The following is a 113,368-nucleotide window of genomic DNA, read 5'->3' as shown; positions in this document are numbered from 1 at the left end:
GCGCGGCCTGGGCCACCGTGGCGCTGCAGGACGCCGCGTCCGTGGCGGTGCGGGACGACAGACCCGACGACGCCGTGTCGTATCTGCGTCGTGCGCTGGACGAACCGCTGACGCCCGCCCGCCGGACCATGGTCCTCACCGAGCTGGGCTCCCTGGAGTTCGCCGCCGCCCGCTCCTCGGCCGGGATACCCCGGCTGACCGAGGCGACCCGGCTGCCGGGCATGCCGCACGACCGGGTACGGGCGGCCGTGGCCCTGGGCACCGTACTGGCCCGGCGCGGCAAGGCGCGCGCCGCGATGGACATCCTGCGCGACCTGGACGAGCAACTGACCGGCCATCCGGACCTGACACGGCTGCTGCAGACCGCCTCGGCGCTGCTGTCGGACCATGACCAGGGCATCCGTCAGGAGGCGTACCGCTGGCTGCACGGTGCCGCCGAGCGGTCCCCGGACCTGGTCGGAACGGCAGGTCAGGCCCTTCTGGTCCGCTACGACGCGACGGCCGGACTGATCTCCGCCGCCACGGCCATGAAACGGATGCACGCCCTGCTGGACGAACCGGTCGACGCGCTCGCCGAACCCTTCCTGCTGGGTACGGCCGCCGCCGTCGCGCAATGGGCCGACGAACTGGCGGAGGCCGAGGGGCTGGTACGCCGGGGACTGGACCGGCAGAGCCCGTCCCTGTTGCACCCCATGCACCTGGCGCTGCTCAACGTACGGGCGGACATCGCCGCGACGCGTGGACAGTACGCCGATCTGCTCGCCGAACGGGCGGCCTGGCAGGTCACCGAAGCCACCCGCCGCCGGCCCTACCCGGCCAACGCGCACGGACACGCCGTGATCGCCCTGGTCGAGACGGGCCGCACCGAAGAGGCGGCCCGTCTCGCGGACAGCTTCGCCCTGGGCGACGCGCACGACTCCTGGGAACTCAACCGATTCCTCTACGCGCGGGGCGTGTTGCGGTCCGCGCAGGGGGATCACGCCGGCGCGCTGGACGACTTCCTGGAATGCGGCCGCCGGCAGACGGCACGGGACGTGGTGAGCCCCGTGGTCACCCCCTGGCGGACCGCGGCGGCCGAGTGCCGCAGCGCGCTGGGCCGCCCGCAGGAGGCCCTCACGCTGGCCCGTGAAGAACTGCGGCTCGCCCAGGTGTGGGACACCCCCCGGCTGGTGGGCCGGGCGCTGCGCGGGCTCGCCACCGCGACCGGAGGCCGTCGCGGTCTGGAACTCGCCGAACGTGCCGTGCGCATCCTGCGGGACGCCTCCGCGCAGACCGAGCTGATCCCCGCCCTGATCGGACAGGGGCGTCAGCTCGTCGCGGCGGGGGACCGGAGCCGGGCCCGCGACGCGCTGCGCGAGGCGGCCGAGCACGCCGAACGGCTGGGCGCGGTACGGATGCGGGCGCTGGCCGAGGAGGTTCTCCCCGAAGGCCGCTCCCGCGGCTCGGCGACCGCGCTCACCGGATGGGAGGCGCTGACCGGCAGTGAACGCCGGATCGCCGCCCTCGCGGCCGACGGGCGGACGAACGCCGAGATAGCCGAACTCCTGCACCTGGCCCGACGCACCGTCGAGACCCATCTGACCAGTGCCTACCGCAAGCTGGGCATCCGCCGCAGGACGGAGCTCACCGCGGTGATCGGCGAGCGGCCGGCGGAGCCGCTGGAGGAGCCGGGCGGCTGACACGCCCCCGCATCAGGACGTGAGGCGGCCGTCCGGGTCGTGGAGCTTGGTGTGGTTGGACGGGTCCTGGAGCATACGGCGGGCCACGGGCGCCGGGATCCGCACGACCACCGGAGTGGGGACGGTGAAGTCCCGTACGGCGACGGAGGGGGCGCCGGAGCGGCCCCGGTTGCTCACCCGGGCCACCACCCGCACGTCCAGGGTGAACTGCACCAGCGTCGCCTCGGACTTGGGCTTGTGCAGAGGCATCGAGCCGGACCCGTGGGCCGAGGCGTCGGTGGCGCCGCCGACCTGGTCGACGTTGCCGAGGAGCTGGTTCATCCGGAACTCGTCCGCGTTGAGCACACCGGCGCCGCCCAGGCCCCGTACCGACTTGTTGTGCTCCACCGCCTGCTGGTGGTCCGTACCCGTGGGCCGGGGCGCGTCCAGGGCGCTCTGCGCCACCGTCTCGAAGGTCATCTTGTCGCCGACGCCCAGCACGCGGCCGGAGCGCAGCCGGGCGTGCAGTGAGGTCCGCAGATCCTGCCCCTGCGCCCCGGAGGCGTGCACGACGGGCAGGTCGACCCCCGCCGCGGTGAGCAGTGGCAGGGCGGAGATCAGCCACTCGGTGGACACCGCCTCGCGCTGCGCGTACGCCGCCGCGTCGCCCGTCCTGCGGTAGCGCTCCCCGCCGTGCGCGGCCCGTACCGCGTCGTCGATCACCCGGCGGATCTCGGGAGCGCCGCGGAACCCGTTGACCTGCGCCTCCATCGGCAGGCTCACCCCGCGGCCGTGCCAGGGCCCCAGCCGGCTCGCTTCGGCGTCGTCCTGCCGCAGGAACGCCTGTCCCGCCTCCGCGCGCGGCACCGGCCGCAGCCGGGACAGTGCCTCGAGGTCCTTGACCAGAATGCGGTGGACCAGGGACTGGCCGCCGAGGGTGGCGAGGCCCACCCGCCCACGGGACGAGTGCAGTTCGAGGGTCGCCTCGATCGGCACCCGCATTCTGACGGAACGGGCGGAGGCCTCGGCGACGGTCTTCATGCCGAGCTGACCCCGCCCCACGGTGGCCGACTTCGTGACATCGCTGATGCCGACGCCGAGCCCGCCGGAGCCGCCGACGCTCTTGAGCGGACCACCGCCGCCCTCCGGCTTGCCCGCACCGGCCACGACCCCCTCGACGGTCCGCGTGTCGCTCTTCTCGCGGGTGTCCGCCCGCTGCGTGGCGGCCGAGGTGATGTACTCCATGTCGCGGCCGTCCTTCGCCTCGCCCTCGGACGTGCCCTGCCGGGTGCGGCGTACGCGGAACACGGCCCAGTACGGTGTGTTGCGGCCGCGGAAGAGTTCGACGGGCACCCCGCCGTCCATGGCCCCCGAGAGCAGTCCGGCCGAGCCGTCCCGGTCCAGGACGCGCAGCAGTCGCTGCATGTTGTCGTGCGGATCGGCCAGTTGCTGCTTCGGCAGCAGTTCGTCGGCGAGAGACCGGTCACGCCGCCCGACGTCGGCGCGCAGCCGCTCGAGCAGGGGAACGAAGTCGGGCAGTTCCTCGATCATGCCGAAGCCGAGCGGCAGCTCCTGGGCGAGGGTGGGCGCCGCCGGGGCGGTCGTGCTCGACGACTCCCCGCTCGGGGACGTCTCGGTCTGCTCCTGGGTGGCCTTCCCCTTGCCCTTGGACTCCTTGCGCTTGGACTCCGGGCCCTTGGGCTCCGCGCCCAGGCGTGCGGACTCCTCCTGCGAGGACGTCTGCCCGGCGGCCCCGGGAACGCGCAGGCCCGCCGCCGCCAACTGTTCCTGGGTGAGCCAGACGGCGGCCGCGGCGGGCAGCGTCCGCTCGCCCTTCGCGACGTACGGGCCGCCTCCCGTGACCTTGACCTCGCTGACCATCCGGACCACCAGATCGCAGTGGACCAGGTAGAGGGGCCGGGTGCGCGGAGTGTGGGCGTTGCGTTCGACGGTGCCGCCCAGCGTCGTCGCCGTCGCCGCGCTCCGGCCCAGGCTCCGCCCGGCCGACACGCCCTCGCCCAGCCGCCAGCCGGCGCCGTTCTCCGATCCGAGGGCGCCGCCCTGCACGGTCGTGGAGGTACCGCTGCCCTCCTGCCCGGTCATCTGGTGGCCGCCGAGCAGGAACGTCTCGGTACCCGCCCCGGTGCCCTCGGCCACCACCTCCGGGTTGGTGAGGGCGAACCGGGTACCGATCGCGCCGTTGAGCGCGTGGAGCCTACGGGGGTACTGCAGGTTCTTCACCACCCACCCGGAGGACACCGCCTGGCGCAGCGCCGAGGTGATGGCCTGCGGGCTGAAGCGTTCCTCGATCGCCAGCCGCGGCGCGAGGCCCTCTGTCTGCAGCGCGAGGTCCTCCCGCAGTTCCCGGTTGCGGCTCGCGGCCCGCGACAGGAGCTCGAAGGCCAGGTCCCGGACCGGTCCGCCGCCTCCGACGGTCTCCACCAGCGTCCAGTCCCGGACCGCCCGGCCCGCGATCGAGCGCGGCGCCATGGTCGACAGATCGCCGATGCCCGACGCGTTGAACTGCCGCTGCGGCGGCGCCAGTCCGGCGGTGCGCCTGCGGGTCCTGGCCGTCAGGCGGTCCTTCCCGGCGGTGTCCAGGGTGAACGCGGTCGGGGTGAGCAGCCGTACGTCCTGCTCGGCCAGGTCGAGCGCCTCGGTGTCCGCGGTCGAGGCGATGTGCACGGCGTCGGGTGCGTCCCGCCCCGGCATGCCCGGGGTGAGGGCACGTCTGGCGGTCCGCTCCCGTGTCGTCATGGTGACGTCCACGTCCAGGCGCAGGGCGCCGCCGAACGCACTGGTGTTCTCACCGCCGTTGGTGAGCACGTCGGAGCGTGTCCCCGGACCCGCCTGGTTGCGCCGGGTGCTCTGCCGGGTCCGCTCGCCGCGCACCGTGGCGGACAGCGCACCGGGGATCAGCCGGAACTGGCCGAGCGCCAGTCCGCCGATCGACCGTGAACTGGACCGCCCGCTCTGCGAGTTGCTGGTGACGCCGCTGTGGCTGCGCACCAGCCAGTCCTTCGTCTCCCCCTGGTAGCCCGTCTCGCGCAGGGCGCCGACGACCTTGATCTGCACGTCGTGCGCGTGCCACCGGCTCTTGCGCCGCATCCGGACCCGGATCCCGGAGGAGAGCAGCTGGTCCTTGTTGACCCGCAGGTTGGTCTCCGAGAGTACGGTGATCAGCTCGCGGTAGTTGCGCCGCTGCACCTCGCCCTCCTCGCGGCTCATCTCGGTCCCCGCCGCCGCGCCGAACGCGGGAAGATAGCCCGCGAGTCGCTGATCGGTGGCGAAGAGCCGCTCGATGCCGGAGAGCAGGGGAGCGATGTCCAGCTGGCTGATCGCCACACTCGACCCCATGGCCCCGAACGGCAGATGGCGCTCGTTGGCCGGACCGGCCGACGACCCGGCGCCGTCCCGTGAGTCGTCCCCCGGCCGCCGGTCGAGCTTCTTCCCGTCCGCGTCCGTTCCCGGCTCCCTGATCATGGGGCCCGCCGTGACGCCTTCGGGCAGTTCGAGGCCCAGCGAACGGGCCTCGTCGGCGCGCAGACTGACCCACACATCCATCGAGTGCCGGGCCGTGCGGGTCCCGGAGCGCACCTTCACGGCGGGGGAGAGCGGTCCGGTGCCCTCGACGCTGAACCGCACCTTGCCGAGGTAGAGCACCTTGTCGCCTCTGACCTCGGCGCCCTGACGGCTCGACACCGTCTGTTCGGCCACCGTGAACCGCGCTTTGCGCGCGCCGGCCGTGGGCATGACCGTCGCGCGCACCGCGGCGGCGTTGCCCAGCACGCCGAACCCCGCCGCCGGGCCCGCGCCGAAGGTCCCCCCTCGGCCCTTGGCCGCCGTGTGGGACACCGAGTGCTGTGCCTGCTGGTGCGTGCGCAGTTGGGTCTTGCCGGTCGTCCAGGCGGGCGACAGGGCGGTGAGGTCGGCGCGCATCCGGTAGGTACCCGTGGCACTGCCGTCCTTGGAGACGAGATCCTCCCCGATCACCCAGCCGCCCAGCAGCCGGGGCAGGTCCTCCAGGACGGTCGTGGCGGAGGTGGCGTCGTGGAGCCGGGCCCGCCCGGGCGCACCGCGGGAGGTCAGGGAGGGGTGCAGCACGGAGCGGACCGTGTCGAACAGGCCGCCGCCGCCCGGATGGGGGGCCGCGGCGTCGTCCAGGGCGACCGGGGCCAGCGAGTCCGCGAGCCGTACGCTGCGGGCGGTCCCTGCGCTGAGGGGGCGCGGCCGTGCGGGTGCCTCGGCGGTGACCGGCACCAGGTGTTCGGTGGGCACCCGCATCATGAGGGACCCGGCGCCGCTGAACGTCTGCGCCCGGCCGCCGCGCCCCTCGTCCTGGGCCTTGACCCGTACGCCGTAGCGCACCTGGCGCCGCATCTCGACGGACCCCTTGTCGCTGCGCAGCACCCGCGGTTCGGACATGGTCTTCTGCACACGGGAGTCGGTGGAGGACTGGAACGGCTGCGCGTTGGCCATGACCGCCCCGCCGAGCCAGACGCCCGGGACGACCGGCGCCAGCCCGAACGCCATGAAGTTGACACCCTTGCTGGACGAACCGCCCGAGGAGTGGCTCACCACGCCCGAGGTGTTGTGCTGGGTGTCCACCTTGGTGTTGGCGCCCTCGGCCATCCGCGCGTCCTGGGCGGCCTGCCGGGGGGCGACCTCGGTGCCGGTGCCGCCGTCGTGATCGTCGGCTCGCGCCTTTCCCTTCCCCTTGCCCATGGCGGCCTCCGACTCGGCCAGCAACGCGGCCATGACCTTGGCCTGTTGCGCGGCCGCGGCCTGAGCCTTCACGGCCTCGGGGGAGACGAAGGTCTCGGGCAGGTCGGTGCCGTCCCGGGAGATGGTGACGGTGACGTCGTACCAGCCCTTGCCCTCCGGGCCCTCGACGGCGAAGGAGCGGCCCTGGCCGTAGAACGTCTCCGGCCGACCGGCCAGTTCCTCGCCTATCTCGGCCACCGTCCCGTCGGACCGTCCGACGACCGTCCCGAGGGCGGTGGACACGAACTCGTGCCCGGTGAGCCCGTACGCCGTGGAGAGCCCCGCCGCCCGTAACTCCCGCAGGTACGGCGGCAGTCCGAGCGGCGGATGGGAGGAGCCGGCCCCGCTGCCGGTCGGCCGGGGGACCGGCCGACGCGTGCCCGCCCGACGGGGGCGCGTCGTGGTGGCGGCGCGCGGCCGGGCGTTCTCCGAGCCTTCCTCGGACTCCTCCACCGCCTCATCGACCGCGGGAAGCACCGTGGGCAGCCGGGTGGCGGCACTGCTCTCGGGCAGTTCCTCAAGGGTGGGCAGTACGGCAGGGGCGGTCCTCGGCGCACGTGTGGCGCCCGCCGCGCCCTCGGCGGCCGGGAGCCGTCCACGCAGTGCGCGCGCGGTCGCCGCGTTGCCCGCGTCCCGCTGCAGGGCCAGCAGCGCCTGCGGAGTCATCCCCGGGCCGGTCGTCGGCAACGCCGGGTGCGGCGCTGTGACCTCCGCGCCGTTCCTGGCGGCCGGGGCCGTGTCCCGGCCGACGGCTCCCCGGCCGTGGTCCCCGGCCCTGCCGTTCCCGCCCGATGCCTGCCGCTGCCTACGCACAGTGAGCCATTCCCGTCATGAGGACCGCCGTCCCGCCCCCATCGGATCCGTCCGCTGGGGAGCGTAACCACTGCGCCGGCCCCACAGGGAGCAAGATCATGGACTCGGGCATATGGACGCCCGCCGACCACCGAAGGGACCACGGCAGTACACCAGCGCTCCATCTTCCGCGGCCGTGCGCTCACTTCGAACACCGTTGAAGGGCATTGCCGCCGTGCTCACTCGGCGCCCACTGTGGCGGTGGTCGAAAGCGAAACACCACACACAGGGGGAATTCCTCATGCGCCGTATTCCGGCCGTCATCACCACGTGCGCCGCGACGCTCGCCTTCCTCGTCCCGGCGGGCCTTGCCGCCGCCGCACCTGCCGCGCCCGCGACACCCGCCGAGCAGGCGTACACCGTCGTGCCCTACGAGAACGTCAAGGTCCGCCAGCTGCCGAAGAAGGACAGCGCCGCCCTGGCCACCCTGACCGCCGGTCAGTCCTACACCGCGTACTGCTGGACCCACGGGCAGACCATCACGGACCACGGCTACACGAACGACATCTGGATCGGATTCGCCGACGGATTCAGCAGCGCCGTCTATTTCAAGGGCGACCAGTACGCGAATCTGCCGGCCTCCGCCCAGTGCTGAAGGCAGCGGAACTCACCGGAATTCACCGCGATCGTCCCTCCGTGCCAGGGAGTTCATCCATGAGCATCCGACGCAAGTCCGTCGCCGTCCTCGCCGGAGCCGTGCTCGGGTGCGGCCTGCTGAGCGCGGGAACCGCCTCGGCCTCGGCGCCGGCCGGCCTCACGCGGCAGGCCGCCTTCGAGACGTACACCGTCGTGCCCGGCGTCGACGCGCCGATCCGTTCCGGCCCGGGCAACGGCAACCCCGTGATCGGCAGGCTGCGGGCCGGGTACAGCTACTCCGCCTTCTGCTGGCTGTCCGGCGAGACGGTCGTCGACCACGGTTCCACCAGCCACATCTGGATCTATCTCTCCGACGGCCCCGGCATCGGCAACGGCTGGGTCAGCGCCCTGTACCTCCGCGGTGACGAGCGGGCCGATCTTCCGGCCTCGGCGCAGTGCTGACCCGCGGCTGAGGCGGGCGGACCAGTCAGCTGACTGAAGCCTCCTCGGGCCACCGCTTCGCACAATGGACGAGGCCCCGCCCGACCGCCTCGCCGAGCGAAGGATCAGCATGCACGTGGACGCCCATGACGACGAGATCTGGGCCGTACTCGAAGGTGAGATCACCTTCTTCGTCGGAGAGCAGCGCTACGACCTGGGCCCGGGCGACATCGCTTTCGGCCCGCGCGGCGTCCCGCGCCGCCATGTCGTGCGCAGCCCGGAATCCCGTCTGCTCGTGACCTCGGTGCCCACCGGGGTCGCGGAGTGGTTCACCCGCAACGGCACGCCGGTGGCCTTTGCCGGTGAACTGCCCGCGTCCCTCGGCCTGGACGCCGCTGTCGGCCTGGTGGGCGCCTACGACCTTCATGTCGTCGGCCCGCCGGCCACGGGCGAGTGACGCGGGCGCGCCGGGTCGAGGCAGGACGATCCGGCCGCCGCTGGGAGTCGAAGGTCAGCCCTGATGGGCCCGCAGCGCGGCGAGGGCCCGGTCCGCGTGGGCGCTCATCCGTAGTTCGCTGCGCACCACCTCCAGGACGGTGCGGTCCTGCGCGATGACGAAGGTGACCCGCTTCGTGGGTGCCAGGGAGAAGCCGCGCTTCACTCCGAACCGCTCGCGAACCGTGCCGTCGACATCGGACAGCAGCGGGTATCCGAGCGTGTGACGCCCGGCGAACTCCTGCTGCTTGTCGACCGCGTCGCCACTGATACCGACCGGCCGCCCGCCGGCGGCGGTGAACTCGGCGGCCAGATCGCGGAAGTGGCACGCCTCGGTGGTGCAGCCGGGGGAGAGGGCCGCGGGGTAGAAGAACAGCACGACCGGTCCCTCGCCGAGCAGCTCGGTCAGCTTGCGCTCCGTGCCGGTCTCGTCGGGCAGGGCGAATTCCTCGACCTTGTCGCCCACATCCACACCACGCGTCATGACTGACCCTTCCCACCATTGGCAACGCTGCGTGCCCACAGTACAAGGGGCACCTGCAAGGGGAGTCGCGCGATCGCCGCGGCCTTCTGCGGGGCGGGACGACGGCGCCAGTCCACGGCCATCTGGACGTTGGCGGGGAACACCCCGACGAAGAAGGCCGCGGCGGCCAGCGCGGCCACCCGGCGGGTACGGGGCACCGCCACCCCGGCGGCCAGCGCCAGTTCGGCGACACCGCTCGCGTACGTCCAGGTCCGGGGTGTCCCCGGCAGCGCCCGCGGAATGGTCGCGTCGAACTGCCGTGGCGACGCGAAGTGACCGACACCCGCGGTGGCCAGCAGGCCGGCGAGCAACAGGGCTGAGCGTTCCGACCGGGGCACGGTTCCTCCTCCAGGGGACTGCCGCAAGATATTACTGGAGGGTAAGTGTGGTGTGGGCGACGGGGTTCAGGAAGGGGGAGGGGTCCCTCCTGCCTGCCCCGGGCTGATGTCAGCGCGCGGCGCGCACGCCGTCAAGGGCCACCGTGAGGACCCGGTCGCGCTGGGTGTCGTCGAGGAAGTTCGTCGAGGTGATCCCGGCGACCATGCGCAGCAGGTCGTCAAAGCCCATGTCCGCGCGCGCCTCGCCGGCCTTCTGCGCCCGCTCGAACAGCGGGCCGCCCGCCTGGTACATCGAGTCCCGGCAGGTCAGGAAGATCTCCGACTCGTTGTCGAGCGCCTCACGGATGGCCCGTTTGGTCACGGTGTAGTCCACGAACCGCCGCAGCCACGAGGTCAGCGCCTCCCAGGGCTCCCGCTCGGCGAGTCCCAGGGCCGCCTGGCACAGGGTGTTCACCTCGTCCGCGTACACGCTCTCGAAGAGGTGGCGGCGGGTGGGGAAGTTCCGGTAGAGGGTGCCGATGCCCACGCCCGCGCGCCGGGCGATGTCCTCCAGGGACGCCTCCGCGCCGTGTTCCGCGAAGGCCTCGCGTGCGGCGGCCAGCAGAGCGTCGTAGTTGCGTGCGGCGTCTTTGCGGTGCGGGCGCCGGGACGCCACGATCCCGCCGATGGGGAACGGCTGAGCCGTCACTTGGTGCCTCCCGGCCGAGAAGAAGTTGAAGCGGAGGGTCACCTCCGTTATGGTGGAGGCATACCTCCACTTTAGCAGTCGGGGGTGCGTTCCCCGTGGTGTCGTGCGTCCGCACGCACCGTCGACGCGCTCGTACCCCCTGTGACCTCGAACGGGCCGTACGCAGCCCGCCTCCGCTCCTTGAGCGGCCGTTGCGCCTGCTCTGTTCCGTGTTCCGTTCTCTGATCCGTTCCGTTCCGTTCCGCTCCGTTCGGAGAGGCATTTCATGCCCACGAAGTCCACCCGCCTCACCTTCGCGGTCCTCGCGACCGGTGCGGGCGTGTTCTCCATGCTCCAGTCGCTGATCGCACCGGCCCTGCCGACCGTCCAGCACGCCCTGAACACCTCGCAGTCCACCGTGACCTGGGTGATGACGGCCTACCTGCTGTCCGCCTCGGTCTTCACCCCGATCCTCGGCCGGGTCGGCGACCTGATCGGCAAGAAGCGCACCCTCGTCGCCGTCCTCGTGACCGTGACGCTCGGCTGTCTGCTCGCCGCGCTCGCGCCGAACATCGGCGTCCTGATCGTCGCCCGGGTCGTCCAGGGCATAGGCGGTGCGCTGTTCCCGCTCTCCTTCGGCATCATCCGGGACGAGTTCACGGCGGCCGAGGTCGGCCCCAGCATCAGCAACCTGTCCGCCGTGATCGCCGCGGGCGGCGGCGTCGGACTGGTGGCGGCCGGTCCCATCGTGTCCGCGCTCGACTACCGCTGGCTGTTCTGGCTGCCCGTCGGCGTCGTCGCGGTCACCACACTGATCGCCCTGCGCTACGTCCCCGAATCCCCGAGCCGGGCCGAGGGACGCGTCAGTTGGCTCGGTGCCGTCCTGCTGTCGGGCTGGCTGGTCGCGCTGCTGCTTCCGCTCAGCCAGGCGGGCCAGTGGGGCTGGGGATCGGCCCGCGTGATCGGGCTGTTCGTCGCCGCCGTCCTGCTCTTCGCGCTGTGGCTGCTGGCCGAGGCGCGCTCCCGCACCCCGCTGATCGACCTGCGCGTCATGCGGCTGCCCGCGGTGTGGACCACCAACACCGCCGCGCTCCTGTTCGGCGCGGGCATGTACGCGATCTGGTCCTTCCTCCCCGGCTTCGTGCAGACCCCGAGCTCCGCCGGATACGGCTTCGGCGCCAGTGTCACCGCGGCCGGACTGCTCATGCTGCCGATGCTGCTCGCCATGTTCTGTTCGGGCGTGCTCAGTGGTCGGCTGGAGCCCGTCCTCGGAGCCAAGAAGCTGCTCACGACCGGTGCCGCGCTCGGTGCGGTCGCCTGCGGCTTCCTCGCCCTGTGGCACGACCAGCAGTGGCAAGTGGCCTTCGCCGCGGGCATCTTCGGCCTCGGCATCGGACTCGCCTTCGCCTCGATGGCCAACCTGATCGTCGGCAGCGTGCCGCCCGAGCAGACCGGCGCCGCGACCGGGATGAACGCCAACATCCGCACCATCGGCGGGTCCATCGGCGCGGCCGTGACCAGCGTTCTGGTGACCGGCCGGCTCCAGTCCTCGGGCCTTCCCTACGGCTCGGGATACACCCACGGCTTCACCCTGCTCGCCCTGCTCTGCCTGGCCGCGGCGCTGGCCGCCCTCCTCGTGCCGGTCCAGCGTGCCGGCCGGCTCTCCGCCTCGGCCCGCGCGGACGCCGACTCCGCGCGTACGGAACCGGAGGCGGCTGTCGCTCCCGGCGCGCGGAGCTGACCCGCTCCACGCTCGGCGTGACCATGCTCGGTGCGACCGCGTTGATGCGTGAAGGCGATGCGTGAAGTTTACGGATGAAGTTGATGGGTGAAGATGCTTGTCGGACAGGGTCATGGCTCCGAACGGGCGGCGCGTTCACCCGACTCGGTGAGCGGTACCACGGGTGCGTACCACCGGCGCACGCACCGCCGTTGCTCCGACATGGACAGCACTCACACGGCCCAGCGGCGCCGTCCGAAGCAGGGCCTCGCGGGCCGGCCCTACGCCGAGCTGACGGACGGGCGTCTGGGCCACCCGCCGATCTACGCCCAACTGGTCGCGGAGTGGCGGGCCAAGGGCCGGGTGGTTCCGGAGCACCGCGAGGTGGTCGCGGTGCTGTGGGCCTCCTTCGCCGCCTCCAGCCCCTTCGAGGGCGTGGCGTGGCCGGTCGACTCCAGGGCGGAGAGGCGGGAGGAGAAGACCGCTGGACCGGTACCCGCCGAATCCGGGACCGTGTCCGCCGTCCCCGTACCCGCCGTCCCCGTACCCCGTGGCCTGCTGGGCTGGTGAACTCCTGCGCGCGCTGCCGCGGAGTGCCGGTCACCCTCCGGGCGGGGGAGCCAGGACGGCGAGCGTCCCGTTGGCCCGCTGCAACGCCAGTTCCAGGGGGACCGCGGCATGCAGGGCTCCGGTCCCGTCGGGCGGAATGAGCCATTCCAGGAATCGCGCGGCGCGGTACGGAGGTGGTACGGCGACCCACGAGCCCTTGCCCGCGTGGCGGAGTCCGGAGCCGACCCAGCGGCTGGCCGGGTCCGGCGGCAGGAAGAAGCCCACTCTCCGGGACGCGGTGTCCACCAGGGTGGGGCCGGGGGCGCGCAGTGGGTCGTTCCACAGGATGTCCAGGGCGAGCAGCCCGAGTTGCTCGGGAACGCTGAGCACGTCCCAGAACCGCCCGGCCTCCATGAGCACGGTCCCCGACCCCTGATCCCACTCGCGCTTGCAGGCCCGGGGGTCCGAGGCGGCTGCCGCGAGCCACTCGACACCTTGCATCCACATCACATCCGGCATGACCAACTCCAGGACATTCGCAGACCGTCTGACCAGGCGTGGAGTGGCGCACTCAGATGCGGAAACCCGCACCTGGGCGCCGACCCGGCGTGTTCATGCTGGTAGATATTTCTATGTGGCGGAAGGGGTGGCGCGGTCTGGCGTTTTCGCCGAAACGTTCTTCTGGGGACGTCCGTTGCTCGGATTTCCGTCAGGTCCGTGAAGTGTCCGTCAACTTCGTGCCGCCAGAATGCCGAGCACGTTGGCCGCGACGACGGCACCGATGCCCGTCCACTCCGTCCAGTCCAGGCTCTGACCGAGGACGATCCACCCGACCAGACCGGCCAGGACGGGATTGACGCTCATGAAGAGGCCGAAGGCCGGGGCCGGGACGCGGCGCAGGGTGAACAGGTCCGCGAGGCACGGCACCGCGGAGGACAGCACACCGGCGGCCACGGCGCAGCCGACCGCCGCCGGCGTCGGAGGATGCCGGACCGCGACGGCGACGCCGACCGGCAGGAACAGTACGGCGGAGAGCCCGGCGGCGGCAGCGGACCCCGCCGCCCCGGGGACGCGGCGGCCGACGGTGCGGTTGAGCAGGATGTACGACGCCCAGCAGCCGGCGGCCAGCAGCGCGAGGCCCATTCCGAGGAAGTCGGCGGAGGGGCGCGGACGCATCAGCGTGACGACACCCGCGGCGGCGATCACCGCACAGCACGCGTCCAGGCGGCGGCGGGAGGCGGCCAGCGCGATGCTGAGCGGGCCCAGGAATTCGAGCGTCACCGCCAGCCCCAGGCCGATGCGGTCGATCGCCGTGTAGAGGGACAGGTTCATGGTCCCGAACACCAGCGCCAGCAGCACGACCGGCCACCACTGCCCCCAGGTGAACGTCCGCAGCCGGGGGCGGCCCACTGCCAGCAGGACGACCGCGGCGACGTACTGACGCACCGCGACCACACCGACGGGGCCGAGGACGGGGAAGGCCAGGGAGCCGATCGCGGCACCGGTCTGGTTGGACAGGCCACTGCCGACCATCGTGACCACGCCGGCCAGTCGCGTGCCGTCCGGCTTCGGGGCCGTGGGCGCCGGGGGAGTGCGACGCGCGGGTGCTGCCGGGCGTGCGGAGGGTGCGTGCATGTCTCGATGCTGGGAGGCCTGGACTCTTGCGCAAAATGCATCAGCCGATCCATCTATACGCTTGAGTCATGGATCCTTCAGCCGAGGACGCTTCCGGCAAGGGCGGCTCCGTCGAGGACGCTTTGGGCAAGGACGTATCCGTCTCGGACGCATCCGTCACGGATGCCGTCGTCAAGCACGCCTCCGTCGTGAATGTGGAGCTGCGGCAGTTGCGCTGTCTCGTCGCGATCGTCGACGAGGGCACCTTCACCGACGCCGCCATCGCGCTCGGGATCTCCCAGGCCGCCGTGTCGCGCACACTGGCCTCGCTCGAGCGCGTCCTCGGGGTGCGGCTGCTGCGGCGCACCTCCCGCGAGGTCACCCCGACGGCGACGGGACTGCGGGTGCTGGCGCATGCCCGGCGGGTACTCGGCGAGGTGGCCGACCTCGTCCAGGAGGCCACGTCGGGTCGCGCCTCGCTGCGGATCGGGTACGCCTGGTCCGCGCTCGGCCGTCACACCCTGGCCTTTCAGCGCGACTGGGCGCGGGTGCACCCCGAGACGGAACTGCGGCTCGTGCGTGTCAACTCCGCCACCGCCGGCCTCGCCGAGGGAGCCTGCGACGCGGCCGTGGTGCGCAGCCCCCTGGACGACCGGCGGTTCGACTCCGCGATCGTGGGGCTGGAACGGCGGCTGTGCGCCCTGGCCGCCGACGATCCGCTGGCCGGACGCCGCTCGGTGCGACTCGCCGACCTCGGCGGGCGCGTCCTGCTGATCGACCGCAGGACCGGCACCACCACCACGGAGCTGTTCCCGACCGACTCCCGCCCGGTGACCAGGGACACCCACGATGTCGACGAGTGGCTCACCGCGATCTCCACGGGGCGCTGTGTGGGCATGACGCCCGAGTCCACCGCGCACCAGTACCCGCGCCCCGGTGTCGTCTACCGGGCGGTGCGTGACGCCGAGCCCATCGCGGTGCGGCTCGCCTGGTGGCGGGACGACCCGCACCCCGCCGCCCCCGCCGCCATCGAACTCCTGACGGAGCTCTATCGCCGAGCCGTGTAGTCGACGTCGGGGCGCAACGGGTGCGCCGTGCTGCCCGCCGGTGTCACGCCGAGCCGCGCGCGATGATCCGCCCGCGCTCGGGGCTGAGCCCGGCGAGATCGAGGCCGAGCGCGGCGCGGGCGGCGAGGCGGCCGTGCACTTCGGCATCGATACGGACGGTGGTCAGCGGGGGTGTGACGAGGGCGCCGTATTCCGTGTCGTCGAAGCCGATCACGGCCAGGTCGTCGGGTGCGGCAAGTCCCAGGTCGTGCAGGGTGGTCAGGGTGCGCAGGGCGATGTCGTCGTCGAAGGCCGCGACCGCCGTCACGGTCCCGTGCGCGGCGAGGAAGGTCCTGACGGCGCTGGTGCCTGCCGTCCTCGGACGGGGCACGACGAAGGAGGTCAGCGGGGCGAGCCCCAGCGTGCTCACGGTCTCCCGGGCGAGGCGCAGCCGCACTTCCAGCAGCGGGGAGTCGTGGTCGGGCAACGCCATCGCGTGGTGCGCATGGCCGCGGTCGGCGAGATGTCGGATCTGCAGGGCGGCGTTCGAGATGCCGGATCTGCAGGGCGGCGTTCGTGGCGAACCCCGCACGCCAGTCGCCCGCCGCCCCGGGCTCGTGGCCGGTGAGATGCGAGGCGAACCGGAGCACGGCCCGGGGTGCGATCATGTCGAGGACCTGCTGCGTCGCGTGCGGCGCGCCATGGCCGTGCCGGACGAGCAGCACATGGTCGTGCGCGGCGAGTTCGTCGTCGAGGCCCCGGATGTAACTGCGCGAGTAGTTGCCCTCAAGGCCCCAGTCGACGTTGAGGACGACGATGCGGGAGGAGCCCTCGCGCAGCGCTCGCGCGATGCCGTGCGGTACGTACCCGAGGACGCGTGCGGCCTGGCGTACGCGTTCGCTCGTGGTCGGCGAGATGGTCTGGTGCGGATCGTTGTTGCGTACGAAGCTCACGGTCGCCCGCGAGACGCCGCTCGCCGCGGCGACGTCGCTCAGCGTCATGTGCCGCGCACCAGCCGTCATCACGCCCCCGATCGGTTCTGTCGCGGCGGTACCGGGGACCGGGGACGACCGCCAGCGCAGGTCGTACGGCCGCACGCCGAACGGTCCCGTGTCGCTGGCGCGACGCGGGACCGTTCGGAGAAGACCAGTCGTCTTTGGCGAGATGACGGGCCGTCAATCTTCAGATGTCAGTTGCGACCACTGAGGTCAGTGGCCGCCGCCGCCACCGCCGCCGCCGTGGCCGCCGCCACCGCCGCCGCCGTGGCCGCCGCCACCGCCGCCGCCGTGGCCGCCGCCACCGCCGCCGTGGCCGCCGCCACCGCCGCCGTGTCCGCCACCGCCGCCGCCGTGTCCGCCGCCACCGCCGCCGTGGTCTCCGCCGCCGCCGCCGTGGTCTCCGCCGCCGCCGTGGTCTCCGCCACCACCGTGGTCACCACCGCCGCCGTAGCCGCCGCCTCCGTGGCCTCCGCCGTCGTTCGAGCTGTAGGAGTAGCCGGAGGAGTGATCCGAGTGGGAACTGGCCGCGCTGGCGATGCCGGCTGTGCCGAACGCCAGGGCCAGAGCGGCGAACAGGCTGGCGACCAGCCGGAACGTCCTTGAAGTGATGATCCGCATGGTGCTTTCCCTTCCCGGGAGCGTAGACAGGTCCTTGCCCTGCACGGCCGCGGTGACGTCGGCACCAGTGAGGCACTGAGACGTTCGCGATGAGGGTCCGGTACATCGGCGTTGAATGTGACGGGAGTTGCCGTCCGCCGACTCACGCGCTGATCGCGCGGTATCGGGCCCACCTGGGCTGCTGAGCAGCGAACCCCGCGGCGGGGCGCCCGTCCGTCAGTTAACCGACGACCGGGTTGTCGTCGGTCGGGATGTAGTCGGTCGGGATGCTGAGATTGTTTGTCTTCTCGCCAGGCAAAACGTCTGTTTTCTGTTCAACCCGTACCCAACCTACGCATATCTGGACAATGAAGTCAAGCGCAGCGGGTGGGCCCCGGGAGTGCGGGATGTGGGTCATGGCGTCGCAGGCAACTCCCTTTACTTCTTTTTGGCGTTGGGCGACTGACGCCCGCCCAGATCGGGGCTGGTCGGGGCGGTCCCGGCCGCCGCCTTCGGCCTGCGCGGCGCGCGGCGTGCGCTCGGCCCGATCCGCTGAAGGAAGCGGAGGCGACGTCGAGTTGGCATTCGCCGCGGCGGATCCTCGACGGTTCTGTCCTCGGGCCGCCGACGTGCTCGGCGTCCGTTGAGTGGGCGTCGCGCCCTTGCCCGGCCCGGGAGATGGGGCAGTGGCGTCGCCCTGTGCGGAGATCGACACCTGCCTGGCCGGGCGACTGTCACCGCCGACTGGCCGTGGGACGCTCGGGGCTGGTCGGAGCCCTGTGGCGGCGGATGGTCAGACCGTCGACAGGACGTGTCGGCAACATAGAGAACAAAATTGTTGACAATCTTGTTGGACTGGATTTAGGTTCGACAGGCACTCACTCAGGGAGGGCGCGATGCCGAAGGAAGCCCGTCCAGGCACCGGCGAGCAGGCCAAGCAGCACGCACTGGTGCATCTGCGGCAGGCGATTCTGCACGGCGACATGGCACCGGCTCAGCGGCTGGTGGAGAACGAACTCGCCGAGCAGTTCGGTGTCACGCGGGCCAGCGTCCGGGCGGCGCTGATCGAGCTGGAGTCGGAGGGACTGGTCGAGCGGATCCGCAACCGCGGCTCGCGGGTGCGGGTGGTGACGGTCGAGGAAGCGGTGGCCATCACCGAGTGCCGGATGGTCCTGGAGGGCCTCTGCGCGGCCAAGGCGGCCGTCGAGGCGAGCGAGGACCAGCTGGACCAGCTGACCGACCTGGGCACGGCGATGTCCAAGGCGGTCGCGGGCGGCGAGCCGCTGGTCTACTCCCGGCTCAACCACGAACTGCACGACCGGATCAGGGAGTTCTCCGGCCAGCAGGTCGCCGTGGGGCTGCTGGAGCGGCTCAACGGGCAGCTGGTGCGCCACCGTTTCCAGCTCGCGCTGAGACCGGGGCGCCCCCAACAGTCACTGAGTGAGCACCTGGCCATGATCGAGTCGATCAGGGCCCGGGACCCGCGGGCGGCCGAAGCGGCCGTCCGTACCCACCTCGCGGGAGTCATCGACGCGCTGCGCCAATGACGTCGCGGAGGTGGGGCATCCGGCCTGTCCACCAAGGAGATGTGAGCAATGACGCACGGCAAGGCGCCCACCACCCCACGATCGACACTTGTCATCACCGCGCATGCCGGGGACTTCGTCTGGCGGGCCGGGGGAGCCATCGCCCTGGCCGCCTCCCGTGGAGAGAAGGTGACCATCGCGTGCCTCACCTACGGGGAGCGCGGTGAGTCCGCCAAAGCCTGGCGCGAGGGCAAGTCGCTGGAGGAGATCAAGGAGATCCGCCGTGCCGAGGCCGAGGCGGCGGCCTCGACCCTGGGCGCCAGGGTGCGCTTCCTCGACGCCGGCGACTACCCCCTGCTCGTCACTCAGGAGCTGACCGACCAGCTCGTACGCATCTACCGCGACACCCAGCCCGACGTGGTCCTGACCCACCCCCTGGACGATCCCTACAACGGTGACCACCCGGCGGCCGCCCGCATGGCCCTGGACGCCCGCGTCCTCGCCCAGGCCATCGGCTATCCCTCCGAGGGCGAGATCATCGGAGCCCCGCCGGTGTTCTTCTTCGAGCCGCACCAACCGGAGATGTGCGGCTTCCGGCCCGAGGTCCTCCTCGACATCACCCCGGTCTGGGAGACCAAGCGCAAGGCCATGGAGTGCCTCGCCGCCCAGCAGCACCTGTGGGACTACTACACCGACCTGGGCAAGCGGCGCGGCGTACAGCTCAAGCGCAACGCGGGCCCCAACCTCGGCCTGCCCCACGCCACCTACGGCGAGGCCTACATGCGTCCCTACCCGCAGGTCACGGAGGAACTGGCATGAGCGGCCTGATCGTCACCAACCCGCCGCGCGCCCATGCCGAGGACGTCGAGGCACTCGGCGGCTACGGGGTGGCCACCGTCCACGAGGGCATGGGCCGAACCGGCAGTCTCGGTCCCGGGTTCCGGCCCGTCCAGCAGGACGTGCGCATCGCGGGCACCGCGGTCACCGCGCTGTGCTGGCCCGGCGACAACCTCATGATCCACGCGGCGGTCGAGCAGTGCCGCGAGGGCGACATCCTCGTCGTGACCACCACCTCGCCCTCCACCGACGGCATGTTCGGCGACCTCTTCGCCACCGCCCTCCAGTACCGCGGGGTGCGCGGTCTGATCATCGACGCCGGGGTGCGCGACACCGCCGACCTGCGTGCCATGGGCTTCCCTGTCTGGTCGAGGGCCGTCTGCGCCCAGGGCACGGTCAAGGCCACGGCCGGCTCGGTGAACGTACCCGTCGTGCTCGGCGGCCAGGTCGTCCGCCCCGGTGACGTCATCGTCGCCGACGACGACGGCGTGGTCTGCGTACCCCGTGAGCGGGCCGGTACGGCCGTCAAGGCGGCCGAGGCGCGCACCGCCAAGGAGGATGCCTCCCGGGCCGCCTTCGCGCAGGGCCAGTTGGGCCTGGACCGCTACGGCCTGCGCGAGACCCTCGTACGGCTCGGGGTGCGGTACCAGGCCTACGACGAGTACGAACACAACGGTTCCCCGTCATGAGCACCGGCGAGGAGCTGCGCTGCATGCTCATGCGCGGCGGGACCTCGAAGGGCGCCTACTTCCTGGCCGAGGACCTGCCGGCCGACGCCGGGGCGCGCGACGACCTGCTGCTGCGGGTCATGGGCAGCCCCGACCCCCGGCAGATCGACGGACTCGGCGGAGCGCACCCGCTCACCAGCAAGGTCGCGGTGGTCTCCCGCTCCCAGAGCCCTGACGCGGAGGTCGACTACCTCTTCCTCCAGGTGGGAGTGGACCGGGCCGAGGTCTCCGACCGGCAGAACTGCGGCAACCTCCTTGCGGGGGTCGGCCCGTTCGCCGTCGAACGCGGTCTGGTCGCCGCCCGGGACGGGCACACCTCGGTACGGATCCGGATGGTCAACAGCGGTGACCACGCCACCGCCACCTTCCCCACGCCGGACCGGCGTGTCTCCTACGCGGGGCCGGCCGAGATCTCGGGCGTGCCGGGCACCGCCGCACCCGTGGTGATCGAGTTCGAGCGGGGCAGCAACCCCCTGCTGCCCACCGGGCACGCCCGGGACATCGTCGCGGACACGCCGGTGACCTGTGTGGACAACGGCATGCCGACCGTGCTGATCGCCGCCGCCTCCCTGCAGGTCACCGGCTACGAAAGGCCGCGGGACCTGGAGGAGGACCTGACCCTGCACGACCGGCTCCAGCGGATCCGCCTGGAGGCGGGCCTGCTGATGGGCCTGGGTGACGTCAGCGAGACGACCGTGCCCAAGCTCAGCCTGCTGGCACCGCCCACGAACGGCGGCGCGGTCATGACCCGCACGTTCATCCCGGTCCGCTGCCACACCGCCATCGGCGTCCTGGGTGCCGCCAGTGTCGCCGCCGGGCTGCGCCTCCACGGCGGCGTCGGCCAGGACGTCGCCCGTCTGCCGGAGAACGGCGGACGGCTGCGCATCGAGCATCCCACCGGATTCCTCGACATCGAGAGCGAGATCGACGACGGCATGTCGGGGGTCGCCCCCGTGGCCCGCCGTACCGCCGTCGTCCGCACCGCACGCAAGATCTTCGACGGTACGGTCTTCCCCCGGCCGGCCGGAGCCGCACTTCACCCTTAAGGAGGCCCGCATGGCCCCGCCCCTCGGCGACATCGCCCACCTCGGGCACGTCGAACTGCTCACCCCGGACCTGGACGGAAGTCTGCGGTTCTTCACCGACTACCTCGGTCTGACGGTCAACGGCCGCAGCGGTGACTCGGTCTATCTGCGGACCTGGGACGACTACGAGCACCACAGCCTCGTCCTCACCGCGCACCAGACCTCAGGTCTGCGCCGCACGGCCCTGCGCGCCTCCAGCGAGGAGGCCCTGCAGCGGAGGGTCAAGGAACTGGAGGCCGCCGGTCACCGGGGCCGGTGGACCGAGGACGAGCCGGGCCTCGGCCCGCTGTACGTCACCGCCGACCCCGACGGCCACGAACTGGCCCTGTACTGGGAGTCCGAGTGGTACCAGGCCCCGGACGAGCTGAAGCCGGGGCTGAAGAACCAGCCCCAGGCCAAGCCCGGTCACGGGGTGGGCGTACGCCGCCTGGACCATGTGAACTACCTGGCCGCCGATGTCGCCGCCAACGCCGACTTCCACCAGCACCTCCTGGGCGCCCGGCCGACCGAGCAGATCCAGCTCGACGGCGGCCGGATCGCCGCGAAGTGGCTGACGTTCACGAACAAGTCCTACGACGTCGTCTACACCGAGGACTGGACGGGCTCGTGCGGGCGGCTGCACCACATCGCGTTCGCCACCGACACCCGCGAGGACATTCTGCGCGCCGCCGACCTCGCCCTCGACACCGGTGTGTTCATCGAGACGGGCCCGCACAAGCACGCCATCCAGCAGACGTTCTTCCTCTACGTCTACGAGCCGGGCGGCAACCGCATCGAGTTGTGCAACCCGCTCACCCGTCTCGTACTGGCCCCCGACTGGCCCCTGATCACGTGGACCCAGGCCGAGCGTGCCAAGGGGCAGGCGTGGGGTCTGAAGACCATCGAGTCCTTCCACACCCATGGCACACCGCCGCTGGACCCGGCCGCGGACCACTGAGAAGCCGCGGACCACTGAGAACAAGTCAGCGAAACAGGCAGGGCGGCACACGGCTGTGTGCCGCCCATGGCCGTTTCACCTGCTGTTTCTCTCCTGATGTAGCCTCTCGGAACCGCCGGCTGGATTGTTCCTGAGATTGTTGACAAAAGCGTTGACACTTCGGGAACGGGAACCCTAGCGTCGTGCGCACCATCGGGTCAGGCCGCTCGAGCCGCACCGACCCGCCTCACTCATCCCCTCCAGGGACACTGCTCCCGGACGAGAGGAAACAATGATGTCTCCCTCCCCAGACCTGCGCGCCCGCGGGACCGGACTGGCCACGCTGGTCGTCGGCCTGTGCTGGCTGGTCGTGCTCTTCGACGGCCTCGACATGTTCGTCTACGGCTCCGTGCTGCCCAACATGCTCGCCGAGCACGCCCTGGGGCTCCAGCCGTCCCAGGCCGGCGACCTGGGCAGTTACGCCACCTTCGGCATGCTGATCGGCGCGCTGTCCGCGGGTACGGTCACCGACTGGATCGGCCGCAAGAAGGTGATCATCACCTGCACGGCGGTCTTCTCGCTCGCGTCCGCCCTCTGCGCCGTCGCCCCCAGCCTCGGTGTCTTCGGACTCGGCCGGTTCATCGCGGGTCTCGGACTCGGCGGTCTGCTCCCCACCACGATCACGATGGTCGCCGAGTACGCCCCGCGAGGCCGCCGTGCGCTGATAGTCGGCACGCTGATGACCGCCCACCAGGCCGGCGGCATCCTGGCGGGCTTCGTCGGACTGTGGACCACCGGCACCGGCCAGTGGCGCGTCGCCTACGGGATCTGCGTGGTCCCGCTGCTCATCGGCGTCCCGCTGATCGCCAGGTACCTCCCCGAGTCCCTGAACTTCCTGATCGCCAAGGGACGCACAGGGGAAGCCCGCGAGCTCGCCGAGCGCTACGACGTCGAACTCCCCGGCGTCGCAGCGGAGCGCCCCGCGGCCGGGGACCGCTGGAGCGCCGTGGGCGCCCTGTTCCGCGGCGGCCTGTGGCGCACCACGCTGCTGTTCTGGCTGGCCTCGTTCTGCGGCCTGCTGCTCGTCTACGGCGTCAGCAACTGGCTGCCCACCATGATGCGTGGCGCGGGCTACGAGCTCGGCTCCTCGCTGTCCTTCGTCATCGTCATCAACCTCGGCGGCATCGCGGGCATGCTGATCGCCGGCCGGTTCTCCGACCACTTCGGCGGCGCGCGCGTCGCCACCGTCTGGTTCGCGGCCACCGCCCTCGGCGTCTATCTGCTCGGCATCCACATGGCGCTGCCGCTCACCTACGTCGTGGTCTTCCTGACCGGCCTGTTCCTCTTCAGTGCCCAGGCCATGATCTACGCGACGGTCGCCGGCCGCTCCAGCGACGACAACCGCGCCACCGCCGTGGGCTGGGTCTCCGGCATCGGCCGCTTCGGCGCCGTGTTCGGACCGTGGCTCGGCGGGCAACTCGTCGCGGCCAAGTCCGAGAGCTGGGGCTTCACGGCGTTCGCCATCGCCGCCGTGCTCGCCACGGTCTTCGTCGCCCTCACCGGCCTGCGCGGCCCCCGGCGGACCCCGCAGCCCGACGCCGCCCAGCAGCTGACCACCACCGGCTGACCGCGACGACATGCCTGAGGCCGGGACCTGGCGGGCCCGGCCTCAGGCATGTCCGGATCAGATACGACCAGTGACACCCATGGCCCTCTTCAGCCCATCTGGTCCTGTGCCGAGAGGTGTTCGACCGTCAATCGCACGGCTTCCCCGTACGTGCCGGAGACACGCCGGAAAGAGAAGGCAGGTATCGGCCCCATGAGGCTCCCCGTTCTCATCGATGAGGAAATGAATCCCCGCCAGCAGGAACTGGCCGCCCGCATCGCCGGCAGTGCCGCCCTGAGTGTGCGGCGCGCCGAGAAGGGGGTACCCGTGACGGCGAAGGTGTGGCGTGAACTGACGCAGAATGCTGACAAGTTGGGCATCACGCCACCCGAGGCCCGCTCGCAGGGCTGACAGTCACCTCCATGGAGAGGGGGATGGAGGAGCGGGTGGTCGGGGCGTCCGACGTGCGGCGGGCGCCTCGTCCGTCCCGGGCCCGCCCGCTCGACCGCCTCCGGCCCGCCTGGCCCATCCCGGCGTGCGGCGCCGCTCAACCAGCCTCGCGGGCCTCGGGGTTGACGGCCCGCCGTACATGACGGGCGATCACGGTGTAGGTCTCCAGGGCCTTCTTGTCGTCCTTGCCGTCGTACCCGTGATCGACCCCGAGCACGTCGTGATGCTCGACGAGGGCGTCCGCCCGCTGAAGACGTTCGGCGTAGCGCACGGCTTCCGCCCTGAGAAGGTCGTACTCCGCCGTGACGACCAGAGCCGGGGCGATGCCCTTGAGGTCGGCGGTGTCGGCCGCGCCCGCGGGGGACACCAGCCGGTCGGCGCGCACGCGCGGGTCGGGGACGTACGAGCTGTCGAAGATCTCTCCCATCCAGGGGCGCAGCACCGGCTTGGCGATGGCGGCGCGCTTGTCCCGGGCGCTCGTCGCGAGGTCCAGCGGCGGGTAGTGCAGGACCTGCAGGGCGATACCTGGCCCGCCCTCCTCGAGTGCCTGGCGGGCGACGGCCGCGGCGAGACCGCCTCCGGCGCTCTGTCCGCCCACGGACAGGCGGCTGCCGTCCCAGCCGTGCTCGACGCCGTGCTCGGCGATCCACCGGACGACCTCGAAGGCCTGCCGGGGCGGGGCGGGGAACGGGTGCTGCGGGGCCACGACGTAGTCGACGTTGACCACGGCCACCCCCGCCTCGGCGGCGAGGAAGCGGCAGAGCGGATCGTCGATCTCCGTCAGCGGCAACACGTACCCGCCACCGTGGAAGTTGACGTGAACCGGCGGCGGCGGACTTTCGGACGTCGGCAGGTACACCACGACCCGGGCCGGAGCGACCGAGGTCGGGACCGTCAACTCGCTTACGGAGCGCGAGAACTCGGGGAAGCGGCCGTGCGAGGCCGCCGCCGAACCACGGCCGCTCGGGCGCCGGTCGGCCGCCACGGCGAGGCGCTGTATCGACTGGGCGGCGAAGGAGGCCACTGCGGGCCGGGCAAGGAGAGACATACGGTTCCGATCGTCGAGCCGTGTCTGCCAATCGACAGTATTCCTGGTAATCGATGGGGTGACGCCAGCACGGGCACCCGAGCCTTCCTGGGTCTCTCGGGCGCTTGCCGCGGCGGCGTGCACGCTGCTTGCGGATGTACGTGACATGGTCGGCGTGGCCGACCGCCACCGCGCCATGGGAGGCCGTGACGTACGGGGTCCGGCTGTCACCGGCGGCGCCGAAGCCCGCCGTGTGCAGCAGTCTTCCGACGCACGCGCCGCGGCTACGGCGCCGTGGACGTGAGGAGCCGGGGCGGTCAGTTCTGGACCGGCCCCGGCTTCGGAGGGTCCACGCGCACACCTCCGTTGACCACACCGGCGACAACCGATCCGTTGGTGGCCTTCATGGTGACGCCGCCGGTGACCGCGAACCCACCGGTGCCGGCCGAGGCGCCGGAGCCGGAGGTGTGCTGCCGGACATGCTCGACCAGGGAACGCAGCGCCCTGACGGCCTCGTCCCTTCACCTCTTCCCGCTGTCCAGTTGGGTGACGGACCTTCAGCACGCCGCTCTCCGCCGGCGGCCGTTGACAAAGCGGAGCGTCGCTCCGTATCTTAAGCGGAACGACGCTCCGTTTGATGCGGAGCCGATGCCGGATGCCCCTGACGGGGCCTGACCGCCTCACCCGCCGTCAGCCGAATGAGACCGGCAGCAGAGGTCATGGAAGGGAAATACGCATCATGAGTGAATCGACGTACCCGGCCCACACGTTCGTTCCGCCCACACCAGTGCTCTCGGTCAGTCCCGTAGTGCTGCCGGCCCCCGGCCGGGCCGTGGATCTGGAGGTGCGCGTCTCCGCGCCCGTGACCGGGAGCGACCTGCCGGTCATCCTCCTCTCGCACGGCCAGGGGTACTCCAACCACCTCTCCTCGCTGAACGGCTACGCCCCCCTCGCCAACTTCTGGGCGGCGCACGGCTTCGTCGTGATCCAGCCCACCCACCTGAGCTCGAGGACGCTGAGCCTGGATCCCGCTGTCCTCGGAGGGCCGATGCACTGGCGCTCACGGGCCGAGGACATGACGCGCATCCTCGACCAGTTCGACGTGATCGAGGCCGCCGTGCCGCAGCTCCTCGGGCGCCTGGACCACGACAAGGTCGCCGTGGCCGGGCACTCGATGGGCGGGCACACCGCAAGCCTGCTGCTCGGCGCCCGGCTCACCGATCCGGACGACGGAACGGAAGTGAACCTGGCCGAGCCCCGGATCAAGGCGGGTGTACTGCTTGCCGCGCCCGGCAGGGGCGGCGATGCCCTCACCGAGTTCGTGACCGAGAACTATTCGTTCTTCTCGACCATGGACTTCTCCGAGATGACGACACCCACGCTCGTGGTCGCCGGCGACAAGGACGCCTCCACCCACCTGACGGTTCGGGGCCCGGACTGGCACGCCGATCCGTACTTCCTCTCCCCGGGCCCCAAGTCCCTGCTCACCCTGTTCGACGCGGAGCACGGGCTCGGCGGGGTTTCCGGATACGACGTCGCCGAGACCACGGACGAGAACCCCGGCCGAGTGTCCGCGGTCCAGCGGCTCACCTGGGCCTACCTCCGCACAGCGCTCCACCCCGGGGATTCCGCTTGGCAGGCGGCGCGTGACGCGCTGACGGCCGACGCCGACCCGCTCGGACGAGTCGAATCCAAGTAAGCCGAATACAAGCAATCCGAGTCATCCGAGTCATCCGAGTAAAGGGTGCGAGGCGGTCCCGGGCGGCCACCAAGGGTCAGCAGTACGGGGGCTGGTTGGTGAGGGAAGCCGCTACTCGCATCCACACTCCGAAGAGCCGGTAGAGGCTGGGCAGAGTGCCCTGCGCCTGGACGGTCCGCGTGTCCGGCGAGGTGACCCCTGGAATTCCCAGGAGGGTGGAGGCCACTGAAGCCGACTGCCAGCGGACGGTGAGCGTGGACGGGCCCAACGGGACCACTGCGGCCGGTCGTTGCGCCGACAGACTGGAGGCGACCGCCTCCTCGATCGCGGCACGTGCTTCCTCGGCAGGTCGCAGATCCGCCGCGAATCTGTCCCGCGCATTCTTCACGGCCACGGTGGTGACGGAGGCGTCCCATTCGGCCATCTCCGCGCAGGCGCAGTCGTCACCGGTGAGGACCGCCACCGGAACGCCGATGGCCTCCGCGGTGGCGTGGGCCAGGCCGATCTCGCCCACCGGCCGGCCGTCCAGCCAGATGTCTTCGATCTCGTGGCCCATGAAGCTGTGGCTCAGCACCCCGAGCGCGCCGGCCCGCGAGTGATAGCCGACGCAGACCATGGCATCGTGCTCGGGCGCGAGACCTTCGAGCATGAGCATGTGCTTGGGCTTGCCGCGGATGAGGCGGGCCGCCGGGTGCAGGGCTTCCGGAAGGATGTTGCGCATCGGTCCGTGAGCATCGTTGACGGTGATGTCGGTGGCGCCGGCTGCGAGGGCACCCCGGATCGCGGCGTTGACGTCCTCCGCCATCATCAACCGTCCACGCTCGTAGTCCCGGCCGCCGGGCTGCACGTCGTCGGCGTCGACGAGCCCCGTGACGCCCTCCATGTCCGCGCTGATGTAGATCCGCACTGCGCACACTCCTCAAGTTTGACCGCTGAGGAGACGACTGCCCCTCCTCCTCCGGTTCCGCTGGGCGCGGTTCGAGCGGGGTCTGTGGAGTGACCTGCCTCACATGCTGTCACGGCGATCGATTCCGCGGTGTCTTGAGGCCGAACCCCCGGAAACGAAGGAGACACCATGACGGAGAACACCGAAGTGGTCGTGATCGGCGGCGGATACGCCGGCGTCATGGCGGCCAATCGCCTGACACAGCGCGACGACGTGACAGTGACTCTGATCAACCCGCGCCCGACCTTCGTCGAGCGGATCCGCCTGCACCAACTGGTGGGCGGGTCCCACGACGCGGTCGTCGACTACCGAAAGGTCCTGAGCGAGTGCGTCCGGCTGGTGGTCGACACCGTGACCCGGATCGACGCGGCCGAGCGCAGCGTGACACTGGCGACCGGCGGCACGGTCGGCTACGACTATCTGGTCTACGCGGTGGGCAGTGGCAGTTCCGACCCGCAGGTGCCCGGGGCGGCCGAGTTCGCCTACCCGATCGCCGGCCTGGAGGAGGCCCGGCGGCTGCGGCCGGTCGTCGACGCCGCGCCCACAACGGCCACGGTGACCGTCGTCGGAGCCGGTGCGACCGGCATCGAGACCGCCGCCGAACTGGCGGAGGAGGGCCGCACCGTGACCCTGGTCTGCGGCGGGGTGCTCGGCCCTGCCCTGCACCCTCGGGGACGGCGCTCGGTCGCCAGGCGGCTGGCCGCACTCGGTGTGACCGTGCTCGAAGGCCCCGACGCGAAGGTGACGGCGGTGACTCGTCATGCCGTACGGCTCAGTGGCGGCCGCGAGCTGCCGAGCGAGGTGACGATCTGGACCACCGGATTCGGTGTGCCGGACCTGGCCGCGCGCAGCGGACTGAGCACCGACGCCTTGGGCCGCCTGCTCACGGACGAGACCTTGACGAGCGTGGACGACGTGCGCATCGTCGCGGCCGGGGACTCGGCGGCACCGTCGGACCTGCCGTTCCGGATGAGCTGCCAGGCCGCGGTTCAGCTGGGCCCGCAGGCCGCCGAGACAGTGCTCAGCCGGCTCGCGGGAGAGCAGCCCGCGGCCATCGAGGTCGGGTTCGTCAGTCAGTGCATCAGTCTGGGCCGTCGCGCCGGCGTCTTTCAGCTCACGGGCAGGGATGACACCGCGAAAGGGTTCTCCCTCGGAGGCCGCCCAGGCGCGAAGATCAAGGAGCTCATCTGCAAGGGCATCCCCTGGCAACTGGCATACGAGGCACGCAAGCCCGGTGCGCGCACCTGGTGGGCCAAGGACGCCAAGCGCCGGCAACTGCTGCAGACCAAGCGCGGCGCGGCGCCGGCCACCGCCGAACGGGCGGCGTAGCCAGGCACTCGTAGGGCGTCGCCTCGAGCCCGGGACGCCTGATCACCACTCAACAAATCCACGGGTATGGACGATCACACATGAGAAGGATCTTGCTGTGGATGCACGCTTGAAGGACTTCGGCGACCGGCGCCGGCCGCGAAGGGGAGGGGGCGAGATATGAGTGACCACGTCACCGACACGGCGACCGAGACGTTCGTCGCCCACCGCAACCTGCTCTTCACCGTGGCATACGAGATGCTCGGATCGGCCGTCGACGCCGAAGACGTCCTCCAGGAGACCTGGTTGCGGTGGGTCAAGGTCGACTTGGGGCAGGTACGCGATCCGCGCGCCTACCTGGTCCGGATCACAACCCGGCAGTCGCTCAACCGGCTGCGCACGATGAGTCGCCGCAAGGAGGTGTACGTCGGCCCCTGGCTGCCCGAGCCGCTGCTCACCACGCCGGACGTGGCCGAGGACGTCGAACTCGCCGAGAGTGTGTCGATGGCGATGATGCTCGTCCTGGAGACGCTGTCGCCGACCGAGCGCGCGGTCTTCGTACTGCGCGAGGTCTTCGACGTCAGCTACGACGAGATCGCGGCCGCCGTCGGCAAGACCCCCGCGGCCGTCCGCCAGATCGCACATCGCGCACGCCGGCACGTCGATGCCCGCCGCCCCCGCGAGGTGGTCCCCTCGGGCAGGATCCGGGCGGCTCTGGAGTCGTTCCAGCGTGCGTTCGAATCCAGGGACTTGCAGGGCCTCATGGACGTGCTCGCCCCCGAGGTCGTCCTCGTGAGCGACGGCGGCGGCGTCAAGCGGGCCGCGCCGCGGCCGATCAGCGGTGCCGAGAAGGTGGTCCGCTTCATTGTCGGCGGGACCGGCAAGGCCGAAGGCAGGCTCACCAGTGACCCCACCGTGGTCAATGGCAACCCGGCACTCGTCCTACGCCTGGACGGCGAGGTCGACGGCATCATGGCGATCCGTGTCGAGAACGCCCGCATCACCGGCCTCTACTACGTCCGCAACCCGGAGAAGCTGACCCGCGTCGCATCCGAGACCCCGCTCACCCTGCGATGAAGACCGGTGGTGGAACGGCCCCTCCCGGGTATCAAGTGCCGTGTCCGGCGCGGGGTGTGCCGCGGGCAGTTCCAGGCTCGCCGGGGACCCGCCGAGCAGGGCGGCCGCCTGGTCGAAGGGGGAGACCCTGAGAGAGAGGGGGGCCGGCCTTCGGCGTGGTCGGTGCGTGCCGGGTCAGCCGTTGACCCAGCCCGGGATCGTCGGCAGCACGCTCTCGGCGACGCTGAGCAGTGCCGCATCGTCGGGCACGACGGAGTCCTGGCGCCAGATGGCGATCTCGTAGGAGCCGCCGCCGTCCTTCGAGTCCTGGGCGACCAGCAGGCTGCGGGCGATGCCGCCAGGGCCGGTGTCGGTCTTGCCGTCGCCGCTGAAGGTGATGGCGATGGTCCGGTCCGAGTAGAGGACTGCCGGGTGTCCCAGGACCGTTCTCTTCTGCGCGGTGTTGAGGAGATCGGCCATCTGGGCGACCGGGAGATGGTCGTAGGACGCCGAGATCTTCACCGAGTAGGTCTTCAGCGTGACAGTGGCCTCGGGGGTGGCGATCGCGGTGCCGCCGGCGAGCTTGACCGAGCTCTCGTTGCCTCCGGCCGTCTCCGCCTGCTCTGCCGGGGTTCCGAGGAGCGCCGGCAGGTCAGAGCGGTTCAGCGCCGTGCACAGCTGGGCTCCGGAGACGTGCCTCGACGACCCGGTGTCCTTCGTGGCCTTCGAGGAGGAGCAGGTGGCCGGGCCCCTGTCACCGGAGTTCTGCTCGGAGACCCCCTGCAGTACCAACAGTCCGGCCCCCAGTCCGCCGACCACCACCACCGCCGCGATGGCCTGGGCCCATGCGTTCGGGCCCTGCTTGGCTTCGGCGAAATCCTCGGTCATGTCCCCCCTTGTTGGTCCGCGCCCGACGCGCGCTGGGGGAGCTTAACCGGTGATCGCGATGCTGGTCCCGAACATTTGTCCGCCGCGCATGCCGGGCCCGACCGGGGCCTGGTCGTGCCCGACAAAGCGCCCGTGCGACTCCGGCCACGGACATCAAGCCGGTCCGTGAAGGCCCTTGCCGTGGAGCGACGGGAAACGCGTGCGGTGACTCACGCGGCGATGACGGCGGCACCCACGCGGCCCCCGTCGACGTCCACCACCGATCCGTGCACGAAGGAGGCCTCGTCACCGGCCAGCCAGACGGCGGCGCGCGCGATGGCGTCCGGGCTGCCGACTTCGCCGGCCGGTGTCCCCTTCATCATGATCTCGCCGGGGTGCGCTTCGCTCCCTTCCGCGGTGCGGGGGAGGATCACGCCCGGCGAGATGGCGTTCACCCGTACTCCCTGCGGTCCGAACTCCGCGGCCCATGCCCGGGTGAGGGTCTCCATGGCCCCCTTGGTGGAGCTGTAGAGCGCGCCGACCGGAATACCCAGGCGCGCGACCCATGACCCGAGGTTGATGATGCTGCCCCCTCCGGCCTCCGCCATGGCCGGTGCGACGGCGGCGGTCAGGAAGAACGGTGCCTTGACGTTCACCGCGTAGACCCGGTCGAACGTCTCCTCGTCCGTGGCGGTGGTCACGCCACCCGGGTAGATACCGGCGTTGTTGACCAGGATGTCGATGCGCCCGCCGAGGGACCTGCGCGCCCGCTCGGCCAGGTCCCGGGAGGCCCCGGCACTGCCGTCCAGATCCGCCACGAGGAAATCGGCCCGTCCGTCGGCGGCGCGGATACCTTCGACGACCCGGGCCGCCCGCTCCCGATCGCGCCCCGACACGATGACATGGGCCCCCTCCGCGGCGAACGCCTCGGCGATCGCCTGCCCGATGTTGCTCGTCGACCCCGTGACGAGCGCGGTCTTGTTGTGCAGTCGTTCACCCATGATGTGGTCCCTCGTCCCGCTCTCCGCGGCCGGGCAGCCCGACCGGCTCCGTACGGCGGTCCACCAGGGGGCTGAACCGCGCGACCCACTGTGCATCGGCAAAAATGGACCAGCAAGTCCAGTCCGGGCTGCCCGCGAGGACGCAAAATGGACTCATCGGTCCAGTCAGTCAGCAGTGAGTCAGCAGTGACCAAGTCCAGTGAGCCAGTCCAATGAGTCGGTTCAGTACGCCGGTCCAGGGATGGAGGGAGCGCACCATGTCGCACGCGCCGACCACGAAAGGCCGGGCCATGCAGGCCCGCATCATCGAGGGCGCCGCCGAGGTGCTCCGCGAAAGGGGCGTCGCCTTCACCACCCTCGACGACATCCGCGCCCGGACCGGCACGAGCAAGAGCCAGCTCTTTCACTACTTCCCCGAAGGCAAGGACGAACTACTGCTGGCGGTGGCGCAGTTCGAGGCGGACCGGGTCCTGGAGGACCAGCAGCCGCATCTGGGGAGCCTGGACTCCTGGGAGTCCTGGTACCAGTGGCGGGACGCGGTCGTGGAGCGCTATGAACGCCAGGGTGATCAATGCCCGTTGGGGTCCCTGTTTCTCCAGGTCGGGCGATCCCGGCCGGGCGCACGGGCCATCGTGGCCGAGCTGATGCGTCAGTGGCAGGAGCAACTCGCCCAGGGCATGCGCGCGCTCCGGGCGCGTGGCCTGGTGTCGCCCACCCTCGACGTCGACACGACGGCCGCCGCACTGCTGGCCGGAGTCCAGGGAGGTGTGTCGGTGATGATGTCCACGGGTGACTCGACCCACCTGAAGGCCGCGCTCGACACCGGTATCGAGTACCTGCGCGTGACGGCGGACCGGACCGGGCCACGCTGACCGCGGCGCTCCCCAAGCCCGCGATCGGTGATCACGCGGGCGTGCCACTCGATGGCCGGGCGCCCGCTCCCCGTGCCCCCGTCAGGACGTTCCACGCGGGACGACCAGGCCGCAGTCGTACGCCAGGATCACGGCCTGGACGCGGTCGCGCAGCTGGTACTTCTCCAGGATGTGGGCGACGTGCGTCTTGACCGTGGTCTCGCCCACGCCGAGTTCGAGCGCGATCTCCGCGTTGGACAGACCACGGGTGAGGGCGCGCAGCACGTCGAGTTCGCGCCCGGTCAGGGCGTCGAGCTTCGTCGGCACGGTCGGCGTCGCGGGCGCGGCGAGGTGGGCGAAGCGGTCCAGCAGCCGGTGGGTGACGCGCGGAGAGAGCACCGCCTCACCGTCGGCCACCGTACGGATGGCGCTCACCAGGGAGTCGGCGGGACCGTCCTTGACCAGGAAACCGCTGGCCCCGGCGCGCAGGGCGTCCACGACGTGCGCGTCCAGGTCGAAGGTGGTGAGGATGACGATCCGGCTGGGCGAACCCGCCCCCACGATCCGGCGGGTGGCCTCTACACCGTCCATGTGCGGCATCCGGATGTCCATCAGGACGATGTCCGGGGTGAGGGACTCGGCGCTCTCGACGGCGGCGACGCCGTCCGAGGCCTCGCCGACGACGACGATGTCCGGTTCGGCCTCGAGGATGAGCCGGAATCCCGTCCGGATCATGGGCTGGTCATCGACCAGCAGGACGCGGATGGTTTGCATGCGGGGAGTGCCCTTCGTGCTGGGGGTCGGGTTCGGGGGAGGGGAGCGGGACGACCGCGTGGACGCAGTATCCGCCGCCCGGACGGTTGCCGGTGTGCAGGGAGCCGCCCACGGCGCCGATCCGTTCCCGCATACCGACCAGACCGTGACCGGAACCCCTCGCCGGCATGGGCGGCCGCGCTGTCTCGCCGCCCTGCCGCGGCCCGTCGTCGCAGAGCCGCAGGGTGAGTCGGTGCCGCTCCGGCTCCCAGGAGACGGTCAGCGCGGTGTGCGTGTGACCGGCGTGCTTCAGGGTGTTGGTGAGGGCTTCCTGTACGACGCGGTAGACGGCGAGTTGTGAACCCGCCGGGAGCTCGGCGGGGGTTCCCCTGGTGTCGAACTCGACCTGGAGACCGGCGGCGCGCACCGACTCCACGAGCGCCGGCAGGGCGTCGATGGTGGGCTGGGGCGGTTCCTTGTTCGGGTCGCTCTCCGCCTCTTCGTCGGTCCGCAGCACGTCAAGGAGCCTGCGCAGCTCGGTGACAGTGGCCCGTCCCGTCTCCTCGATGGTGCCGTGCAGTTCGTGGGCCTTGGCGCTGTCGCGGTCCTGGACCCGGTCGGCGGCGATGGTCTGCACCACCATGAGACTGACGTTGTGGGCGACGATGTCGTGCAACTCGCGGGCGATCCGGGCCCGTTCCTCCATCACGGCGGCGCGCGCGTTGGCGACCTGTTCGCGTTCGATCGCCGCGGCCCGTTCCAGCGCCTGGTTCCGGATGGCGGCGCGAGCCCTGGAGAGCCGGCCCAGCGCCCACGCGGCGACCAGCAGCACCGTCTCGATCAGCAGGGTGGTGACACGGTACCCGGCCGGCGCGAGCAGCGCCTCGGTGACGGCCGCGGCCGGGATGAGCACCGCCACGACCAGGGTCGCCGCACGGGGAGTCGACCGTACGGCGGTGAGGAACACGCCCGTGGCCACGCCCATGTAGGGCGGTCCGATGGAGGTGCCCTCGGGTCCGGAGAGCTGCGGGATGTAATGGAGGCCCTGGAGCGTGGCGGCCGCCGCCGACATCACCAGCAGCGCGGGCAGCGGAGACCGGCGGTGGACGGCGAGCGGCAGCGCGGACACCAGCACGAGCACCAGGAACCAGGCGTCGGGCGAACGCAGTTCGGGCCCGCCGGGCGGGATCGCCAGCGGCGTGGCCGCGCATCCGGCGATGAGCAGCAGGGCCAGACCCGCGTCGGTGACGGCCGGGGGCACACGGCGCCCGGCGAACGAGTCCATCAGGTCCATGCGCCCCACGGTAGACGGCTCACCCGGCGCCCTGATCTGCCCTGAGGGTGAGAGCGCGCGGCCGGTCTCCTCCGCGGCGGCATCCTCCGCAAGGAGGAGGCGCCCGCGCGACCGGCGGCGCGAGGAGACCCTGCCGTCCTCCGTACGGCGGAGGGTATCGGGGATCTCGTCCGACCGGCGGAGACCACGGTTCGACGGTGTGGCCGAGGCCGAGGCCCGTTGCCGCCGCTGGACTGGGAGCACCACTCAGGGAACGCCGTGCGAGAAGCCGGGACTTGAGTAGCCGGAACGTGAGAAGTCGAGGAGTCGCAGTGCGGTCTTGGGGCCAACAACCCGACGGGCCGGCCGACGGCCGGTACGCGGTGCAGCTGACGGACGTGACCAAGCGGTACGGCGACGGCCCCTCGGCCGTCCTGGCGCTCGACAAGGTCGGCGCGGGCATCGCACCCGGCACGTTCACGGCCGTGATGGGCCCTTCGGGATCCGGCAAGAGCACCTTCCTGCACTGCGCGGCAGGCCTCGACCGGCCCACCTCGGGCATGGTCCGGCTGGGCGCACAGGACCTGTCGACGCTGAAGGAGCGACGGCTCACGGAGCTGCGGCGCACCCGCATCGGCTTCGTGTTCCAGGCGTTCAACCTGCTGCCCTCGCTGACCGTCGAGCAGAACATCACGCTGCCCCTGCGGCTGGCCGGACGGCAGGTCGACGAGGGCTGGTTCGACCACATCGTGAAGGCCGTCGACCTCGGCGACCGGCTCGCGCGCTTCCCCGCCCAGCTGTCCGGCGGCCAGCAGCAGCGGGTGGCGATCGCGCGTGCCCTGGTCACCCGGCCCGAGGTGATCTTCGCCGACGAGCCGACCGGGGCGCTCGACCCGGAGACCGCACGGGACATCCTGGGGCTGCTGCGGCAGGCGGTCACCGATCTGCATCAGACGGTGGTCATGGTCACCCACGATCCGGTGGCCGCCGCACACACCGACCACGCGCTCTTCCTGAGCGCGGGGCACCTCGTCGACGCGTTGGCCGAGCCGAGCGCCGACCGCGTCGCGGACGTCATGGCCGGCCTGCGGAGGGCCGCCTGATGCTGAGTCTCGCCCTGCTGACGCTCAAGGCCCGCAAGGGCGGTTTCGTCGGCACCTTCGTCGCCCTGCTGCTGGGCGCCGCGGTCCTGAGCGCGTGCGGGATCCTGCTGGAGTCGGGCATACGGGCCGGATCCTCCGCCGAGCGGTACGCGGCTGCCGATGTCCTCGTCGCGGGCCGCCAGGAGGTCGAACTGAGCTTCAAGGACCTCGACGGATCGACCGTGAAGGAGTCCCAGCCGCTGCCCGAACGCGTACCGCTGCAGGCCTCGTTGGCCGACCGGATCTCCGGCGTGCACGGAGTGAAGGCGGTGATCGCGGACGTGGGCGCCCCGGTGCGGCTGGTGACCGATGCCGGGCAGCCGGTGCCGGGACACCATGGCGCGGGGGCGGAGGCACACAACTGGTCGAGCCTGGGCCTCGGCGACTTCCGGCTGACCACCGGTCACGCGCCCCGCGCCGCCGGAGAGATCGTCCTGGACACCGAACTCGCCGCGCAGGCGGACGTCCGCCCAGGCGACGACATCCGCCTGATGACCACCTCGGTGCCCCGTACCTTCCGGGTCGCCGGACTGATCGCCCTGAAGGGCGGCGGCGCCCCCCGCCGGTCCGTGGCGTTCCTGGCCGACGCGACCCTGCGCCGGTCGGTTCCCGAAGCCTCCGTCCAGGCCTTCGGCGTCCTCGCCGCGCCCGGTGCATCACCGCACCGACTCGCCGACGCCATCCAGTCCACGCTCCACGACGACACCCTCGCCGTGCACACCGGGGACGGGCGCGGACGGGCCGAGTTCCTCGACGTCACCGTCAGCGGCTCCAACCTCGTCGTCCTGGCGGCCGCGATCGGCGGCAACGTCCTGCTCGTCGCCGTGTTCGTCCTGTACGCCACCACGTCCCTGTCGATCCGGCACCGCCGCCGGGAGATCGCCCTGCTGCGCGCGATCGGCACCACCCCCGGCCAGATCCGGCGCATGGTCGCCGCCGAGGCCGCCGCCACCGGCCTGCTCGCCGGAGTGGTCGGCTGCCCCGCGGGTCTGCTCCTCGTGTACTGGCTGCGCGACCGGTTCGCCGGACACGGCATCGTGCCCTCGGACTTCGGGCTCGCCCTCAGCCCCCTGCCCTTTCTCGCGGCGGTGCTCGTCACCGTCCTGACTGCGCTGGTCGCGGTGTTGTCCGCCGCGCATCGCGCGACCCGGATCCGGCCCACCGAGGCGCTCGGCGAGGCCGCCGTGGAGACCCCGGGGCTCGGCCGCGGACGCCGGATCACCGGCGGTGTGCTGCTCGTGCTGTCGGCCGGGATCTTCGTCACCGGGCTGGCACAGGACGCCGACTTCTTCACCCTCGTCGGGCTCGCCAACTCCCTCGTCCTCGTTCTCGTCGTCGCGGTCGCCGTCCTCGGCCCGCTGGTCTCCCGTACCGCCGTAAGCCTGCTCGCCCCGCTGCTGAACCGGACCGGTGTCACCGGCTACCTCGCGGCGGCCAACACCCGGGCCAACGTGGCCCGGCTGGCCGGCGCGATCACCCCGCTCGTGCTCGCCGTCTCCTTCTCGTCGACCGTCGTCTTCGCGCAGACCACCGGGCTCAGGGAGTCGGCCGACCAGTTGCGGGCCGGGCTGGTCGCCGACCACGTCCTCACCGCGCCGTCCGGAGTGTCACCCGAACTCGCCCAGAAGGTGAGGGACATGAAGCAGGTGGCGTCGGCCACCGGACTGGTCAGGTCCAAGGTCGTCGCCCTCGGCAGGATGCTGGGCGCCCAGGAGTCCGTCTCGCTCAGCGCGCAGGGCGTGGATCCCCGGGCGCTCGGCAGCGCCCTCGATCTGCGGCCGCGGGAAGGGAACATGAAGGCGCTGTCGCGGGACACCGTGGCGATCAGCACCACCACGGCCTCCTGGCTCGGGCTCGGCGTCGGGGACACCGCCCGGCTCCACCTCGGCGACGGCACCCCGTTGCGGGCCAAGGTGGTCGCCGTGTACGAACGCGGCTTCGGATTCACCGACGTGACCATGGACCACGACCTGCTGCTCGCCCACACCACCGGCAAGGTCGACGAGTCCGTCCTCGTACGCTCCGCCCCCTCGGCACCCGACCTGACCCCGGCCCTGTCGCACCTGGCCGCGGCCTACCCCGGCACGGTGCTCCGGGACGGCCTCGCCGTCGACGACCAGCTCGCGGAACAACACGCGAACGCGTGGGTCAACTACCTCGTCGTCGGCGTGATCGTCGCCTACACGGCGATCACCGTCGTCAACACGCTGGCGATGAGTACGGCCGCGCGCCGCCGCGAGTTCGCTCTGCTGCGGCTGTCCGGCACGGCCCACGGGCAGGTCGTGGGCATGATGCGGCGGGAGAGCGTCATCGTCATCGCGGCCGGGGTGGGCATCGGGACGCTGCTCTCCGCGTTCCCGCTCGTCCTCGTGTCGATGGCGGTGAGCGGCACCCCGGTCCCGGCCGTACCCGGCCTCGGCTACCTGGCGATCGCCGGCGCGACGGCGGCCCTCGCGGCGGCGGGCACGATGCTGCCGACGCGCATGCTGCTGAGGATCCGGCCGGTCGAGGCGATCGGTGCGAAGGAATGACCTCGGCGTGAGCGGGCCCGGGATGCCTCACAAGGCATCCCGGGCCTCCCGTGCCGGACCTCGATACGGGCCTCGCGGGGCCCTGGCGGCGGTCAGTCCCGCAGGCGGTCTATCTGGCGGATCTTGTTGGTGGCGTCCAGGGCGGCGACCTTGTAGGACTCGGCCAGCGTGGGGTAGTTGAACACCGCGTCGACGAGGTAGTCGACCGTGCCGCCGCACCCCATCACGGACTGCCCGATGTGGATCAGCTCGGTGGCCCCCGTACCGAAGCAGTGCACGCCGAGCAGCTTGCGGTCGTCCGGGGACACCAGGAGCTTGAGCATGCCGTGCGAGTCACCGATGATCTGGCCTCGGGCCAGTTCCCGGTAACGGGAGATGCCGACCTCGAAGGGCACGCACTCCTCGGTGAGCTGGTCCTCGGTGCGCCCGATGAAGCTGATCTCCGGGATGGTGTAGATGCCGATGGGCTGGAGGTCGTGCATCGGGTGCACCGGCTCGCCGAAGGCGTGGTACGCGGCCGTACGGCCCTGCTCCATCGAGGTCGCCGCCAGCGCCGGGAAGCCGATGACGTCGCCCACCGCGTAGATGTGCGGCACCTCGGTGCGGTAGTTCTCGTCGACCTTGATGCGGCCGCGCGGGTCGGCGGACAACCCGGCCTTGTCCAGGTCGAGTTCGTCGGTGAGGCCCTGCCGGCCCGCGGAGTACATCACGGTGTCCGCGGGGATCTTCTTGCCGCTCTCCAGGACGGTGAGAGTGCCCCGGGGATGATGCTCGACCGCGGCGACCGTCTCCCCGAAGCGGAAGGTGACGGCGAGGTCCCGCAGGTGGTACTTGAGCGACTCGATCACCTCGACATCGCAGAAGTCGAGCATCGAGGCCCGCTTCTCGACCACCGTGATCTTGCTGCCGAGGGCCGCGAACATGGACGCGTACTCCATGCCGATCACCCCGGCCCCGACGATGACCATGGAGCGCGGCACCCGCTCCAGGTTGAGAACGTTGTCCGAGTCCATGATCGTGCGTCCGTCGAACGCGACGCTCGCGGGACGTGCCGGCCGGGTGCCGGTGGCGATCACGATGTGCTCGGCGGTCAGCAGCTTTTCGTTGCCGTTCGCCTCGACCAGGGCGACCGTGTGGTCGTCCACGAAGCGGCCGGTGCCGGCGAACAGGGAGACGTGGTTGCGGGACAGCTGGCTGCGGATGACGTCGACCTCGCGGCTGACCACGTGCTGGGTGCGCGCGGTCAGGTCGGCGACGGTGATGTCCTCCTTGAGGCGGTAACTCTGGCCGTACATATCGCGTTGGGTGAGGCCGGTGAGATAGAGGACCGCCTCGCGCAAGGTCTTGGAGGGGATGGTCCCGGTGTGGATGGAGACCCCGCCGACCATGTCGGGGCGGTCGAGGACGGCGACCCGGCGGCCGAGCTTGGCCGCGGCGATGGCGGCCTTCTGACCACCCGGGCCGGATCCGATGACAAGCATGTCGAAGTCGCGCACCCTCCGGAGTCTGTCAGGCCGAAGTCCTCACCCGGAAGGGTGAAGGGACAACAGTCGGTCCCACGACGGAAATGGGCGTGGCTCAACGCACCAGACAGGGACGCTTGCTGTCGAACTCCCAGCCCGGGACGAGGGAGCGCATCCCGACGGCGTCGTCACGCGCCCCCAACGCCTTCTCCTGGTAGAGCTCGTGGGCCGCGAGCAGCCGCCCCCTGTCGAGCCGGACACCGAGACCGGGCGCGTCCGGCACGGCGATCTCCCCGTCGACGATGCGCGGCGGTTCGACGGTCAGGCGCTCCAGACCCTCCTGCCAGATCCAGTGCGTGTCCAGGGCGTTGTACGCGCCAGGAGCCGCGGCCCCGCAGTGCGTCACCATCGCCAGTGAGATGTCGAAGTGGTTGTTCGAGTGGCAACCCCAGGTCAGCCCCATCGCGTTGCACAACTGCGCCACCCGCACCGAGCCCTGCATGGTCCAGAAGTGCGGGTCGGCCAGCGGGATGGACACCGACTGCAGGGCCAGGGCATGGGTCAGCTGCCGCCAGTCGGTGGCGATCATGTTGGTCGCGGTCGGCAGACCCGTCGCGCGGCGGAACTCGGCCAGGATCTCCCGGCCGGAGTAGCCGCCCTCGGCTCCGCAGGGGTCCTCTGCGTAGGCGAGCGTGCCCACCAGGGGCGTACACAGCTCGATCGCCTCGCGCAGCGACCACGCGCCGTTCGGGTCCAGGGTGATCCGCGCCTCGGGGAAGCGGTCCTTGAGCGCCCGTACGGCCTTGACCTCTTCTGCGCCCGCGAGGACACCGCCCTTCAGCTTGAAGTCCCGGAAGCCGTACAGGTCGTGGGTCGCCTCGGCCTGCCGGACGATCGCCTCCGGCGACAGGGCCTCCTCGTGCCGGATCCGGTACCAGTCCTCGGCCGCGTCCGGCTCGCGGACGTACTCCAGTTCCGTGCGGCCGGGGTCACCGACGTAGAACAGATAGCCGAGGACCCGTACGGAGTCGCGCTGCTGTCCGTCGCCCAGGAGCGCCGCGACAGGTACGTCGAGATGCTGCCCCAGCAGGTCGAGCAGCGCCGACTCGACCGCGGTGACGGCGTGGACGGTGGTCCGCAGGTCGAAGGTCTGGGCGCCGCGCCCACCGGCGTCGCGGTCGGCGAAACGGTCACCGATCTCGCGCAGCACGCGCTTGTAGTCACCGACCTGCGCTCCGACGACCAGGGACTCGGCATCCCGCAGGGTTCGCGTGATCTTCTCCCCGCCGGGGACCTCACCGAGACCCGTACGCCCCTCGGAGTCCGTCAGGACGACGACATTGCGGGTGAAGTAGGGGCCGTGCGCGCCGGAGAGGTTCAGCTCCATGGAGTCCCGGCCGGCGACCGGATAGACGGAGAAGGCGGTGACGGTCGGCTGGCTCTTGCTCATACGTCTCAAAGTCCTTGGGTACGGGGGTGACAGGGGCTGTGGTCAGAGGCTGAGAACGTCGAGGGCCCACTCGACCGCCAGGACACCGCCCAGACCGAGGACGGCCAGCACGGTGGTGTACGTGGTGCGGACCTTGATCGCCTCGACGACCGAGAGGTCGAAGTACTCCTTGAACAGCCAGAATCCGGGGTCGTTGACGTGGGAGAAGGCGATCGAACCGCAGCAGACGGCGAGCACCATCATCTCGGGGTGTACCCCGCCGCCCGCCAGGAGCGGCAGCACCACGCCGGAGGCCGTGACGACGGCGACCGTCGCCGAGCCCAGTGCCACCCGGAGGATGACCGCGATGAGCCACGCGAGGACGATCGGCGAGAGAGACCAGCCGTGTGTCTGGTCCTTGATGTAGTCGGATATCCCGCCCTCGACGAGGACGTTCTTGAAGGCGCCGCCGGCACCGATCACCAGAAGGATCATGGCCATCGCCTGGGCGGCGGAATTGCAGGAGGCGCTGACCTCCGCGAGGCTCCGGCCGATGCGCGGGCCGAACGCCCAGACCGCCAGCAGCAGCGTCAGCAGCAGCGCGATCGGCGCGGATCCGATGAAGGCGACGAAGTGCAGGAACGGGCTCGAACCGGACGTGGCCATGTCGGTCACGGCGGCGCCGGCGATCAGCACCACGGGGAACAGGGCCACGCCCAGGGACCAGCCGAGCCCGGGCATCTCCTCGTCCTCGAAGACCCGCTCGCCGGCCAGGCCCGGGGGGATCGAGGGATTCATCGCCCTGATGAACGGCAGCCGTGGCCACACCAGGGCGATGAGCGCGCCGACCGGGACGGCGATGAACAGGCCGTAGAACAGCGTCAGACCGACGGACGCGTGGAAGGTCGCGGCCACCGCGGTGGGACCGGGGTGGGGCGGCAGGAAGCTGTGCATGGTCGACAAAGCGATCGACATCGGCAGCCCGACCCACAGCAGCTTCGCGCCGGTCACGCGTACCAGCGTGAACGCGATGGGCACGATGATGATGAACGCGACCTCGTAGAACATCGTCACGCCGATGAGCATCGACGTCACCACCATGGCGACCTGGACGCCGCGCGGGCCGAAGGCGTCGAGGAGCTTGCCGGCGATGCGCTGGGCGGCGCCGGAATCCCCCATGACACGGCCGACCATCGCGCCCAGCCCGATGGTGAGCATCGTGTCGCCGATCTGGCCGCCGATGCCTTCGGAGAGGACGTCCGGGATCTTCTCCAGCGGAATCCCACGGACCAGACCGACGCCGACCGCCACCAGCAGCAGGGCGGCGAAGCCGTTCAGTTTGAGCTTGGTCATGAGCAGCAGCAGGACCAGCACGCTGATCCCGACTACGAGGAGCGGCACGTCTCAGTTCCCCTTTGAACTGGTTGGACCGGGTGACGGGCGATGGGTGACGGGAGACAGAGGGCAGATGACGGATTGCGGATGACAGGTGACAGGTGACGGATGACAGACGACGTCATCTGTCACTCGGATCGCCGTACGGCACCGACCACCTTCAGACCGTCGTCGAGCACCTTCGACAGCGTGCCGAGGTCGTCCGGACCCGGGTCCGTGAGCGGCGCGCGAACCGGCCCGACCGGCAGACCGCGCAGCCGGGCGGCGGCCTTGACCAGCGACACCGCGTAGCCGGGGACCCGGTCGCGCAGTTCGACGAGCGGGACGTAGAAGTCGCGCAGGAGCCTGGTCACTCCCGCGTGGTCGCCGTCCCGCAGGGCGGCGAAGAAGGCGTTCGCGATCTCGGGTGCGAAGGCGTGGACCGCGGAGGAGTAGGCGGGGACGCCCACGGTGGCGTAGGCGCGGGCCTGGATCTCGGCGGTGGAGGCGCCGTTGAAGAAGAGGAAGCCGTCGGGCGCCGCGAGCGTGAGGCGCTGGAGGCGGTCGAGGTCGCTGTGTCCGTCCTTGAGGCCGATGACCGTGGGGATCTCCGCGATCCGGCGCAGGCTGTCGGCGGTGAAGGCGACCTGACCGCGCTGGTAGGCGATCAGCGGCAGGGAGGTGCCGGAGGCGATCCGGCGCAGTTGTTCCACCAGCCCGTTCTGCGGGGCGGCGACCAGGTAGTGGGGGAGTACCAGCGCGGCGTCCGCGCCCGCCTCCTCCGCGATCCGGGCGAAACGCAGGGCCTGCGCCCAGCCGTAGCCGATGCCCGCGACGACCGGCAGCCGTCCGTCGGCGATCTCGACCGTGGCTCCGACGACCGCGCGGTACTCGTCCTCGTCCAGCGAGAAGAACTCTCCGGTACCGCAGGCGGGGAACACCGCGCCCGGCGCGCTGTCGAGCTGGGCGGACAGGTAGGCCCGGTATGCCGCCAGATCCAGCCCGCCGTCCTCCCGGAAGCTCGTGAGCGGGAAGGACAGCACCCCGCCCGCCATGCCGTCCCGCAGTCGCTTGGCCACGTCCTCGGCCGCCGCACTGAACCGTGTCATGAACTCTGTCCTCATATGCAGATGACGTCTATGTATGAAGATGGAGGCTAGGTTCGTGAACGCGCGGGGTCAATGGGTGCGGCAGGGCGGATTTACGATGGGCTCCATGCCCGAGAGCAGTGGTGTCCGAGAAGTGAAGTCGGCGGCCCGCACGGTCGCGCTGCTGGAACTGCTCGCCGGGCGGGGCGACCGGCCGGCCCGGCTGGACGAACTCGCCGCGCAACTGGGGGTGCCGCGCAGCAGCATGTACCAGTTGCTGCAGACCCTCGTCGACCGTGGCTGGGTGCGCGCCGACACCACCGGTTCGCTGTACGGCATAGGGATCCGTGCCCTGCTCACGGGCACCAGCTATCTCGACAGCGACCGGCACGTACGGGTGGTCCGCCCCTATCTCGACGAAGCCTCGGACGCGCTCGGGGAGACCATTCACCTGGCCCGCCTCGACGGCGCCGACGTCGTCTATCTCGCGACCCGCGAGTCCCACGAGTACGCGCGTACCCTCAGCCGGGTCGGCCGCCGGGTCCCGGCCCACGCCGGTGCCCTCGGCAAGGCCCTGCTCGCCGAGCGTCCGGACGGCGAACTGTCACTTCCGGCGCAGCCGTTGACCGCTCTCACGGAGAACACGCACACCGAGCCGGCCAGCCTGCTCGCGGACCTCGCGGAGGTACGGAAGCGCGGCTACTCCATCGACCGCGAGGAGACGGTGCCCGGCATCGCGGGCTTCGGCTTCGCCCTGCGGTACGACACGCCGGCCGTCGACGCGATCAGCTGCTCGGTTCCGGTGGCCCGGCTCACCGGCGAGCACGAGGACCGTATCGTCGCCGTCATGCGGGAGATGCGGATGAAGATCGAGTCCCTGCTGTCGCCCGCCTCGGGTGCTCCCGACTGGCGTTGACGGGTCGCGCGTCGACGGCCGGGTTCAACGACGGGCGGCCAGGGTCTCCTCCACCCACTGCCTCAGCGCCGGCGCGGGCGCCGCTCCCGTCCTGCGTGCGATCACCTCTCCCTTGTCGAGCAGCAGGAGCGTCGGTACGGCCTGTACCTGGAACCGCTGGGCGAGCCGCGGGTTCTGGTCGATGTCGACCTTGACCAGCTTGACCCGGCCGGCGAGTTCGTGGGCGACCTGCTCCAGCGCGGGGCTGACCATCCGGCAGGGCCCGCACCAGGTGGCCCACAGGTCGACGACGACGTACGGCTTCGCCTGTTCGGCGACCTCCGCGAAGTCGGCGTCGCCGGCGTCGGCGATCCACGCGAGCGGGGACGCGCAGTTCCCGCAGCGCGGCGTGCCCCCGGCCGCCGCCGGCACCCGGTTCTTGCGACCGCAGTGGTCGCAGACGACCGTCTTGCTCGTGCCCGTACTCGTCGTCACCGCACTCACGCGGCTTTCCGCACGTCCGGTGCGGCCTGTCCGCCGTAGGTGACGACGAGTTCGCCGTTCTGGGCGTCGACGCGGATCGTCGCGCCGTCCTGCACGTCACCGCGGATCAGCGCCCGGCCGACCATCGTCTCGACCTCGTGCGAGATGTACCGGCGCAGCGGCCGGGCTCCGTACACGGGGTCGAAGCCCTGCTCGGCGATGAGTTCGCGGGCGGTGTCGGTGAGCTCGACGGCGATCTGCCGTTCGGCCAGCCGCCGGCGCAGGTCGTTGAACTGCAGCTCCACGATCCGCTCGATCTGGGTCAGGCCCAGCGGCTTGAACAGCACGAGGTCGTCGACGCGGTTGAGGAACTCGGGCCGGAAGTGGCTCTGCAGATCGCTCATCACCAGCGCCCGTGCGTCGGGCTTGATGTCGCCGTCGGCGGACACCCCGTCCAGCAGGTGGGTCGAGCCGATGTTGGAGGTCATGATGATCACGGTGTTGCGGAAGTCGACGGTGCGGCCCTGGGAGTCGGTGACGCGGCCGTCGTCGAGCACCTGCAGCAGGATGTTGAAGACGTCGGGGTGGGCCTTCTCGATCTCGTCGAACAGGACCACGGAGTACGGCTTGCGGCGCACCGCCTCGGTGAGTTGGCCGCCCTCCTCGTAGCCGACGTATCCGGGCGGCGCTCCCACCAGCCTGCTGACGGTGTGCCGTTCCTGGTACTCGCTCATGTCCAGGCGGATGATGCTCTCCTCCGAGTCGAAGAGCGCCGCGGCGAGCGCCTTGGCCAGCTCGGTCTTCCCGACGCCGGTGGGGCCGAGGAAGATGAACGAGCCGATCGGCCGGCGCGGGTCCCGGATCCCGGAGCGGGCCCTGATGATCGCGTCGGTGACCAGCTTGACCGCCTCGTTCTGGCCGATCACCCGCTCGGTGAGGATCTCGTCGAGGCGCAGCAGCTTCTCGCGCTCGCCCTCCTGGAGGCGGGTGACGGGGATGCCGGTCCAGGCGGCGACGATCTCCGCGATCTCGTCCTCGGTGACGACCTCCCGCAGCAGCCGGTTCTCGCCCTGCTTGTCGGCCAGCGCGTCCTCCTCCGCCGTGAGGCGGCGTTCGAGTTCGGTGAGCTTGCCGTAGCGCAGTTCGGCGGCCCGGTTGAGGTCGTAGCTGCGTTCGGCCTCCTCGGCCTCCTGCCGGACGTGCTCCAGTTCCTGGCGCAGCTCCTGCACCCGGCGGATGGCCTGGCGTTCGGCCTCCCACTGGGCGTGCATGGCGTCGGCCTCGGCGCGCAGGTCGGCCAGTTCGCGGCGCAGCTCGTCGAGTCGCTTCTGGCTGGCGGCGTCGGTCTCCTTGGCGAGTGCCGCGTCCTCGATCTCCAGACGGGTCACCCGGCGGGTGATCTCGTCCAGTTCGGCGGGCATGGAGTCGATCTCGGTACGCAGCCGCGCGCACGCCTCGTCGACCAGGTCGATGGCCTTGTCCGGCAGGAATCGGTCGGAGATGTAGCGGTGGCTGAGGGTCGCCGCCGCGACCAGCGCGGTGTCCTGGATCTTCACTCCGTGGAAGACCTCCAGGCGCTCGCGCAGTCCGCGCAGGATGGAGATGGTGTCCTCGACGCTCGGCTCGTCCACCTGCACCTGCTGGAAGCGGCGTTCGAGGGCCGCGTCGGACTCGACGTACTTGCGGTACTCGTCGAGGGTGGTGGCGCCGATCATGTGCAGCTCGCCGCGCGCCAGCATGGGCTTGAGCATGTTCCCGGCATCCATCGCGCCCTCGGCGCCGCCGCCCGCGCCGACGACCGTGTGCAGTTCGTCGACGAAGAGCAGGATGCGCCCCTCGCCCGCCTTGACCTCGCTCAGTACGGCCTGCAGTCGTTCCTCGAACTCGCCGCGGTACTTGGCGCCCGCCACCAGCGAACTGATGTCGAGGGAGAAGATCGTCCGGTCGCGCAGCCCGTCGGGCACGTCGCCCCGTACGATGCGCTGGGCGAGCCCCTCCACGATGGCGGTCTTGCCGACACCCGGGTCACCGATGAGCACGGGGTTGTTCTTCGTCTTGCGGCTCAGGATCTGGATGACCCGGCGGATCTCCGCGTCCCGGCCGATCACCGGGTCCATCCTGCCGCTGCGTGCCTCGGCGACCAGATCACGGCCGTACTTCTCCAGTGCCTCGTACGCCGCTTCGGGCGTCGCCGAGGTGACACGCTGGTTGCCGCGGATCCGGGTGAGCGCGGACAGGAACCCGTCCTTGCTGACGCCGTATTCCTTGAGCAGCCGTCCGGAGGCCGTGCGAGACCCCTCGTCGATGAGTGCCAGCACCAGGTGCTCGACGGACACGTACTCGTCCTTGAGCCGCTTGGCCTCCTGCTCGGCCAAGTCCAGTACCTTCGCCAGCCGTTGGGTGACGTACACCTGCCCGGGGGTGGCACCGGGGCCCGTCACCTTCGGCCTGCGGGCCAACTCCTCGTTCAGCGCGGTGCGCAGGGCCCGGGTGTCGGCGCCCGACTGGTCGATCAGCCGCGGTATCAGACCGTCGGGCTGGTCGAGCAGGGCGAGGAGCAGATGCTCGCCGTCGACCTCGGTCTGGTTCAGCCGGCCGGCGATGGTCTGCGCTTCCTGGAGCGCCTCCTGGGACTTCTGGGTGAGCCGGTTCATATCCACGATTCATCACTCCTGGAGCCGGCGTTGCTGCGCCTCAGAGCGTCCTCCAACTCACTGATCCGGTCGAGCAGATCGAGCACCAGACCCAGGGAGGCGTAGTTGAGGGGGAGCGCGGCCCGTAGTCGTTGGATGCGGGCGAGGGTGGCGGGAGCGGACGGCTCGAACCACAGTCGCCCGGTGGCGTCCCGGGTGGCGTCGACGAGGCCGAGGGTGACGAACCGGCGTACGAGGTCCGGATGGAGACCGGAACGGGTGGCGACGGCGTCGAGACCGAGCCGATGGGCCGGTCCGAGCGGGGCGGCGCGGACCACGATGTTCAGGGCCGGCCGGGGTACTGGGGTGGCAGTACGGCGGTGCGCACCGCCGGGACGGGGGGCTGTGGTCATCGGGGCCTCCTCGGGTCGAAGGCGGACGCGGCGGCCAGTTCCTCGAAGAGCTCACGCTCACGGGCGGTCGGCTCGGGCGGCACCATGATGCGGACCTCCGCGTACAGGTTGCCGTCCTCGCCGCGCGGGTTGGGCATGGCCTCGCCGCGCAGCCGCAGCCGGCGGCCGCTGGAGGAGCCCGCGGGGACGGTGACCTTGGCCGTGCCGCCGGGGGTGGACACCGGCACGGTCGCGCCGAGTGCCGCCTCCCACGGTGTCACCGGGAGGATCACGTGGATGTCGCGGCCCTCCAGCCGGAACCGCCCGTCGGGCTTGATCCGCACGCGCAGATACAGGTCGCCCGGCGGGGCGTCGGGGCTGCCCCTGCCGCCTTCTCCGGCCAGCCGGATGCGCTGCCCGTCCACCACCCCGCGCGGGATGCTGACGTCGTAGGTGCGCTGCCCGGTGGGGCCGCCCAGGGTGATGCCGCGCTTGCCGCCCCGGTAGGCCTCCTCGACGCCGAGCTGGATCTCGGCCTCCTGGTCGGCGCCCGGCACGGGACCCCAGCCGCCCCCCGCCCCCGCGCCCCCGCCTCGTCCGAAGATCCCGCCGAACAGGTCCTCGAAGTCGACGCCGGAGCCGTCGAAGTCGACACCGTCCGCTGTCCGGAAGCGCACCCCACGTCCGCGGCCTCCTCCGGCCCCTCCGACGCCCGCGCTCCAGCCGCCCCGGGCCCCCGCTCCCGCGGCCACCCGCTCGTCGTAGTCCTCCGGGATCTGCCGGTAGTTCTCACCGAAGCGGTCGTAGCGCTGCCTGGTCCTGGGGTCGGACAGCACGCTGTACGCGTCGTTGATCTCCTTGAAGCGCTCCTCGGCTCCCGGGTCCTTGTTGACGTCGGGATGGTGTTGGCGCGCCAGCTTGCGGAAGGCCTGCTGGATCTCCTCCGCGCTCGCGGTGCGCGGCACCCCGAGCGCGTCGTAGTAGTCCTGTGCCATGGGGCGTCACTCCTGCCGCTTGCTGACCACGACGAAGGCGGGGCGCAGCTGCTTCCCGTCCGCCCCGTAGCCCGGGCTCACCACCTGGGCCACGGTGTTCGGCTCGGCGTCGGGGGTGTCGACGACTCCGACGACCTCGTGCCGGGTCGGGTCGAAGGGCACTCCGGTCTCCTCGTAGCGGGGATACCCGAGGCCGCGCAGCACCTCGACCGCCTGGTCGCGTACGGCTTCGACGCCCTTCAGCACGGCGGAGGGGTCGGAGTCGGAGTGGGCCAGCGCCCGTTCCAGGTTGTCGAGGACGGGCAGCCAGGCCCCGGCGGTGCGGGCGCGCTCCTCGGCCCGCACGCGTTCGAGTTCCCTGGCGTGACGCTTGCGGAGGTTGTCCAGGTCGGCGAGCGCGCGGCGCCAGCGGTCGCGCATCTCGTCGAGGGCGGCGGTCTGTTCGTCCGCCTCCGGCATCCGCGAGGACGAGGGGGGCTCGTCCGGCTGTTCCGGGGGCGTCATCGGCTCCTGCTCGGTGGCCATGACCGCTCCTCAGCTCTTGTCGAATTCCGCGTCGATCACGTCGTCGCCGGCTGCTGCCGAGGCGCTCGCGGTGTCCTCCGTCCCGGTTCCGGCGCCGGCCTGGGCCTGTGCGGCCGCGCCCGCCTGGTACTGGGCGAGCGACGCCAGCACCTGCTGGAGCTCGGAGGTCAGCGGCCTGGCCTTGTCCGGGGACGCCTCCTGCTGGACCGCCTCACGGGCATCGGCGACGAGCATGTCCGCCCGGGCCCGCTCGTGCGAGGGCACCGCCTCGTCCAGCTCGTTCAGCCGGCGCTCCACCTGGTAGGCCACGGCGTCCAGTTCGTTGCGGGCGTCCACGGCGTCGCGCAGCGCCTGGTCCTCGCCGCGGTGCTGCTCGGCCTCCTGGACCATCCGCTCGACCTCGCCCTGGTCGAGGTTGGAGCCCTCGCTGATCGTGATGGTCTGTTCCTTGCTGGTGTCCTTGTCCCGTGCGGTGACGTTCAGGATGCCGTTGGCGTCGATGTCGAAGATGACCTCGACCTGCGGCTCGCCGCGCGGGGCGGGGCGGATGTCCTTCAGCTGGAAGCGGCCGAGGATCCGGTTGTCGGCGGCCAGCTCGCGCTCGCCCTGCAGGACGACGACGTCCACGGCCTCCTGGTTGTCCTCCGCGGTGGAGAAGGTCTCCGAGCGGCGGACCGGGATCGTGGTGTTCCGGTCGATGATCTTCGTCATCACACCGCCACGGGTCTCCACGCCCAGCGACAGCGGGGTCACGTCGAGCAGCAGGACGTCCTTGACCTCGCCCTTGAGCACGCCCGCCTGGATCGCGGCGCCCAGCGCCACGACCTCGTCGGGGTTGACGCTCATGTTCGGGTCCTTGCCGCCGGTCAGCCGGCGGACCAGGTTCTGCACGGCCGGGATGCGCGTCGAACCGCCGACGAGGATGACCTCGTCGATGTCGTTCGCGCTGGCTTTGGCGTCGGTCATCGCCTGCTTGACCGGTTCCATGGTCCGCTCGACCAGGTCGGCGGTGATCTTCTCGAACGTGGACCTCATGATCGTCTCGGTCAGGTGCTTGGGGCCGGAGGCGTCCGCGGTGATGAACGGAAGGCTGACCTGCGTCTGTGTGACCGAGCTCAGCTCCGTCTTGGCCTTCTCCGCGGCTTCGAACAGCCGCTGCAGCGCCTGCGGGTCCTTGCGCAGGTCGATCCCGTTCTCCTTCTGGAAGCCGTCCGCGAGCAGGTCGACGAGGCGACGGTCGAAGTCGTCGCCGCCGAGGTGGCTGTCGCCCGCCGTCGAGCGCACTTCCACGACCCCGTCACCGACGTCCAGGATGCTCACGTCGAAGGTGCCGCCACCGAGGTCGAAGACGAGCACCGTCTCGTGCTGCTTCTTCTCCATGCCGTACGCCAGTGCCGCCGCCGTCGGCTCGTTGATGATCCGCAGTACTTCGAGCCCCGCGATGCGCCCCGCGTCCTTGGTCGCCTGGCGCTGGGCGTCGTTGAAGTACGCGGGCACGGTGATGACGGCCTCGGTGACCTTCTCGCCCAGCTGCTTGCCGGCGTCGTCGGCGAGCTTGCGCAGCACCAGCGCGCTGATCTCCTCCGGCGCGTACAGCTTGTCGCGCACCTTGAAGCGCGCGACTCCGCCCTCGCCCTCGACGACGTCGTACGCCACCGCCTTGGCCTCGTCGGATATCTCGTCGAAGTGCCGGCCGATGAACCGCTTGGCCGAGTAGATGGTGCCCTTGGGATTGAGGATCGCCTGGCGCCTGGCGAGCTGACCCACCAGCCGTTCGCCGCTGTCGGTGAAGGCGACGATGGAGGGCGTGGTGCGCGAGCCCTCGGCATTGGGTATGACGGTCGCTTCACCGCCCTCCCATGCGGCGATCACCGAGTTGGTGGTGCCCAGGTCGATTCCGACTGCCTTGGCCATGAGGAACTCCTTCGCCTGCCACCCCCGGCGTCCGCCCGTCTCCGGTGGCGGCGGTTGTCTTCAGGTGAGGTCGCGTGTCCGCGGGCGTCCGCGGGCGGACACGGGTCGTGGGTTCCGTCCTTGCCAGGGTGTTACGGGACGAAGGGCGACGCCTGCTCCCGACGGGGCGAAGTTCGGCCCTTCGTCTCCCCCTGGGAGTGCAGGAGGCCACGCGGTACGCGCCGCCCCCCAGGGGTGTCCGGTGCAAGAAGCGGTGAAAAGGGGTGAAAGATAGTATTGCGGCATGTCTGGCACGGCCGACGACGCGACCGGTGCGGCGCACCGGAGCATCGCACCACGCGGCCTCGGCAGCCGGGCGCCGACCACCGCCCTGACCGGCTGGGGACGCAAGCAGTCGGCGAGCCTGTACGACGTGTTCGTACTGGCCGTGACCATGCTCGACGGCCGCCCGGTGGACGAGATCCTCCAGTTGGCCATGGACGAGGTGCCACGCCTTCTCGACTGCCGGCCCGAGGGCTGCTACATGCTCAGGGACGGCCGCTTCGAGCTCGAGGCCACGCCGAGCACGCGGGCCCTTGACGGCCGGGCACCGCGCGATCTGACCGACCCGGTCGAACAGCTGACCGCGCTGGAGGGGGAGGACGGCGCCGTCCAGTTCCGGGAGGGCGGCTGGGGCTGGGCAGTGGGCCTGCGCAGCTCCGGCGGGCTGCTCGGCTACCTGCTGGTCAGCGCCGGGAAACCGCCTCCCGACGAGGACCGCTTCCTCGTCTACGCCCTTGCTCAGCCGACCGGCGCCGCGCTCTACAACGCCGAGGCCCGCCGCCGCGACCGCGAGTACGCCCGACAGCTGTTCCGGGCGATCGAGGAGCGTGACGCGGTCAACGAAAGACTCACCGCGCTGGTGGCGGAGCTGGAGGAGCAGCGCACCGTGCACGACGTCCTCGCCCGGACCTCCCTCACCGACGAGGGGGAGCACGGCATCGCCGCCGCCGTGTACGAGTTGACCGGCCTCGCCACCCGGGTCGAGGACCGCTTCGGAAACCTCCTCGCCCGCGCCGGGCCGGTCCCGCCCGAGGTCCACGCCAAGCCCGATCCGCTCCACCGCGAGCAACTCATGCACGACGCGATGCGCGAGCTCGGCCCGATCCGCCACGAGGGACGCCTCGTCGGACTGGCCCGCCACCACGGGGAGCCCCTCGGCAGCATCGAGCTGATCGACCCCGACGGCACGGCGGGCGAGGCTGACATGTTCGCCCTCGAACACGCGTGCACGGCGCTGTCCCTGGAACTGGCCCACCGCCGCAGTCTGGCGGAGGCCGAACTGCGCCTGCGCCGGGAACTTGTGGACGACCTGCTCACCGGCGCCGACGCCGGCGGCGCGTACGCCAGAGCCGAGGCCGTCGGCCACGACCTGCACGGACCGCACCACGTCACGGTCGCACAATGGCGGGGGACGGCCGCCGACGACCGATTCCTGGGAGCGGTGGGACGTGCCGCGCAGGGAAGGGGCCTGCGGTCGCTGCTGGCCCGACGAGGCGACATGGCGGTGCTCGTGGTCCGGGGTGAACCGCGCGACTCGGGCCTGTACACGGCCCTCGCCGACGAAGTGGGCTCCCCGCACGGCGCGGTGGGCATCGGCAGCCTGTGCGAGGCGGTGGCGGACATCCCGCGCTCCTTCGACCAGGCCGTCCGCGCGCTTGCCGTACGCCGCCAGTCCCACCCCGCGGACGGCACCACGACCTGCGAGGAGCTCGGCCTCTACCGCATCCTGGCCCGGGACAAGGACGCGGGGGACGTCACCGACTTCGTCCGCGAATGGCTCGGCGCGCTCCTCGACTACGACGACGCCCACGGCACGGACCTGGTGCACACCCTCACCCGGTACTTCGACCATGGCGGCAACTACGACGAGACGGCGCAGTCCCTCGCCGTGCACCGCAGCACGCTCCGCTACCGTTTGCAGCGCATCAGGGAGGTCAGCGGCCGTCGGCTCGACGAGGTGGACAGCCGCTTCAACCTCCAGGTCGCCACCCGGATCTGGAAGGTCAGCGGCCCCGCCTTCTGACCGCCCGGCCCGCCCCGCTCGCGCGAATCACTCGAACCGGGGGGATCGCCTCACTCGAACCGTGAGGGATCGCCCGCTCCTCGTCGTACGATCTCGGGCTCGCCCTGAGAGAAGTCGATGACGGTCGTCGGCTCGACGCCGCAGTCGCCGGAGTCGAGGACCGCGTCCACCACGTGGTCGAGTTCCTCCTTGATCTCCCAGCCCTGGGTCAGCGGCTTCTCCTCATCGGGGAGGAGCAGGGTGCTCGACAGCAGGGGCTCGCCGAGCTCGGCGAGGAGCGCCCGGGCGACGACATGGTCGGGAATCCGGACACCGACCGTCTTCTTCTTCGGGTGCAGCAGCCTGCGCGGTGCCTCCTTCGTCGCCGGGAGGATGAAGGTGTAACTGCCCGGAGTCGAGGCCTTGATCGCACGGAACACCGCGTTGTCCAGGCGTACGAAGTGGGCCAGCTGCGCGAAGTCCTGGCACATCAGGGTGAAGTGGTGCCGGTCGTCCAGCCGGCGGATCGAACGGATCCGGTCGAGTCCGTCCCGGTTGCCCAGCTGAGCCCCGAGGGCGAAGCAGGAGTCGGTCGGATAGGCGACGAGCCCTCCGCCGCGGATGATGTCCGCCACCTGGCTGAGAGTGCGCTGCTGGGGGTTCTCGGGGTGCACGTCGAAGTACTTGGCCATGCGCCGAGCTTAGATCGGCGACGTCCGCGACCTGACGCCCCTGGCCGCTCGTTCATCCAGTAGGACACCGGCACCGCTCCCGGCTCGGCGCCGGCGACCGGTCCTGAGATCTCGCGCCCCAGGTACCAACCAGGTACCATCCTTGTATGCCATCACTGAACGTGACCTTCACGGAAGAGGAGCTCGAGGGAGTGCGCGCCGCCGCCTCGGCCGACGGCAAGAGCCTCAAGCAGTATCTGCACGACCTCGGTGTCCGGGAGATGCAGCGCAGGCAGTTCGTCGCAGGCGCCACCGCCTGGGCCGACCGGCTGCGCGGCGAGTTCGACGACGCGTTCCCCGACGAGGTGCCGCCCGCCGAGCGCCGGGACGGATCCGCGGCCGCCTGATGCACCTGACCATCGATGTCGCCTGGCTGCTCGACGTCCAGGAGGCCGCCCTCGCCCGCGAGGACATGTCCGTGTCGGACTACTCCGCGCTCGTCGCGGCCGTCGCCCGGCACAAGACCAAGCTGCCCACGCTCGCCGCGGCCGACCCGGACGCGGCCTGGCGCGCCGCCGCGCTGATGCACACCATCGTGCGCCTGGAGCCCCTGCCGCACCGCAACAGCCTGTTCGCCGCGTTCGTCGCCGCCCAGTACATGGATCAGTCGGGCGAGGGCATCGACCCGCCCTACGGAGCCCTGTCCGACCTCGTCCGCAAGATCCACGACACCCGTGTCGGCGTCCCCGCCGTCGCCGACCAGCTGCGCTCCTGGAAGGTCTGAAAGGGCGCCCTCGAGTCGTCATCGCAGACAGGCGTGAGAGTGCGGGCCCCGATATCGGGACCCATACTTTTTGAACGGCCGGAATGTCCCCTTTGGGTGAAGGGGGCAGTCGCCTGAATTCCCGGTCGTTCCGAGTCGGACGCGGCGCCGCCGCCGCTCTCGACGCTCTGCGAGCAAGTACAGGACGACTCGATCGGAAAGACTCATGCGAGCAACTCTGATTTACGGTGCAGGTGACGTGCGGGTGGAGGAGGTTCCCGACCCGAAGCTCCAGCGGCCCACGGACGCAGTCGTACGCGTGCTGCGGTCGTGCATCTGCGGCAGCGACCTGTGGCCGTACGGGTCGCGTCCGCCCACCGAGCACGGTGACCGCATCGGCCACGAGTTCCTGGGTGTGGTCGAGGACACCGGCGCGGAGGTGTCCGGACTGAAGACCGGAGACCTGGTGGTGGCCCCCTTCGTCTATTCGGACAACACCTGCGACTTCTGTCGCGAGGGCCTGCACACCTCGTGCCGGCACGGAGGTTTCTGGGCCACGGACGGGGTGGACGGCGGCCAGGGAGAGGCGGTGCGGGTACCGCAGGCCCAGGGCACGCTGGTGAAGCTGCCCGTCGGCGAGGACTCCGCCCTGCTGCCGTCGCTGCTGACCCTGTCGGACGTGTTCTGCACCGGCTATCACTGCGCGGTCACGGCGGGAGTCACCCCGCGGACGACCGTGACCGTGGTCGGTGACGGAGCGGTCGGGCTGTCGGCGGTGCTGTCCGCCAAGCGGCTCGGCGCCGAGCGGATCATCCTGATGGGGCGGCACGAGGACCGCACCGATCTCGGCCGTGACTTCGGTGCCACCGACATCGTCGCCGAACGCGGTGAGGAAGGCGTCGCGCGCGTGCGCGAGCTGACCGGCGGCGACGGTACGCACACGGTGCTGGAGTGCGTCGGTACGCTGCCCGCCCTTGAGACGGCGCTGGGCGTGGTGCGCGCGGGCGGCACGATCAGCCGGGTGGGCGCGCCGCAGTACGACCAGGCGCCACTGGGCTTCGAGGTGTTCATGAACAACATCACCCTCACCGGCGGTGTGGCTCCGGCCCGCGCCTATATCGAGGAACTCCTCCCCGACGTCCTCGAGGGGAAGATCGAACCCGGGCGCGTCTTCGACCGCACGGTGAGCGTCGACGAGGTACCCGACGGCTATCGTGCGATGGCCGCCCGGGAGGCACTGAAGGTGCTCGTCCAGCCCTGACCACGGCGCCGACCGCTGGTGGGTGCGCCCCACTCCGGCGCCGCCTGACCTGCGCGACAGCCCCCTGGGGGCCCTGCCACACCCCTGAACACCGTTCCCCTGACCATCACGGTCAGGTCGGCGACGAGATCTACGTCCGCTCCGTGAACGGTTCGGGCTCCGACTGGTTCCGCGGCACCCGGGCCCGCCGCGAGGGCCGCATCGAGGCCGACGCCGTCGAGAAGGACGTCACCCGGACGGACGCCGACCGCGAGATCAACAGCGAGTTCCGACGCCGGACTTCGGCAACCGTCCGGATGCCGACGACCCCATCACCTTCACCCCCACTGGAGAACCGGTGCTCACCGTCCCCGCATACGCCGCCACTTCGGCGACCGAACCGCTCGCGCCGACCACCGTCGAGCGCCGTGACGTCGGCCCGCACGACGTCCTCATCGAGATCAAGTACTGCGGCATCTGCCACTCCGACATCCACAACGTCCGCAGCGAGTGGGGCCCGGCGACCTACCCCCTGGTCCCCGGCCACGAGATCGCCGGCATCGTCACCCAGGTCGGTTCCGAGGTCACCCGGCACGCCGTGGGCGACCGGGTCGGCGTCGGCTGCATGGTCAACTCCTGCCGTGAGTGCGTGCCCTGCCTGCGGGGCGAGGAGCAGTACTGCCTCAAGGGCAACACCCTCACCTACGGCTCGATCGACGCCGACGGCACCCTGACCCAGGGCGGCTACTCCACCCACGTCGTGGTCGACGACGACTTCGTCGTCACCGTCCCCGAGGGCCTCGGCCTCGACGAGGCCGCCCCGCTGCTGTGCGCGGGCATCACCACGTACTCCCCGCTGCGCCGCTGGGGCGCGGGCCCCGGCAAGAAGGTCGCCGTCATCGGCCTCGGCGGACTCGGCCACATGGCCGTCAAGATCGCACACGAGATGGGCGCCGAGGTCACCGTCCTGTCGCAGTCTCTGAAGAAGATGGACGACGGCCTGCGGCTGGGCGCCGACCACTACTACGCCACCGGCGACGCGGCCACCTTCGAGCAGCTCGCCGGCACCTTCGACGTCATCCTCAACACGGTCAGCGCCAAGCTCGATCTCGACACTTTCCTCGGCCTGCTCGCCGTGGGCGGCACGATGGTCAACGTCGGCGCTCCCGCGGAGCCGCTGTCGCTGAACGTGTTCTCGCTGATCATGCAGGGCCGCGTGTACGCGGGATCGCTGATCGGCGGCATCCGCGAGACGCAGGAGATGCTCGACTTCTGCGCCGAGCACGGCATCGGCGCCGAGGTCGAGATCATCCCCGCCGAGAAGATCAACGAGGCGTACGAGCGTGTCCTGGCCTCGGACGTGCGCTACCGCTTCGTGATCGACACCGCGACCCTGGCCTGACCCGCCGCGGCACCGTCCCCCCGAGACCACCCCGTACGAGGCGCGCCCCCGAGCCCTCGTACGGGGTGCCGCCGTCCATGCCGAGGTCACCCCGGGGCACGTGAAGACGATCTGGTTCTCCCAGTCGTCGAACAGTGTGGAAGTCCCTGCGCGTCAGCCCTTTGTCCGCTTGTCCGCCGCGGCCCCGCTGCTGACCACGACCCTGGTGGGCGTGCTGCTGAGCCCCCCCACGGAAGTGAGCCGCGCGCCGTGTCCCGCGCGGCCCGAGTCCCTGTCAGGCGGTGGTTTCGGGGCGGTCGGGGTGCGACCAGTGGGTGTGGAAGGAGCCCTCACGGTCGGTGCGCCGGTAGGTGTGGGCGCCGAAGTAGTCGCGCTGCCCCTGGAGGAGAGCGGCGGGCAGGCGGTCGGCGCGCAGGGTGTCGTAGTGCGCGAGCGCGGCGGAGAACGCGGGGACGGGGATGCCACGCCGGGCGGCGGAGGCGACGATCTCCCGCCAGGGCACCTGGGCGTCGCTGATCTCCTGGGCGAAACCGGCCTCGGCGAGCAGGCTGACGAGGTCGGGGTCGGTGGCGTAGGCGGCGCGGATACGGTCGAGGAAGGAGGCGCGGATGATGCAGCCTCCGCGCCAGATGCGCGCGACCGAACCGAGGTCGATCTTCCAGCCGTACTCGGCGGCGGCGTCCAGGATCATCTTCCAGCCCTGGTCGTAGGCGATGACCTTCGAGGCGTACAGGGCGTGTTCGACCTGGGCGGTGAAGCGTGCGGCCTCGGTGCGGCTGAGCGGGGGAGTCGTGCCGCCGGGCAGCCCTCGGTAGGCGGCGCGCAGGTCGCTCTGGCCGGAGGCGGCGCGGGCGAAGGTGGCCTGGGCGATGGCGGTGACCGGGGAGGCCAGGTCGAGGGCGGTCTGCACGGTCCAGCGGCCGGTGCCCTTCTGCCCGGCGGCGTCGTCGACGACGTCGACGAACGCGCCACCGGTGTGCGGGTCGGTGTGGGCGAGGACCTCGGCGGTGATCTCGACCAGATAGGAGCCGAGGCGGCCCTCGTTCCAGGTGCGGAAGACGTCGGCGATCTCGGCGGGGCTGTACCCCGCGACCTGGCGCAGCAGGTCGTAGGCCTCGGCGATGAGCTGCATGTCGGCGTATTCGATGCCGTTGTGGACCATCTTGACGAAGTGTCCGGCGCCATCGGTGCCGATGTGGGTGGCGCAGGGCTCGCCGTCGACCTTGGCGCTGATGCTTTCGAACATCGGGCCGAGGACGGCGTACGACTCCGCCGAGCCGCCGGGCATGATGCTCGGCCCGTTGAGGGCGCCCTCCTCACCGCCGGAGATGCCCGCGCCGACGAAGTGCAGGCCGCGTTCGCGCAGCGCGGCCTCGCGGCGGCGGGTGTCGGCGAAGTGGGCGTTGCCGCCGTCGATGATCATGTCGCCGTTCTCGAGGAGCGGGGCGAACTCGTCGATGACGGCGTCGGTGGCGGCGCCCGCCTGCACCATGATCATGAGGCGGCGGGGGCGGGCGAGCGCGGCCACGAACTCCTCGGCCGTCTCGGCCGGGACGAAGGTGCCCTCGTGGCCGAACTCGTCCACCAGCGCGCGGGTGCGGCCGGAAGAGCGGTTGTGGACGGCGACGGTGTAACCGTTCCGGGCGAAGTTACGGGCCAGGTTGCGGCCCATCACTCCGAGGCCGGTGACGCCGATGGAAGCGGATGCGTTCATGAGGCTGCCTGTTCTTCGAATGTCGGCCATGTCAGGGGCGGGGCGACCCCATGACCATGGGTACGGGCCGACGGCTCGGTCTTCTCGATATCGCGGCGGCCAATCTTGATCAGGTTCCCGGAGGACGTCGTCGGGGCGCGGTCCACGATGCCGAAGCCGATGCCGGTATCCAGGCCGGGGTCGAGGACGATCCGCCCCTCGTCGACTCTGCGGGCGGTCAACTCCTCGACGCGTGGGCACAGTCCGGCATCGACGTCGCGCGAGGGCCGCACCGCTCATGCGGAGTGCTTCGCCCAGGCGGCGGCTTGCAGCGTGTTCACCATCAGCAGGGCGATCGTCATCGGTCCTCAGACGAAGACGATCGTGTGGTTGCCGTCGCGGATCACGCGGTCGTGGCTGTGCCGCTCCACCGCCGCCTGGCGTCGGCAAGGCGGTGCCCCCTCCGGTCGGCGCCGACTCGCCACCTGGGACAGCGGTCGGATGTTTCGCATCATGGCTACGGGTAATGCGGATGATATGGCGCAAATCGGCTACACGATGATGACCGAGCAGGCCGGCCACCGCGACCTCGTAGAACATGTGGTCGAGGCGGAGCGGGCTGGCTCCGACTTCTGCGTCATGTCCGATCACTGCTTTCCCTGGCTGGAGTCGCAGGGGCACGCCCCCTACGCGTGGAGCGTGCGCGGCGCCGCCGCCCAGGCGACGGCGCGGATACCGCTCATGACGTACGTGACCTGCCCGACGACCCGCTGTCACCCCGCCGTCGTCGCGCCGAGGGCGGCGACCCCGCAACTGCTCTCGGAGGGCCGGTTTCCGGCTCGGGCCCGGCTCGGGCGAGAACCTCAACGAGCATGTGGTGGGCAGTGGTTGGCCCTCTCCGCAGATCCGTCCGGCGAGGCTCGAAGAAGCCGTGGAGATCATCCGCGAGCTCTTCGGGGGCGGCGACGTGCATCACCGGGGCACGCACTTCGAGGTGGCGAACGCCCGGCTGTGGGACCTGCCGGACGAACCGCCCCTGATCGGGGTGGCCGTATCCGGCAAGTGGTCCTGCTTCCCTGGCTGGCCGGCTCGCGGACCTCGTCGTCGCCACCGAGCCCGAGCCGGAACTCATCGAGGCCTTCGACCGAAGTGGCGGCCGGGGCACACCGCGCGTCGGGCGACGGCCCGTCCGCTACGACCCGGACCGGGAGGCCGCGATGGCCCGCGCGCACGAACAACTCCGCTGGGCCCTCGGCGGCTGGCCCGTCAACGCCGAACTGCCGGGCCCCTCGGGCTTCGAGGGCGCCACCCGGTACGTCACGCCGGAGGGCACCACGGGAGCCGTCCCGTGCGGCGACGACGTCGACACCTTCATGGAGGCGGTCCGACCCTGCGTGGAGGCGGGCTTCACCGGGATCGCCCTGGTGCAGGTGGGCGGCGACCAGCAACTCCCGTTCATCGCCTGGGCCGAGAAGGCACTGCTGCCCGCCCTGCGCGAACTCTGACGACAACGCGACCCGCACGCGGTTCGGCTCCGCTCCGCCGGTGCCGGGCCCGACCAGGAGACGTGAGAGGACACCATGAACAGCACGGCGCACCACACCGACACCGCGCACAACACCTCGTCATCCCCCGGCCCGGCCGATCGGTCGGCCTCTTCCCCGGAGCGGGTGCAGGTCGTCCTGGACGCCTGCTCCCTCTCGGACGCGGACACCGTGTTGCGCGTTCTGGGCACACGCTTCGCCGAGGAAAGCGGTGACGACATGCCACGGCACGACAGCGCCGCGCGGTCCGACACCTGGACCGGAGCCTTCCTCGTCGGGCGGGACGCGCGCGACGCCGCGCTTCCGTCCGACCTCTCCCTGAACGGTTCCGTCACCGTGGAGCTCCAAGGCGGTCCCGTGGCGGTCGACCGGCTGCGGCAGACCCTCACGTCCGCCTTCGGCGTCCAGGTGTCCGGGTCCGCCTCCGGCGACCAGGAGATCGATCTACGGCTCCGGCTGACACACGCGTAGGCGCGCCCGGGGAACGAGTCGCCCCTCGGCCCCTCAGATCTCCTCCTCCATCCGGATCACGTCCCTGAGGTTCTCGTGCGCCTCTCCGGGTTCACCTTCCTGCGCTTCGAGCAGAGCGGCGGCGATGGCGTCCAACTTGCGCTGAATGGCTCGCTCGGCCCGGAGTTCCGAATTCTTGAGCAGCGCGAGGAGCAGCAACGTCACCGCTGTCATGGAGTCGCCGGCGAGAAGGAGCCACTCCGTCCCGATTCCGGCGATGTGCACGGCGACGGTGAAGGAAACCAGCGCGAGACAGAAGACGAAGAAGGCCGGTGAACTGGTCACCGTGGACACCGACTCCGCGAATCGTTCGAACCTGCCGCGTCCGGGGCCGCCGCGGTCGGCGGGATGCTGAAGAGTCATGGTCCTGCGCGCCCTCCGTTGCGGGGTTCCGGCCCGACCCGGCGGAGCCTCCGGCGCGTCGCGCACCCTCCTCGGTGGCGTGGTCGCGCACGCCGGCGAGAGGAAGGGGCCCTCGCCGGTATCGATCCCGGGCCACTGACCTCGCAGGGCGCCGACCACCGCGATGGAGTCGGCAGGCCGGAACACGGTTCGTCACCGTCGGCGGACCGAGCGGCACCGTCGCATGCGCCGGAGGGACGACGCCGACGACCGCGCCCCGGGGCGCTGAACACCCTGCCCGGGGCGCCGACGACCGTATCCGGGACGCCCGGGCCGTCGTCCTCAGTGCTTGGTCCGGTGCCGGATCTGGCCCGCGGCCCTTTCGGTCATCTCCTGGGCCTTTCCGCGCAGCTGTTCGCCGCGGCCCGCCCTCTGCATGGACTTGTCGCCCAGGGCTTTGCCGAGGGTCTCCCTCATCTTGCCCCTGAGCTGCTTCGTTCTGGCATTGCCCTTCATCATCACAGTCGCTTTCCTCGAGGCCGCCGACGAGTGGGGTACGGCGACATGTCTTTCTTCACCGTGTGGCCAGGAGGTGGACACCGCAAACCGGCACACGCGATCTAACCGTTCGGGTCCGGGCGTCCCCCTCTTGACGCCCCGGCTCCCACAGCCCGACGCGTCCGCTCCGCGCACCGCCCCGTGCGACGGTCCGGCGGGATCCGGCGCACCTCTTGCACGGCCCGGCTGTTGCTGATGTCATATTCAGCCGCAGGTCGGTGACTTTGGCTGATTACGCTTTCGGGTGATCCGAAAGTTTCGGCTACCTTGTGGCTGCACAGATGTTGATGCCTAAACAAGGCCTGCGTCGATGCCCTCCCCCGGTCTCGGTCGTGTCGATTCATCCCGCATGCCCGTTTCCCGACTCGCCCTCGTTCCGAGCGGAGTTCGTGTGACCCGACATCGCGCCATGGCATGGACGAGCAGTCCTCTCTCCGCCGGTCCTGGTGGAGCGGTCTCCGCCGGTCCCGGTGCCGAGGCGGCCCGCACCACCCCGTAGGTGCCGCCGGTGTCGAACGGACCGCTGCCGGGGCGTCACGCCGTGGACGGCGGGTGGCTCTCCGGCTCGATGAATGTCGTGCACCTGCCCGCCTGAGGGTCCTTCGAGCCCGCCGGGCGTTCCCCATCACAGCTGAGTGAAAGCCCCCCATACTCTGTGACCATTCAACTGTACGAGGGCCGACCGGCCGGTCGGCATGCCGCCGTACCTCCCGGCAGCCTGCTCCGCCGGGTCTACGCACCGCGGGCCTTCGACGCACTCGCCTTCTCCATGTCGACGTACGCCATGCCGCTCCTGGTGCTGGCCACGACCGAATCCGCCTCGCTGACCGGGCTGGCCTTCGCGCTGGAATGGATACCGCGGGTGGCGGCCTTCGGCCTCGCCGGTGACCTGGTCGACCGGTGCGGAGCCGCCATCGTGTTCTTCCTCGCCTCCTTGGCGCGCGGGGTCCTCGTGGCCGGCGGGAGCGTCGCGCTGACGATGCTGGAACGGGGCACGGCGCAGACACTCGTCGTGATGGCGCTGGCCGCGGCGACGGGCACCCTGACGCAGTTCAGCTTCATCGCCAACGAAGCCGTGGGCGCGATCGTGAGCCGCCGTGCGGACACCCAGGCACACAAGGTTCAGGCCGTCCTGATCGGCATCGACCAGACGGCGACGCTCACCGGACCCGCGCTCGGCGGCGTCCTGCTGCTGGCGGGGCCGACCCACATGCTCGCCGTGCTGAGCGTGCTGTCGTGCCTGGCGGCGGCCCTCGCCCTGCAGACCCCGCCGACCCCCCTTCGCGGCTCCCAGCCCGGCGCCACCCAGCGGGGAGCGGGCCTCAAGACGGGCTGGCGGACGCTGCGTTCGCTGCCCGCGCTCGGCTGGCTGGTGGGCGGTCTGACCGTCTCCAACCTCGCGCTCGGGCTGCTCCAGTCCGCCAGCCCGATCATCGTCGTCGAGCGTTTCGGACTGTCCCCCGCGGCCGTCGGCACCCTCTGGTCGGCAGCCGCGGCCTCCACGCTCCTGACGGTCACCGTCTGCCGCTTCGCGCTCAACCGGCTGGGCCTGTGGGGAGTCGGCGTGGTGTGCTCCACCGTCGCGTCCACGGCCTGTCTCGCCCTGGCCCACGCGCCGACGTACACCGCGTACGTCGTCCTCATGGCGCTGTTCATGGCGGGCGACGGCGGCCTGACCGTCGTCCTGCGCACGCTGCGCTCCCTGCTCATCCCGGCCGCGGTCTTCGGCAGCACCCTCTCCCTGACCATCCTGCTCCTGCTGCTGCCCTTCCCGCTCGCGGGCATCGTGGTCGCCCTCACCTCGACGTGGGCCCTCGACTACGTCATCGCGGTGTGCGCCGCGCTGCAGGCCGTCGCCCTCGGTCTCGCCTTCCTGCGCCTGCGCACCGACCCGGTCCTGCGCACTCCGGGCAAACCAGCGCAGGTCACAGCCTGAACCAACGGGCGCCCCGCGGCGGCCTGTTCATGCGGCCTGGGGTAGGGTCTGGCACCGGTTCGTAGCCGCTGAAGGGCTACGAACCGGTGGCGGGGAGCGTCGAAGGGCTGCGAACGGTGGAATCCCACATGGGGGACGGCGGATCCATGGACGTGGACGACACGCGGTTGGAGGCGATGACCGCGCAGCCGTTGCTGACCCGGGACTACGAGACGCGCCCCGCGCTCGTCTACGAGCGGCTCAGACAGCGGCACGGACCGGTCGCGCCGGTCGATCTACTGGGCGTACCGGCGTGGTTGGTGCTGGGGTACCGCGAGTCGCTTCAAGTCCTCCAGGACGACGACGCGTGGCCCAAGGGGCTGGAGAACTGGCGGGCCCGGTCGGAGGGCAGGGTTCCCGCCGACTGGCCGCTGGCACCCTCCCTGGAGGTGAACCACGTGCTGATCCAGGGCGGTCCCGGCTACCAGCCGCTGCGGACGGCGTGGGACGCGGCGCTCAAGCCCTTCCAGGATCCGCGCCATCCGCAGACCAAGCGTCTGAAAGCGGCCGTCACCGCCCATGCCGACGAGCTGATCACCCTGTTGGGACAGGGCGGCGGCACCGGTGTGGCCGACCTGTCGGCGCAGTTCGCGCGTCCGCTGCCGCTGATGGTGGCAAGCCATCTGCTCGGCTTCCCCGGCTCACAGGGCGACGACGCGCTGATGGACATGTGGCGGGTGCTCGACGCGGGGCCGGACGCGGAACCCGCCCTGGAACGCCTGCTGGAGACCCTGGTGGAGCTGGCGGCGGCCAAGCGGTCGCGGCCGGGCGACGACTTCCCCTCCTACCTACTGGCAGCCCACCCCGACCTCTCCCTCGACGCGCTCGCCCGCGAGCTGTTCATGCTGCTCGGCATGACGTCCGACCACGTCGGCATCCTGATCTCGAACACCGTGGTCGAGGTCATCGCGGGGGAGGGCAGCGCACGGGCGAGTCTGTCCGCAGGGATGGTCAGGGAGACCATGAACCGGGTCGTCATGCGCAAACCGCCCCTGGTGAACTTCGTACCGAGGTTCGCGGCCAAGGACACTCCGCTCGGCAACTACACGATCCGCGAAGGCGATCCGGTCTGGGTGTCCTCCGCCGCCGCGCACGCCGATCCCGTCTTCGCCGAGCACGCGGTCGCCAACACGACGATCAGCAGCCGGGCGCACCTCGCGTGGGGCGCGGGCCGACGCCAGTGCCCGGCACGCGAGCTGGCGTCGACGGTCGCGGCGGCAGGGGTGAGCCGCTTGTTCGAGCGCTTCTCCCACCTGGAACTCGCGCTCCCGGTGGACCAACTGCCCTGGCGCTCCTCCCCGTTCATGCGCGGCCTGCGATCGCTGCCCGTGCGCTACGAACTCGCCTCGCCGGTCGCCCCGTTGGCGCCGGAAGGACAGGAGCGCGCGACAGGCGCGGAGTCCGACACCCCCGACGTGTCCGGGACAGCGGCGACGGACCAGGCCGTCCAGCGCCGCTCGTCGCTCTGGCGCTACCTGACGGGCCTGATCCGGACGGGCCGTTGAGCCGCCGCCCTCCCGCACCGCAATCGACGCACCAGGCGCTCACCGTGCCATGGGGGACGCGAGCGTGGCACGACTGGTCGGCGGGACCGCGCGGCCGGCTCGTCTCGACGCTGTGATCAGCGGCCTGAGGCAGGCCGGGTTCACCGTGCTGCGCGGCAGAGCCACGGCGTACGAGCAGCACATCCCGTTCCAGGCGTTCACCGACGCCTTCGCCGGCGCCGCCCAGGGACGCAGGGACTGAGCAACCAGGCCATCGCGGCGCGGCTGCACCTCAGCCGCCGTACGGTCGCGACGCGTCCGTCTGCGTCCGCCGTCTGCCGCAAGAGCGGGACAAACCGTCCCGCTCGGCCCTGGCCGGCCTCATGACACGCGCCGCCCTCGGCACGGCGGGCTGAACGGGCGGGGTCACAGGGACAGTTCCAGCACGAGCGGGCGATGGTCCGAGATCCCCGTCGCGGGCGTGCGCACTCCGCGCGCCGCTGTCACGCCGACGCCGTTCGCGAGCACATGGTCGAACTGCACGACCGGGCGGTGCGCGGGATAGGTCGGGGTGCGGGCCAGGTCGAACCAGCCGCGGGGAGACGATGGGGTGCGGGTCTTCCCGGGAGCGTTCAGTACGACCCTGGGCAGGGCGCCGATCAGGTTGAAATCGCCCAGCAGCACATGAGGTGGGGGCAGGTCGGCGATCCAGTCGCGGACGGCGAGCAGCTGTGCGACGTTCCAGCCCGGTACGAACGACAGGTGCACCGCCACCGCCGTGAACGGACCGCCCGGTCCCTCCAGTACGGCGGCCAGCGCGGCGCGCGGCTGGTCCCTGACCACCGTGAGCCCGGGCCGCCCGGGCATCTTCAAGGGCATACCGAGGGGCGCCGGGGCCAACCGCCGGGCCCGCCAGTCCCGTACCGGAAACCGGGACAGCAACGCGATCCCGTGCGACGGGACGTCCGTGGCCGAGCCGGCGTCCTCGGGACCGTACACCCGCAGCCCGGGCTCGGCCGGGTCGCGGATCCACCCCCGGTCCGCCGTGGAACGGGCGTGGAACGCGCTCGCGTAGCGCCAGTGCATCAGTCCCGCCGCCTCGGCGGCGACCGGCGCCTGGTCGACCCCGCCCGATCGCTCCTGGAGGCGGTCCAGTTCCTGCAAGGCCAGGACATCGGCCTCCAGGGACGGGACGGCTCGGGCGAGTGGTCCTTCTGCCGGGTTCGCGGCGGGGGAGAGGGGCCCTGCGTCCGGCAGCGGTCGGCCGTGCAGCACATTGAACGTCGCGAGCCGCACCGGTCGACGGCGCGAGCCCTGGTCCCGCTGATTCCACTGATTCATCGTCAGACCAGTGTCCCCGCATCGGTCCGGTCCGCGGAAACCGGCGTGAGCAGCTTTTCGTACCCGGGAACCCATGTCACCCTCGCCACCCACGTCACCTGGACCGTCCGGCACCGGCCGAAAAGCGCCCTGGGCCGGGGCGAACATCCAGCAATCCATAGCCAATTTCAGCCGTTGCTTTGTCATCTCCATGACAAAGCTGTGTGAGCGATGCCAGTCTGCTCTTGAACGTTCACCGTTCCTTCACACCCCCCACCTGTCGCGCGCCGCCGAGTTCCGACACACCCCCTCGTGGGTCACCTCGTGCAGCGCCCTTCCCTGCTCAGCGCGTTGCCAGCCGGCCACACCCTGCCGGCCCGCTCTCTCGGCCTCGACCACGGGCCGATCGTCGCCAGAAGGAGAAGCCCTTGCTCCCGCCCCACCGCACCTCGCACCGACGCAGATACACCGCGGCGTTGGCGCTCACCGCCGCCGGCACCCTGCTCGCCGCCGGTTTCCACACCGGCGTCGCGTCCGCGGCCCCCCGTGACCGCGGCCACGCGAAGATCGTCGCCACCCCCCGGGCCGCCGCGGCCCCGGCGAAGCTGTCTCCCGCCGCGCACGCCGCGCTGCTCAAGAGCGCCACCGCCGCGGTCGGCGACACCGCGAAGATCCTCGACCTCGGCTCCAAGGAGAAGCTGATCGTCAAGGACGTCTCGAAGGACGCCGACGGCACCACGCACACCCGCTACGAGCGCACCTACGCCGGACTGCCGGTCCTCGGCGGCGACCTCGTCGTACACGTCAGGAACGGTCTGTCCACCGTGTCCGAGGCGAGCAAGGCCGACCTCAAGGTGGCGACCACCACCGCCCGCGTCACGTCCGCCACCGCCGCCCACAAGGCGCTTGCGGTCGCGAAGAAGGCCGACGCCACGCGTCCCGCGGTCGACGGCGCTCCCCGGCTCGTCGTCTGGGCCGCCGGAGCGGAGCCGGTGCTTGCCTGGGAGTCGGTGGTCGGCGGCACCCAGGACGACGGCACGCCGAGCGAGCTCCATGTCATCACCGACGCCACCTCGGGCAAGGCCCTGTTCGACTTCCAGGCGGTGCGTACGGGCACGGGCACGGGCCAGTACAGCGGATCGGTTCCGCTCAGCACCACGCCGTCCGGCTCCACCTACCAGCTGGTGGACGGCGACCGCGCGGGTCACCGCACCTACGACCTGAACCAGGGCACCTCGGGCACCGGCACCCTCTTCACGGATGACAACGATGTCTGGGGGGATGGCACCCAGAGCGACCGGCAGACGGCCGGCGTGGACGTCGCCTTCGGCGCCGCGGCCACCTGGGACTACTACAAGGACGTCTTCGGCCGCAACGGCATCCGCAACGACGGCGTGGCCGCCTACAGCCGGGCGCACTACGGCAACGGCTACGTCAACGCCTTCTGGTCCGACACCTGCTTCTGCATGACGTACGGGGACGGCGCGAGCAACGCGCACCCGCTGACCGCCCTGGACGTCGCCGCGCACGAGATGAGCCACGGCGTGACCGCCGCCACCGCGGGCCTCACCTACTCGGGTGAGTCCGGTGGCCTCAACGAGGCGACCTCGGACATCTTCGCCGCCGCGGTGGAGTTCCACGCCAACCTGGCCGCCGACGTCCCCGACTACCTGGTCGGCGAGAAGATCGACATCAACGGCAACGGCACCCCGCTGCGCTACATGGACAAGCCCTCCAAGGACGGGACGTCCCGCGACAACTGGGACTCCTCACTGGGCGGCCTCGACGTCCACTACTCCTCCGGACCGGCCAACCACTTCTTCTACCTGCTCTCCGAGGGCAGCGGCGCCAAGACCGTCAACGGGGTCTCCTACGACAGCCCGACCTACGACGGTGTACCCGTGACCGGCATCGGCATCGAGAACGCCCAGCGGATCTGGTACCGGGCCCTGACCACCTACATGACCTCCAGCACCAACTACGCCGGAGCCCGCACCGCGACCCTCCAGGCCGCCGCCGACCTGTTCGGCGCGTACAGCGACACCTACCTCGCCGTCGCCGCCGCCTGGGCCGGGATCCATGTCGGCGACCGGATCGCGTTGGGTGTCAACGTGGCGCCGATCGACGACCAGACCAGTGGCGTCGGCCAGCAGGTCTCCCTCCAGACCAGCGCCTACACCACCAATTCCGGCGCGGGCCTGACGTATGCGGCCACCGGCCTGCCGGACGGCCTGACGATCAGCGACACCGGCCTGATCTCGGGAGTTCCCACCACCACCGGGACCAGCCCCGTGACCGTCACGGTCACCGACAGCACGGGAGCGTCCGTCTCGGTGAGCTTCACCTGGCGGGTGGCGAACATCTACGCCAACAGCACGCGGGTGGACATCCCCGACGCCGGAGCCGCGGTCGAGTCACCCATCACCGTCACCGGCCGGACCGGCAACGCCTCGGCCACCACCCAGGTCTACGTCAAGATCATCCACACCTACCGCGGTGACCTGACGGTCTCCCTGGTGGGCCCCGACGGCACCGTCTACTCGCTCCTGAACCACAGCGGCGGCAGCGCCGACAACGTCGACCAGACCTTCACGGTCGACGCCTCCGCGCAACCCGTCAACGGCACCTGGAAGCTGAGGGTCCAGGACACCGCCTCGATCGACGTCGGCTACATCCAGCAGTGGCAGCTCACCCCCTGACCTGTCCGCCCGCCGACCTCGCCCGTCCGGCCCGCCCCGCGCGGTCCGGGCGGGCGAACCGTCCTCACCCGCGCTCGCCCTGGGCGTCGGGTGTGAGGACCAGCATCGTGACGTCGTCACGCACGGCGATACAGAACCGTAGGAGGTCCTCCCAGAGGCGGTCGGTGAGGTCGGCCGGCCTCTCCCGGGCCAACGGGGTCAGGCGCTCGGCCAGGGGATAGAAGGCGCCCGTCGCGTCCCGGCTCTCGGACACTCCGTCGGAGCCGAGGAACAGCCGGTCGCCGCGCTCCAGCCGGACGGTGCAGATCTGCGGCGGAGAGACGTCGAAGAACCCGAGACCGAGGGGGGCTCCTGGTTCGAGAACGAGCTCGACGGCCTTGCCGTCGCGCAGCAGAAACGGATGCGGGTGTCCGCAGGACGTCAGACGCACCGCGTCCGCGTCGGCCGAGAACTCCAGCAACACGGCGGTCGCGAACAGTTCGGCGTGCGCGGTCTGGGCCGAGTCCACGACGAGCCGTCGATCGAGGCGGGCCGCGGCCGACTTCAGGTCGCCCTCGTCGAGCACGGTCTCCCGGAACGCCCCGAGGAGGGAGGCGACGGTCGAGACGGCCGACAGCCCGTGCCCCTGTACATCGCCCATCACCGCCCGCACACCGTACGGGCCGGCGCGCACGTCGAAGAAGTCGCCGCCCACCAAGGTCTCGCGCTGGGCCGCCCGGTAGAACGCCGAGCACTGCACCGGGCCCACGCGTTCGGGAAGCGGCGGCAGTACGGCGAGCTGGGCGGCCTCGGCGACGGTGCGCACCGTGACCAGGTGGGCGTCGCGCCGACTGCGCACCAGGGAGATGACGACGCTCAGGATCGCGACGAACGTGATGGTCAGCAGGTCGGTGTTGCCCGGATGGTTGAGCTGGAGCGGCGGTACGAACAGGAACACGATGATGACGGCGCCGAAGAAGGCCGTCGCCACCGGTCCGTAGGAGAGCACGGCCAGCGACGGGATGGCGCCCAGCAGGAAGCCGATGTCCAAGGGGTACCGACTCAGCAGCTCGGCGGCGCAGACCGTCACCAGCAGGGCCGGCGGCAGCACCCGCACCCAACGCGGTGGTGGTGCTCCGCGCAGCCAGCCTTGGTACTCCCGGCCCCGACGCCGGTGGTCGGCCGTGCCCATAGCACTCCTCCCTACCCCACCACGCTCCTCCATCCGGCGGTCGTGCGCATCACGGTGGGCCGGGCGCGCCGCCGGACGCCGAGGATTTCCGTGTTCCGCGCGGGGAATTCCCGCTGGTGGGTTCCGCGCGGGGAATTCCCGCTGGTGGTTGAAAATCGCCATTCTCTGAGAATTCCCTTCGGAAGGAAGTGTGTCGGCGTCTTCGCACCACCCGTGGGCGGCCAGGTGTGTGAGGGGTCGGTCGGGGAGGCGGGGCGCTCGGAGGACCAGGAGCCGATCAGGGTGGGCAGCGAGGGGCCGCGGGGCGGGTCCTCTCGGCGTCCGCCGTGACCAACGGTTTCCTGGTGCATGAAGGACCCGGGGACGCGCCGGGGAAGGGCGCTGTCGCCGGCGGTGGGCGGATCCGGGGCAATCCCGCGCGGCGGGATCGATCGTGGGTGCGGTGCTGAGCCTCTCGACGGCCGGGCCGCGGGGTATCTCCCTCGGTGTGCTCGGCGGTGGCTCCGGTCTCCATCTGGAACCCGCCGCGGCCGGCATCACCGAAGCCGTCCGGGCCAAGCAGCGCACTCTCGCCGATGGCGCCCGCCCGCGCGGAGCCCGGCGACGGACGACCCGTGGGCGATGGGACACTTCTCCCACAGGCGGAGTCGGAACACGGGAAGAGCTGTGATGCGCGGCCGAACGCGGACAAGGACCTCTGGGGCACCGGCGCGTGGACCGGGCGGGGCCGACACCGCCCTGGTGCCGGTCCGTCACTCGGACGCGGCGCGTGCGGCCGTGCTCGTCCTGCACGGGGGCCGGGCCGACAGCCTGGCCCCCTCACGATCCTGGAACGTGGCGGCGCTGCGGATGAGGCCCGTGGTCCGAGCCGTCGCCGCGGCCGTGCCGGACGACGAGGTCTTCCTCGGGCAGGTGCGCTACCGCCTCCAGGGCTGGAACGGTTCGCGGGCCGACCCCGTCGGTGACGTCCAGCGGGCACTCGCGGAGCTCGCCCGCCTCGTCGGTGAGGTGCCGGTGATTCTCGTGGGTCATTCGATGGGCGGCCGGGCGGCTCTGCGCGTCGCTGCGGCGACACAGGTAGGGGGAGTGGTGGCGCTGGCGCCCTGGTGTCCGGAGGGCGAACCGGTGGCCCACCTCCAGGACAAGAAGGTGATCGCGCTCCACGGTGACCGCGACCGCGTCACCGATCCGTCGGAGTCGATCGCGCTCGTCCGCCGGGCCAGGGCCGCCGGCTCCCGCGCGGGTGTGCTGCTGGTCAAGGGCGGTGACCACGCCATGCTCCGACGGTACGGAACCTGGCACGGTGCCACGGGGGCGGCCGTCGCCGAACTGCTGCAGCCCGCGGAGCCGCCGGGTGGACTGCTCGCCCGGGCGCTTTCGGAGTCCGACTCCGGCCTCCTCTGACCGGACCTGCCCAAAATGCGGTGCGCCGACCGCTGCGCGCTCCCTACACTCACCCCACAACGCGCGCTCACCGCTCCTGCGGAACATCACGGCGCGCGTCCTGACGAGTGAGGGGAGCCGGGCCGTGCGTCACCGCACCGCTGTCGTCGTTCCCCCTTCGCGCTACGAGGTGATCCTCGTGTCTCCGGGTCCCCGGTGCCGGCTGCGCGGCCGACACCGGTGGTCCGTGACGAACATCTGACCTCTCTCCGCCCGTCACCGGGCAGATCGGCTGCGTACGTCCCGAGGGGGATGTGCCGTGGCCGGAGGTCCCCGCACGGCCCGTGGCACGACCGCGGGCCGCTTCGTCCGGGACATCGCGCCGCCCCATCCGGATCATTCCGAAAGGCCATGGGCCGTGCGTACCGACCTGCACCGTCACCTCGACACCCCGCTCGCCGCCGTCCGCAACCTGGGCATCCTTGCCCACGTCGACGCCGGGAAGACCACCCTCACCGAGCGGATCCTGTACCTCACCGGGACCACCCACAAGCGGGGTGAGGTCCATGACGGCACCACCGTCACCGACTTCGACCCCCAGGAACGCGATCGTGGCATCACCATCTTCGCCGCGGCCGTGAGCTGTGCCTGGGACGCGCACCGGATCAACCTGATCGACACCCCGGGCCACGTCGACTTCTCCGACGAGGTGGCGCGCTCCCTGCGCGTGCTCGACGGCGCCGTGGCGGTCTTCGACGCCGTCGCGGGAGTCGAGCCGCAGAGCGAGGCGGTGTGGCGTCAGGCGGACCGGTACGGCGTGCCGAGGATCGCCTTCGTCAACAAGCTCGACCGCGCCGGTGCCGACCTCGACACCGCGGTCGAGTCGATCAGGGAGCGGCTGCATCCGTCCCCACTGGTCGTCCAGTTGCCGATCGGATCGGAGGCCGGGTTCACCGGTGTGGTGGATCTGCCGCGCATGCGGTCCCTGGTCTGGCCCGAAGGCCGCGACACGGTCGAGGAAGGCCCGGTGCCCGAGGCACTGAGGGACGCCGCACAAGGCCGCCGCCGACAGCTGGAGGAAGCGGTGGCGCAACTCCATCCGGGCGCGCTCGAGGAGTTCTGCGCGGAAGGGACGCTCTCGGCGCGGACCCTGACCGCCGCGCTGCGCGACCTGACCCGTTCCGGCGACGGCGTGGTGGTGCTGTGCGGCTCGGCCTACCGCAATCGCGGGATCGAGCCACTGCTCGATGCCGTGGTGGCCTACCTGCCGTCGCCGCGCGACGTGCCCGCGGTACGCGGCACCCGGGACGGTGGGGAACAGGAGCGGTTCGCCGACCCGGCGGCACCGTTCGCGGCACTGGTGTTCAAGGTGAACGGGACCGCCACGGGGCGGCTGACGTATCTGCGTGTCTATTCGGGCACGATCGGGAAGGGAGAGGCGGTGTGGGACTCGGGCACCGAGCGCACCGAGCGCATCGGCCGGATCCTGCGGGTCCAGGCCGACCGTCACGCCCCACTGGAGCGGGCCGTGGCGGGCGACATCGTCGCGGTGGTCGGGCTGAAGTCGGCCCGCGCCGGGTCGACCCTGTGCGCTCCCGGGGCTCCGTTGGTTCTCGAACCGCCGACCGTCGCCGATCCGGTCGTCTCGGTGGCCGTCGAGGCCGTCGGCAGCGCTGAAGCGGAGCAGCTGGTGTCCGCGTTGACGCGGCTGGTCGAGGAGGATCCCTCGCTGGTCGTGCGCACCGACCCCGAGACCGGCCAGCTGGTCCTGTCGGGCATGGGCGAACTGCATCTGGAGGTGGCGGTGGAGAAGATCCGGCTCGCCCACGGTCTGGACGTCCGGGTCGGCCGGCCGAGGGTGGCCTACCGGGAGACGGTCGTCCGGGGAGTGTCGGGGCTGGTCCACCGGCACGTCAAACAGGACGGCGGCGCCGGTGAGTTCGCCCATGTCGTGCTCGACGTGGAGCCGATGGAGGACGTCACAGGCGACGGCGACGACGGCGGCGACGGCGGTGGGGGCGCGACGCGCTTCGAGTTCCGCTCGACCGTCGTAGGCGGACGGGTGCCGCAGGAGTACGTCCGGGCGCTGGAGGCCGGGTGCCGTGACGCGCTGGCCGACGGGCCGCTCGGCGGGCACCCGGTCACCGGGGTGCGTGTCGTCCTCACCGATGGAGCGACCCATCCGAAGGACTCTTCGGAGCGGGCGTTCCGGACGGCCGGCCGGTTCGCGCTGCGGGAGGCACTGCGCGCCTGCGCGATGGTTCTCCTGGAACCGGTGGCGGACGTCACGGTCACCGTGCCGGACGAGGCAGTGGGCGGGGTCCTCGGTGACCTGGCGGCGCGACGTGGGCAGGTCTCGGGCTCCGTCGCGCGGGCGGGCGTCGTGGTGATCACCGCGACCGTGCCGCTGGTCGAGCTGTTCGGCTATGCGACCCGGCTGCGCAGCCGGACCCGGGGCCGGGGAGTCTTCACCGCCCGGCCCGCCGGGTACGCCCCGGCACCGAGCACGGCGTCGACCGGTACTCCGGCCCGGTGACGCACAGGACGGTCCCGCCCGAAGCCGGGCGGGACCGTCCCGCGGCGCCCCGGTCGCACGCTGTCCCGGTCGCACGCTGTCCCGGTCGCACGCTGCCCGGGGCGGGCGCGTGGGACGACCGCGGCGCGTCAGGCGACGGCGGGATCGAGCAGCCCGGTGCGAAGACGCTTGATGATGCGGGTGATCAGACGCGAGACGTGCATCTGCGAGATGCCGAGTTCCTCGCCGATCTCGGCCTGGGTGCGCTCCTCGACGAAACGCATGTGGATGATCCGGCGCTGACGTTCGTCCAGTTCGGCGATCAGCGGGGCCAGGGACTGGAAGTCGTCGACGAGTTCGAGCGAGGGATCGTCCTCGCCGATGAAGTCCGCGAGAACGGTGTCCCCGTCCGCGCCGTCGTCGGCCGTGAGCGCGGCGTCGAGGGACGAGGAGTTGTAGCCGTTGGAGGCCTTGCGCGCCTCGATGACCTCCTCCTCGGAGAGGGACATCAGCGCGGCCAGCTCACGCGTGGTCGGGGTGCGGCCGAGGCGGGTGCGCAGTTCTTCCGTCGCCTTGGCGAGTTCGATCCGCGCCTCCTGAAGACGGCGGGGAACGTGGACGGCCCAGCTGGTGTCGCGGAAGAAACGCTTGATCTCGCCGACGATGTACGGAACGGCGAAGGAGGTGAACTCGACCTCGCGGGTCAGCTCGAAACGGTCGATCGCCTTGATGAGCCCGATCGTGCCGACCTGGACGATGTCCTCCATCTCGTCCTGGTTGCGGCTGCGGAAGCGGGCCGCCGCGTACCGCACGAGGGAGAGGTTCATCTCTATGAGCGTGTTGCGCGCGTACTGGTGGTCGTGCGTGCCTTCCTCCAGCACGGCCAGCCGGTCGAAGAACTGACGCGACAACGCGCGCGCGTCCTTCGGGCTGATCTTCAGCGGCTCGTCGATCAGGGGGAGTACCTCCTCCTGTGCCGTCCCTGCCTGCTGTGCCGTGTTGGTTGCCTTCGCTGCCGTCACGGCTGCCATGCGGTCCACCCCTGTTCGTTCGAAGGAATTGAAGACAGAGCCCGTCTGCCCCGTCTCAAGCCAGTCATGCCACCCAGGCTTCGAAACCCGCGGAACGCCTCGTTTCCGCGGCCCGCCGGACGTGGCGTCAGTACTCCTCCTCGACGAAGCCCTCTGCCGGATGCACGCCGACGGCAACCGCCGCCGCCTACAGTGGGATCCGAGGTGAGCCAGTGGGCATGGAGCAGGGAGAAGACGGAGCGCGGTCGCCCCTCGTCCGAGACCGGGCGGAGCCGTTCGCGCACCCCGCGCTCCTGTACTGCTCCGAGCAGGAGTACGCGGAAGGCACGCTGCCTTTCGTGTCCGAGGGCCTCGCCATCGGCCTGCCCGTGGCGGTGGCGGCACCTCCGTCCCGATTGTCGCTGCTCAAGGCGGAACTCGGACCGGTCGCCCACGAGGTCCGCTGGATCGACATGACACAGGCCGGCCGGAACCCCGGCCGGATCATCCCCGCCGTCCTGCGATCCTTCGTCGACGCCCACCCCGGACGCCCTGTGCGCATCATCGGGGAGCCGGTCTGGTACGGCCGTACGCCGCTCGAGTACCCGGCCTGTGTCCAGCACGAAGCCCTCATCAACACGGCGTTCCACGGGCGCGACGCGACCATCCTCTGCCCGTACGACGCCCGAACCCTCTCCGACGACGTGATCGCCGACGCACACGCCACGCACCCCGTGGTGATCAGCGACGGGCGGCCGGGCGTCAGTCACGCCTACGATCCCGAACACGTCCTCGCGCGCTACAACGAGACCCTGCCGTATCCGCCGGGAGCGGCCACGGTCCGCTTCGCCGCCGGACTGCTGCCCGCCGCACGCGACTTCGCGCTGCGCGAGGCACGGGAGCGGGGGATGGCTCCGCCCCGGCTGCAGGATCTGAACCTCGTCGTCGCGGAGTTGACGACCAACAGCGTGGTGCACGGAGGCGGTTCGGGGACGCTGCGGATCTGGGCCGAGAGCGAGCAGATCGTCTGCGAGGTGCGTGACGAGGGACACCTGACCGACCCCCTGGCCGGCCGCCGCCCGGTGCGCCCGGACCAACTCGGCGGACGGGGCCTGCTCCTCGTTCACTTCCTGTCCGACCTGGTACGCGTCCACACGGCCGCGTCGGGAACGACAGTACGTAGCTACCTCGCCCGGAGATGACCGCGATCGCTGCGCACGGTGGCCGGCCGTGCCCCTTGCTGCTCGCCGTACTCGCTCTACTCGCCGCGGTGCCGCCAGTACCAGGCCAGGACCGCGACGAGCCCGCAGAGATAGACCAGGGGCAGGACCAGACCCGGGACACGGGCCGCGTTCACGAACCGGCTCCGACGGGGGAACAGGCCGATACGGCCGGGGTGTGTGCCATTGCTGTCCGCTTTCGATGAGCTGAGGGCCGGTGGGGGCGTGTGCGGTGACAGCGGGAGACTGATCAGCACGCGCGGCCCGGGTGGTGGGCTCCATGATGACGGCAGGACCCGCGGTTCGGCCCCGCGCAGTCGTGTCGACAGGATTCCTGGGGGCACTCGGACTCCACCATCACTTCGGAAGAGGAGAGTTCATGCTCGGAATCGTTGCGGCGATCGTGCTGTTCATCGCGTTCTTGATCAATGCCGCGGACCTCTCGACGAACGACGTCTTCACGTCGACCAACGTCATGCTCATAGGGCTGGCCCTGCTCGCCCTGCATGTCTCCGGCGTCGGCGGCGGCTGGGCGACCCGCGGGCGTAGGCGCTGACACCTGGGGTGGACGATTCAGGATGGGGCGTGTGGGTCTTTCGAAAGTCCGGATCGACCGGGAGACCCTGGACCCCGTATACCCGGCCCGGGTCGGCAGCTACCACCGAAGCCTGCCGCCCCGACGACTCGCCTGATGTCATGGTCCCCGAGCGGACGACATCGCAGCCCAAGGAGCCCGAGTGACCTACGACGTCGGCGCGTTGCGCGCCCAGATCCCCGCCCTGCGGACCGGCATCGCGTATTTCGACGGTCCGGGCGGCACCCAGACGCCGGCGCCGGTCGGCGCGGCGATCGCCGAGGCGCTCACCCGCCCGCTGTCGAACCGGGGGAGTGTCACGGCGGGAGAGGCGAACGCGGAGGCTCTCGTCGGGGAGTTCCGGCAGACCATGGCCGACCTGTTGGGCGGGGAACCCTCGGGAGTCGTCTTCGGCCGCAGCGCCACCCAACTCACGTACGACTTCTCCCGGGCGCTGGCCAAGGACTGGGCCCCCGGCGACGAGATCGTGGTGAGCCGTCTCGACCACGACGCCAACATCCGCCCCTGGATCCAGGCCGCGGAGCGGACCGGCGCCCGGGTGCGATGGGCCGACTTCGATCCGGTCACCGGTGAACTCCCGCCCGCGGCCGTGGGTGAACTGCTCACCGAACGCACCCGGCTGGTCGCCGTCACCGCCGCCTCCAATCTGATCGGCACGCTCCCCGACGTCGCGGAGATCGCCCGTCTGGTCCACCGCACGGACGCACTGCTCTATGTCGACGGCGTGCACTACACGGCGCACACGTTCGTGGACCTCGCGCGGCTCGGCGCCGACTTCTTCGTCTGCTCGCCGTACAAGTTCCTCGGCCCGCACCACGGCGTGCTCGCCGCCGCTCCGGCCCTGCTGGAGACGCTGCGTCCCGACAAGCTGCTGCCCTCCTCCGACGCGGTCCCGGAGCGTTTCGAGCTCGGGACGCTGCCCTATGAGCTCCTCGTCGGCACCCGCGCCGCCGTCGACCTGCTCGCCGGTCTCGGGACCGGTCCGGCGGACGACCGGCGCACCCGGCTGCGGTCCGCGTTCGCGTCGGTCGAGCGGCACGAGCGAGCGCTGCGGGACCGGATGGAGAACGGCCTGGCCGCACTCGCGGGCGTCACGGTCCGCTCCCGGGCGGCCGACCGCACGCCCACCCTGCTCCTGACCTTCGACGACCGCGACACGGACGACGCCTACCGCTTCCTGGCGGCGCGGAGCGTGCACGCGCCCGCGGGAACCTTCTACGCGCTGGAGGCATCGCGCCACCTCGGCCTGGGCGACACCGGAGGTCTGCGCCTCGGACTGTCGCCGTACAACGACGAGGACGACGTGGAACGGCTGCTGGAGGGCCTGGCGGCATTCCTGAAGGCGTGACCACCGGCACTTCCTAGGCGGCGGGCCCCCGGGACGCCATGTTCGCGGGGGTCGACACCGGAACTTTGAGAGGGCGGGCGAGGCCGATCACGCCTTCGTCCAGGCGCTGCAGATGACGCAGGACCCGGTCGGTCACGCGGTCGTGCCGGGGAAGGCCCGGCCGGTCCGTCTCCAGCATGGACGCGAGGCTGGGGCCGGTCTCGGCCACGCCTTCGGTGTCGTCGTCCTCGACGCGTGCGACCAGGACGTCGATGTTGTGCGCGATGCGCCGGCCCGCCCCCTTGAGCCGGGGATCGGCCGCGACGGTCTTGCTGTAGGGCAACAGCTCGGCCGTCGCCGCCAGGGAACGCGCGTGGTACGCGCACGTCTCCAGGAGCGCCACGAGATAGCGCGCGGTCTGCCGGCGGGCCCGCAGCGGGGTGATCGGATGGGTCAACGGCTGCGTGGAGGACCGTAGATCGTCCAGAGCCGTGTCGAGATCCCGCGCCTTGTCCAGCAGCTCGATCGCCGGGCCGCCGCTCAGCTGGTCGACCGCCGCACCGGTGACCTCCCCGAGCCGCTTCAGAACCGTGGCGAGCAGCTCGTCGGTGCGGCGGTCCGTGTTCACCGGCAGCACCAGGGCGGCCGCGATGACACCGCAGGTGGCGCCGAGCGCCGTTTCCTCGATACGAAGGACGAGCACCCCGGTGCTGTAGGTGTTGAGCAGTGTGTACAGCAGGCCCAGCATCGCCGTGACGAAGAAGGACATCAGGGCGTACGACAGCGGCGCGGTGAAGAACATCGCGAAGATGAACAGCAGCACCAGGGCGAACGCGGTCCAGGTGTGGGAGCCGACCAGACTCGCCAGCAGGGCACCGGCGATGACGCCGAGGACGGTGCCGAGCAGCCGCCGGTACCCCTTGACCAGGATCTCTCCGGTGGACGCCGTGTTCAGGAAGACCACCCAGCAGGTCAGCACGGCCCAGTACCAGCGCTGACTGGAGAGGAACTCCCCACCGACGATGGCCAGGGCCGAACCCACCGACACCTGGACCGCGGTACGGGTCGTAGGACGCTTCCATCCTGTGGGGTCGTGAGCGTCCTCCTCGTCCTCCTCTTCCTTGGCGATGGCGATGTCCTCGGCGTCCAGCTCCTCACGGGAACGGGTCGTCGACGGTGTGTCGTCGGACTCGTCCTGGGGTCCGTCGAGGGCGAGTCGCAGTCCCAGGACGGAACGCCCCGTCTCCCCGATCCCGCGGAAGACGTCCTGGACGGCCGCCGAGGCGCGCGGCAGGTTCTCCTCGTCGCGGTAACCGAGCAGCCGGTTGCGCACATGGGCCACCCCGGTGCCGCGGTCCTCGGCGACCGGGCGCAGGACGAGCAGGCGCAGCGCTTCGAGATCACGGCGCAGGATGGCGGTGGTGCCGTCCTGCGCCCGGAGCCGGTCGCTCGCCGCGGGCACGGGCGCGTCCGGCAGATGCAGGGTGAGGGTGTCGGCGCGTTCCGCGCTGCGGGCGGTCAGGATGAGCACCCCGAGCCGCTCGGCGGCGATCTCGGCGTCGGCGATCCGCCGCTGCACGAGCGCGGCGGTGGCGCTGTCGCTGGTCCCCTCCGCCAGCCGTCCCTGGATCATCATCGCGCTCTCGTGGAGCCGGGCGGTGTGCCGCCTGACCTCCTCGAGAGCCTTCTCCGCCCGGTCAGGGCCGGCATCCAGCAACTCGATCTGGGCGGCAACCAGTTGCGCCAGACGGGCCCGGAAGGCCGCGCGCAACCGACGCAGCACACGCTCGGGCGTCTCCGGTACGACGACGAAACGCACCAGAGCGCTGCACACGAACGCGACGATCAGGGTCCCGCACAGTCCCGGCAGACCGGGGACGCCGGCCCTGACGAACAGCGACACGAAGTAGACCTGGAACCCGATGAGGCCCAGCGCCGTTCCGCGGTCACCGAAGCGGCGGCTGTACACGGCGGCGAAGATCAGCGCCAGGAAGAAGAGGTCACCCATGACCACGTGGGTGCTGAGCAGTGCCCCCAGCGACATCGCGGCGAGTGCCACGACCAGCCCGAGCGCGAGCGTGACCGCCTGTTGGCGCTGCTGCTTCTCCTTGATGGCGAAGGTCGCGGCCATGGCCGAGATGGAACCGGCAACCAGGTGAGTCTTACCGGCCCCGAGCAGCGCCAGTACGGCGAGCGTGAGCGCGATGGCCCCCACCGTCCGCAGCCCGGCCATGAGCCGCAGCAGCCCGGGGTCCGATGCCGCGAATCGGTCCCAGATCCTCGTCCGGCCCGGCCGTGTCGCTGTCCTCACGCTGGTGTTCTGCCTCGCTCTCCGCCATGATCAGCGGTTCCAGCATGGCACGTGTCGATGCCCGCGCGTCCTTCCCGGCGTCCGCGGCGCCCCCAGGCTCAGTCGGCCTCGCTCAGCGCGGGCGTCAACTGCGCCCAGGGACGGGGAGGTTCTCCCGTCACGGGACCGTAGACCGCCGCGCCGCGTTCGCGCGCGGTGCGCACGGCGAGCGGTACGAGCGCCTCGGGCACACCGCAGACGAGATGGCAGAACCGGTCGGGCGGGTGCCGGGCGGTCCACGCCGGTCTGCTGAACGCTGACACCTAGGTCGTCCAGTGCCCCTCGACGGTCACCGTCAGGTCGGCGACGCGCGCGTACCCCGGCGCCGGGTGCACACCGGGACGGAGCACGACGGTCGTGGCGCCCAGCCGGCGTACCGCCCGCACCAGCCTTCGGCAGGCGGGCAGTTCGGCCGGGTCCGACGTCACCCGGTCCAGGCGGCGACCGTCGACAGACAGGCGCAACTCTCGCCCACCGTAGGGGAGTTGTCCTCGAACGGCACGGTGCCGTCCAGATATCCGAAGGGCCCCGCCGGCGCCGCTCTCTCGGCGGAGCCCGCCGGGAACGGGTTGTCGTTGGGCAGGGCGACGGCCTGGAACTCGGCGCGCGGACGGCCGTCCACCGTGTCCGCCAGGAAGTCGGCGTCGACCACGGACCTCCCGGACTGCTGGAGGTCGACTCGGTGTACGGCGTGCCCGCGGCGTCCAGTTCGGCGGCGACGGCATCGGTCGACGGGCCGCCGTCGCTCACGACCAGTACCCGCAGATCGATCCGGGGCGCGGTGTCATCGGCGTGGGCCGTGCCGGCCGGCAGTCCGAGAGAGGCCGGAAGTGCATGTCTCGTGAAGGCGATGTAACCGGACCATCACGCTGCGCGATCGCCCGCATCCGCCCATGACGCCGAAGGTGCGGGGCGGGCGGTCCGGGCGGCCTTTCGCCACCGTACGGTTCCACCGGGTGACGGAGGGCTATTGGCCAGTACCGTCCGGGCCGGGACCGGCGGAACGTTCCTGCCGCTCGTGAGGCGGAGACGTTCTCGGCCAACCCGTGATTTCCGGCCGCGGGGCCGACCGCGTCGAGCGTAGGGCGGCCGGGGCCTTGTCCGTGGTCCGGGCACCGGCACCTGGGTGTGCCAAGGGGCGGACTCCGTGGTGCCGCGGGAGCATGGGGGTGACGCGTGCTCCTCGGCCGGTGCCCGTGGGAGAGGAGCGGGAGAGGAGCGGGAGAGGGAGAGGAGGAGGGGCAAGCCGGTGGCGTTGGTGTTCTCGGTCGTCTTCGCGGTGCTGGCCGCGGTCAGCAACGCGACCGCCACTGTCCTCCAGCGCCGCGCGGCACAGGACGTGCCGTTGTCCGAGGGCTTCCACGCCAGGCTGTTCGTCGAGCTGCTGCACCGGCCGGTGTGGCTGGGCGGGATGGCCGCGGTCATGGCGGCGGCATGCTTCCAGGCGCTGGCGCTGGTCAACGGAGCGCTGTCCGTCGTACAGCCGATCTTCGTCCTGGAACTGCCGTTCGCGCTGCTCATCGGCGGTCTGGTGCTGAGACGTCGGGTGACCCGGCGCGGGTGGATCGCCGTGGCGTGCATCGCCGTCGGGCTGGGTACCGTGCTGGCCGCGGCCGCTCCCTCGGTCGGGACCGACCGGCCCAGCACCGGCGGGTGGATCCTGGCGATCGTGTGCTGCGTCGGCGTCATCGTGGCTGCCGTCGGTGTCGCGCTGAGGTGCCCGGCCGGACGCGCACGCGCGGCCTGTTTCGGCGCCGCGGCGGCCATCGGCTACGCACTCACCGCGGCCCTGATCAAGGACGCGACGCACGCCTGGGAGACGGGCGGCGTCACCGGGTTCTTCCTCGCCTGGCAGACCTACGCCTTCGCCGCCACCGGAGTCTGCGCGCTGTTCCTCCTGCAGAACGCCGTCCAGTCCGGCCCCCTCGTCGCGTCCCAGCCCGCCCTCACCCTCGGTGACGCCCTGGTCAGCCTCGTCCTGGGCGTCACCCTGTACGCGGAGCGGGTGCGCACCGGTTGGTGGCTGATCCCCGAGACCGTCGGGGCCGCCCTGATCCTGTACGGAGCGATCCTGCTGGCGCGGATCCCGCTCACCCAGGTGCTCGTCGCGCCACCGGCCGCGCCGGACCGTACCAGGGCGTGAACCGCGGGAATCGACGGCTCGGCGGGGTTCAGGCCTGGAACTCGGTGAGATCGATGGCGTGAACGCGCAGCGGATAGCCGTACACCGGGTGTGTCGTCACACGCTCCGGCGTCATGCCGAGCTTGCGGATGACGTTCTCGGAGGCGTCGTCTCCCGCTCGGGTGATGCTGATGACGCGGTCGAGGCCACGGTCCTGGAGTGCGAACTCCAACGTGGCCTGGGCGGCCTCGGAGGCGTATCCCTGACCCCAGAACGGTGAGCCGAGCCGCCAGCTGATGGCGACGGCGGGCAGTACCTCCGGCAGGAACTCGGGCACGGACAGGCCCACGAAGCCGGCCAGTTCGCCGGAGGCCAGCAGTTCGACGGCGAAGAGGCCGAATCCCTCCTCGTCCCATTCCTCTTCCCACTGTTCGATGGCCTCCGCCGTGTGCTCCAGGTCGCGAACGGAGCCGTCGTCGATCCAGTGCATGACGCGGGGGTCGGCATTGATGTCCGCCATCGGCACGAGGTCGTCGTCGGACCAGCGGCGGAGGAGGAGGCGGGGCGTGTGGATCTCGGTCATGGCGCCCATCCTGCCCGACGGGCGACCTCGGGCCGACGGCGGCAGCGCCAAGACCGTGCCGGCGGTGTCCGGGAGGGCCCTCAACGACCGGTGGGACGGGACAAGAGGCCGGTGACCAGCTCGTGGACCGCTGCCCAGGCTGTGGCGTGCAGTGCGCCGACGCCCGTGCGACGCAGGTCGTCGAGGACCTGTGCGTAGTCGGAGCCGGCGTCGTACTCGGTGCTCTCGGTGAGTACGTCGTACCCGTCGCGGACGGCGACGCGCAGGCGCGTGCCTCCGGTGTCGGCCGTGTGCAGAGCGGCGGCGACGACGAGCGGCGGCGGACCGCCCGCTTCGCCGGGCAGCTTGCGGTACGCGCTGGTGATCGGATCGCGCCAGCGGAGGCCGAGCAGCAGGTGGCCCTTGGCCAGGACTTCGGTCAGGTCGGTCTCGTAGACGCTGTCCGGATCCAGGACCACCGCGCGCGCTTCCAGCACGAGAGCGGCGGGCAGCAGACAGCGCAGGGTGCTCCCGACGATGTTGCCGCCGACGGTGGCCGTGCGGCGCACGGCTCCGGTCCCCACGGTGGCGGCCGCCCGGTGCAGTGCTTCGGGCACGCGGTCGTCGATCCGGTTCAGAATCACGGCGCCGCCCAGGGTCTCGCGGCCGATCGTGTTGGCTTCCGGCAGATCGCGCAGCGACATGGCCTGCTCGGGGAAGCCGTCCCGCTGCCAGGTGGCCCATATCAGGGTCGCCCCGCCTATGGGCACCGCCCCCTCGGCCATGCACTCCTGTGCTTCGGAAACGGACGTGGGCAGACGCAAGAGCACGGCAGCCGACCTGCTTTCTGGAAAATGAGCGGCTGAGTACGCACCACCTCAGCCATATGACCGTCGACACGGCGCATTTTCCCCCGGCACACAGGGGCGCGTACAGGGCTCACTGCATCACCCGGTGCGCCGTCGCCCACGGTTCAGCCGCGCTCGCCGCCGAACACCCCCAGGATGCGCTCGGCGGCCAGCGTGGCCGTCAACTCCCCGTCCCGCACTTGCTGTTCGAGGCCGGGGGCGAGGGCGCGTACGGCCGCGTCGGCGTGCAGGCGGCCGAGGAGTTCGTCGCGGACCATCGTCCACGTCCAGTCCACCTGCTGGTCGCGGCGCTTGGCGGCGAGGCGGCCGGTGGATTCGAGGAGCGTGCGGTGCTGTTCGAGGCGCTCCCAGACCGTGTCCAGACCGGTCGACTCACGGGCACTGCAACTCAGGACCGGCGGGGTCCAGGCGGCGTCGGCGGGATGCATCAGCCGCAGCGCGCCGGCCAGCTCCCGTGCCGCCGCGCGGGCGTCCCGCTCGTGCGGTCCGTCCGCCTTGTTGACCGCGATGACGTCCGCCAGTTCCAGGACGCCCTTCTTGATGCCCTGCAACTGGTCCCCGGTGCGGGCCAGGGTCAGGAGCAGGAAGGAGTCGACCATGTTCGCGACGGCGGTCTCGGACTGGCCGACGCCGACCGTCTCCACCAGGACCACGTCGTAGCCCGCCGCCTCCATCACCACGATCGACTCACGGGTCGCCTTCGCCACCCCGCCGAGCGTGCCGGCGGTGGGGGAGGGGCGCACGAACGCCGCCGGGTCGACGGCCAGACGCTCCATCCGCGTCTTGTCGCCCAGGATCGAACCGCCGGTCCGGCTGGAGGACGGGTCGACGGCGAGCACCGCGACCCGGTACCCGAGCGAGGTGAGCAGCGTGCCGAACGCGTCGATGAACGTCGACTTGCCCACACCGGGTACGCCGCTGATGCCGATCCTCCGCGCCTTCCCGCTGTGCGGCAGCAGCTCGGTCAGCAACTCCTGTGCCAGGACGCGGTGTTGGGGCCTCGTCGACTCCACGAGCGTGATGGCGCGTGCCACCAGCGCCCGCTTTCCGTCGAGTACGCCCTTCACATAGGTGCCGAGGTCGATCGCCATGGGGGTCAGAGGTCGTGGCCGAGGTCGGCGGACAGCCGCTGCACCAGGTCGTACGCCGCGTCCGGGATCACCGTCCCGGGCGGGAAGACGGCTGCCGCGCCCATCTCGAGGAGCGTGGGCACGTCCTGCGGCGGGATCACCCCGCCGACCACGACCATGATGTCCTCCCGACCCTCCTCGGCGAGCGATTCCCTGAGCGCCGGCACGAGCGTGAGGTGCCCGGCGGCCAGCGAGGACACCCCGACGATGTGCACGTCCGCCTCGACGGCCTGGCGCGCCACCTCGCCCGGGGTCTGGAACAGCGGGCCGACGTCCACGTCGAAGCCGAGGTCGGCGAAGGCGGTGGCGATCACCTTCTGGCCGCGGTCGTGCCCGTCCTGGCCCATCTTGGCGACCAGGATGCGGGGCCGGCGGCCCTCGGCCTCCTCGAAGGAGGACACCAGGGTGCGGGTGCGTTCGACGGACGGCGACTCGCCGGCTTCGGTGCGGTACACACCCGAGATCGTACGGATCTGGCTCGCGTGCCGCCCGTACACCTTCTCCAGGGCGTCGGAGATCTCGCCGACCGTGGCCTTCGCGCGGGCCGCGTTCACCGCCAGCTCCAGGAGGTTGCCGGTGCCTTCGGCGGCCCGGGTCAGGGCGTGCAGGGCGTCCTGGCACGCCTGTTCGTCGCGCTCCGCGCGCAGCCGCCGCAGCTTCTCGATCTGCTGGGTACGTACGGAGGAGTTGTCGACCTTGAGGACGTCGATCTTCTCGTCGGTCTCCACCCGGTACTTGTTCACGCCGATGACCGGCTGGCGTCCGGAGTCGATCCGGGCCTGGGTGCGGGCCGCGGCCTCCTCGATGCGCAGCTTGGGGATGCCCGCGTCGATGGCCTTGGCCATGCCGCCCGCCGCCTCGACCTCCTCGATGTGCTGCCAGGCCCGGCGCGCGAGGTCGTAGGTGAGCTTCTCGACGTACGCGCTGCCGCCCCACGGGTCGATCGCCCGCGTCGTGCCCGACTCCTGCTGGATCAGCAACTGGGTGTTGCGGGCGATGCGCGCCGAGAAGTCGGTGGGCAGGGCGAGCGCCTCGTCGAGGGCGTTGGTGTGCAGCGACTGGGTGTGCCCCTGCGTCGCCGCCATCGCCTCCACACACGTACGCGTGACGTTGTTGAACACGTCCTGCGCGGTCAGCGACCAGCCGGAGGTCTGCGAATGGGTGCGCAGGGAAAGGGACTTGACGTTCTGCGGATCGAACTGCCTGACCAGCTTGGCCCACAGCAGCCGCGCCGCCCGCATCTTGGCGATCTCCATGAAGAAGTTCATGCCGATCGCCCAGAAGAAGGAGAGCCGGGGCGCGAACGCGTCCACGTCCATCCCCGCCTCCCGCCCCGCCCGGATGTACTCCACTCCGTCGGCCAGCGTGTACGCCAGCTCCAGGTCGGCCGTCGCGCCTGCCTCCTGGATGTGGTAGCCGGAGATGGAGATGGAGTTGTAGCGCGGCATCCGCTGCGAGGTGAAGGCGAAGATGTCGGAGATGATCCGCATCGACGGCTTCGGCGGATAGATGTAGGTGTTGCGGACCATGAACTCCTTGAGGATGTCGTTCTGGATGGTCCCGGCCAGCTTCTCGGGCGGTACGCCCTGTTCCTCGGCGGCCACGATGTAGAGCGCGAGGACGGGCAGTACCGCACCGTTCATGGTCATCGACACGGTCATCCTGTCCAGCGGGATGCCGTCGAAGAGCTGGCGCATGTCGTAGATCGAGTCGATCGCCACGCCCGCCATGCCGACGTCACCGGTCACGCGCGGGTGGTCACTGTCGTAGCCGCGGTGGGTGGGCAGGTCGAAGGCGACGGACAGGCCCTTCTGGCCGGCCGCGAGATTACGCCGGTAGAAGGCGTTGGACTCCTCGGCCGTGGAGAAGCCCGCGTACTGACGGATCGTCCAGGGCTGGTTGACGTACATCGTCGGGTACGGGCCGCGCAGATAGGGGGCGATGCCCGGGTAGGTGCCGAGGAAGTCCAGGCCCTCCAGGTCCTGCCCGGTGTACAGCGGCTCGACCGCGATGCCCTCCGGGGTCTCCCACAGGAGACCGGCCCCGCCCGTGGCCTTCTTGACGGCGCTGCGCCACTCGTCGCTCCCGCCGTCGGCCTTCGGGACCCCCAGCTCGATCCCGGAGAAGTCGGGGATTCCCCTCGCTGCCATCAGGACACTCCCATACGGTCGAGGGTGGCGGAGAGCACGGCGACGGCGTCGCACCCCGCGAAGACATAGGCATCGACATCCGGGTACTGCCCGGGACGGCCCGCGAGGAACACGTGCCCGGCGCCCGTCGCCTTCAGCTCCCCGGCGACCTCCGCGGCCCGCTCCTCGTACAGCGTGTCGCTGGAGCACAGACAGACCTCGGTGGCACCGCTGTCCTCGAAGGCGCCCTCGGTGACGGGCTCGATGCCACCCGCCTGGAACAGGTTCGAGGCGAAGGTGAGGCGGGCGGTGTGCGCGGCGGCCGGGCCGAGGGCGGCCAGGAAGATCCGCGGCCGGGAACCGGTCGCCGCCAGGTGGGCGTCGGAGCGGGCCCGCAGCGCCTCGAACGCCTCGTCGCGCCGCACCCGCGGCAGCCCGCCGGACGGCGGTACGGGGGCGGGATCACGTTCTACGAGTCGTTCGGCGAGGTTCGGGAACTCGCTGACCCCGGTGACGGGTTCGCGCCGCTTGGCGAGCTTCGCGCTGCGCGCCTCCCAGGTGTGGGCGAGGTCCTGACCGAGCCGCCCGGAGCGCAGGGCCGCCGCCTGGCCACCCTCCCGCTCGATCCACTGGAAGAACTCCCAGCCCGCGTGGGCGAGTTCGTCCGTGAGCCGCTCCACGTACCAGGAGCCGCCCGCCGGGTCGATCACCCGGGACAGATGCGACTCCTCGACCAGGATCGTCGAGGTGTTGCGGGCGATCCGCCGGGCGAACGCGTCCGGCAGACCCAGGGCGTGGTCGAAGGGCAGCACGGTGACGGCGTCGGCGCCGCCCACTCCGGCGGCCAGCGTCGCGACCGTCGTGCGCAGCATGTTCACCCACGGATCGCGGCGGGACATCATCACCGGCGAGGTCACCGCGTGCTGAACCTGCCCGCCCGGGGCCCCGCAGACCTCGGTCACCCGTGCCCAGAGCCGGCGCGCCGCCCGCAACTTGGCGATGGTCAGGAACTGGTCGGCGGTGGCCGCGTACCGGAACTCCAGCTGGGCGACGGCCTGTTGGACGGTCAGACCCGCCTCGGTCAGCTCCCGCAGATAGGCGACGCCGGTCGCAAGGGAACTGCCCAGCTCCTGCGCCGCCGAGCCGCCGGCCTCGTGGTACGGCAGCGCGTCCACGGTCAGCGCCCGCAGCCCCGGGTACTCCTCGGCGCACAGCCCCGCGAGAGCGGCGACGGGCGCGAAGTCGAACCCGCCGTCTCCCGTACGGGCCTCGTGGCCCAGCGGGTCGGCTCCCAGGTTGCCGCGCGCCGCCTCCGTGGCGACCCCACGCTCCTGGTAGAGCCGTAGCAACTCGCGTGCGGCGGGCTCGACTTCACGTCCCGCGTCGAGGACGACGGGCGCCAGGTCGAGATAGACGCCGTCGAGGACCCGGCCGAGCGAGGACACCGGAATGCCGCCCGCACCGGCGACCAGCCAGAGCGAGGTGACGCCGTTCTCCAGGTCCGCCAGGACCGCCGCGCCGTCGGCGGCCGTGTGCTGCTGCCGTACGTCCCAGCCGCCGAGGGTGTTGCCCTCGGGGCGTCCGCCTCGTACGAAGGGAGCGAAACCGGGCAGGCCGGGATCGGGCGCGGAGTCGTCCGCGGTGTACAGGGGGCGGGCGCGCAGCCCGTCCTCCAGCGTGGTGGACAGGGCTTCTTCCGCTGCCGCGCCCGAGACTTCCTTGCCCGACTTGCGCAGGACGCCTTCAACGAGGCGTTGCCACTGCTCATGGGTCGCGTCAGGGAACTCGGCGGCCAGCGAGAGCCCGTCGTCAGGCAGGACCGTCATGCTCGGATGCTAGGCCAAATACGCAGGTGAGCAGCAGAGGACGCGGCTGTGACCTTGACCTCGCAGAGGTTGTGACCTTGACCTCCCAGGGGTGGTCTTGATCAACAGGCCGGGTTCGTACTACGGCAGCACACGGATTTCGGACAGGGCCGGGTGCCGCGGAGCGAGGAGGACGATCGGGGCGGGGCGCGCCCCGGGCTGCGGGTACACGGTCTGGTGCCAGCCCCGGCAGCGGAAGAAGTTCAGCGCCGCGGTGTCCTGATGGTCGGTCACCGCCCAGGCCCGGTCGTCCATGGCGGGCAGCAGAAGTACGTCGAGGAGCCCGGTGCCGGCGCCACGGCCGCGCGCCGCGGGCGCCACCACGAGATCGGTGATCCGTACGGCACCCGCGAGCCACTCCTGCGACCGCCGGGCCCCCAGTGCCGGATGTTCCGGGGCGGGATCCGCGGAGCGTACGGCGGTGCCGAAGCCGCACAGCCGACTGCCGATGCGGGCGGTCACCGCCAGGAACCCCGGCCGGCGCACCTCGTCCGCGATCCGCTGCCGCATCTCGGAGGCGACTTCTTCGTCCCGCTCGGGCGAACGTTCGCGCGACGACACCAGCCGCAGATGCACGAACTCCTCGACGACGCCGAGCGCCGTGTCGCCCTGATAGACGGTGGTACCGACGTCCATGAACTCCTCCGGCCGGGATGGTCGCCGCTGGCGAGATGACGAGTCGGGCCGCGCCGAGTGGGCGCGGCAGGTTCCTCAGCGGTCGGGGAGTGTTCCCAGAAACCGTATGTGGGGATGGTCGCCGGGGCCTTCGCCCGTTCTGGTGACGGTGGCGCGTACGCCGTAGACGTCGGCGATCAGGGCCTCGGTGAGCGTCTCCGCCGGAGTACCGCAGGCGACGACCCGGCCCTGCGCGAGGACGACGATCCGGTCGCAGTACATGGCCGCGAGGTTGAGGTCGTGCAGGGCGACGACGCTGGTGACGCGGAGTTCCGCGATCAGGGCCAGCAGGTCGAGCTGGTGCTGGATGTCGAGGTGGTTGGTGGGTTCGTCGAGGAGGAGTTCGCGTGGTTCCTGCGCGAGCGCCCGGGCGATGTGGACGCGTTGGCGCTCGCCGCCCGAGAGCGTGTGCCAGGAGCGGTCGGCCTTGTCGGTCAGGCCCGTACGCTCCAGCGCGGTGCGAACGGCCTTCTCGTCGGCCGGAGTCGAGGGCGACCAGGCGCGTCGGTGGGGGATGCGGCCGAGACGTACGACGTCGAGCACGGTCAGGTCGAGCTGGGTGTCGACCTGCTGTTCGACGACGGCGACGCGGCGGGCGACGGCCCGGCGGCCGAGGTCGCCGAGCGGGTGCCCGTCGAGGGTGACGACGCCGGAGGCGGGAGTGAGGACACCGGCGAGCAGACGCAGCAGGGTGGACTTGCCGGAGCCGTTGGGGCCGAGCAGACCGGTGAGGGATCCAGGCAGTGGTGTGAGGTCGACGCCGTCCAGGATCAGCCGGCCGGCGGCGGTGCGGGAGACACGGTCGGCGCCGAGCGTCATCGGTTCACCCTTCGGGTGCGGTACAGGATCAGCACGAAGCCGGGCACGCCGATCAGCGAGGTGACCACACCCACGGGCACCTCCTGCGGGTCGAGTGCGGTACGGGCCACGGTGTCGGCCCAGACCAGGAAGACCGCCCCGGTGAGGGCGGTCACCGGCAGCAGCCGGGCGTGTCCGGGGCCGCCGAGGGCGCGTGCGGCGTGCGGCAGGACGAGGCCCACGAAGCCGATCGCGCCGGCCACGCTGACGAGCGCGGCGGTCAGCAGCGCCGTGCCGCACAGGAGCACCAGCCGGGTACGGGCCACGGAGACGCCGAGGGAGGCCGCCGCTTCCGGTCCGAACGCGAAGGCGTCGAGTGTGCGCGCGTGTCCGAGGCAGACCAGCAGGACGATCGCGGGGACGGCCGCGCACAGCCATACGTCGGTCCAGTCCGCTCCGCCGAGCGAGCCCAGCAGCCAGAACAGAACGCCCCGGGTGGTCTCGGCGTCGGCCGCCGTCATCACGACGAAGGAGGTGAGCGCGGAGAACAGCTGCATGGCGGCGACCCCGGCGAGCACCACCCGATCGGTCGTGCCGCCGAGGGTGTGGCTGAGCAGCAGCACCAGGGCGAAGGAGCACAGCGCGCCCACGAACGCGCCCCCGGAGACGGACAGCGCTCCACCGCCGGCGCCCAGCACGACGACCACGACGGCCCCCGTCGAGGCCCCGGAGGAGACGCCGAGGACGAACGGGTCGGCGAGCGGGTTGCGCAGCAAGGACTGCATGACCGCCCCGCACACCGCGAGCCCGGCGCCGCAGACCGCGGCGAGCAGGGTGCGGGGCAACCGCAGGTTCCACACGATGCCGTCGCGGATGGGGGACAGCTCCGAGGTCCGGCCACCGAGGTGGGAGGCCACCGCGGACCAGACCTCCCCGACGCCTATGTCCGCGGGGCCGATGGTGATGGCCACCGCCACGGACGCGACGAGCACGGCGAGCCCGGCCGCCGCACGCATCACGGTGGAGGTCATGGCGGCGGTGGTCACCCGGCGAGCCCGTACTCGCGCAGCGCCGCGGCCACCTTCTCGACACCTTCGACCGTGCGGATGGTCGGATTCATCGCCTGCCCGCTGAGCTGCACGTACCGCTTGTTCTTCACCGCGTCCATGCTCTTGGTGGCCGGATTGGTCTCCAGGAACTCGATCTTCTTCGCGGCGGTCTCGGCGGTCTGCGACCTGCGGGTGAGGTCACCGATGACCAGGACGTCGGGGTCGCGGTCGGCGACGGTCTCCCAGTTGATCTGGGGCCATTCCTGCTTGGTGTCGGCGAAGACGTTCTTCGCGCCGAGGGTGTGGGTGATGATGCCGGGGGCGCCGCAGCAGCCCGCCATGTACGGGGCTTCCTGGTTGGCGAACCAGTAGAGGACCGTGGTGCCGGACGCGTCGATCCCGTCAGTGGCCTTCGCCACCCGTGCCTTCAGGTCCGCGACGAGTGTGGCGCCGCGCTCCTCGACGCCGAAGACCGCGGCCAGGTCGCGTACTTCGCCGTAGACCGCCTCCATGGTCAGCGGCCCGGTGCGCACGCCATCGCCGTCACCGCTGTTGTCCTTGCCCTCGCAGTCGGCGGGCGAGAGGTACGTGGGCACACCCAGCTCCTCGAACTTCTCGCGCGGAGCCACACCGCCCTTGGCCAGTGTGGAGGCGAAGGAGGCGGCGACGAAGTCGGGTTCGGCGTCGAGGACCTTCTCGAAGGAGGGGGCGTCGTCCGCGAGCCGCGGCACCTTCCCGTTGGCCTTCTCCAGGCCCTTCATGACCGGGTCGGTCCAGGTGGCGGTGCCCACCATGCGGTCGGCGAGGCCGAGGGACAGCATGATCTCCGTGCTGCCCTGGTTCAGGGACACGGCCCGCTTCGGCGCGGAGGCGATCGTGACCTTCCGGCCGCAGTTGTCGAGCGACACCGCACCGGTGGATTTCGGGGACTCGTCTCCGTCGGCGGACGAGCCGCTGCCACAAGCGGTCAGCAACAGGGCTCCGGAAAGGAGCAGGGCACAGCGGCGGGCTGGGGGCGCAACGGGCACGGGACATCCTCTGGCGTCGAGGGCCCAGGCGCGGGGCCCGTTCGTACGGTCCGCCAGCAGGTCTTCGGACTCGGGATCGGCCGGACGAGGCGCCTTCCCGGACTCCGGTCACGTATGACCGCCGTCCAGTGGCTTCGTGTTGCCCCGCCCGTCACCCTTACCGCTGCGCGTCAGCTCCGGATTCGCACCGGATTCCCTTGACTGGCCTCGGCAAATTATCACGCCCCCGTCAGCCGCGGCTTCAGCACGATTGTTAGCCTTGGCTGTGATCCAATTCCCTGTGCCCGGCCAAGGCTTGCGATGAGCGCCGTCGGCTCCTTCCCGCTCGGTGCCGCGACCACGCTCGCCGAACTCGCCGCGGATCCGCATCCGCGCCTGGCGCGACTCCGTGCCTACGAGCCCGTTTCCTGGCTGCCCGAGCTGGACGGCTGGCTGGTGACCCGCCGTGATCTCGCGCTGAACGTGATGCGGGACGCCGCGACCTTCACCGTCGACGACCCCCGGTTCTCCACCGCACAGGTCGTCGGCCCGAGCATGCTGTCCCTGGACGGTGACGAGCACGCCCGCCACCGGGAGCCCTTCACCGCTCCCTTCCGCCCCAGGGAAGTACGCGAGGGCTTCGCCTCGTTCATCGAGCGGGAGACCGACCGGCTCATCACCGCGCTGCAACCGGCGGGCGCCGTCGAACTGCGGCGTGCCTTCGCCGGCCCGCTCGCCGTCGCCGTCGTGACCGAGGCGCTCGGGCTGGTCGGCACCAGCGCGGACACGGTGCTCTCCTGGTACGACTCCATCGTGCGGTCGGTCTCGGACATCACCGCGGGACACGCGGCGGCACCCGCGGGCGCCGAGGCGTACGCGCGGCTGAGGTCCGCCGTCGAAGCCACCGTCGCCGACCGGGGCGCGGCGTCGGTCCTCGGCTCGGCCGCGGAGCGGCTGGCGCTGCCCGAAGTGGCGTCCAACGCCGCGGTGCTGATGTTCGGCGGGATAGAGACCACCGAGGCGATGATCACCAACGCGCTGCTGCACCTGCTGCGACACCCCGGCCAACTTGCCCTCGTCCGTGACGACGACGGCCTGCTGGACGGCGCGATCGAGGAATCGCTGCGCCTCGAACCCGGAGCGGCGGTCGTGGACCGGTACGCCACCCGTGACACCGTCCTCGGCCCGGCCACGATCCGTCGGGGTGAACTGGTCACCGTCTCTCTGGCCGGCGCCAACCGCGACCCGGCCGTCTTCCCCGATCCCGATCGGTTCGACGTCCGCCGCGAGAACGCGCGTCTCCAGCTGGCCTTCGCGCACGGCCCGCACTACTGCATCGCCGCGCACCTCGCCCGGCTGGAGACCCGTATCGCCCTTCAGCGCCTGCTCGAACGCCTGCCCGCCCTGCGCCTCGACCCGGCCCGTCCGGCCACTCCGCAGGGGCTGGTCTTCCGCAAGCCGCCCACCCTGCATGTGCTGTGGGACAGTCCCGCCTGATCAGCGTGACACCGGGGTGCGTCGCAGGGATCTCAGGAAGGGCCGCAGAAGCCATCGCCGGGCGGGTACCTCCACGTACTCGTACAGGAGCCAGGCGAATGCCAGGGACACCGCGAAGGCGCTGATCGCGCCGATCGGCGACGGTGTGAACAGGTGCTGTCCCGCGCGCAGCACGAGCAGGTGGACCATGTAGAAAGCGAAGGAGAGTTCACCCAGCCGGACGAGGGCCGGATGTCGCCACAAGCTGGGCAGGCCGCGCACGTCGGCGAGGGCGGCCGCGGGGATCAGACAGGTGAAACCGACCAGGGTGCAGGCGACGCAGGCGTACGACCCGCCGACCTGGGAGACCAGGAAGTAGCCGATGATCGTCAGGGCCACCGACGCCTCCAGGCCGGGGCCGCGCCAGCGGCCGAGGAGCACGAGGCGGGCGACGGCGACTCCGAGGACGAACTCCGGCAGCCGGGCGGCGGGGAAGGAGTACAGGGTGCGGCCGACACCCAGTTGCAGGTCCGCCCGGGTCAGGATGAGCACGGTCAGGACGCTCGCGCCGGCGAGCGCGGTCGCGGTGAGGGCACCGGCGTGCCGCAGCAGCAGGGCGAACACCGGGAACGTCGCGTAGAAGAACGCCTCGCACGCGAGGGACCAGCTGACGGGGTCGAGTGTCTGCCACCACGGGTACCACCAGGAGTGGACGAGGAGCAGATTCGCCGCGCTGCCGGCCGGCTTGCCCATGCCCATGACGAACATCGCGATACAGGCCGTGACCAGGTGGACGGGGTAGAGGCGGGCGAAGCGGCGGCGCCAGAAGGCCGTGGGGCGGTCGTCGGACCGGGCGGACCAGCCGAGGACGAAGCCGGAGAGCAGAAAGAAGAAGGAGACCCCGGTGGAGCCCGCCCCGAAGCCCCAGTCGGCGAAGTGACGGGCCTGCCCGTTGAAGTAGCCCAGGTTGCGGGTGTGCAGGCAGAAGACGAGAAGGGCCGCCACCCAGCGCAGACCGGTGAGGGACGGCAGTGGACCGGGATGGGTCACCTCGCGGTGTTCAGTCTTCGATCGGACCGGCGATTCGGATTGCTCCGGCTCGGCGAAGGAAGACTTGCTCACGATGGGACCGCCTGTGTTGGTCAAGGAGAGGTGCTCGCTGGGGGACTGGGGTGTGGAACTGGGCATGTTTGGGGTGGTTGTCGTCGACGCGTTTTCCCCGAGGAGCCGGTAAGTATGCGTGTCGAATTGCCGTTCGATCCGATGATGGGCATCGGCCGCTGCGATGCCATGTCAAGGTGTGAACGCCTGGTCGGACGCTGGGTCACCCTCCATCTGACGGTGGACGGGATACCTTGGGGCAACGGGATGGCCGATGGACTGTGACACGCACGGGGACCCGCGTCGCGTACCGAGCGCCGGGGACGCCGCCGATGCCGCCGTCACCGGAAGAGGGCCGGCATGATCGCCGTGAGCGCGGCGGTCAACCCGCGAGGGCGCCGACCGCACGGGCCCGGGCGGTCGCTTCCGGCACCGATCAGCCGCCCCACCAGCAACCGCACGAGCCGCCTGGCAGGCCGGTGCGACGGCCCGAAGCCCACGGAAGCGCCAAGGCGGTCGCCGCCCCCGCGAACGGGGCGGCGACCGCCTTGGACCTGCGAGGGCAGGGCGGTGGTGCCGAAGTCGGTGGTCGTGGCAGGCGCGGGAGCGTTCGGCCCGGTGCTCAGCGCGAGGTGAGTTTCCACAGATGGTCGGCGGTGCCGTTGTCGTCCCACTGGAGGACCTGGGCGCCGGACGAGGTGCTCATGTTGGTGACGCCGAGCAGGAGGCCGCTGTTGTAGTTGGCGATCTTGTAGGAGCCGTTGTCGGCGGGGATCAGCTGCCAGAGGTGGTCGGCGGTGCCGTTGTCGCCCCAGATCAGGGCCGTACCTCCGGCGGCGGTGCTCATGCCGTTGACGCCGAGCAGTAGACCACTGGCCTGGTTCACGATCTTGTAGAGGCCCGAACCCGCCGACACCAGCGTCCAGTTCTGGTCGGTGCCGGTGGTCGAGGTGGCCTGGACGACGGCGGTGCCCTGTGCGGTGCCCGCGCTCTGTGTGTCCAGCGCGAGCCCGCTGTTCTTGTTGGTGATCTGATAGCGCCCGGCGAGCGAGGCGGACGTCCCGCTGGGCGTGACGACCAGGTGGTAGCCGTCGGACGCGTTCATCGAGACAGGGACGGTGATGGAGCCGTTGCTGACCGGATAGTCGCTTTCGGAGATGGTGTACGGGGCGGAGACGGCCGTGGTGCGGCCCTTGGACGGGGTGTACTCCAGCTTGACGTGCACCGTGCCGCCGAAGGCGGACAGGGAGCCGAGTCCGTTGACGGTGACGGCCGTCGAACCGGTGCCTCCGCCGAAGATCACGCTGATCTGCCGGCCGTCACCGGTGAGCGAGGCGGCGCCGTCGATGCCGGTCTGCGCCGGGGGAGTGGTGGTGAGCATGTTCCCGGACAGGTCGCCGTACCACTTGTAGAGCCAGTAGGAGCCGTTGGGCGATCCGCCGGTGTCGGTGAGGGTGTCGCCCAGGGTTCCGTAGTGGTTCCAGAAGGCGAGTTCCGCGTCGTGGACGCCAGCCCGCTCGAACTTGGCGACGTAGCCGACGAGGGCGCCTGGTATCCCTATCTCGCTCGGTGTCGCGTACTCCTCGATGGAGATCGGCCGCGGGCTGATGCCGAGGCTGCTCTCCAGGGAGCGGTAGGCGGAGACGTGCGCGGCGATGTCCTTGCTGCCCTGGAGTTCGTGCCAGGCGATGACGTCGGGGACGGTGCCACTGGCCTTGGCGTCGGTGAGGAACTGGCTCATCCAGCTCTGGTTCCACGCCGAGTGGCTGGGGCCCTGGATGGGAGTGGCGGCGTCCTTGGCGCGGACCTCCTTGTACGTACGTGCCCAACCCGCGTCGAAGGCACCGGCGTTGGCGGTGTCCCAGGTCCAGTCGGGCTCGTTCCACAGCTCGTACGCGCTGATGTTTCCGGCGCCGGAGGACTTGACCGAGGCGACCTGGGTGTCGACGGCGGACAGCCAGTCGTTCCAGCTCACCCACTTGTAGGGGAAGTCGGGGTACCAGTCGGGCATCCGGACGACGACCTTCGCACCGGCCCTGGCGGCCTTGGGGGCGACGACCAGGGAGTCTCCGGCGGGGCGTGGCTCACCGTTGGGCAACTGGTGGCCGCCGGGTGCCATCTGGACGAAGGTGTTCGGCTTCAGCGGCTGGACGAGGCTGTCGGCCGGGGTGCTCGCGTCGGCGAGACCGTAGAGGCTGCCCGTGGCGACATGGGTGACGGACCGCAGGGTCTGGGCGGCGTTGACGACCAGGGTCGTGGACGCGGTGGGGGCCGCCTGGGCGGGCGTGCCGGTGAGGGCGGTCGCGCCGGCGGCCAGGGCCGTCGCCAGGACGGCGGCGGCCGTGCGGTCGAACGACCTTCTGGGCGTGCGTGGTTGAGATCTCGCAACAGGCATGGGTGGCGGCTCTCCTGACGGATGAGGAGGTGGATGGGTGGCTGACGTCCCGGTCAGTCCTTGACCGCGCCCGCGGTGACCCCGGCGGCCACGTACCGCTGCGCGAGGACGAGCAGGACGGCGGCGGGTACGGACGCGACGACGGCGGTGGCCATGATCGCGTTCCATTCCTGGTTGTTGTTGCCGATGTAGCGGTAGATGCCGAGGGTGATCGGGCGAAGATCGCCGCCGCCGTCGAGGGTGTTGGCGAAGACGAAGTCGGACCAGGCCCACAGGAAGCTGAACAGCGAGACGGTGACCACGGCGTTGCGGCTCACCGGCAGGACGACGGACCAGAAGGTGCGCCAGGTACCCGCCCCGTCGATGCGGGCGGCGGCGGTGAGCTCGTCGGGGATGCCCGACATGAACGCCGTGAAGATCATGACGCCGAAGGGCACGGCGATGGTCGAGTCCGCGATGATCAGGCCCCACCAGGAGTTCAGCAGGCCGAGGTTGAGGAAGATCCCGTAGAACCCCATCGCCATGACGATGCCGGGGATCATCTGGGCGACGAGGAGGGCCAGGCCCATGATGCCGCCGCCGCGGGGGCGGAGTTTCGCCAGTGAGTAACCGGCCGGTGCGGCGAGGACGAGGGTGGCGACGACCGTGCCGAGGCCGATCAGCAGACTGGTGCCGAGGTAGGGCATCTGGTCGTGCAGCACGGCCCGGTAGCCCTCGAACGTGGGGTGCAGCGGGAACAGGTCGGGCGGGGACTTGCGCATGTCCTGCTGCGGGGTGAGGGACACGTTCAGCATCCAGTACACCGGGAACAGCATGAGCGCGGTCAGCAGGAGTCCGACGGCGGTGTAACGGCGGGAACTCGCGGGGGACTTCACGCTTCCTGCCTCCTCTGGACGCGGATGTACAACAGGCCGAAGACGAGGGCGATGAGGATGAGGATGTTGCCGACGGCGGCACCGGGGCCGAAGTGCGGGAGCAGGGTGCCGAACGCGAGCTGGTACGACCAGGTCGCCAGCGTCGACGAGGAGTCGCCGGGACCTCCCTTCGTCATGATCCAGATCAGGTCGAACACCTTGAGCGTGTAGACCAGTCCGAGCAGCAGCGTGATCGCGGAGACCGGCCGCAGGAGAGGGAAGGTGATGCGGCGGAACTGCTGCCGGCCGCTCGCCCCGTCCAGCGAGGCGGCCTCGTACAACTCTCCGGGGATGTTCTGCAGACCGCTGTAGAGGATGACGAGGTTGAAGGGGATGCCGATCCAGACGTTGGCGATGACGACCGAGGCGAGCGCCCAGTGCGGCGAGGTCAGCCAGTCGACGGGCGGGACGCCGACGAGATGGAGGGCGTAATTGACCACGCCCGACTCGCTGTTCAGCATCCAGGACCAGGTCGACGCCGACACGATGAGTGGCAGCAGCCACGGGATGAGGAACAGCGCCCGCAGCGTGGTGGAGAGACGGAAGTGCCGGTTGAAGAAGACCGCGAGCGCCAGCCCGGCCGCGTACTGGAGCGCGATCGACACGAACGTGAACACCATCGTGTTGCGCAGCGCGGGCCCGAAGGTCGGGTCGTTCAGCACCTGGGAGAAGTTGTCCCAGCCCGAGAACGGCGCGTCGCCCGCCACGAACGAGCGGACCGTGTAGTCACGCAGGCTCAGATCGAGGTTGCGGTAGAGCGGATAGAGATAGAAGGCGGCGAGGTAGGCCACGAGCGGGGCGAGGAAGCCCAGCGCGGTCAGCCGGTCCCTGCCGCGCCGACGGCGTGGCGGCACGTCACGCCGGTCGGCGCCGCCCGTCGCTCCGGACACGGCCGGGGACCGCTTGGGACGGCGGTCGACTCGGGCGATGGTCATGCGAACTCCTGGATGCGGGTGGCGGTGTCCGGGACGCGGCCTGCGGCGTCGCGCGCTGTCAGCCCTTGCTCTTGTCGGCCGCGTCAGCCCTTGCTCTTGCCGGCCGCCGTCTGCGCGGCGTCGAGAGCTGCCTCGGGGCTCTTGCCACCGGACAGGGCCGCCTGTACGGCCGTCCACATCGGCTGGGAGATGGTGGGGTACTTCGTGCCGAGACCACCGCTGGTACGGCCACGCGCGGCGGCCACGGCCGCCACCCACGGCTTGAGCTTCGGGTTCGCCTCGACCTGCTGGGCCTGGACCGCCGCGGTGGGCGCGACGTATGTCAGGGCGGTGTCACTCGCCAGCAGGCTCTCCGAGCTGGTCAGACAAGTGACGATCTTCTTGCTGATGTCGTAGCGCGCGGTGTCCTGCTGCACGGGCACGGTGACGAACTCGCCGCCGGTCGGCACCGGCGCCGAACCGCCGTTCTGCCCGGGGATGCTGACGACCCCGTACGGGAATCCGGCCTTCTCCGCGTTGGCGAGCTGCCAGGTGCCGTTCTCCGCGAAGGCGTAGTCGCCGGTGGCGAACTCCTGCCAGCTGGTGGTCTGGGTGTTGTTCAGGACGTCCTTGGGCGCGAGACCCTCGTCGACCCACTGCTTCCACAGCGACAGCGCGGCGGCGCTCTTCGGCGAGTTGAGGTGGGTGAGGTCGCTGCCCGCGCCCCAGAACCACGGCAGGAACTGGAAGCTGCCCTCCTCCGTGCCGATCGCCGAGAAGGTGATGCCCTTCTTCCCGGCCGACTTGACCTTCTTCAGCGCGGCCGTGAGCGACGCCCAGTCCTTGATGGAGGCGGGGTCGACGTGGGCGGCGGTCAGGATCTTCTTGTTGTAGTAGAGGGCCAGCGTGTTGGCGCCGATCGGTACACCGTAAGAAGCGCCGTCGATGGTGCCCGCGCCGATGATGTTCTTCTGGATCGCGGACGTGTCCAGACCGAGGTCGCTCGTCTTGTTGAGGATCCCCGCCTCGACCAGTGTGGAGACGACCGGGTTGTCCACGAGCATCACGTCGGGCGCGTTGCCCTGCTGGGCGGCCAGCAGCGCCTTGTTGCCCAGGTCGGTGGTGTCGTAGCCGGTGCGCTTGATCTTGACGCCCGCCGAGGTACCGCACTGGGCCACGCGCTTACCCCAGTCCGAGGAGGCGTCGAACTGCGGGTACGGGTCCCAGAAGGCGTACGTCGCCGACTTGCCGGTGGAGCCGGAGGAACCCGAACCCCCGCCCCCGCAGGCCGTGACGGAGGCGAGGGTGCCGACGGCGACACAGGCGGCGAGGAGAGTTCTGCGGGTGTTTCGCATTGCGGTGACCTCGTTGTCATGAGTGGTCGTGCGGGGTGACGGGGTGACGGGGTGACGGGGTGACGGGGTGATGGAGTGTGGGCGGGTGCCGGGAGGAGGCCGTGGAGGTCGGCCGGCGTCAGGAGGTGGGCAGCCAGACGCGCATGCTGCCGGCCTGCCGGTTGGCCCAGGCGTAGTAGGGGATCGCGGTGAGCTCGACGGACTCGCCCGAGGGTGCGATGGCCGGGTCGGCGTCGGCGGACCGATAGGGCCACCAGCCGGTGTCCGGGACCGCGCGGCGACGGCCCGTGGCGAGGACGGTGGTGACACCGCCGAGCAGATCAGGCCGCTGCTTCGCGGCGAGCGGCCGCGCGGTGTCGATGACGACGTCGTCCAGACCGCCCCCGGGGTGGTCCACCTGCTCCAGGCAGTACACGAGCGGCCCCCGCTCGATGGCGACACAGCCGCGGACCGCGTCCACCCGCGGGTCGGCCGCGGTGAGGCGGGGCTCCAGGCCGAGTTCCACGACGACCCGGTCGCCCGGCGCCCAGGTGCGCTCCAGGCGCAGCCAGCCGTCGGTGACGGGGGCGTCGGCCTGGTCGTAGGTCCGGTCGCCGCACCGCACGCGGTACGCGTGGCACCACTGCGGGATGCGCAGGGACAGCGTCCAGGGCCGCTCCCGCGGGGTTTCCTCGACGGTCAGGGACACCGCGCCGTGCCAGGGGTAGTCGGTCTCGGCGGACACGGTGACGGGCATACCGTCGAGGTCACAGCGGTAGCGGCCGGTGACGTACTGGTGGATCTGCAGGCCTTGCCCCTCGGCGTCGGTCGAGGAGAGGTAGTGCTCGAGTCCGGCCAGCAGCCGCATCACGTTCGGGGGGCAGCAGGCGCAGCGGAACCAGCGGGTACGGCGGGTCGACTGGTCGCCACCGGGGTCCGTGTGGCCGTCACGGACCTGGAGCGGATTGACGTACAGCCAGCCTTCGCCGTCCAGTGAGACACCGGCGAGGAATCCGTTGTAGAGGGTGCGCTCGATCAGGTCGCTGTAGCGGGCCTCGCCGGTGAGCAGAGCCATGCGCCAGCTCCACTGGATCGAGGCGATGGCGGCGCAGGTCTCGCAGTAGGCACGTTCGTTGGGCAGCTCGAACGGGTCGCCGAAGTCCTCCTCGTCGTGGTGCGCCCCGAGACCACCGGTCAGATGGGTCTTGGTCGTGGTCATCGCCCGCCACAACCGCTCGGCGGCGGAGCGCAGTTCGGCGTCGCCCGTCTCGGTGGCCACGTCCGTCGCACCGGCCAGCAGATACAACTGGCGCACGGCGTGCCCTTCTACGGTGACCGCCTCGCGCAACGGCACGCGGTCCTGGCAGTACGCCTCGCCGCCGAGCAGGCCGTGGCCGTAACGGTCGACGAAGTAGCCGGCGAGATCCAGATAGCGTCGCTCGCCGGTCTCCCGGTACAGCTCGACCAGGGCGGTCTCCACCTCCGGATGGCCGTCGACGCCGTCGATCGGCCTGCCGCTGCCGGGAAGGCCGAAGACGGAGTCGAGGTGGTCGGCGAACCTTCGTGCCACGACGAGGAGTTCACCGCGACCGGTCGCACGGTGATGGGCCACCGCCGCCTGGATCAGATGGCCCGCGCAGTACAGCTCGTGCCCCCAGCGCAGGTCCTGGTAGCGCGCACCGTTCTTGCGGACCTGGAACCAGGTGTTGAGGTAGCCGTCGGACTGCTGGGCGTCGGCGACCAGGGCGATGATCCGCTCGACTTCGGCGGCGAGTTGGCGCGGGTCGGGGCCGTTGTCCTCGCCGTCGGCCGGCGGCCCGCTGCGGGCGAGCTGCCAGGAGGCGGCCTCCAGCCACTTGTAGACGTCGGTGTCGACGAAGGGGTAACCGCCCTGGAACTCGCCCTGGGCCGTACCGGCCGCCAGGCGCAGGTTGTGCAGGTTTCCCGCGGACTCCAGCAGAGCGGGGCCCTGCGGGATCGAGGTGTGCGCGTTGACCTCGCGCCGGGCGTGCCAGAAGCCGGTGCGCACCTCCGCGTGGGCGGGGCGCAGCGCGGCGAGGGCGTCCGGGCCGAGCCGGACCGGGCCCACGCGGGCAGCGCCCTGTTCGGTGGAAGCCGAGACGTCGGTGAGGGAGGGCAGGGCGGAGTCTGTGCGGGGCATGGTTCTCCGAGAGAGGTGGTGGCGGGAGGGAGCCGGGCTGCGGGGCAGGGCGCGACGGCCCCCGTGCTCGAGAGGCGGGAGGTTCTCGGAACTCGTTTGAGCAACCGTTTTCCCTGCCGAGAAGTAGAGGGCAGTGGGGTAGTCGGGTCAAGAGTCGCGGCAAGAGATTTTTCTGTTGCCCGGTGGCTGGCACTCACCCCCGGGTGGCTGCGACGATGGACGGGTCGTTGCCGTCCAGGAAAAGGTTTGCTCGTGACCGTTGCTCCAGGTTCCCGTTCCGCCGGCCCGGCGAAGCTCGCCGACGTCGCCGCCCTGGCGGGCGTCAGTGTGGGTACGGCGTCGAAGGCGCTGAACGGCGGCGGGCGGATGCGTCCCGAGACCCGCCAGCGGGTCCTCGACGCCGTCGACGCACTCGGGTTCCGGCCCAACCAGCACGCGCAGAGCCTGCACACGGGGCGCAGTTGGACGGTCGGGCTGATGACGACCGACGGCATCGGCCGCTTCAGCACCCCCGTACTGCTCGGCGCCGAGGATGCGCTCGGAGCCGGCAAGATCTCCGTCCTGCTGTGCGACACCCGCGGCGACGCGATCCGGGAACAGCACCACCTGCGCAACCTGATGGACCGCCGAGTGGACGGCATCATCGTCACCGGCCGCCGTACGGACCCCCGTCCGCCCCTGGACGGCATCGAGGACGTCCCCATCGTCTACGCGCTCTCGCCGTCCACCGACCCGGCCGACACCTCGGTGGTCTCCGACGACCGGGGCGGGGCTGTACTGGCCGTCGAGCACCTGCTGGCCGCGGGCCGCACGCGCATCGCTCACATCACCGGCCCGGAACACCACGCGGCCGCCCGCGACCGGGCCCGGCACGCGGTCGAGCATCTGGAGCGGGCCTCCCTCGGACTCTCGACGGCACGGGTGCACCACGGGGAGTGGAGCGAGGCGTGGGGGCGCCGCGCCGCCGACGCGGTCCTGCGCACGGCACCGGACACGGACGCCTTCTTCTGCGGCAACGACCAGATCGCCCGGGGCGTGGCGGACGCGCTGCGCGAGCGGGGCGTCGACGTGCCCGGTGACATCGCGGTCGTCGGCTACGACAACTGGGACACCATGGCCCTGGCCAGCAGGCCGCCCCTCACGACGATCGACATGGACCTCACCGAGATCGGCCGGATCGCCGCCCTGCGGCTCCTCGAAGCCATCGACGCCGACCCGGCACCGGGGGTGCACACCGTCCCGTGCCGACTGATCGTCCGCGAGTCCAGCTGAAGCGATCCGGGTTCCGAGGGGTTGGGGGGGGGGACGGTGGAGGAGCCGGAGTTCAGCGTTGTGCTGACCGGTACCGGCGGCCGGAGGACGGATGTCGTCCAGGCGATTCGGTCGATCACTGGTCTGAGCGCTTGGCGGAGCGCGCGGCTGCTGGAATGCGTCCTGGTCGTGTCGTGTGCGTCAGCTCAGTGAGTGCTGCCCTGATCGCCACTCTCGGCGTGAGCGAGCGGTCTGCCGAACGTCGCGTTCCAGCGTCCGGCACGACCGCTGAACTCGGTGGCGGTCAGCGGCGGTACGTCGATCCGCCAGAACGCCGACTCCGGTGCCCCGAGGGCCCGAACGGCCGCGGCTCGTACGATGTCCGGCTCCACCACGGCGACGGTCCGGCCGGAGAACCGCGCGGCCTCGTCCAGCCAGGCCGCGACCCGCTCGCACAACTGGCGCACCGACTCACCGCCGTGCGGTGCGGCGGTCGGGTCCGCCAGCCAGAGGGCGACGGCGTCCGGGGCGTCGGCGCTGACGTCGGCCAGCGTACGGCCCCGCCAGCCACCCACGTCGAGCCCGGCCGGAGCGGTTTCGACAGCGCCGTCGAACCCCAACGCCGACGCGGTCTCCCGGCATCGAGGGGTGGGGGATACGAGTACCCGCTGTGCTGCCGGCAGGGAGCCCGCGGCCGATCGTGCTCGCGCGGCGCCGGTGGGGTCGAGCGGGCATCCGTCGTCGAAGCGTGCCTCCCGCAGCGCCGCGCTGATCGCGGGGGAGATCATCATCACTCGGCTCGTCATTCGCCCGCCCTCATGTCCGACTTCCCTGTCCGCCCGGGCCGGTGAGACTCCGGATCATCGGGTGTGTCGTGGAGGGCGGCGAGGTGCTCGAGCAGCAGGCCTTCGCGGGTGGACCAGGGGCAGACCTCGACCGCCTTCGCCTCGCAGGCCTCCATGAGGGCCTCCGCGACCAGAGCTCCGGCCAGGGACTGCTCGGCGCGGTGCCGGGAGATGCCGGGGAGCTTGGCGCGGCGCGCCGGATTCGCGGCGGCCAGTACCGGGACGGAGGCACTCAACTGGGACAGGGCCAGCTTCCGTTGCGAGCGGTGTGCCTTGCCTCGGGCGGCGGCGAGCCGGGCGAGCTGCTCGAAGGTCTTGGAACAGGCCAGCACACGGGTGCCCGGTTCCGCCCGCGGCAGGTCGGGGACGGCTTCCAGCTTTCGACGCAGATACCGACGGATCTCGGTGAGACCCTGTTTGGACGGGGTGATGCCGCCGGGCAGCCAGTCCCGGGTGATTCTGCGGGCGCCCAGGGGCAGGGAGTGGACGCTGTGCGGCTGGTCGCCGGTACCCGAGGCGATCTCCACGGTGCCGCCGCCGACGTCCAGGACCAGCAGCCGGCCGGCCGCCGGGCCGATCCACTCGCGGGCGGCCACGTAGGCAAGGCGCGCTTCCTCCTCGCCGTCCAGCACGCTCAGTTGGGTGCCGGTTCTGCGCGCCACGCGCCTGATGACCTCGTCACGGTTGGGCGCGTCCCGGATGACGGAGGTGGCGAACGCGAACATGTCGGTGCCGCGCAGTCGGGGGTCGGAGGCGATCGCCTGGGCGACGGCGCGCTCGACGCTCTCCACCCCGGCGTCGTCGAGCCGCCCCTTGCGGTCGAGCGTCTCGTGCAGTCGCAGCCGCACCTTGTGGGAGAACACCGGCTCCATCACATGGCCCGGCCGCGATCGCACCACCGTGAGCAGAGCGCTGTGGCACCCGACGTCGAGTACACCGGCCTGCCGCATCCCATCGCCTCCCCTGGTCTCGTTTCCTCCATGTCGGAACGGATCGACTGCGTCTCCCCGTCGTCCGACGGCCCCGTCACCGACGCGCCGGGACTTCCGGTCCACTGCGTGCACGTTCCCTCACCAACCGTGTACCCTACGTCCCGCTCGAATGAGACGGAGCCACGGTCTACGCGAACCCGGAGGGAGGACCGACGGCCTCACGCCTCCTGCCGGGCGGCATCGATCTCGCTGATCAGGTTCTCGACACGGGCCTTGATCTGGTCCCGGATGGGGCGCACGGACTCCACACCCTTGCCTGCCGGGTCCTCCAGGGCCCAGTCGAGGTACGTCTTGCCGGGGAAGACCGGGCAGGCGTCGCCGCAGCCCATGGTGATCACGTAGTCGGACGCCTGGACGGCCTCGGTGGTGAGGAGCTTCGGCTGCCGGCCGGCGATGTCGACGCCGACCTCCCGCATGGCCTCGACCGCGGCCGGGTTGACCTGCCCGTCCGGGATGGAACCGGCCGAGCGGACCTCGATCCGGTCGCCCGCGAGCTGCGAAAGGAAGCTGGCCGCCATCTGTGAACGCCCGGCGTTGTGCACACAGACGAACAGCACGGAGGCGAGCGGAGTGGCAGACATCGGTACTTCTTTCGCGGTCAACGGGTCGTGCGGGGGTGAGTGTCGGCCCGGAGGGCGTGAACCCTGATCGGCGTCGGCCGGAACTCGTATCAGCCTCGAGTGATGTGACAGTATCAGTCCATGCTGACGTCAGCCGATGCTGATCTGATGCGGGTCCTGGCCGACCCGCTCAGGCTCCGGATCGTGACCCTCCTCGCCCGCGAGACGCTCTGCACCACGCACCTGATCGAGGAGACGGGCGCCAAGCAGACCAACCTCTCCAACCACCTGAAGGTGCTGCGCGAGTCCGGGATGGTGGAGACGGAGCCGTGCGGCCGGTTCGTCTACTACCGGCTCAGGCCCGAGGCCCTCGCCGCCCTGGCCGGTCGATTCGCCGACTTCGCCGAAACCGCGCGCACCACCGCCGAGAACAACACCAAGCGGTCCTGCCCCTGACCTGCCGTCAGTGTCTTTCCCCCGCTCGCTTCCCCGGTTGCGGGGGGCTGAACGGACACGGGGTCAGGCAGCCTGGGACACGCCGGCCAGTGCCTGGGACGCGTCGCCCAGTGCCTGGGGGTCGACGGCGTCCTCGCCGTACAGGTCCTGCACCCAGTTGGTCTGGTAGATGGTCTCCAGATACCGCTCACCCAGATCCGGGGCGATGGCCACCGCGGTCACCTCCCGCCCCCCGTGCCGGGCCAGCCAGTCCATCGCGCCGCTGACCACCGTGCCGGTGGACCCTCCGAACAGAAAACCGCGCCCGGCCAGCCGGTGACAGGCCCGGATGGTGTCGGTCTCCGCCACGCGCACCACGTCGTCCACATAGGACTCGTCCAGCATCGGCGGCCGTCTGCTGGCGCCCAGACCCGGAATCATCCGCCGACCGGCGTCGCCCCCGAACGTCACGGAGCCCACACTGTCCACGGCCACGATGCGCACGGGTCGGTGCCACTCGCGGAAGTAGCGCGCGCAGCCCATCAGGGTCCCGGTGGTGCCGGCCCCGACGAACAGGACGTCCAGGTCCGGGAACTGCCGGGCGATGGCCGGTGCGGTCCTGCGGTAGTGGGCCATGCCGTTGTGGGGGTTGGTGTACTGGTTGAGCCACACATAGCGGTCCTCGGAGGCGCACAGCGCGCGGACGTGGTCGATGCGCGCGCCGAGGAAGCCGCTGACGGGGTCGGGTTCGGTGATGACGTGGACCTGGCCTCCCAGGGCCTCCATCGTCAGCCGGGTCGCCAGGTTGCAGCGGGAGTCGGTCACGCACAGGAACGGGTAGCCCTTCGCGGCAGCGATCATGCTCAGAGCCACGCCCAGGTTGCCCGAGGACGACTCGACCAGAACCGAGCCCGGCGTCAGCAGGCCGTCGCGTTCGGCGGCCTCGACCATTTCGGTGGCGGCCTTGAGTTTGATCGAACCGGCGAAATTGAAGCCCTCGCACTTGAGGAACAGCGGGTGCCCGAAGATTCCCTCAATGTCGACGAAGAGATCGTCCTCGTTGAAGTCCTGGGGGACGGATATGACGGGCATGGTCGTCTCCTTCACTGCGGGGGTGCGATTGCCTTCCGGTCTTCCTGCCGCTGATCCGTCCGGGTCTGGCGCGGAGAGGAATGAGGAGCGGCGAGTCGCGAGTCGGCGGAACGACTCCAGTACGCCCGAATCCGGACCCCCTGTCATGCCACCGAAATTCGGGACTTGACACGCGCTGTCTTCGTGCAGAAGCAGCCGTGACCTGGCCGGGCCGGGTCGTTCAGCTCAATTCCCGGGTGATTTTCCCGCGGATCGAACGGGTCCCTGTGAGGCGTGGTCGTAAGCCTGCGCGACGCGCACGGAAAGCAGGAGATCGCGGGGCGACGACAGGCAAAATGGCCGGGCTATCAAGACCCATGCGCTTCGTCAAGCCCCGAAATGCAGGGGCAGGACACGAAACCCCCGGCCGGGCCTACTGGAGAGGCGCGGACATCACGAATCCGTCCGTACCGACCGACGCTGAATGACACGTCATCGAGGAGCTCACGTGCTAGAGAAATCCGTGGAGGTCTTGACGGCCGAACCGGCTGACATCCCACCCCTCCAGGACGGCGGGGACACCGGTTCGGCGACCGACACCGAAAGGCTTCTGGCCGACGTGCTGGCCGGCGTCGTACGCGTCGAGCAGGTCCCGGTCGACAGTCACTTCTTCAACGACCTGGGTGCCGATTCCCTGGTGATGGCCCAGTTCTGCGCGCGGGTCAGGAAGCGGGGGGACATGCCTGCGGTGTCGATGAAGGACATCTACCGGCACCCCACCATCCGGAGCCTGGCCACCGCGCTCGTCGATGCCGCTCCTGCCCCCACCCCCACCGCCGCCCCCGTCCCGGCCCCATCCGCGGAGGCGCCGTCACCGGCGCGGACACCGACCGATGTACGGGCATCGGCCGAGGGGACGGCGCGGGCCGAGGCGCGAGCGGCGGCTCGTACACGGCGCTACGTCGTCTGTGGAGTGCTGCAGTTCCTGATCTTCCTGGGCTATTCCTGCCTTGTCGCCCTGGCCGTCGAGGAAGGTCAGCAGTGGATCTCCGCGGGATCAGGCCTGTTCGACCTCTACCTGCGGTCCGTCCTGCTCGCCGGCGCGGGCTTCCTCGGCCTGTGCGCCTTTCCGATCGTGGTGAAGTGGACGCTCGTCGGCCGCTGGCGGTCCGGGGAGTTCCCCCTGTGGGGCATGGCCTATCTGCGCTTCTGGGTCGTCAAGACGTTGATCCGCACCAGCCCCGTGCGTCTGTTCGCCGGTTCACCGCTCTACGTGCTCTACCTCAGGGCGCTCGGGGCACGGATCGGCAAGGGCGTCACGATCCTCACCCACACGATCCCGGTCTGCACCGACCTGCTCACCGTCGGCGAGGGCACGATCATCCGTAAGGACGTGCTGCTGTCCTGCTACCGCGCCCACGCCGGCGTGATCCAGACCGGCCCGGTCACCCTCGGCAGCAACGTGCTCGTCAGCGAGCACACGGTCCTCGACATCGAGACCTCGATGGGCGACGGCGCCCAGCTGGGCCACGCCTCCTCCCTGCACACCGGCCAGGTGGTGCCCGCCGGCGAACGCCGACACGGCTCCCCCGCGCAGCCGACCGAGGTGGACTACCGGAGGGTCGCCCCCGCCGACTGCCCCACCGCCAAAAGGACCGCGTACGGAGTCGTGCAGCTGCTGAGCCTGCTGGCGGTGTATCTGCCGCTGGCGCTGGGCGGCGTGACGGCCCTGCTCACGGGGCTCCCGCAGCTTCAGACGCTCCTGAACCCGCAGCCGATGGCCAGCCCGGCGTTCTACGTCGATGCCCTGATCGCCTCCGTGGTCCTCCTCTTCGGCTCCCTGCTTGCCGCCCTCCTCGTCGTGGGCACCGTGCCGCGTCTTCTGAGCCGGGCCGTCGAACCCGGCAAGGTCTATCCGCTGTACGGCTTCCACTACGGCATTCAGCGGGCGATCGCGGTGATGACCAACAGGAAGTCCCTCACCACCCTCTTCGGCGACAGTTCCGGCATCGTCCACTATCTGCGCTACCTCGGATACGACCTGTCCCGCGTTCAGCAGACCGGGTCGAACTTCGGGACCGAAGTGCAGCACGAGAGTCCGTACCTGAGCTCGGTCGGCACCGGCACCATGATCGCCGACGGACTGTCCCTCATGAACGCCGACTTCTCCAGCACGTCCTTCCGCGTGTCCCGCACGTCGATCGGGCCGCACAACTTCCTCGGAAACCGCATCGCCTACCCCGCGCAGGGCAGGACCGGAGACAACTGCCTGCTCGCGACGAAGGTCATGGTCCCCATCGACGGACCCGTGCGCGAAGGTGTGGGCCTGCTGGGCTCACCCAGCTTCGAGATCCCGCGCACGGTGATGCGTGACAACCGGTTCAACCACCTCGAGACCGGCGACGAACTGCGCCGCCGCCTGGCCGCCAAGAACAGGCACAACGCGGCGACCACCGGCCTGTATCTCCTCGCGCGGCTGATCCACTTGTTCGTGATCACCCTCATCACCATGGGCGCGGTCGACCTCTACCCCTCGTTCGGCGCACTGGCGATCGCACTGGCCAGTGTCCTCACCCTCACGTACACCGTCGTCCACTTCGCGCTCGTCGAGCGGGCCTCCACCGGATTCAAGCCCCAGAAGCCGCTGTACTGCTCAATCTACGAACCCTCCTTCTGGCGCCACGAACGCTTCTGGAAGATGGCCTCGGTCCACTACATCCAGGCCTTCGACGGCACCCCGTTCAAGAACGTGATCTGGCGGCTGCTGGGGGCCCGGATCGGCAAGCGGGTCTTCGACGACGGCTGCTTCTTCCCGGAGCGCACCCTCGTCACCATCGGCGACGACAGCACGCTGAACGCGGGCACCGTGGTCCAGTGCCACTCGCAGGAGGACGGCGCCTTCAAGTCCGACCGCAGCGCCCTCGGCAACGGCTGCACCCTCGGGGTCGGCGCCTTCGTCCACTACGGCGTCACGCTCGCGGACGGCGCCGCGCTGGCCCCCGACTCCTTCCTCATGAAGGGCGAGGAAATCCCCTCGCACGCCCAATGGGGAGGCAACCCCGCCCGGGAAATGCCGGACCACAAGACCCAGGTCGAGGCCCGTGAGGAACCCCACGCCACCCAGACCGCCCCGGCTCGCGGTCTCTGACACCGCGCACCGCCGACAAGCAGAGGAAAGACCCGATGGCAACGCATGTGAGTCCCAGCCCGACCGGCCGCGCATACTGGCACGGCGTACTGACAGCCGGAGGCTTCACGCCCGCCCCACGGTGGACCCTTCGGCCGGTGCCCGGCGTGGGGGAGTACGAGACACCGGTCCCCGACGACACCGTGACCGGGCTGCGCCGACTGGTGGCGGAGCTGGCGGTACCACTGCCCTCGCTCCTGCTGACCGCGCACGCCAAGGTGCTCGCGGCACTGTCCGGAGAGCGGGAGATCACCACCGGCTACGTCGCCCGGGGCGGCAGCCCGCTCCTGTGCCGCCTCACCACCGCACCCGCCTCCTGGCGCGCGCTGCTGCACCACACCCACCAGGTCGCCACCGAACTGTCCGCACACCAGGACGTCCCGGCCGAGGACATCGAGGCTCTCAAGAGCGAACTGGGCCTGACCGGCCCCCTGTTCGAGACCGTCCTCGACCTCACCGAGACCGTCCCCGACCCCGCCGGGAGCGTCCGCGATCCCGCCGCGATCGACGGAGCCCTCACCGAGGACACGGAACTGCGGGTGAGCGTCCGTCACCACGACGGGCGGCTCGTCCTGCGGCTGCGCTACCGCACCGACGCGCTCGACGCCGACAGCGCCGCCCGGATCGCCGGCTACCACCTGACCGCGCTCGCGCTGATCACCGCCGACCCCGATGCCGAGCACACACACCAGAGCCTGCTGTCCGCCGAGGAACTGCGGTTCCAGCTCGACCAACTGGCCGGACCGGACCGGGAACTGCCCGATGCGCGGATGCACGAGTTGTTCGAGGACCGGGTGCGCAAGCATCCGGACGCCGTCGCCGCCGTGCACGCCGACCGGCAGTGGACGTACGCGGAGCTCAACGCCCGGGCCAACCGGCTAGCCCGCGCCCTAGTAGCTCGTGGGCTTGCCCGCGAAGGCGTCGTCGCGGTGGTGACCGAACGCAATCTGGACTGGCTGGCCGCCGTCATCGCGGTCTTCAAGGCCGGAGGCGCCTACCTCCCCATCGAGCCGCACTTCCCGGCCGCACGCATCGCCGCCACCCTCTCCCGCGCCGCATGCACCCTGGTCATGACCGAA

Annotated in this window: 95 protein-coding genes, 5 pseudogenes and 1 riboswitch (2 of these 101 cut by a window edge); of the genes and pseudogenes, 45 read left to right on the top strand and 55 right to left on the bottom strand. The window is 70.9% G+C overall.

What is annotated here, in order from left to right; translation table 11 throughout:
* Positions 1-1,679, top strand: the 3' portion of a protein-coding gene (locus ACIRA5_RS20350) for a LuxR C-terminal-related transcriptional regulator (protein ID WP_403692507.1). 1,147 nt of this gene lie to the left of the window's left edge; only the last 1,679 of its 2,826 coding nucleotides appear in the window; its start codon lies beyond the left edge, outside the window; it ends in the stop codon at positions 1,677-1,679.
* 12 nt (positions 1,680-1,691) lie between these two features.
* Here the strand turns inward: ACIRA5_RS20350 and ACIRA5_RS20345 are convergent, their stop codons facing one another.
* Entirely contained in the window at positions 1,692-7,235 is a 5,544-nt protein-coding gene (locus ACIRA5_RS20345; protein WP_403692506.1) for a hypothetical protein, read from the bottom strand.
* A gap of 280 nt (positions 7,236-7,515) precedes the next feature.
* On the opposite strand from ACIRA5_RS20345, the gene ACIRA5_RS20340 reads away from it, so the two are divergent.
* The 3 genes from ACIRA5_RS20340 (at position 7,516) to ACIRA5_RS20330 (ending at position 8,748) form a co-directional block, all read left to right on the top strand.
* Positions 7,516-7,869: an SH3 domain-containing protein gene (locus ACIRA5_RS20340; RefSeq protein WP_403692504.1), complete on the top strand. Its 354-nt coding sequence runs from the start codon at positions 7,516-7,518 to the stop codon at positions 7,867-7,869.
* A gap of 59 nt (positions 7,870-7,928) precedes the next feature.
* Positions 7,929-8,312, top strand: a complete 384-nt coding sequence (locus tag ACIRA5_RS20335) for an SH3 domain-containing protein (protein ID WP_403692502.1) — start codon at positions 7,929-7,931, stop codon at positions 8,310-8,312.
* Positions 8,313-8,376: 64 nt separating this feature from the next.
* Positions 8,377-8,748, top strand: a complete 372-nt coding sequence (locus tag ACIRA5_RS20330; RefSeq protein ID WP_403692500.1) for a cupin domain-containing protein — start codon at positions 8,377-8,379, stop codon at positions 8,746-8,748.
* A 54-nt stretch (positions 8,749-8,802) separates the two neighbouring features.
* Here ACIRA5_RS20330 and ACIRA5_RS20325 read toward each other — a convergent pair whose 3' ends face one another.
* From ACIRA5_RS20325 to ACIRA5_RS20315, 3 genes are all read right to left on the bottom strand, one after another.
* On the bottom strand, positions 8,803-9,270 hold the full coding sequence (locus ACIRA5_RS20325) for a peroxiredoxin (RefSeq protein WP_403692498.1): 468 nt from the start codon (positions 9,268-9,270) through the stop codon (positions 8,803-8,805).
* A complete protein-coding gene (locus ACIRA5_RS20320) occupies positions 9,267-9,647 on the bottom strand; it encodes a MauE/DoxX family redox-associated membrane protein (RefSeq protein ID WP_403692496.1) in 381 nt (126 codons plus the stop codon). Before ACIRA5_RS20320 ends, ACIRA5_RS20325 begins: the two co-directional genes overlap by 4 nt.
* Before the next feature lie 109 nt (positions 9,648-9,756).
* Positions 9,757-10,335, bottom strand: coding sequence for a TetR/AcrR family transcriptional regulator (locus tag ACIRA5_RS20315; protein WP_403692758.1), 579 nt, complete (start codon positions 10,333-10,335; stop codon positions 9,757-9,759).
* A 265-nt stretch (positions 10,336-10,600) separates the two neighbouring features.
* Between ACIRA5_RS20315 and ACIRA5_RS20310 the strand changes: the two genes are divergently transcribed.
* Complete coding sequence (locus ACIRA5_RS20310; RefSeq protein ID WP_403692494.1) at positions 10,601-12,055, top strand: MFS transporter; 1,455 nt, start codon at positions 10,601-10,603, stop codon at positions 12,053-12,055.
* Positions 12,056-12,256: 201 nt separating this feature from the next.
* Complete coding sequence (locus tag ACIRA5_RS20305) at positions 12,257-12,604, top strand: hypothetical protein (RefSeq protein ID WP_403692491.1); 348 nt, start codon at positions 12,257-12,259, stop codon at positions 12,602-12,604.
* Between the two features lie 30 nt (positions 12,605-12,634).
* Here the strand turns inward: ACIRA5_RS20305 and ACIRA5_RS20300 are convergent, their stop codons facing one another.
* Positions 12,635-13,102 carry a hypothetical protein gene (locus tag ACIRA5_RS20300; RefSeq protein WP_403692489.1) on the bottom strand — a complete coding sequence of 156 codons (468 nt, stop codon included), beginning with the start codon at positions 13,100-13,102 and terminating at the stop codon, positions 12,635-12,637.
* A gap of 210 nt (positions 13,103-13,312) precedes the next feature.
* Positions 13,313-14,218 (bottom strand): EamA family transporter, encoded by a 906-nt coding sequence (locus ACIRA5_RS20295; protein ID WP_403692487.1) that lies wholly within the window; start codon positions 14,216-14,218, stop codon positions 13,313-13,315.
* Positions 14,219-14,406: 188 nt separating this feature from the next.
* Here ACIRA5_RS20295 and ACIRA5_RS20290 point away from each other — a divergent pair, with 188 nt between their 5' ends.
* Positions 14,407-15,264 carry a LysR family transcriptional regulator gene (locus tag ACIRA5_RS20290; protein WP_403692755.1) on the top strand — a complete coding sequence of 286 codons (858 nt, stop codon included), beginning with the start codon at positions 14,407-14,409 and terminating at the stop codon, positions 15,262-15,264.
* Positions 15,265-15,307: 43 nt separating this feature from the next.
* On the opposite strand, the gene ACIRA5_RS20285 is transcribed toward ACIRA5_RS20290, so the two are convergent.
* The 3 genes and pseudogenes from ACIRA5_RS20285 to ACIRA5_RS20275 all read right to left on the bottom strand — a co-directional run bounded on the left by ACIRA5_RS20285 (position 15,308) and on the right by ACIRA5_RS20275 (position 16,678).
* Positions 15,308-15,736, bottom strand: a complete 429-nt coding sequence (locus ACIRA5_RS20285; protein ID WP_403692486.1) for a substrate-binding domain-containing protein — start codon at positions 15,734-15,736, stop codon at positions 15,308-15,310.
* A 424-nt stretch (positions 15,737-16,160) separates the two neighbouring features.
* Positions 16,161-16,244 (bottom strand): annotated as a pseudogene (locus tag ACIRA5_RS20280) (LacI family DNA-binding transcriptional regulator); the annotation flags it as partial.
* Between the two features lie 188 nt (positions 16,245-16,432).
* Complete coding sequence (locus ACIRA5_RS20275; protein WP_403692484.1) at positions 16,433-16,678, bottom strand: hypothetical protein; 246 nt, start codon at positions 16,676-16,678, stop codon at positions 16,433-16,435.
* A gap of 1,056 nt (positions 16,679-17,734) precedes the next feature.
* Here ACIRA5_RS20275 and ACIRA5_RS20270 point away from each other — a divergent pair.
* The 7 genes from ACIRA5_RS20270 to ACIRA5_RS20240 all read left to right on the top strand — a co-directional run bounded on the left by ACIRA5_RS20270 (position 17,735) and on the right by ACIRA5_RS20240 (position 23,947).
* Positions 17,735-18,385, top strand: coding sequence for a GntR family transcriptional regulator (locus tag ACIRA5_RS20270; protein WP_403692481.1), 651 nt, complete (start codon positions 17,735-17,737; stop codon positions 18,383-18,385).
* A 48-nt stretch (positions 18,386-18,433) separates the two neighbouring features.
* Positions 18,434-19,183, top strand: coding sequence for a PIG-L deacetylase family protein (locus ACIRA5_RS20265; protein ID WP_352047154.1), 750 nt, complete (start codon positions 18,434-18,436; stop codon positions 19,181-19,183).
* A complete protein-coding gene (locus ACIRA5_RS20260) occupies positions 19,180-19,890 on the top strand; it encodes a 4-carboxy-4-hydroxy-2-oxoadipate aldolase/oxaloacetate decarboxylase (RefSeq protein ID WP_403692479.1) in 711 nt (236 codons plus the stop codon). Before ACIRA5_RS20265 ends, ACIRA5_RS20260 begins: the two co-directional genes overlap by 4 nt.
* Positions 19,887-20,975, top strand: a complete 1,089-nt coding sequence (locus tag ACIRA5_RS20255; RefSeq protein ID WP_403692476.1) for a 4-oxalomesaconate tautomerase — start codon at positions 19,887-19,889, stop codon at positions 20,973-20,975. Before ACIRA5_RS20260 ends, ACIRA5_RS20255 begins: the two co-directional genes overlap by 4 nt.
* Positions 20,976-20,985: 10 nt before the next feature.
* On the top strand, positions 20,986-21,951 hold the full coding sequence (locus ACIRA5_RS20250; protein ID WP_403692474.1) for a catechol 2,3-dioxygenase: 966 nt from the start codon (positions 20,986-20,988) through the stop codon (positions 21,949-21,951).
* 274 nt (positions 21,952-22,225) lie between these two features.
* Positions 22,226-23,557, top strand: coding sequence for an MFS transporter (locus tag ACIRA5_RS20245; RefSeq protein WP_403692471.1), 1,332 nt, complete (start codon positions 22,226-22,228; stop codon positions 23,555-23,557).
* 192 nt (positions 23,558-23,749) lie between these two features.
* Entirely contained in the window at positions 23,750-23,947 is a 198-nt protein-coding gene (locus tag ACIRA5_RS20240; protein WP_403692469.1) for a hypothetical protein, read from the top strand.
* Positions 23,948-24,083: 136 nt separating this feature from the next.
* On the opposite strand, the gene ACIRA5_RS20235 is transcribed toward ACIRA5_RS20240, so the two are convergent.
* Positions 24,084-25,034 carry an alpha/beta hydrolase fold domain-containing protein gene (locus ACIRA5_RS20235; RefSeq protein WP_403692467.1) on the bottom strand — a complete coding sequence of 317 codons (951 nt, stop codon included), beginning with the start codon at positions 25,032-25,034 and terminating at the stop codon, positions 24,084-24,086.
* Positions 25,035-25,752: 718 nt separating this feature from the next.
* Between ACIRA5_RS20235 and ACIRA5_RS20230 the strand changes: the two genes are divergently transcribed.
* Positions 25,753-26,712 (top strand): alpha/beta hydrolase family protein, encoded by a 960-nt coding sequence (locus tag ACIRA5_RS20230; RefSeq protein ID WP_403692465.1) that lies wholly within the window; start codon positions 25,753-25,755, stop codon positions 26,710-26,712.
* A 76-nt stretch (positions 26,713-26,788) separates the two neighbouring features.
* Here the strand turns inward: ACIRA5_RS20230 and ACIRA5_RS20225 are convergent, their stop codons facing one another.
* Complete coding sequence (locus ACIRA5_RS20225) at positions 26,789-27,619, bottom strand: M55 family metallopeptidase (RefSeq protein WP_403692463.1); 831 nt, start codon at positions 27,617-27,619, stop codon at positions 26,789-26,791.
* A gap of 168 nt (positions 27,620-27,787) precedes the next feature.
* On the opposite strand from ACIRA5_RS20225, the gene ACIRA5_RS20220 reads away from it, so the two are divergent.
* A complete protein-coding gene (locus tag ACIRA5_RS20220) occupies positions 27,788-28,987 on the top strand; it encodes an NAD(P)/FAD-dependent oxidoreductase (protein ID WP_403692460.1) in 1,200 nt (399 codons plus the stop codon).
* Between the two features lie 159 nt (positions 28,988-29,146).
* A complete protein-coding gene (locus ACIRA5_RS20215) occupies positions 29,147-30,043 on the top strand; it encodes an RNA polymerase sigma-70 factor (protein WP_403692457.1) in 897 nt (298 codons plus the stop codon).
* Between the two features lie 174 nt (positions 30,044-30,217).
* On the opposite strand, the gene ACIRA5_RS20210 is transcribed toward ACIRA5_RS20215, so the two are convergent.
* Both ACIRA5_RS20210 and ACIRA5_RS20205 read right to left on the bottom strand, forming a co-directional pair.
* Positions 30,218-30,910, bottom strand: coding sequence for a DUF6215 domain-containing protein (locus ACIRA5_RS20210; protein ID WP_403692454.1), 693 nt, complete (start codon positions 30,908-30,910; stop codon positions 30,218-30,220).
* Positions 30,911-31,119: 209 nt separating this feature from the next.
* Positions 31,120-31,890: an SDR family NAD(P)-dependent oxidoreductase gene (locus ACIRA5_RS20205; RefSeq protein ID WP_403692451.1), complete on the bottom strand. Its 771-nt coding sequence runs from the start codon at positions 31,888-31,890 to the stop codon at positions 31,120-31,122.
* 257 nt (positions 31,891-32,147) lie between these two features.
* On the opposite strand from ACIRA5_RS20205, the gene ACIRA5_RS20200 reads away from it, so the two are divergent.
* Entirely contained in the window at positions 32,148-32,762 is a 615-nt protein-coding gene (locus ACIRA5_RS20200) for a TetR/AcrR family transcriptional regulator (RefSeq protein WP_403692448.1), read from the top strand.
* An 81-nt stretch (positions 32,763-32,843) separates the two neighbouring features.
* Here ACIRA5_RS20200 and ACIRA5_RS20195 read toward each other — a convergent pair whose 3' ends face one another.
* Both ACIRA5_RS20195 and ACIRA5_RS20190 read right to left on the bottom strand, forming a co-directional pair.
* Entirely contained in the window at positions 32,844-33,515 is a 672-nt protein-coding gene (locus ACIRA5_RS20195) for a response regulator (protein WP_403692446.1), read from the bottom strand.
* On the bottom strand, positions 33,484-34,788 hold the full coding sequence (locus ACIRA5_RS20190; protein ID WP_403692444.1) for a sensor histidine kinase: 1,305 nt from the start codon (positions 34,786-34,788) through the stop codon (positions 33,484-33,486). Before ACIRA5_RS20190 ends, ACIRA5_RS20195 begins: the two co-directional genes overlap by 32 nt.
* Positions 34,789-35,099: 311 nt before the next feature.
* On the opposite strand from ACIRA5_RS20190, the gene ACIRA5_RS20185 reads away from it, so the two are divergent.
* A complete protein-coding gene (locus tag ACIRA5_RS20185; protein ID WP_403692441.1) occupies positions 35,100-35,870 on the top strand; it encodes an ABC transporter ATP-binding protein in 771 nt (256 codons plus the stop codon).
* Positions 35,870-38,440 (top strand): ABC transporter permease, encoded by a 2,571-nt coding sequence (locus tag ACIRA5_RS20180; protein WP_403692439.1) that lies wholly within the window; start codon positions 35,870-35,872, stop codon positions 38,438-38,440. Before ACIRA5_RS20185 ends, ACIRA5_RS20180 begins: the two co-directional genes overlap by 1 nt.
* A 92-nt stretch (positions 38,441-38,532) precedes the next feature.
* Here the strand turns inward: ACIRA5_RS20180 and sthA are convergent, their stop codons facing one another.
* The 4 genes from sthA to ACIRA5_RS20160 form a co-directional block, all read right to left on the bottom strand.
* Positions 38,533-39,936, bottom strand: a complete 1,404-nt coding sequence (gene sthA, locus ACIRA5_RS20175; RefSeq protein ID WP_351528029.1) for a Si-specific NAD(P)(+) transhydrogenase — start codon at positions 39,934-39,936, stop codon at positions 38,533-38,535.
* Between the two features lie 82 nt (positions 39,937-40,018).
* Complete coding sequence (locus ACIRA5_RS20170; RefSeq protein WP_403692436.1) at positions 40,019-41,353, bottom strand: enolase C-terminal domain-like protein; 1,335 nt, start codon at positions 41,351-41,353, stop codon at positions 40,019-40,021.
* Positions 41,354-41,395: 42 nt separating this feature from the next.
* Positions 41,396-42,733 (bottom strand): gluconate:H+ symporter, encoded by a 1,338-nt coding sequence (locus ACIRA5_RS20165; protein ID WP_403692433.1) that lies wholly within the window; start codon positions 42,731-42,733, stop codon positions 41,396-41,398.
* 122 nt (positions 42,734-42,855) lie between these two features.
* The gene (locus ACIRA5_RS20160; protein WP_403692430.1) at positions 42,856-43,815 is read right to left on the bottom strand and encodes a 5-dehydro-4-deoxyglucarate dehydratase; all 960 of its coding nucleotides are present in this window, start codon (positions 43,813-43,815) and stop codon (positions 42,856-42,858) included.
* A 106-nt stretch (positions 43,816-43,921) separates the two neighbouring features.
* Here ACIRA5_RS20160 and ACIRA5_RS20155 point away from each other — a divergent pair, with 106 nt between their 5' ends.
* Complete coding sequence (locus ACIRA5_RS20155; RefSeq protein ID WP_403692427.1) at positions 43,922-44,710, top strand: IclR family transcriptional regulator; 789 nt, start codon at positions 43,922-43,924, stop codon at positions 44,708-44,710.
* Between the two features lie 24 nt (positions 44,711-44,734).
* On the opposite strand, the gene trxA is transcribed toward ACIRA5_RS20155, so the two are convergent.
* The 6 genes from trxA to dnaK are packed head-to-tail and all read right to left on the bottom strand — an operon-like array spanning position 44,735 to position 51,631.
* On the bottom strand, positions 44,735-45,193 hold the full coding sequence (gene trxA / locus ACIRA5_RS20150) for a thioredoxin (protein WP_403692424.1): 459 nt from the start codon (positions 45,191-45,193) through the stop codon (positions 44,735-44,737).
* Positions 45,190-47,832, bottom strand: coding sequence for an ATP-dependent chaperone ClpB (gene clpB, locus ACIRA5_RS20145; protein ID WP_403692421.1), 2,643 nt, complete (start codon positions 47,830-47,832; stop codon positions 45,190-45,192). Before clpB ends, trxA begins: the two co-directional genes overlap by 4 nt.
* Positions 47,823-48,218 (bottom strand): chaperone modulator CbpM, encoded by a 396-nt coding sequence (locus ACIRA5_RS20140; protein ID WP_101406834.1) that lies wholly within the window; start codon positions 48,216-48,218, stop codon positions 47,823-47,825. The genes clpB and ACIRA5_RS20140 overlap by 10 nt, the downstream gene beginning before the upstream one ends.
* A complete protein-coding gene (locus tag ACIRA5_RS20135) occupies positions 48,215-49,192 on the bottom strand; it encodes a DnaJ C-terminal domain-containing protein (RefSeq protein WP_403692417.1) in 978 nt (325 codons plus the stop codon). The genes ACIRA5_RS20140 and ACIRA5_RS20135 overlap by 4 nt, the downstream gene beginning before the upstream one ends.
* Positions 49,193-49,198: 6 nt before the next feature.
* On the bottom strand, positions 49,199-49,717 hold the full coding sequence (locus tag ACIRA5_RS20130) for a nucleotide exchange factor GrpE (protein ID WP_403692415.1): 519 nt from the start codon (positions 49,715-49,717) through the stop codon (positions 49,199-49,201).
* 9 nt (positions 49,718-49,726) lie between these two features.
* Positions 49,727-51,631, bottom strand: coding sequence for a molecular chaperone DnaK (dnaK, locus tag ACIRA5_RS20125; RefSeq protein WP_403692413.1), 1,905 nt, complete (start codon positions 51,629-51,631; stop codon positions 49,727-49,729).
* A 283-nt stretch (positions 51,632-51,914) separates the two neighbouring features.
* Between dnaK and ACIRA5_RS20120 the strand changes: the two genes are divergently transcribed.
* Positions 51,915-53,696, top strand: a complete 1,782-nt coding sequence (locus tag ACIRA5_RS20120; RefSeq protein WP_403692410.1) for a PucR family transcriptional regulator — start codon at positions 51,915-51,917, stop codon at positions 53,694-53,696.
* 50 nt (positions 53,697-53,746) lie between these two features.
* Here the strand turns inward: ACIRA5_RS20120 and ACIRA5_RS20115 are convergent, their stop codons facing one another.
* Positions 53,747-54,367 carry an L-threonylcarbamoyladenylate synthase gene (locus ACIRA5_RS20115; protein ID WP_067374821.1) on the bottom strand — a complete coding sequence of 207 codons (621 nt, stop codon included), beginning with the start codon at positions 54,365-54,367 and terminating at the stop codon, positions 53,747-53,749.
* A 146-nt stretch (positions 54,368-54,513) separates the two neighbouring features.
* On the opposite strand from ACIRA5_RS20115, the gene ACIRA5_RS20110 reads away from it, so the two are divergent.
* The 5 genes and pseudogenes from ACIRA5_RS20110 (at position 54,514) to ACIRA5_RS20090 (ending at position 57,751) form a co-directional block, all read left to right on the top strand.
* Positions 54,514-54,753, top strand: coding sequence for a hypothetical protein (locus ACIRA5_RS20110; protein WP_352047107.1), 240 nt, complete (start codon positions 54,514-54,516; stop codon positions 54,751-54,753).
* Positions 54,753-55,130 carry a toxin Doc gene (locus ACIRA5_RS20105; protein WP_352047106.1) on the top strand — a complete coding sequence of 126 codons (378 nt, stop codon included), beginning with the start codon at positions 54,753-54,755 and terminating at the stop codon, positions 55,128-55,130. The genes ACIRA5_RS20110 and ACIRA5_RS20105 overlap by 1 nt, the downstream gene beginning before the upstream one ends.
* Before the next feature lie 205 nt (positions 55,131-55,335).
* On the top strand, positions 55,336-56,370 hold the full coding sequence (locus tag ACIRA5_RS20100) for a zinc-dependent alcohol dehydrogenase family protein (protein ID WP_403692407.1): 1,035 nt from the start codon (positions 55,336-55,338) through the stop codon (positions 56,368-56,370).
* A pseudogene (locus ACIRA5_RS20095) lies at positions 56,367-56,624 on the top strand (DUF2255 family protein); the annotation flags it as partial. The gene ACIRA5_RS20100 and the pseudogene ACIRA5_RS20095, both read left to right, overlap by 4 nt.
* Before the next feature lie 83 nt (positions 56,625-56,707).
* Complete coding sequence (locus ACIRA5_RS20090; protein ID WP_403692406.1) at positions 56,708-57,751, top strand: NAD(P)-dependent alcohol dehydrogenase; 1,044 nt, start codon at positions 56,708-56,710, stop codon at positions 57,749-57,751.
* Positions 57,752-58,025: 274 nt separating this feature from the next.
* Here the strand turns inward: ACIRA5_RS20090 and gndA are convergent, their stop codons facing one another.
* Positions 58,026-59,465: an NADP-dependent phosphogluconate dehydrogenase gene (gndA, locus tag ACIRA5_RS20085; RefSeq protein WP_403692404.1), complete on the bottom strand. Its 1,440-nt coding sequence runs from the start codon at positions 59,463-59,465 to the stop codon at positions 58,026-58,028.
* Positions 59,462-59,686, bottom strand: a complete 225-nt coding sequence (locus ACIRA5_RS20080) for a hypothetical protein (RefSeq protein WP_403692401.1) — start codon at positions 59,684-59,686, stop codon at positions 59,462-59,464. Before ACIRA5_RS20080 ends, gndA begins: the two co-directional genes overlap by 4 nt.
* Positions 59,687-59,981: 295 nt before the next feature.
* Here ACIRA5_RS20080 and ACIRA5_RS20075 point away from each other — a divergent pair.
* Both ACIRA5_RS20075 and ACIRA5_RS20070 read left to right on the top strand, forming a co-directional pair.
* Positions 59,982-60,949: pseudogene (locus ACIRA5_RS20075) on the top strand (TIGR03557 family F420-dependent LLM class oxidoreductase).
* A gap of 75 nt (positions 60,950-61,024) precedes the next feature.
* Positions 61,025-61,459 (top strand): hypothetical protein, encoded by a 435-nt coding sequence (locus ACIRA5_RS20070; RefSeq protein WP_403692399.1) that lies wholly within the window; start codon positions 61,025-61,027, stop codon positions 61,457-61,459.
* 33 nt (positions 61,460-61,492) lie between these two features.
* Here the strand turns inward: ACIRA5_RS20070 and ACIRA5_RS20065 are convergent, their stop codons facing one another.
* Positions 61,493-61,861 (bottom strand): low affinity iron permease family protein, encoded by a 369-nt coding sequence (locus ACIRA5_RS20065; RefSeq protein ID WP_403692396.1) that lies wholly within the window; start codon positions 61,859-61,861, stop codon positions 61,493-61,495.
* A 321-nt stretch (positions 61,862-62,182) separates the two neighbouring features.
* Positions 62,183-62,359, bottom strand: coding sequence for a CsbD family protein (locus ACIRA5_RS20060; RefSeq protein WP_266424177.1), 177 nt, complete (start codon positions 62,357-62,359; stop codon positions 62,183-62,185).
* Between the two features lie 694 nt (positions 62,360-63,053).
* Here ACIRA5_RS20060 and ACIRA5_RS20055 point away from each other — a divergent pair.
* The 3 genes from ACIRA5_RS20055 (at position 63,054) to ACIRA5_RS20045 (ending at position 66,119) form a co-directional block, all read left to right on the top strand.
* Positions 63,054-64,334: an MFS transporter gene (locus ACIRA5_RS20055; protein ID WP_403692393.1), complete on the top strand. Its 1,281-nt coding sequence runs from the start codon at positions 63,054-63,056 to the stop codon at positions 64,332-64,334.
* A gap of 128 nt (positions 64,335-64,462) precedes the next feature.
* Positions 64,463-65,878 carry a cytochrome P450 gene (locus ACIRA5_RS20050; RefSeq protein WP_403692391.1) on the top strand — a complete coding sequence of 472 codons (1,416 nt, stop codon included), beginning with the start codon at positions 64,463-64,465 and terminating at the stop codon, positions 65,876-65,878.
* 64 nt (positions 65,879-65,942) lie between these two features.
* The gene (locus ACIRA5_RS20045; RefSeq protein ID WP_403692390.1) at positions 65,943-66,119 is read left to right on the top strand and encodes a hypothetical protein; all 177 of its coding nucleotides are present in this window, start codon (positions 65,943-65,945) and stop codon (positions 66,117-66,119) included.
* A gap of 164 nt (positions 66,120-66,283) precedes the next feature.
* Here ACIRA5_RS20045 and ACIRA5_RS20040 read toward each other — a convergent pair whose 3' ends face one another.
* Complete coding sequence (locus ACIRA5_RS20040) at positions 66,284-67,198, bottom strand: endonuclease/exonuclease/phosphatase family protein (RefSeq protein WP_403692387.1); 915 nt, start codon at positions 67,196-67,198, stop codon at positions 66,284-66,286.
* A 407-nt stretch (positions 67,199-67,605) separates the two neighbouring features.
* Here ACIRA5_RS20040 and ACIRA5_RS20035 point away from each other — a divergent pair, with 407 nt between their 5' ends.
* The gene (locus ACIRA5_RS20035; RefSeq protein ID WP_403692384.1) at positions 67,606-69,876 is read left to right on the top strand and encodes a M4 family metallopeptidase; all 2,271 of its coding nucleotides are present in this window, start codon (positions 67,606-67,608) and stop codon (positions 69,874-69,876) included.
* A 64-nt stretch (positions 69,877-69,940) separates the two neighbouring features.
* Here ACIRA5_RS20035 and ACIRA5_RS20030 read toward each other — a convergent pair whose 3' ends face one another.
* Positions 69,941-71,047, bottom strand: a complete 1,107-nt coding sequence (locus ACIRA5_RS20030; protein WP_403692381.1) for a PP2C family protein-serine/threonine phosphatase — start codon at positions 71,045-71,047, stop codon at positions 69,941-69,943.
* Between the two features lie 741 nt (positions 71,048-71,788).
* Here ACIRA5_RS20030 and ACIRA5_RS20025 point away from each other — a divergent pair.
* Together ACIRA5_RS20025 and fusA are read left to right on the top strand one after the other, a co-directional pair.
* On the top strand, positions 71,789-72,451 hold the full coding sequence (locus ACIRA5_RS20025; RefSeq protein ID WP_403692378.1) for an alpha/beta hydrolase: 663 nt from the start codon (positions 71,789-71,791) through the stop codon (positions 72,449-72,451).
* Between the two features lie 397 nt (positions 72,452-72,848).
* A complete protein-coding gene (gene fusA, locus ACIRA5_RS20020) occupies positions 72,849-74,966 on the top strand; it encodes an elongation factor G (protein ID WP_403692376.1) in 2,118 nt (705 codons plus the stop codon).
* 128 nt (positions 74,967-75,094) lie between these two features.
* Here the strand turns inward: fusA and ACIRA5_RS20015 are convergent, their stop codons facing one another.
* Positions 75,095-75,976, bottom strand: coding sequence for an RNA polymerase sigma factor SigF (locus ACIRA5_RS20015; RefSeq protein WP_403692374.1), 882 nt, complete (start codon positions 75,974-75,976; stop codon positions 75,095-75,097).
* 218 nt (positions 75,977-76,194) lie between these two features.
* Between ACIRA5_RS20015 and ACIRA5_RS20010 the strand changes: the two genes are divergently transcribed.
* The 3 genes from ACIRA5_RS20010 (at position 76,195) to ACIRA5_RS20000 (ending at position 79,118) form a co-directional block, all read left to right on the top strand.
* Complete coding sequence (locus ACIRA5_RS20010) at positions 76,195-77,157, top strand: anti-sigma factor RsbA family regulatory protein (RefSeq protein ID WP_403692371.1); 963 nt, start codon at positions 76,195-76,197, stop codon at positions 77,155-77,157.
* Between the two features lie 397 nt (positions 77,158-77,554).
* Positions 77,555-77,731: a hypothetical protein gene (locus tag ACIRA5_RS20005; RefSeq protein WP_095856747.1), complete on the top strand. Its 177-nt coding sequence runs from the start codon at positions 77,555-77,557 to the stop codon at positions 77,729-77,731.
* A gap of 181 nt (positions 77,732-77,912) precedes the next feature.
* Complete coding sequence (locus ACIRA5_RS20000; RefSeq protein ID WP_403692369.1) at positions 77,913-79,118, top strand: cysteine desulfurase-like protein; 1,206 nt, start codon at positions 77,913-77,915, stop codon at positions 79,116-79,118.
* Positions 79,119-79,131: 13 nt separating this feature from the next.
* Here ACIRA5_RS20000 and ACIRA5_RS19995 read toward each other — a convergent pair whose 3' ends face one another.
* The 3 genes and pseudogenes from ACIRA5_RS19995 to ACIRA5_RS19985 form a co-directional block, all read right to left on the bottom strand.
* The gene (locus ACIRA5_RS19995; RefSeq protein WP_403692367.1) at positions 79,132-81,408 is read right to left on the bottom strand and encodes an FUSC family protein; all 2,277 of its coding nucleotides are present in this window, start codon (positions 81,406-81,408) and stop codon (positions 79,132-79,134) included.
* A gap of 98 nt (positions 81,409-81,506) precedes the next feature.
* Positions 81,507-81,896 (bottom strand): annotated as a pseudogene (locus ACIRA5_RS19990) (hypothetical protein); the annotation flags it as partial.
* Positions 81,884-82,299, bottom strand: a pseudogene (locus ACIRA5_RS19985) (hypothetical protein); the annotation flags it as partial. The pseudogenes ACIRA5_RS19990 and ACIRA5_RS19985, both read right to left, overlap by 13 nt.
* Positions 82,300-82,696: 397 nt before the next feature.
* On the opposite strand from ACIRA5_RS19985, the gene ACIRA5_RS19980 reads away from it, so the two are divergent.
* Entirely contained in the window at positions 82,697-83,590 is an 894-nt protein-coding gene (locus tag ACIRA5_RS19980) for a DMT family transporter (RefSeq protein ID WP_403692365.1), read from the top strand.
* Positions 83,591-83,618: 28 nt separating this feature from the next.
* Here the strand turns inward: ACIRA5_RS19980 and ACIRA5_RS19975 are convergent, their stop codons facing one another.
* From ACIRA5_RS19975 to ACIRA5_RS19935, 9 genes are all read right to left on the bottom strand, one after another.
* Positions 83,619-84,152: a GNAT family N-acetyltransferase gene (locus ACIRA5_RS19975; protein ID WP_403692363.1), complete on the bottom strand. Its 534-nt coding sequence runs from the start codon at positions 84,150-84,152 to the stop codon at positions 83,619-83,621.
* An 80-nt stretch (positions 84,153-84,232) separates the two neighbouring features.
* Entirely contained in the window at positions 84,233-84,961 is a 729-nt protein-coding gene (locus tag ACIRA5_RS19970) for an FAD binding domain-containing protein (protein ID WP_403692360.1), read from the bottom strand.
* Between the two features lie 143 nt (positions 84,962-85,104).
* Complete coding sequence (gene meaB, locus ACIRA5_RS19965) at positions 85,105-86,091, bottom strand: methylmalonyl Co-A mutase-associated GTPase MeaB (RefSeq protein WP_403692358.1); 987 nt, start codon at positions 86,089-86,091, stop codon at positions 85,105-85,107.
* A 5-nt stretch (positions 86,092-86,096) separates the two neighbouring features.
* Complete coding sequence (scpA, locus tag ACIRA5_RS19960; protein ID WP_403692356.1) at positions 86,097-88,280, bottom strand: methylmalonyl-CoA mutase; 2,184 nt, start codon at positions 88,278-88,280, stop codon at positions 86,097-86,099.
* Entirely contained in the window at positions 88,280-90,085 is a 1,806-nt protein-coding gene (locus ACIRA5_RS19955) for a methylmalonyl-CoA mutase family protein (RefSeq protein WP_403692354.1), read from the bottom strand. The genes scpA and ACIRA5_RS19955 overlap by 1 nt, the downstream gene beginning before the upstream one ends.
* Positions 90,086-90,205: 120 nt before the next feature.
* Complete coding sequence (locus ACIRA5_RS19950) at positions 90,206-90,760, bottom strand: GNAT family N-acetyltransferase (protein WP_403692351.1); 555 nt, start codon at positions 90,758-90,760, stop codon at positions 90,206-90,208.
* 75 nt (positions 90,761-90,835) lie between these two features.
* Complete coding sequence (locus ACIRA5_RS19945) at positions 90,836-91,618, bottom strand: ABC transporter ATP-binding protein (RefSeq protein ID WP_403692348.1); 783 nt, start codon at positions 91,616-91,618, stop codon at positions 90,836-90,838.
* Positions 91,615-92,628: a FecCD family ABC transporter permease gene (locus tag ACIRA5_RS19940; protein ID WP_403692347.1), complete on the bottom strand. Its 1,014-nt coding sequence runs from the start codon at positions 92,626-92,628 to the stop codon at positions 91,615-91,617. The genes ACIRA5_RS19945 and ACIRA5_RS19940 overlap by 4 nt, the downstream gene beginning before the upstream one ends.
* Positions 92,629-92,639: 11 nt before the next feature.
* Positions 92,640-93,674 (bottom strand): ABC transporter substrate-binding protein, encoded by a 1,035-nt coding sequence (locus ACIRA5_RS19935; RefSeq protein ID WP_403692345.1) that lies wholly within the window; start codon positions 93,672-93,674, stop codon positions 92,640-92,642.
* 37 nt (positions 93,675-93,711) lie between these two features.
* Positions 93,712-93,895: riboswitch (cobalamin riboswitch) on the bottom strand.
* 79 nt (positions 93,896-93,974) lie between these two features.
* Between ACIRA5_RS19935 and ACIRA5_RS19930 the strand changes: the two genes are divergently transcribed.
* Complete coding sequence (locus ACIRA5_RS19930; protein WP_403692342.1) at positions 93,975-95,150, top strand: cytochrome P450; 1,176 nt, start codon at positions 93,975-93,977, stop codon at positions 95,148-95,150.
* Here the strand turns inward: ACIRA5_RS19930 and ACIRA5_RS19925 are convergent, their stop codons facing one another.
* Positions 95,151-96,251, bottom strand: a complete 1,101-nt coding sequence (locus ACIRA5_RS19925; protein WP_403692339.1) for an acyltransferase family protein — start codon at positions 96,249-96,251, stop codon at positions 95,151-95,153.
* Between the two features lie 114 nt (positions 96,252-96,365).
* Between ACIRA5_RS19925 and ACIRA5_RS19920 the strand changes: the two genes are divergently transcribed.
* Complete coding sequence (locus ACIRA5_RS19920; protein WP_403692336.1) at positions 96,366-96,515, top strand: hypothetical protein; 150 nt, start codon at positions 96,366-96,368, stop codon at positions 96,513-96,515.
* Between the two features lie 337 nt (positions 96,516-96,852).
* Here the strand turns inward: ACIRA5_RS19920 and ACIRA5_RS19915 are convergent, their stop codons facing one another.
* The 5 genes from ACIRA5_RS19915 to ACIRA5_RS19895 form a co-directional block, all read right to left on the bottom strand.
* Positions 96,853-98,625 (bottom strand): RICIN domain-containing protein, encoded by a 1,773-nt coding sequence (locus ACIRA5_RS19915; RefSeq protein WP_403692333.1) that lies wholly within the window; start codon positions 98,623-98,625, stop codon positions 96,853-96,855.
* 53 nt (positions 98,626-98,678) lie between these two features.
* A complete protein-coding gene (locus tag ACIRA5_RS19910; protein WP_403692753.1) occupies positions 98,679-99,440 on the bottom strand; it encodes a carbohydrate ABC transporter permease in 762 nt (253 codons plus the stop codon).
* 56 nt (positions 99,441-99,496) lie between these two features.
* Complete coding sequence (locus tag ACIRA5_RS19905) at positions 99,497-100,474, bottom strand: carbohydrate ABC transporter permease (RefSeq protein WP_403692331.1); 978 nt, start codon at positions 100,472-100,474, stop codon at positions 99,497-99,499.
* A gap of 83 nt (positions 100,475-100,557) precedes the next feature.
* Positions 100,558-101,808, bottom strand: coding sequence for an extracellular solute-binding protein (locus ACIRA5_RS19900; RefSeq protein WP_403692328.1), 1,251 nt, complete (start codon positions 101,806-101,808; stop codon positions 100,558-100,560).
* A gap of 118 nt (positions 101,809-101,926) precedes the next feature.
* The gene (locus tag ACIRA5_RS19895; protein ID WP_403692326.1) at positions 101,927-103,948 is read right to left on the bottom strand and encodes a glycoside hydrolase family 127 protein; all 2,022 of its coding nucleotides are present in this window, start codon (positions 103,946-103,948) and stop codon (positions 101,927-101,929) included.
* 252 nt (positions 103,949-104,200) lie between these two features.
* Between ACIRA5_RS19895 and ACIRA5_RS19890 the strand changes: the two genes are divergently transcribed.
* Positions 104,201-105,220, top strand: a complete 1,020-nt coding sequence (locus tag ACIRA5_RS19890; RefSeq protein WP_403692325.1) for a LacI family DNA-binding transcriptional regulator — start codon at positions 104,201-104,203, stop codon at positions 105,218-105,220.
* A gap of 185 nt (positions 105,221-105,405) precedes the next feature.
* Here ACIRA5_RS19890 and ACIRA5_RS19885 read toward each other — a convergent pair whose 3' ends face one another.
* From ACIRA5_RS19885 to ACIRA5_RS19875, 3 genes are all read right to left on the bottom strand, one after another.
* Entirely contained in the window at positions 105,406-106,005 is a 600-nt protein-coding gene (locus ACIRA5_RS19885) for a histidine phosphatase family protein (RefSeq protein WP_403692323.1), read from the bottom strand.
* Positions 106,002-106,994: a Ppx/GppA phosphatase family protein gene (locus tag ACIRA5_RS19880; RefSeq protein ID WP_403692321.1), complete on the bottom strand. Its 993-nt coding sequence runs from the start codon at positions 106,992-106,994 to the stop codon at positions 106,002-106,004. The genes ACIRA5_RS19885 and ACIRA5_RS19880 overlap by 4 nt, the downstream gene beginning before the upstream one ends.
* Positions 106,995-107,194: 200 nt before the next feature.
* Entirely contained in the window at positions 107,195-107,617 is a 423-nt protein-coding gene (locus ACIRA5_RS19875) for an arsenate reductase ArsC (protein ID WP_403692319.1), read from the bottom strand.
* A 120-nt stretch (positions 107,618-107,737) separates the two neighbouring features.
* Here ACIRA5_RS19875 and ACIRA5_RS19870 point away from each other — a divergent pair, with 120 nt between their 5' ends.
* Entirely contained in the window at positions 107,738-108,052 is a 315-nt protein-coding gene (locus ACIRA5_RS19870) for a metalloregulator ArsR/SmtB family transcription factor (RefSeq protein ID WP_352047068.1), read from the top strand.
* A gap of 63 nt (positions 108,053-108,115) precedes the next feature.
* On the opposite strand, the gene sbnA is transcribed toward ACIRA5_RS19870, so the two are convergent.
* Positions 108,116-109,123, bottom strand: coding sequence for a 2,3-diaminopropionate biosynthesis protein SbnA (gene sbnA / locus ACIRA5_RS19865; RefSeq protein WP_403692316.1), 1,008 nt, complete (start codon positions 109,121-109,123; stop codon positions 108,116-108,118).
* A gap of 463 nt (positions 109,124-109,586) precedes the next feature.
* Here sbnA and ACIRA5_RS19860 point away from each other — a divergent pair, with 463 nt between their 5' ends.
* Both ACIRA5_RS19860 and ACIRA5_RS19855 read left to right on the top strand, forming a co-directional pair.
* Positions 109,587-112,250, top strand: coding sequence for a Pls/PosA family non-ribosomal peptide synthetase (locus ACIRA5_RS19860; RefSeq protein ID WP_403692315.1), 2,664 nt, complete (start codon positions 109,587-109,589; stop codon positions 112,248-112,250).
* A gap of 35 nt (positions 112,251-112,285) precedes the next feature.
* Positions 112,286-113,368 carry the 5' portion of an amino acid adenylation domain-containing protein gene (locus tag ACIRA5_RS19855; RefSeq protein ID WP_403692313.1) on the top strand. Its footprint extends 1,488 nt past the window's final position, so the window shows 1,083 of its 2,571 coding nt (coding positions 1-1,083); the start codon lies at positions 112,286-112,288; its stop codon lies beyond the right edge, outside the window.

The organism is Streptomyces sp. NPDC096311 (assembly GCF_044763085.1).
In the GTDB taxonomy this organism is placed as follows: domain Bacteria; phylum Actinomycetota; class Actinomycetes; order Streptomycetales; family Streptomycetaceae; genus Streptomyces.
This window is presented reverse-complemented; position numbering and strand designations above follow the sequence as displayed.

What these genes read in the sequence shown, in the direction of transcription:
- ACIRA5_RS20300 (WP_403692489.1), bottom strand. Translation starts at nt 13,102, where the DNA reads ATGCCGGATGTGATGTGGATGCAAGGTGTCGAGTGGCTCGCGGCAGCC.
- ACIRA5_RS19920 (WP_403692336.1), top strand. Translation starts at nt 96,366, where the DNA reads ATGCGTGTCGAATTGCCGTTCGATCCGATGATGGGCATCGGCCGCTGC.
- ACIRA5_RS20310 (WP_403692494.1), top strand. Translation starts at nt 10,601, where the DNA reads ATGCCCACGAAGTCCACCCGCCTCACCTTCGCGGTCCTCGCGACCGGT.
- ACIRA5_RS20325 (WP_403692498.1), bottom strand. Translation starts at nt 9,270, where the DNA reads ATGACGCGTGGTGTGGATGTGGGCGACAAGGTCGAGGAATTCGCCCTG.
- dnaK (WP_403692413.1), bottom strand. Translation starts at nt 51,631, where the DNA reads ATGGCCAAGGCAGTCGGAATCGACCTGGGCACCACCAACTCGGTGATC.
- ACIRA5_RS20215 (WP_403692457.1), top strand. Translation starts at nt 29,147, where the DNA reads ATGAGTGACCACGTCACCGACACGGCGACCGAGACGTTCGTCGCCCAC.
- ACIRA5_RS20050 (WP_403692391.1), top strand. Translation starts at nt 64,463, where the DNA reads ATGGGGGACGGCGGATCCATGGACGTGGACGACACGCGGTTGGAGGCG.
- ACIRA5_RS20135 (WP_403692417.1), bottom strand. Translation starts at nt 49,192, where the DNA reads ATGGCACAGGACTACTACGACGCGCTCGGGGTGCCGCGCACCGCGAGC.
- sbnA (WP_403692316.1), bottom strand. Translation starts at nt 109,123, where the DNA reads ATGCCCGTCATATCCGTCCCCCAGGACTTCAACGAGGACGATCTCTTC.
- ACIRA5_RS20120 (WP_403692410.1), top strand. Translation starts at nt 51,915, where the DNA reads ATGTCTGGCACGGCCGACGACGCGACCGGTGCGGCGCACCGGAGCATC.
- ACIRA5_RS19945 (WP_403692348.1), bottom strand. Translation starts at nt 91,618, where the DNA reads ATGACGCTCGGCGCCGACCGTGTCTCCCGCACCGCCGCCGGCCGGCTG.
- ACIRA5_RS20255 (WP_403692476.1), top strand. Translation starts at nt 19,887, where the DNA reads ATGAGCACCGGCGAGGAGCTGCGCTGCATGCTCATGCGCGGCGGGACC.
- ACIRA5_RS20110 (WP_352047107.1), top strand. Translation starts at nt 54,514, where the DNA reads ATGCCATCACTGAACGTGACCTTCACGGAAGAGGAGCTCGAGGGAGTG.
- ACIRA5_RS20190 (WP_403692444.1), bottom strand. Translation starts at nt 34,788, where the DNA reads ATGGACCTGATGGACTCGTTCGCCGGGCGCCGTGTGCCCCCGGCCGTC.
- ACIRA5_RS20010 (WP_403692371.1), top strand. Translation starts at nt 76,195, where the DNA reads ATGGAGCAGGGAGAAGACGGAGCGCGGTCGCCCCTCGTCCGAGACCGG.
- ACIRA5_RS20005 (WP_095856747.1), top strand. Translation starts at nt 77,555, where the DNA reads ATGCTCGGAATCGTTGCGGCGATCGTGCTGTTCATCGCGTTCTTGATC.
- ACIRA5_RS19895 (WP_403692326.1), bottom strand. Translation starts at nt 103,948, where the DNA reads ATGCCCCGCACAGACTCCGCCCTGCCCTCCCTCACCGACGTCTCGGCT.
- ACIRA5_RS19905 (WP_403692331.1), bottom strand. Translation starts at nt 100,474, where the DNA reads ATGACCATCGCCCGAGTCGACCGCCGTCCCAAGCGGTCCCCGGCCGTG.
- ACIRA5_RS20285 (WP_403692486.1), bottom strand. Translation starts at nt 15,736, where the DNA reads ATGGCGTTGCCCGACCACGACTCCCCGCTGCTGGAAGTGCGGCTGCGC.
- ACIRA5_RS19940 (WP_403692347.1), bottom strand. Translation starts at nt 92,628, where the DNA reads ATGACCTCCACCGTGATGCGTGCGGCGGCCGGGCTCGCCGTGCTCGTC.
- ACIRA5_RS20245 (WP_403692471.1), top strand. Translation starts at nt 22,226, where the DNA reads ATGTCTCCCTCCCCAGACCTGCGCGCCCGCGGGACCGGACTGGCCACG.
- ACIRA5_RS20170 (WP_403692436.1), bottom strand. Translation starts at nt 41,353, where the DNA reads ATGAGCAAGAGCCAGCCGACCGTCACCGCCTTCTCCGTCTATCCGGTC.
- ACIRA5_RS20305 (WP_403692491.1), top strand. Translation starts at nt 12,257, where the DNA reads ATGGACAGCACTCACACGGCCCAGCGGCGCCGTCCGAAGCAGGGCCTC.
- ACIRA5_RS20235 (WP_403692467.1), bottom strand. Translation starts at nt 25,034, where the DNA reads ATGTCTCTCCTTGCCCGGCCCGCAGTGGCCTCCTTCGCCGCCCAGTCG.
- ACIRA5_RS20105 (WP_352047106.1), top strand. Translation starts at nt 54,753, where the DNA reads ATGCACCTGACCATCGATGTCGCCTGGCTGCTCGACGTCCAGGAGGCC.
- ACIRA5_RS19860 (WP_403692315.1), top strand. Translation starts at nt 109,587, where the DNA reads ATGACACGTCATCGAGGAGCTCACGTGCTAGAGAAATCCGTGGAGGTC.
- ACIRA5_RS20270 (WP_403692481.1), top strand. Translation starts at nt 17,735, where the DNA reads ATGCCGAAGGAAGCCCGTCCAGGCACCGGCGAGCAGGCCAAGCAGCAC.
- ACIRA5_RS20230 (WP_403692465.1), top strand. Translation starts at nt 25,753, where the DNA reads ATGAGTGAATCGACGTACCCGGCCCACACGTTCGTTCCGCCCACACCA.
- meaB (WP_403692358.1), bottom strand. Translation starts at nt 86,091, where the DNA reads ATGGCGATCGACCTCGGCACCTATGTGAAGGGCGTACTCGACGGAAAG.
- ACIRA5_RS20210 (WP_403692454.1), bottom strand. Translation starts at nt 30,910, where the DNA reads ATGACCGAGGATTTCGCCGAAGCCAAGCAGGGCCCGAACGCATGGGCC.
- ACIRA5_RS20100 (WP_403692407.1), top strand. Translation starts at nt 55,336, where the DNA reads ATGCGAGCAACTCTGATTTACGGTGCAGGTGACGTGCGGGTGGAGGAG.
- ACIRA5_RS20040 (WP_403692387.1), bottom strand. Translation starts at nt 67,198, where the DNA reads ATGAATCAGTGGAATCAGCGGGACCAGGGCTCGCGCCGTCGACCGGTG.
- ACIRA5_RS19955 (WP_403692354.1), bottom strand. Translation starts at nt 90,085, where the DNA reads ATGACGGTCCTGCCTGACGACGGGCTCTCGCTGGCCGCCGAGTTCCCT.
- ACIRA5_RS19880 (WP_403692321.1), bottom strand. Translation starts at nt 106,994, where the DNA reads ATGCGGCAGGCCGGTGTACTCGACGTCGGGTGCCACAGCGCTCTGCTC.
- ACIRA5_RS20265 (WP_352047154.1), top strand. Translation starts at nt 18,434, where the DNA reads ATGACGCACGGCAAGGCGCCCACCACCCCACGATCGACACTTGTCATC.
- ACIRA5_RS20195 (WP_403692446.1), bottom strand. Translation starts at nt 33,515, where the DNA reads ATGCAAACCATCCGCGTCCTGCTGGTCGATGACCAGCCCATGATCCGG.
- ACIRA5_RS20260 (WP_403692479.1), top strand. Translation starts at nt 19,180, where the DNA reads ATGAGCGGCCTGATCGTCACCAACCCGCCGCGCGCCCATGCCGAGGAC.
- ACIRA5_RS20180 (WP_403692439.1), top strand. Translation starts at nt 35,870, where the DNA reads ATGCTGAGTCTCGCCCTGCTGACGCTCAAGGCCCGCAAGGGCGGTTTC.
- ACIRA5_RS19915 (WP_403692333.1), bottom strand. Translation starts at nt 98,625, where the DNA reads ATGCCTGTTGCGAGATCTCAACCACGCACGCCCAGAAGGTCGTTCGAC.
- ACIRA5_RS20070 (WP_403692399.1), top strand. Translation starts at nt 61,025, where the DNA reads ATGAACAGCACGGCGCACCACACCGACACCGCGCACAACACCTCGTCA.
- ACIRA5_RS19975 (WP_403692363.1), bottom strand. Translation starts at nt 84,152, where the DNA reads ATGACCGAGATCCACACGCCCCGCCTCCTCCTCCGCCGCTGGTCCGAC.
- ACIRA5_RS20060 (WP_266424177.1), bottom strand. Translation starts at nt 62,359, where the DNA reads ATGATGAAGGGCAATGCCAGAACGAAGCAGCTCAGGGGCAAGATGAGG.
- ACIRA5_RS20140 (WP_101406834.1), bottom strand. Translation starts at nt 48,218, where the DNA reads ATGACCACAGCCCCCCGTCCCGGCGGTGCGCACCGCCGTACTGCCACC.
- ACIRA5_RS20240 (WP_403692469.1), top strand. Translation starts at nt 23,750, where the DNA reads ATGAGGCTCCCCGTTCTCATCGATGAGGAAATGAATCCCCGCCAGCAG.
- ACIRA5_RS20250 (WP_403692474.1), top strand. Translation starts at nt 20,986, where the DNA reads ATGGCCCCGCCCCTCGGCGACATCGCCCACCTCGGGCACGTCGAACTG.
- ACIRA5_RS19910 (WP_403692753.1), bottom strand. Translation starts at nt 99,440, where the DNA reads ATGCTGTTCCCGGTGTACTGGATGCTGAACGTGTCCCTCACCCCGCAG.
- ACIRA5_RS20160 (WP_403692430.1), bottom strand. Translation starts at nt 43,815, where the DNA reads ATGACACGGTTCAGTGCGGCGGCCGAGGACGTGGCCAAGCGACTGCGG.
- gndA (WP_403692404.1), bottom strand. Translation starts at nt 59,465, where the DNA reads ATGAACGCATCCGCTTCCATCGGCGTCACCGGCCTCGGAGTGATGGGC.
- scpA (WP_403692356.1), bottom strand. Translation starts at nt 88,280, where the DNA reads ATGGCAGCGAGGGGAATCCCCGACTTCTCCGGGATCGAGCTGGGGGTC.
- ACIRA5_RS20200 (WP_403692448.1), top strand. Translation starts at nt 32,148, where the DNA reads ATGTCGCACGCGCCGACCACGAAAGGCCGGGCCATGCAGGCCCGCATC.
- ACIRA5_RS20340 (WP_403692504.1), top strand. Translation starts at nt 7,516, where the DNA reads ATGCGCCGTATTCCGGCCGTCATCACCACGTGCGCCGCGACGCTCGCC.
- ACIRA5_RS20295 (WP_403692487.1), bottom strand. Translation starts at nt 14,218, where the DNA reads ATGCACGCACCCTCCGCACGCCCGGCAGCACCCGCGCGTCGCACTCCC.
- ACIRA5_RS20065 (WP_403692396.1), bottom strand. Translation starts at nt 61,861, where the DNA reads ATGACTCTTCAGCATCCCGCCGACCGCGGCGGCCCCGGACGCGGCAGG.
- ACIRA5_RS20015 (WP_403692374.1), bottom strand. Translation starts at nt 75,976, where the DNA reads ATGGCAGCCGTGACGGCAGCGAAGGCAACCAACACGGCACAGCAGGCA.
- ACIRA5_RS19900 (WP_403692328.1), bottom strand. Translation starts at nt 101,808, where the DNA reads ATGCGAAACACCCGCAGAACTCTCCTCGCCGCCTGTGTCGCCGTCGGC.
- ACIRA5_RS20330 (WP_403692500.1), top strand. Translation starts at nt 8,377, where the DNA reads ATGGACGAGGCCCCGCCCGACCGCCTCGCCGAGCGAAGGATCAGCATG.
- ACIRA5_RS19875 (WP_403692319.1), bottom strand. Translation starts at nt 107,617, where the DNA reads ATGTCTGCCACTCCGCTCGCCTCCGTGCTGTTCGTCTGTGTGCACAAC.
- ACIRA5_RS20130 (WP_403692415.1), bottom strand. Translation starts at nt 49,717, where the DNA reads ATGGCCACCGAGCAGGAGCCGATGACGCCCCCGGAACAGCCGGACGAG.
- ACIRA5_RS19885 (WP_403692323.1), bottom strand. Translation starts at nt 106,005, where the DNA reads ATGACGAGCCGAGTGATGATGATCTCCCCCGCGATCAGCGCGGCGCTG.
- ACIRA5_RS19870 (WP_352047068.1), top strand. Translation starts at nt 107,738, where the DNA reads ATGCTGACGTCAGCCGATGCTGATCTGATGCGGGTCCTGGCCGACCCG.
- ACIRA5_RS20115 (WP_067374821.1), bottom strand. Translation starts at nt 54,367, where the DNA reads ATGGCCAAGTACTTCGACGTGCACCCCGAGAACCCCCAGCAGCGCACT.
- ACIRA5_RS19930 (WP_403692342.1), top strand. Translation starts at nt 93,975, where the DNA reads ATGAGCGCCGTCGGCTCCTTCCCGCTCGGTGCCGCGACCACGCTCGCC.
- ACIRA5_RS20030 (WP_403692381.1), bottom strand. Translation starts at nt 71,047, where the DNA reads ATGGGCACGGCCGACCACCGGCGTCGGGGCCGGGAGTACCAAGGCTGG.
- ACIRA5_RS20205 (WP_403692451.1), bottom strand. Translation starts at nt 31,890, where the DNA reads ATGGGTGAACGACTGCACAACAAGACCGCGCTCGTCACGGGGTCGACG.
- ACIRA5_RS20335 (WP_403692502.1), top strand. Translation starts at nt 7,929, where the DNA reads ATGAGCATCCGACGCAAGTCCGTCGCCGTCCTCGCCGGAGCCGTGCTC.
- ACIRA5_RS20220 (WP_403692460.1), top strand. Translation starts at nt 27,788, where the DNA reads ATGACGGAGAACACCGAAGTGGTCGTGATCGGCGGCGGATACGCCGGC.
- ACIRA5_RS20155 (WP_403692427.1), top strand. Translation starts at nt 43,922, where the DNA reads ATGCCCGAGAGCAGTGGTGTCCGAGAAGTGAAGTCGGCGGCCCGCACG.
- ACIRA5_RS19950 (WP_403692351.1), bottom strand. Translation starts at nt 90,760, where the DNA reads ATGGACGTCGGTACCACCGTCTATCAGGGCGACACGGCGCTCGGCGTC.